At 67.9% G+C, this 114,168-nt stretch carries 106 protein-coding genes, 2 tRNA genes and 3 riboswitches (1 of these 111 only partly in view); of the genes, 49 read left to right on the forward strand and 59 right to left on the reverse strand.

Annotated elements, in window-relative coordinates:
- Positions 1-225 precede the first annotated feature (225 nt).
- Complete coding sequence (locus tag HWW87_RS29540) at positions 226-1,491, reverse strand: SGNH/GDSL hydrolase family protein (RefSeq protein WP_175823276.1); 1,266 nt, start codon at positions 1,489-1,491, stop codon at positions 226-228.
- Positions 1,492-1,692: 201 nt separating this feature from the next.
- On the opposite strand from HWW87_RS29540, the gene paaA reads away from it, so the two are divergent.
- The 8 genes from paaA to HWW87_RS29580 all read left to right on the forward strand — a co-directional run bounded on the left by paaA (position 1,693) and on the right by HWW87_RS29580 (position 7,950).
- Positions 1,693-2,691: a 1,2-phenylacetyl-CoA epoxidase subunit PaaA gene (gene paaA, locus HWW87_RS29545; protein ID WP_175823277.1), complete on the forward strand. Its 999-nt coding sequence runs from the start codon at positions 1,693-1,695 to the stop codon at positions 2,689-2,691.
- A 36-nt stretch (positions 2,692-2,727) separates the two neighbouring features.
- Positions 2,728-3,012: a 1,2-phenylacetyl-CoA epoxidase subunit PaaB gene (paaB, locus tag HWW87_RS29550; RefSeq protein ID WP_006482881.1), complete on the forward strand. Its 285-nt coding sequence runs from the start codon at positions 2,728-2,730 to the stop codon at positions 3,010-3,012.
- A 10-nt stretch (positions 3,013-3,022) separates the two neighbouring features.
- Entirely contained in the window at positions 3,023-3,826 is an 804-nt protein-coding gene (paaC, locus tag HWW87_RS29555) for a 1,2-phenylacetyl-CoA epoxidase subunit PaaC (protein WP_175823278.1), read from the forward strand.
- Positions 3,827-3,851: 25 nt separating this feature from the next.
- Positions 3,852-4,415, forward strand: a complete 564-nt coding sequence (gene paaD, locus HWW87_RS29560) for a 1,2-phenylacetyl-CoA epoxidase subunit PaaD (RefSeq protein WP_175823279.1) — start codon at positions 3,852-3,854, stop codon at positions 4,413-4,415.
- A 2-nt stretch (positions 4,416-4,417) separates the two neighbouring features.
- Positions 4,418-5,506 carry a 1,2-phenylacetyl-CoA epoxidase subunit PaaE gene (paaE, locus tag HWW87_RS29565; RefSeq protein ID WP_175823280.1) on the forward strand — a complete coding sequence of 363 codons (1,089 nt, stop codon included), beginning with the start codon at positions 4,418-4,420 and terminating at the stop codon, positions 5,504-5,506.
- Between the two features lie 128 nt (positions 5,507-5,634).
- Positions 5,635-6,447: a DUF1835 domain-containing protein gene (locus tag HWW87_RS29570; protein ID WP_175823281.1), complete on the forward strand. Its 813-nt coding sequence runs from the start codon at positions 5,635-5,637 to the stop codon at positions 6,445-6,447.
- 16 nt (positions 6,448-6,463) lie between these two features.
- Positions 6,464-7,069, forward strand: coding sequence for a TetR/AcrR family transcriptional regulator (locus tag HWW87_RS29575; RefSeq protein WP_006757885.1), 606 nt, complete (start codon positions 6,464-6,466; stop codon positions 7,067-7,069).
- A 233-nt stretch (positions 7,070-7,302) separates the two neighbouring features.
- Positions 7,303-7,950 (forward strand): GNAT family protein, encoded by a 648-nt coding sequence (locus HWW87_RS29580; protein WP_175823282.1) that lies wholly within the window; start codon positions 7,303-7,305, stop codon positions 7,948-7,950.
- A gap of 66 nt (positions 7,951-8,016) precedes the next feature.
- Here HWW87_RS29580 and HWW87_RS29585 read toward each other — a convergent pair whose 3' ends face one another.
- The gene (locus tag HWW87_RS29585; RefSeq protein WP_040143005.1) at positions 8,017-8,541 is read right to left on the reverse strand and encodes an Lrp/AsnC family transcriptional regulator; all 525 of its coding nucleotides are present in this window, start codon (positions 8,539-8,541) and stop codon (positions 8,017-8,019) included.
- Between the two features lie 214 nt (positions 8,542-8,755).
- Between HWW87_RS29585 and hppD the strand changes: the two genes are divergently transcribed.
- Positions 8,756-9,853, forward strand: a complete 1,098-nt coding sequence (gene hppD / locus HWW87_RS29590) for a 4-hydroxyphenylpyruvate dioxygenase (RefSeq protein ID WP_132023223.1) — start codon at positions 8,756-8,758, stop codon at positions 9,851-9,853.
- Positions 9,854-9,984: 131 nt separating this feature from the next.
- Here hppD and HWW87_RS29595 read toward each other — a convergent pair whose 3' ends face one another.
- The gene (locus tag HWW87_RS29595; RefSeq protein WP_174389386.1) at positions 9,985-10,179 is read right to left on the reverse strand and encodes a hypothetical protein; all 195 of its coding nucleotides are present in this window, start codon (positions 10,177-10,179) and stop codon (positions 9,985-9,987) included.
- Between the two features lie 330 nt (positions 10,180-10,509).
- Between HWW87_RS29595 and HWW87_RS29600 the strand changes: the two genes are divergently transcribed.
- Positions 10,510-14,100, forward strand: coding sequence for an indolepyruvate ferredoxin oxidoreductase family protein (locus tag HWW87_RS29600; RefSeq protein ID WP_175823283.1), 3,591 nt, complete (start codon positions 10,510-10,512; stop codon positions 14,098-14,100).
- Between the two features lie 147 nt (positions 14,101-14,247).
- Here HWW87_RS29600 and HWW87_RS29605 read toward each other — a convergent pair whose 3' ends face one another.
- Positions 14,248-16,518 (reverse strand): NADP-dependent malic enzyme, encoded by a 2,271-nt coding sequence (locus HWW87_RS29605; protein ID WP_175823284.1) that lies wholly within the window; start codon positions 16,516-16,518, stop codon positions 14,248-14,250.
- 460 nt (positions 16,519-16,978) lie between these two features.
- Between HWW87_RS29605 and HWW87_RS29610 the strand changes: the two genes are divergently transcribed.
- The 7 genes from HWW87_RS29610 (at position 16,979) to HWW87_RS29640 (ending at position 24,517) form a co-directional block, all read left to right on the forward strand.
- Positions 16,979-17,665 (forward strand): orotate phosphoribosyltransferase, encoded by a 687-nt coding sequence (locus HWW87_RS29610; protein WP_011546659.1) that lies wholly within the window; start codon positions 16,979-16,981, stop codon positions 17,663-17,665.
- 240 nt (positions 17,666-17,905) lie between these two features.
- Positions 17,906-18,502, forward strand: coding sequence for a YbhB/YbcL family Raf kinase inhibitor-like protein (locus HWW87_RS29615; RefSeq protein ID WP_175823285.1), 597 nt, complete (start codon positions 17,906-17,908; stop codon positions 18,500-18,502).
- Positions 18,503-18,717: 215 nt separating this feature from the next.
- Entirely contained in the window at positions 18,718-19,290 is a 573-nt protein-coding gene (locus HWW87_RS29620) for a flavodoxin family protein (protein WP_175823286.1), read from the forward strand.
- Positions 19,291-19,473: 183 nt separating this feature from the next.
- Positions 19,474-20,424, forward strand: a complete 951-nt coding sequence (gene argC / locus HWW87_RS29625) for an N-acetyl-gamma-glutamyl-phosphate reductase (protein WP_174389391.1) — start codon at positions 19,474-19,476, stop codon at positions 20,422-20,424.
- Positions 20,425-20,857: 433 nt separating this feature from the next.
- Entirely contained in the window at positions 20,858-22,279 is a 1,422-nt protein-coding gene (locus HWW87_RS29630; RefSeq protein WP_175823287.1) for a DUF2957 domain-containing protein, read from the forward strand.
- A gap of 144 nt (positions 22,280-22,423) precedes the next feature.
- The gene (locus tag HWW87_RS29635; RefSeq protein WP_175823288.1) at positions 22,424-23,665 is read left to right on the forward strand and encodes a DUF2957 domain-containing protein; all 1,242 of its coding nucleotides are present in this window, start codon (positions 22,424-22,426) and stop codon (positions 23,663-23,665) included.
- An 18-nt stretch (positions 23,666-23,683) separates the two neighbouring features.
- On the forward strand, positions 23,684-24,517 hold the full coding sequence (locus tag HWW87_RS29640) for an OmpW family protein (protein ID WP_174432440.1): 834 nt from the start codon (positions 23,684-23,686) through the stop codon (positions 24,515-24,517).
- Positions 24,518-24,701: 184 nt separating this feature from the next.
- On the opposite strand, the gene HWW87_RS29645 is transcribed toward HWW87_RS29640, so the two are convergent.
- A complete protein-coding gene (locus tag HWW87_RS29645) occupies positions 24,702-25,631 on the reverse strand; it encodes a LysR family transcriptional regulator (RefSeq protein WP_175823289.1) in 930 nt (309 codons plus the stop codon).
- Positions 25,632-25,727: 96 nt separating this feature from the next.
- Here HWW87_RS29645 and HWW87_RS29650 point away from each other — a divergent pair, with 96 nt between their 5' ends.
- Positions 25,728-27,011 (forward strand): MFS transporter, encoded by a 1,284-nt coding sequence (locus HWW87_RS29650; protein ID WP_175823290.1) that lies wholly within the window; start codon positions 25,728-25,730, stop codon positions 27,009-27,011.
- Positions 27,012-27,100: 89 nt separating this feature from the next.
- Here the strand turns inward: HWW87_RS29650 and HWW87_RS29655 are convergent, their stop codons facing one another.
- Entirely contained in the window at positions 27,101-27,736 is a 636-nt protein-coding gene (locus HWW87_RS29655; RefSeq protein ID WP_175823291.1) for a LysE family translocator, read from the reverse strand.
- Between the two features lie 76 nt (positions 27,737-27,812).
- Positions 27,813-28,889: an NAD(P)-dependent oxidoreductase gene (locus HWW87_RS29660; RefSeq protein ID WP_279608056.1), complete on the reverse strand. Its 1,077-nt coding sequence runs from the start codon at positions 28,887-28,889 to the stop codon at positions 27,813-27,815.
- On the opposite strand from HWW87_RS29660, the gene HWW87_RS29665 reads away from it, so the two are divergent.
- Positions 28,779-29,558: a Mut7-C RNAse domain-containing protein gene (locus HWW87_RS29665; protein ID WP_175823292.1), complete on the forward strand. Its 780-nt coding sequence runs from the start codon at positions 28,779-28,781 to the stop codon at positions 29,556-29,558. The genes HWW87_RS29660 and HWW87_RS29665 overlap by 111 nt on opposite strands.
- Positions 29,559-29,638: 80 nt before the next feature.
- Here the strand turns inward: HWW87_RS29665 and HWW87_RS29670 are convergent, their stop codons facing one another.
- Entirely contained in the window at positions 29,639-29,875 is a 237-nt protein-coding gene (locus HWW87_RS29670) for a hypothetical protein (RefSeq protein WP_174389400.1), read from the reverse strand.
- 358 nt (positions 29,876-30,233) lie between these two features.
- On the opposite strand from HWW87_RS29670, the gene HWW87_RS29675 reads away from it, so the two are divergent.
- From HWW87_RS29675 to HWW87_RS29690, 4 genes are read left to right on the forward strand one after another with little or no spacing between them, the layout of a single operon-like run.
- A complete protein-coding gene (locus HWW87_RS29675) occupies positions 30,234-31,439 on the forward strand; it encodes an efflux RND transporter periplasmic adaptor subunit (protein ID WP_175823293.1) in 1,206 nt (401 codons plus the stop codon).
- 5 nt (positions 31,440-31,444) lie between these two features.
- Positions 31,445-32,143, forward strand: a complete 699-nt coding sequence (locus tag HWW87_RS29680) for an ABC transporter ATP-binding protein (protein ID WP_175823294.1) — start codon at positions 31,445-31,447, stop codon at positions 32,141-32,143.
- Between the two features lie 18 nt (positions 32,144-32,161).
- Entirely contained in the window at positions 32,162-33,316 is a 1,155-nt protein-coding gene (locus HWW87_RS29685) for an ABC transporter permease (protein WP_175823295.1), read from the forward strand.
- Positions 33,317-33,324: 8 nt separating this feature from the next.
- On the forward strand, positions 33,325-34,491 hold the full coding sequence (locus HWW87_RS29690; protein WP_175823296.1) for an ABC transporter permease: 1,167 nt from the start codon (positions 33,325-33,327) through the stop codon (positions 34,489-34,491).
- Positions 34,492-34,510: 19 nt separating this feature from the next.
- On the opposite strand, the gene HWW87_RS29695 is transcribed toward HWW87_RS29690, so the two are convergent.
- The 3 genes from HWW87_RS29695 to HWW87_RS29705 form a co-directional block, all read right to left on the reverse strand.
- Complete coding sequence (locus HWW87_RS29695) at positions 34,511-35,842, reverse strand: carotenoid oxygenase family protein (RefSeq protein WP_175823297.1); 1,332 nt, start codon at positions 35,840-35,842, stop codon at positions 34,511-34,513.
- A gap of 15 nt (positions 35,843-35,857) precedes the next feature.
- The gene (locus tag HWW87_RS29700) at positions 35,858-36,490 is read right to left on the reverse strand and encodes a DUF2239 family protein (protein ID WP_175823298.1); all 633 of its coding nucleotides are present in this window, start codon (positions 36,488-36,490) and stop codon (positions 35,858-35,860) included.
- 133 nt (positions 36,491-36,623) lie between these two features.
- Complete coding sequence (locus HWW87_RS29705; protein WP_175823299.1) at positions 36,624-37,355, reverse strand: glutathione S-transferase; 732 nt, start codon at positions 37,353-37,355, stop codon at positions 36,624-36,626.
- Between the two features lie 39 nt (positions 37,356-37,394).
- Between HWW87_RS29705 and HWW87_RS29710 the strand changes: the two genes are divergently transcribed.
- The 4 genes from HWW87_RS29710 to HWW87_RS29725 all read left to right on the forward strand — a co-directional run bounded on the left by HWW87_RS29710 (position 37,395) and on the right by HWW87_RS29725 (position 41,826).
- Positions 37,395-38,369, forward strand: a complete 975-nt coding sequence (locus tag HWW87_RS29710; protein ID WP_175823300.1) for a LysR family transcriptional regulator — start codon at positions 37,395-37,397, stop codon at positions 38,367-38,369.
- Between the two features lie 215 nt (positions 38,370-38,584).
- Positions 38,585-39,925, forward strand: coding sequence for an MFS transporter (locus HWW87_RS29715; protein ID WP_174432426.1), 1,341 nt, complete (start codon positions 38,585-38,587; stop codon positions 39,923-39,925).
- Between the two features lie 62 nt (positions 39,926-39,987).
- Positions 39,988-41,379 carry an enolase C-terminal domain-like protein gene (locus HWW87_RS29720; protein WP_175823301.1) on the forward strand — a complete coding sequence of 464 codons (1,392 nt, stop codon included), beginning with the start codon at positions 39,988-39,990 and terminating at the stop codon, positions 41,377-41,379.
- A 135-nt stretch (positions 41,380-41,514) separates the two neighbouring features.
- Positions 41,515-41,826 carry a hypothetical protein gene (locus tag HWW87_RS29725; RefSeq protein ID WP_175823302.1) on the forward strand — a complete coding sequence of 104 codons (312 nt, stop codon included), beginning with the start codon at positions 41,515-41,517 and terminating at the stop codon, positions 41,824-41,826.
- 69 nt (positions 41,827-41,895) lie between these two features.
- Here the strand turns inward: HWW87_RS29725 and HWW87_RS29730 are convergent.
- The 5 genes from HWW87_RS29730 to HWW87_RS29750 form a co-directional block, all read right to left on the reverse strand.
- Positions 41,896-41,971, reverse strand: a tRNA-Ala gene (locus HWW87_RS29730).
- A gap of 65 nt (positions 41,972-42,036) precedes the next feature.
- On the reverse strand, positions 42,037-42,399 hold the full coding sequence (locus HWW87_RS29735) for a c-type cytochrome (protein WP_175823303.1): 363 nt from the start codon (positions 42,397-42,399) through the stop codon (positions 42,037-42,039).
- Positions 42,396-43,196 carry a BON domain-containing protein gene (locus tag HWW87_RS29740; RefSeq protein ID WP_175823304.1) on the reverse strand — a complete coding sequence of 267 codons (801 nt, stop codon included), beginning with the start codon at positions 43,194-43,196 and terminating at the stop codon, positions 42,396-42,398. The genes HWW87_RS29735 and HWW87_RS29740 overlap by 4 nt, the downstream gene beginning before the upstream one ends.
- 17 nt (positions 43,197-43,213) lie before the next feature.
- Positions 43,214-43,798 carry an SIS domain-containing protein gene (locus HWW87_RS29745; protein WP_175823305.1) on the reverse strand — a complete coding sequence of 195 codons (585 nt, stop codon included), beginning with the start codon at positions 43,796-43,798 and terminating at the stop codon, positions 43,214-43,216.
- A 126-nt stretch (positions 43,799-43,924) separates the two neighbouring features.
- Positions 43,925-44,353, reverse strand: coding sequence for a YraN family protein (locus tag HWW87_RS29750; RefSeq protein ID WP_175823444.1), 429 nt, complete (start codon positions 44,351-44,353; stop codon positions 43,925-43,927).
- Positions 44,354-44,399: 46 nt separating this feature from the next.
- Here HWW87_RS29750 and rsmI point away from each other — a divergent pair, with 46 nt between their 5' ends.
- A complete protein-coding gene (gene rsmI / locus HWW87_RS29755) occupies positions 44,400-45,287 on the forward strand; it encodes a 16S rRNA (cytidine(1402)-2'-O)-methyltransferase (RefSeq protein ID WP_175823306.1) in 888 nt (295 codons plus the stop codon).
- 78 nt (positions 45,288-45,365) lie between these two features.
- On the opposite strand, the gene HWW87_RS29760 is transcribed toward rsmI, so the two are convergent.
- Positions 45,366-45,977 carry a septal ring lytic transglycosylase RlpA family protein gene (locus tag HWW87_RS29760; RefSeq protein WP_175823307.1) on the reverse strand — a complete coding sequence of 204 codons (612 nt, stop codon included), beginning with the start codon at positions 45,975-45,977 and terminating at the stop codon, positions 45,366-45,368.
- A 655-nt stretch (positions 45,978-46,632) separates the two neighbouring features.
- Between HWW87_RS29760 and HWW87_RS29765 the strand changes: the two genes are divergently transcribed.
- From HWW87_RS29765 to HWW87_RS29775, 3 genes are all read left to right on the forward strand, one after another.
- On the forward strand, positions 46,633-47,277 hold the full coding sequence (locus tag HWW87_RS29765; protein ID WP_012327719.1) for an MBL fold metallo-hydrolase: 645 nt from the start codon (positions 46,633-46,635) through the stop codon (positions 47,275-47,277).
- The gene (locus HWW87_RS29770) at positions 47,274-47,933 is read left to right on the forward strand and encodes an exonuclease (RefSeq protein ID WP_175823308.1); all 660 of its coding nucleotides are present in this window, start codon (positions 47,274-47,276) and stop codon (positions 47,931-47,933) included. The genes HWW87_RS29765 and HWW87_RS29770 overlap by 4 nt, the downstream gene beginning before the upstream one ends.
- A 79-nt stretch (positions 47,934-48,012) precedes the next feature.
- Positions 48,013-48,483 (forward strand): Lrp/AsnC family transcriptional regulator, encoded by a 471-nt coding sequence (locus HWW87_RS29775; RefSeq protein WP_006477376.1) that lies wholly within the window; start codon positions 48,013-48,015, stop codon positions 48,481-48,483.
- Between the two features lie 39 nt (positions 48,484-48,522).
- Here HWW87_RS29775 and HWW87_RS29780 read toward each other — a convergent pair whose 3' ends face one another.
- The 3 genes from HWW87_RS29780 to HWW87_RS29790 all read right to left on the reverse strand — a co-directional run bounded on the left by HWW87_RS29780 (position 48,523) and on the right by HWW87_RS29790 (position 51,238).
- Positions 48,523-49,680 (reverse strand): cation diffusion facilitator family transporter, encoded by a 1,158-nt coding sequence (locus HWW87_RS29780; protein WP_174432416.1) that lies wholly within the window; start codon positions 49,678-49,680, stop codon positions 48,523-48,525.
- 243 nt (positions 49,681-49,923) lie between these two features.
- Positions 49,924-50,217, reverse strand: a complete 294-nt coding sequence (locus HWW87_RS29785; RefSeq protein WP_006491875.1) for an H-NS histone family protein — start codon at positions 50,215-50,217, stop codon at positions 49,924-49,926.
- Positions 50,218-50,578: 361 nt separating this feature from the next.
- Positions 50,579-51,238, reverse strand: coding sequence for a pyridoxamine 5'-phosphate oxidase family protein (locus HWW87_RS29790; RefSeq protein ID WP_175823309.1), 660 nt, complete (start codon positions 51,236-51,238; stop codon positions 50,579-50,581).
- Positions 51,239-51,482: 244 nt separating this feature from the next.
- On the opposite strand from HWW87_RS29790, the gene HWW87_RS29795 reads away from it, so the two are divergent.
- Positions 51,483-52,700: an MFS transporter gene (locus HWW87_RS29795; protein ID WP_175823310.1), complete on the forward strand. Its 1,218-nt coding sequence runs from the start codon at positions 51,483-51,485 to the stop codon at positions 52,698-52,700.
- A gap of 88 nt (positions 52,701-52,788) precedes the next feature.
- Here HWW87_RS29795 and HWW87_RS29800 read toward each other — a convergent pair whose 3' ends face one another.
- Positions 52,789-53,931: a branched-chain amino acid ABC transporter substrate-binding protein gene (locus HWW87_RS29800; protein WP_175823311.1), complete on the reverse strand. Its 1,143-nt coding sequence runs from the start codon at positions 53,929-53,931 to the stop codon at positions 52,789-52,791.
- A gap of 438 nt (positions 53,932-54,369) precedes the next feature.
- Complete coding sequence (locus tag HWW87_RS29805) at positions 54,370-55,449, reverse strand: nitronate monooxygenase (protein WP_175823312.1); 1,080 nt, start codon at positions 55,447-55,449, stop codon at positions 54,370-54,372.
- A gap of 224 nt (positions 55,450-55,673) precedes the next feature.
- On the opposite strand from HWW87_RS29805, the gene HWW87_RS29810 reads away from it, so the two are divergent.
- Both HWW87_RS29810 and HWW87_RS29815 read left to right on the forward strand, forming a co-directional pair.
- Positions 55,674-56,366 (forward strand): dienelactone hydrolase family protein, encoded by a 693-nt coding sequence (locus tag HWW87_RS29810; protein ID WP_175823313.1) that lies wholly within the window; start codon positions 55,674-55,676, stop codon positions 56,364-56,366.
- Between the two features lie 80 nt (positions 56,367-56,446).
- Entirely contained in the window at positions 56,447-57,925 is a 1,479-nt protein-coding gene (locus tag HWW87_RS29815) for an amidase family protein (protein WP_175823445.1), read from the forward strand.
- A gap of 113 nt (positions 57,926-58,038) precedes the next feature.
- Here HWW87_RS29815 and metF read toward each other — a convergent pair whose 3' ends face one another.
- From metF to flhD, 26 genes are all read right to left on the reverse strand, one after another.
- Entirely contained in the window at positions 58,039-58,869 is an 831-nt protein-coding gene (gene metF / locus HWW87_RS29820; RefSeq protein ID WP_175823314.1) for a methylenetetrahydrofolate reductase [NAD(P)H], read from the reverse strand.
- 24 nt (positions 58,870-58,893) lie between these two features.
- The gene (locus tag HWW87_RS29825) at positions 58,894-59,247 is read right to left on the reverse strand and encodes a phage holin family protein (RefSeq protein ID WP_027783248.1); all 354 of its coding nucleotides are present in this window, start codon (positions 59,245-59,247) and stop codon (positions 58,894-58,896) included.
- Between the two features lie 169 nt (positions 59,248-59,416).
- Complete coding sequence (gene ahcY / locus HWW87_RS29830; RefSeq protein ID WP_175823315.1) at positions 59,417-60,835, reverse strand: adenosylhomocysteinase; 1,419 nt, start codon at positions 60,833-60,835, stop codon at positions 59,417-59,419.
- 32 nt (positions 60,836-60,867) lie between these two features.
- Positions 60,868-60,985, reverse strand: a riboswitch (S-adenosyl-L-homocysteine riboswitch).
- Positions 60,986-61,068: 83 nt separating this feature from the next.
- Positions 61,069-61,803 (reverse strand): RNA polymerase sigma factor FliA, encoded by a 735-nt coding sequence (locus HWW87_RS29835; RefSeq protein WP_174432409.1) that lies wholly within the window; start codon positions 61,801-61,803, stop codon positions 61,069-61,071.
- Between the two features lie 22 nt (positions 61,804-61,825).
- The gene (locus HWW87_RS29840) at positions 61,826-62,644 is read right to left on the reverse strand and encodes a MinD/ParA family protein (protein WP_175823316.1); all 819 of its coding nucleotides are present in this window, start codon (positions 62,642-62,644) and stop codon (positions 61,826-61,828) included.
- Positions 62,637-64,448 carry a flagellar biosynthesis protein FlhF gene (gene flhF / locus HWW87_RS29845; RefSeq protein WP_175823317.1) on the reverse strand — a complete coding sequence of 604 codons (1,812 nt, stop codon included), beginning with the start codon at positions 64,446-64,448 and terminating at the stop codon, positions 62,637-62,639. The genes HWW87_RS29840 and flhF overlap by 8 nt, the downstream gene beginning before the upstream one ends.
- A complete protein-coding gene (gene flhA / locus HWW87_RS29850; protein ID WP_175823318.1) occupies positions 64,445-66,547 on the reverse strand; it encodes a flagellar biosynthesis protein FlhA in 2,103 nt (700 codons plus the stop codon). Before flhA ends, flhF begins: the two co-directional genes overlap by 4 nt.
- Positions 66,544-67,743 (reverse strand): flagellar biosynthesis protein FlhB, encoded by a 1,200-nt coding sequence (flhB, locus tag HWW87_RS29855; RefSeq protein WP_175823319.1) that lies wholly within the window; start codon positions 67,741-67,743, stop codon positions 66,544-66,546. The genes flhA and flhB overlap by 4 nt, the downstream gene beginning before the upstream one ends.
- 379 nt (positions 67,744-68,122) lie before the next feature.
- Positions 68,123-68,503, reverse strand: coding sequence for a DUF805 domain-containing protein (locus HWW87_RS29860; protein WP_175823320.1), 381 nt, complete (start codon positions 68,501-68,503; stop codon positions 68,123-68,125).
- A 17-nt stretch (positions 68,504-68,520) separates the two neighbouring features.
- Complete coding sequence (locus HWW87_RS29865) at positions 68,521-68,691, reverse strand: hypothetical protein (protein ID WP_174432404.1); 171 nt, start codon at positions 68,689-68,691, stop codon at positions 68,521-68,523.
- A gap of 252 nt (positions 68,692-68,943) precedes the next feature.
- Positions 68,944-69,441, reverse strand: a complete 498-nt coding sequence (locus tag HWW87_RS29870) for a VOC family protein (RefSeq protein ID WP_175823321.1) — start codon at positions 69,439-69,441, stop codon at positions 68,944-68,946.
- A gap of 166 nt (positions 69,442-69,607) precedes the next feature.
- Positions 69,608-70,849 (reverse strand): DUF3443 family protein, encoded by a 1,242-nt coding sequence (locus HWW87_RS29875; RefSeq protein WP_175823322.1) that lies wholly within the window; start codon positions 70,847-70,849, stop codon positions 69,608-69,610.
- A gap of 16 nt (positions 70,850-70,865) precedes the next feature.
- Entirely contained in the window at positions 70,866-71,369 is a 504-nt protein-coding gene (locus tag HWW87_RS29880; protein WP_174432401.1) for a DUF2844 domain-containing protein, read from the reverse strand.
- A gap of 273 nt (positions 71,370-71,642) precedes the next feature.
- Positions 71,643-72,374 (reverse strand): protein phosphatase CheZ, encoded by a 732-nt coding sequence (cheZ, locus tag HWW87_RS29885; protein WP_175823323.1) that lies wholly within the window; start codon positions 72,372-72,374, stop codon positions 71,643-71,645.
- Position 72,375: 1 nt separating this feature from the next.
- Positions 72,376-72,771 carry a chemotaxis response regulator CheY gene (gene cheY, locus HWW87_RS29890; RefSeq protein ID WP_174389852.1) on the reverse strand — a complete coding sequence of 132 codons (396 nt, stop codon included), beginning with the start codon at positions 72,769-72,771 and terminating at the stop codon, positions 72,376-72,378.
- Positions 72,772-72,838: 67 nt separating this feature from the next.
- Complete coding sequence (locus tag HWW87_RS29895; RefSeq protein ID WP_175823324.1) at positions 72,839-73,930, reverse strand: chemotaxis response regulator protein-glutamate methylesterase; 1,092 nt, start codon at positions 73,928-73,930, stop codon at positions 72,839-72,841.
- On the reverse strand, positions 73,927-74,676 hold the full coding sequence (gene cheD / locus HWW87_RS29900; protein WP_175823325.1) for a chemoreceptor glutamine deamidase CheD: 750 nt from the start codon (positions 74,674-74,676) through the stop codon (positions 73,927-73,929). The genes HWW87_RS29895 and cheD overlap by 4 nt, the downstream gene beginning before the upstream one ends.
- On the reverse strand, positions 74,673-75,677 hold the full coding sequence (locus HWW87_RS29905) for a CheR family methyltransferase (protein ID WP_175823326.1): 1,005 nt from the start codon (positions 75,675-75,677) through the stop codon (positions 74,673-74,675). Before HWW87_RS29905 ends, cheD begins: the two co-directional genes overlap by 4 nt.
- A 3-nt stretch (positions 75,678-75,680) precedes the next feature.
- A complete protein-coding gene (locus HWW87_RS29910) occupies positions 75,681-77,648 on the reverse strand; it encodes a methyl-accepting chemotaxis protein (protein WP_175823327.1) in 1,968 nt (655 codons plus the stop codon).
- 37 nt (positions 77,649-77,685) lie between these two features.
- Complete coding sequence (cheW, locus tag HWW87_RS29915) at positions 77,686-78,204, reverse strand: chemotaxis protein CheW (protein ID WP_050016005.1); 519 nt, start codon at positions 78,202-78,204, stop codon at positions 77,686-77,688.
- A gap of 48 nt (positions 78,205-78,252) precedes the next feature.
- Positions 78,253-80,529, reverse strand: coding sequence for a chemotaxis protein CheA (gene cheA / locus HWW87_RS29920; RefSeq protein WP_175823328.1), 2,277 nt, complete (start codon positions 80,527-80,529; stop codon positions 78,253-78,255).
- Positions 80,530-80,562: 33 nt separating this feature from the next.
- Positions 80,563-80,940: a response regulator gene (locus HWW87_RS29925; RefSeq protein ID WP_006477352.1), complete on the reverse strand. Its 378-nt coding sequence runs from the start codon at positions 80,938-80,940 to the stop codon at positions 80,563-80,565.
- Between the two features lie 16 nt (positions 80,941-80,956).
- The gene (gene motB / locus HWW87_RS29930; RefSeq protein ID WP_175823329.1) at positions 80,957-81,976 is read right to left on the reverse strand and encodes a flagellar motor protein MotB; all 1,020 of its coding nucleotides are present in this window, start codon (positions 81,974-81,976) and stop codon (positions 80,957-80,959) included.
- Positions 81,977-81,989: 13 nt separating this feature from the next.
- Positions 81,990-82,850, reverse strand: a complete 861-nt coding sequence (gene motA, locus HWW87_RS29935; RefSeq protein WP_034209583.1) for a flagellar motor stator protein MotA — start codon at positions 82,848-82,850, stop codon at positions 81,990-81,992.
- 180 nt (positions 82,851-83,030) lie between these two features.
- The gene (gene flhC / locus HWW87_RS29940; RefSeq protein ID WP_057930165.1) at positions 83,031-83,585 is read right to left on the reverse strand and encodes a flagellar transcriptional regulator FlhC; all 555 of its coding nucleotides are present in this window, start codon (positions 83,583-83,585) and stop codon (positions 83,031-83,033) included.
- Positions 83,586-83,677: 92 nt separating this feature from the next.
- A complete protein-coding gene (flhD, locus tag HWW87_RS29945; RefSeq protein ID WP_011350590.1) occupies positions 83,678-83,998 on the reverse strand; it encodes a flagellar transcriptional regulator FlhD in 321 nt (106 codons plus the stop codon).
- Positions 83,999-84,664: 666 nt separating this feature from the next.
- Here flhD and HWW87_RS29950 point away from each other — a divergent pair.
- Positions 84,665-85,729 (forward strand): glycosyltransferase family 4 protein, encoded by a 1,065-nt coding sequence (locus HWW87_RS29950; RefSeq protein WP_174429810.1) that lies wholly within the window; start codon positions 84,665-84,667, stop codon positions 85,727-85,729.
- 113 nt (positions 85,730-85,842) lie between these two features.
- Here HWW87_RS29950 and HWW87_RS29955 read toward each other — a convergent pair whose 3' ends face one another.
- Positions 85,843-86,139 carry an H-NS histone family protein gene (locus HWW87_RS29955; protein WP_006489320.1) on the reverse strand — a complete coding sequence of 99 codons (297 nt, stop codon included), beginning with the start codon at positions 86,137-86,139 and terminating at the stop codon, positions 85,843-85,845.
- Between the two features lie 303 nt (positions 86,140-86,442).
- On the opposite strand from HWW87_RS29955, the gene aqpZ reads away from it, so the two are divergent.
- A complete protein-coding gene (gene aqpZ / locus HWW87_RS29960; protein WP_174389168.1) occupies positions 86,443-87,186 on the forward strand; it encodes an aquaporin Z in 744 nt (247 codons plus the stop codon).
- A 132-nt stretch (positions 87,187-87,318) separates the two neighbouring features.
- Here aqpZ and HWW87_RS29965 read toward each other — a convergent pair whose 3' ends face one another.
- Both HWW87_RS29965 and HWW87_RS29970 read right to left on the reverse strand, forming a co-directional pair.
- On the reverse strand, positions 87,319-88,143 hold the full coding sequence (locus tag HWW87_RS29965) for a Cof-type HAD-IIB family hydrolase (RefSeq protein WP_175823330.1): 825 nt from the start codon (positions 88,141-88,143) through the stop codon (positions 87,319-87,321).
- A gap of 139 nt (positions 88,144-88,282) precedes the next feature.
- Complete coding sequence (locus tag HWW87_RS29970) at positions 88,283-89,164, reverse strand: BadF/BadG/BcrA/BcrD ATPase family protein (protein WP_175823331.1); 882 nt, start codon at positions 89,162-89,164, stop codon at positions 88,283-88,285.
- Positions 89,165-89,306: 142 nt separating this feature from the next.
- Between HWW87_RS29970 and HWW87_RS29975 the strand changes: the two genes are divergently transcribed.
- Entirely contained in the window at positions 89,307-89,909 is a 603-nt protein-coding gene (locus HWW87_RS29975) for a DNA-3-methyladenine glycosylase I (RefSeq protein ID WP_175823332.1), read from the forward strand.
- Positions 89,910-90,001: 92 nt separating this feature from the next.
- Here HWW87_RS29975 and HWW87_RS29980 read toward each other — a convergent pair whose 3' ends face one another.
- Positions 90,002-91,237, reverse strand: coding sequence for a PepSY-associated TM helix domain-containing protein (locus tag HWW87_RS29980; RefSeq protein ID WP_175823333.1), 1,236 nt, complete (start codon positions 91,235-91,237; stop codon positions 90,002-90,004).
- Between the two features lie 478 nt (positions 91,238-91,715).
- Complete coding sequence (gene rpsU, locus HWW87_RS29985) at positions 91,716-91,928, reverse strand: 30S ribosomal protein S21 (protein ID WP_006401410.1); 213 nt, start codon at positions 91,926-91,928, stop codon at positions 91,716-91,718.
- Positions 91,929-92,459: 531 nt separating this feature from the next.
- Here rpsU and HWW87_RS29995 point away from each other — a divergent pair.
- The 5 genes from HWW87_RS29995 (at position 92,460) to vioA (ending at position 99,355) form a co-directional block, all read left to right on the forward strand.
- Entirely contained in the window at positions 92,460-93,614 is a 1,155-nt protein-coding gene (locus HWW87_RS29995; protein ID WP_175823335.1) for a flagellin, read from the forward strand.
- 132 nt (positions 93,615-93,746) lie between these two features.
- Positions 93,747-95,255, forward strand: a complete 1,509-nt coding sequence (gene fliD, locus HWW87_RS30000; RefSeq protein WP_175823336.1) for a flagellar filament capping protein FliD — start codon at positions 93,747-93,749, stop codon at positions 95,253-95,255.
- A gap of 25 nt (positions 95,256-95,280) precedes the next feature.
- The gene (locus tag HWW87_RS30005) at positions 95,281-95,580 is read left to right on the forward strand and encodes a flagellar protein FliT (protein ID WP_175823337.1); all 300 of its coding nucleotides are present in this window, start codon (positions 95,281-95,283) and stop codon (positions 95,578-95,580) included.
- A 259-nt stretch (positions 95,581-95,839) separates the two neighbouring features.
- Positions 95,840-98,182: a tetratricopeptide repeat protein gene (locus HWW87_RS30010; protein WP_175823338.1), complete on the forward strand. Its 2,343-nt coding sequence runs from the start codon at positions 95,840-95,842 to the stop codon at positions 98,180-98,182.
- A 30-nt stretch (positions 98,183-98,212) separates the two neighbouring features.
- Positions 98,213-99,355 (forward strand): dTDP-4-amino-4,6-dideoxy-D-glucose aminotransferase VioA, encoded by a 1,143-nt coding sequence (vioA, locus tag HWW87_RS30015; RefSeq protein ID WP_175823339.1) that lies wholly within the window; start codon positions 98,213-98,215, stop codon positions 99,353-99,355.
- 10 nt (positions 99,356-99,365) lie between these two features.
- Here vioA and HWW87_RS30020 read toward each other — a convergent pair whose 3' ends face one another.
- From HWW87_RS30020 to HWW87_RS30040, 5 genes are all read right to left on the reverse strand, one after another.
- The gene (locus HWW87_RS30020) at positions 99,366-100,028 is read right to left on the reverse strand and encodes an acetyltransferase (RefSeq protein WP_175823340.1); all 663 of its coding nucleotides are present in this window, start codon (positions 100,026-100,028) and stop codon (positions 99,366-99,368) included.
- Positions 100,029-100,121: 93 nt separating this feature from the next.
- Complete coding sequence (locus tag HWW87_RS30025; protein WP_175823341.1) at positions 100,122-102,062, reverse strand: tetratricopeptide repeat protein; 1,941 nt, start codon at positions 102,060-102,062, stop codon at positions 100,122-100,124.
- A gap of 39 nt (positions 102,063-102,101) precedes the next feature.
- The gene (locus tag HWW87_RS30030; RefSeq protein WP_175823342.1) at positions 102,102-102,845 is read right to left on the reverse strand and encodes an acetyltransferase; all 744 of its coding nucleotides are present in this window, start codon (positions 102,843-102,845) and stop codon (positions 102,102-102,104) included.
- A gap of 259 nt (positions 102,846-103,104) precedes the next feature.
- Positions 103,105-104,709, reverse strand: a complete 1,605-nt coding sequence (locus HWW87_RS30035; protein WP_175823343.1) for a TIGR04222 domain-containing membrane protein — start codon at positions 104,707-104,709, stop codon at positions 103,105-103,107.
- A 209-nt stretch (positions 104,710-104,918) separates the two neighbouring features.
- Positions 104,919-104,994: transfer RNA gene (locus HWW87_RS30040), tRNA-Arg, on the reverse strand.
- Between the two features lie 251 nt (positions 104,995-105,245).
- Here HWW87_RS30040 and HWW87_RS30045 point away from each other — a divergent pair.
- Positions 105,246-106,133 (forward strand): c-type cytochrome, encoded by an 888-nt coding sequence (locus tag HWW87_RS30045; RefSeq protein WP_175823344.1) that lies wholly within the window; start codon positions 105,246-105,248, stop codon positions 106,131-106,133.
- A 112-nt stretch (positions 106,134-106,245) separates the two neighbouring features.
- Here the strand turns inward: HWW87_RS30045 and HWW87_RS30050 are convergent, their stop codons facing one another.
- Positions 106,246-108,333, reverse strand: a complete 2,088-nt coding sequence (locus tag HWW87_RS30050; RefSeq protein ID WP_175823345.1) for a UvrD-helicase domain-containing protein — start codon at positions 108,331-108,333, stop codon at positions 106,246-106,248.
- A gap of 308 nt (positions 108,334-108,641) precedes the next feature.
- Here HWW87_RS30050 and HWW87_RS30055 point away from each other — a divergent pair, with 308 nt between their 5' ends.
- From HWW87_RS30055 to gcvP, 6 genes are all read left to right on the forward strand, one after another.
- Positions 108,642-109,349, forward strand: a complete 708-nt coding sequence (locus HWW87_RS30055; protein ID WP_175823346.1) for an SGNH/GDSL hydrolase family protein — start codon at positions 108,642-108,644, stop codon at positions 109,347-109,349.
- Positions 109,350-109,673: 324 nt separating this feature from the next.
- A complete protein-coding gene (locus HWW87_RS30060; protein WP_175823347.1) occupies positions 109,674-110,726 on the forward strand; it encodes an oxidoreductase in 1,053 nt (350 codons plus the stop codon).
- A 211-nt stretch (positions 110,727-110,937) separates the two neighbouring features.
- Positions 110,938-111,300: a hypothetical protein gene (locus HWW87_RS30065; protein ID WP_006485676.1), complete on the forward strand. Its 363-nt coding sequence runs from the start codon at positions 110,938-110,940 to the stop codon at positions 111,298-111,300.
- A 113-nt stretch (positions 111,301-111,413) separates the two neighbouring features.
- A riboswitch (glycine riboswitch) is annotated at positions 111,414-111,515 on the forward strand.
- 33 nt (positions 111,516-111,548) lie between these two features.
- Positions 111,549-111,682, forward strand: a riboswitch (glycine riboswitch).
- A gap of 83 nt (positions 111,683-111,765) precedes the next feature.
- Positions 111,766-112,884: a glycine cleavage system aminomethyltransferase GcvT gene (gene gcvT, locus HWW87_RS30070; protein WP_175823348.1), complete on the forward strand. Its 1,119-nt coding sequence runs from the start codon at positions 111,766-111,768 to the stop codon at positions 112,882-112,884.
- 124 nt (positions 112,885-113,008) lie between these two features.
- Positions 113,009-113,389, forward strand: a complete 381-nt coding sequence (gcvH, locus tag HWW87_RS30075; protein WP_174390452.1) for a glycine cleavage system protein GcvH — start codon at positions 113,009-113,011, stop codon at positions 113,387-113,389.
- 59 nt (positions 113,390-113,448) lie between these two features.
- Positions 113,449-114,168, forward strand: the beginning of a protein-coding gene (gene gcvP / locus HWW87_RS30080) for an aminomethyl-transferring glycine dehydrogenase (protein WP_175823349.1). It continues 2,208 nt past the right edge of the window; 720 of the gene's 2,928 nt are visible here — the first part of the coding sequence; its start codon is at positions 113,449-113,451; its stop codon lies beyond the right edge, outside the window.

The following is a 114,168-nucleotide window of genomic DNA, read 5'->3' on the forward strand; positions in this document are numbered from 1 at the left end:
CCGAACCCCAACAGCACCGCTTCCCTTCCTCCCGCGCCGTGTTTCCGTTAGCGCGAAAGAGGCGTGATTCTAAGCATCCGCCCCCGTCCGCGCAAGCCCTTTGTGAAGAAAGTTTGAAAAAGCCTCCGTGCGCTGCCGCGCACGGAGGCTTTGGGCTCGACGAGCGATGTCGCGCTGTCGGCCCACAGGCCGTCGGCAACCTTTCCCTCTATATATAGAAGCGCGTCACTTGCCGCCCACCGCGGCCTGCAGTTGCTCAACCGGCACCGCGTCGGCCATCGCCGTGTAGCCCGCATCGCTCGGATGGATGCCGTCGCCGCTATCGTATCGGCGCTGCAGCACGCTCGGGCGCACCGGATCGCGCAGCACCGCATCGAAGTCCACCACGCCGTCGAACCCGCCGCCGCTGCGGATCCACCGGTTCACCTCGAGCCGGATCGCTTCGCGTCCCGCCGGCAACGCTGCCGGCGTGAGCGTCGCGCCGAAGACCTTCACGCCCTGCCGGTGCGCCGCCTCGATCAGCCGGCGATAGCCGTCGATCAGCGACGCGGCCGTCACCTGCGTATGCGGGTGATCGCAATCGAGCCCCGAGCGCGGCGGCATCGCCGCGAAGTTGATGTCGTTGATCCCGATCAGCACGATCGCCGCCTTCACACCCGAGCGCGACAGCGCATCGCGCTCGAACCGCGATGCCAGCGACGTGCCGTAGCACGCGGAATCGCTGAGCAGCCGGTTCCCGCTGATGCCGAGATTCACGACGCCGATCGAATCGGCGCCCGACGCCGTCAGCCGGCGTGCGAGCGCGTCGGGCCAGCGACGGTTCCGGTTCACGCTGGAGCGCAGCCCGTCGGTGATCGAATCGCCGATCGCGGCGACGCTGGCGCGTGCGGAACCCGTCTCGACGGCCAGCTCGGTCACCCACGCGTATTGCGTAAACCGGGTGCGGAACGCGCCGGCGCCCGGATCGCCCACGTGATCGCCCGGCGCGGACACATAGTTGAACTGGTTCGACACGCGATGCCAGACCGTCATCCGCTGGTTAGGTCCCATCTGGAGACTGACCGCATACGGCTGCGCGGCCGTCATGTCGATCGCCACCGGATCGCTTTCGAGCGCCTGGCCCGGCGCGAGCGTCACCGACGCCTTGCCGCCGAACCGGACCGGCACCGCCGCGCCGCCGGCGAGTGCCGCCCCTTCCCCGGCGCGCGCGAGGCTCGCTGCCTCGACGACCAGCGGCGCGCGACCGTATGCATTGCTCACGCGAATCCGCGCGGCCCGCCCCGACACGGTCGGGTAGACGATCTGGCGCACGGTCCGCCCGGCCACGTCGGGTGCGCGGTAGAGCGGCGGCGGTGCGGCGAGATCGGGAATCGGCTGCAGCGCGGTCGCCCACGCGGCGACCCAACCGGCCGGCGCGGCCGACGCCGCAAGCGGCGACACGAAAACGGCCGCCCCCAGCACGGCCGCGGCGAAACTGCTTCGAAATGACATCGGCAAAATCCTCATCGGAAAGCGGACATTGTGCCGCAGAAGACGCGAGCCCCCACGTGCGGAGCCGCAGTTGCGCGACCTGATCGCGCCCCGACGTCCCTCGTTTACCCGAGTCCCGCTGCAAATCTGCAAGAAATTTATTAACCGACCGGTCGGTTGGTTTATACTGCGCACACATTCAACCGGACGAGAGCCTTCGCCATGTACACGCAATCCCTCGACATCCCCGGCAACGTCGCGCCCCTCGACGCCGCAGCCGAGTCGCCCGAGCAGGCGCGGTTCGATGCGGTGATGGCCGCGGACGGCAAGATCGAACCGCAGGACTGGATGCCCGACGCGTATCGCAAGACGCTGGTACGTCAGATCTCGCAGCACGCGCATTCGGAAGTCGTCGGCATGCTGCCGGAAGGCAACTGGATCTCGCGCGCGCCGAGCCTGAAGCGCAAGGCGATCCTGCTCGCGAAGGTGCAGGACGAAGCCGGCCACGGCCTCTATCTTTATAGCGCGGCCGAAACGCTCGGCGTCTCGCGCGATGCGCTGATCGACGCGCTGCACGCCGGCAAGGCGAAATACTCGAGCATCTTCAACTACCCGACGCCGACCTGGGCCGACGTCGGCGTGATCGGCTGGCTCGTCGATGGCGCCGCGATCATGAACCAGATCCCGCTGTGCCGCTGCACGTACGGCCCGTACGCGCGCGCGATGATCCGCGTGTGCAAGGAAGAGTCGTTCCACCAGCGCCAGGGTTTCGACGCGCTGCTGTCGATGATGAAGGGCAGCGACGCGCAGCGCGCGATGGTCCAACAGGCCGTCGACCGCTGGTGGTGGCCGGTGCTGATGATGTTCGGCCCGAGCGACGCCGATTCGGTCCACAGCAGCCAGTCCGCCAAATGGGGCATCAAGCGGATCTCGAACGACGATCTGCGCCAGAAATTCGTCGACGCGACGGTCGACCAGGCGAAAGTGCTCGGCGTGACGTTGCCCGACCCCGACCTGAAATGGAACGAGGCGCGCGGCCACCACGACTACGGCACGATCGACTGGGACGAATTCTGGCGCGTCGTCAACGGCGACGGCCCGTGCAACAAGGAACGCCTCGCGACTCGCGTGAAAGCACACGAGAACGGCGCCTGGGTGCGCGAAGCCGCGCTCGCGCACGAAGCGAAGCGCCGCGCCCGCGCCGAACAACACGCCGCCTGAGCGGCAACCCTCGAATTCAGGAATCAGGAGAAAGCGATGAACAAGGAATGGCCGATCTGGGAAGTGTTCGTGCGCAGCAAGCAGGGCCTCGATCACAAACATTGCGGCAGCCTGCACGCCGCCGACGCGACGATGGCGCTGCGCATGGCGCGCGACGTCTACACGCGCCGCCAGGAAGGCGTGAGCATCTGGGTGGTGCCGTCGTCGGCGATCACCGCGTCGGATCCGAGCGAAAAGGCCGAACTGTTCGAGCCGGCGGGCGACAAGATCTACCGTCACCCGACGTTCTATACGCTGCCCGACGAAGTCAACCACATGTAACGCCCGCGCCATGACGATCACGCCCGAACACCTCTCCTACGTGCTGCGCCTCGCGGACAACGCGCTGATCCTCGGTCAGCGCAACGCCGAATGGTGCGGCCACGGCCCGATCCTCGAGGAAGACATTGCGCTCACCAACATGAGCCTCGACCTCATCGGCCAGGCGCGCATGCTGTACACGCACGCGGCCGAGCTCGAGCGCCAGCTCACCGGCGCGACGAAGACCGAGGACGACTACGCGTACTTCCGCACCGAGCGCGAATTCGCAAACTTCACGCTCGCCGAGCTGCCGCACTACGGCCCGCTCGCCGGCACCGCACACGCCGACAAGGACTACGCGGTGACGATCGTGCGCAACTTCCTGTACGCGGCGCTGATGCTGCACGTATGGAGCGCGCTGGAAACGTCGACCGACACGCAACTGGCCGCGATCGCCGCGAAATCGGTGAAGGAAACCCGCTATCACGTCCAGCATGCGCGCGAATGGCTCGTGCGCCTCGGCGACGGCACCGACGAATCGCACCGCCGCGCGCAGGCCGCGCTCGACTACCTGATGCCGTATACGCGCGAATTCTTCGCCGCCGATGCTGTCGACGACGCGATCGTCGCACCGGGCATCGGCCCGGCGCCGGCCGCGATCGAGGCCGCGTGGCGCGCGGACGTAGACGACGCGCTCGCCGAGGCCACGCTCGCACTGCCGGCGCCGGTGAAGCATGTGACGACCGGCAAGCAGGGCGAGCACTCCGAACACATGGGCTACCTGCTCGCGGAAATGCAGAGCCTCGCGCGCCAGCACCCCGGCGCGAGCTGGTAACCGGCGCACGCCACGGAGCCCGACGATGTCCGCCCAGACCGCCGCCCCTGCCCACGCCGCCCCCGCCGCGCACCGCGACGATCCGCTGCTCGCCCGCGCGTGGGACGTGCTGGAAACCGTGCCCGATCCGGAGATCCCGGTCGTGTCGATCCGCGAACTCGGCATCCTGCGCGACGTCCGCCGCGCGGACGACGGCCGGCTCGAAGTCGTGATCACGCCGACCTACTCGGGCTGCCCGGCGATGTCGCAGATCGCCGAGGACATCGCCGCCGCGCTGCAGGCCGCCGATCTGCCGCCGCACCGGATCGAGACCGTGCTCGCCCCCGCGTGGACGACCGACTGGATCACGCAGGAAGCGCGCGACAAGCTGCGCGCGTACGGCATCGCGCCGCCGGTCGGCCAGTGCGGCAGCGCCGCGCCGCGGGAAAACGTCGTGCGCTTCGTGCCGCGGCCGGTCGCGGCGCCCGCCTGCCCGCGCTGCGGCTCCGCGCGCACCGAACGTCTCGCGCAATTCGCGTCCACGGCCTGCAAGGCGCTGTATCGCTGCGTCGACTGCCGCGAACCCTTCGACTACTTCAAACCCTACTGAATATGGCGACCCCGCAATTTCACCCGCTGCGTATCCGCGACGTGCGGCCCGAGACCGCCGACGCCGTGACCGTCTCGTTCGACGTGCCGCCCGAGCTGCGCGACGCATACCGCTTCACGCAGGGCCAGTTCGTCACGCTGAAGACTCACATCGACGGCGAGGAGACGCGCCGCTCGTATTCGATCTGCGTCGGCACGACGGACTACGACCGTGATGGCGAACTGCGCATCGGCATCAAGCGCGTGCGCGGCGGCCGCTTCTCGAACTTCGCGTTCGACACGCTGAAGCCCGGCCACACGATCGACGTAATGACGCCGGACGGCCGCTTCTTCACGCACCTGAACGCCGACCACGGCAAGCAGTACGTCGCGTTTTCCGGCGGCTCGGGGATCACGCCGGTGCTCGCGATCGTGAAGACGACGCTCGAACTCGAGCCGCGCAGCACGTTCACGCTGATCTACGGCAACCGCAGCGTCGACGCGATCATGTTCGCGGAGGAGCTCGAGGACCTGAAGAACCGCTACATGAACCGCTTCGTCCTCTATCACGTGCTGTCGGACGATCTTCAGGACGTCGAGCTGTTCAACGGCGTGCTCGACCAGGCGAAATGCGCGGAATTCCTCGACACGCTGACGCCGGCCGACGCGATCGACGAGGCGTTCATCTGCGGCCCGGCGCCGATGATGGACGCCGCCGAAGCCGCGCTGAAGGCGGCCGGCGTGCCGCCGGCGAAGGTGCACGTCGAGCGCTTCGGCACGCCGCTGCCCCAGGCCGGCGCACCGGTCGTCGAGATCACCGACCAGACGCCGGCCGCCGACCTCGAAATCGTGCTCGACGGCAAGAAACGCAAGCTGCGCTTGCCGTACGAAGGCGTGAGCCTGCTCGACGTGGGCCTGCGCGCGGGCCTCGCGCTGCCGTACGCGTGCAAGGGCGGCGTGTGCTGCACGTGCCGCGCGAAGGTGGTCGAAGGCGAGGTGCGGATGGAGAAGAACTACACGCTCGAGGATCACGAAGTGAAGGACGGTTTCGTGCTGACGTGCCAGTGCCATCCGGTCAGCGACAAGGTCGTCGTGAGCTTCGACGAACGTTGAACGGCGTCGCACCGGCGCGGCGCGCCGGTTTCTCGTCGTCACACATCTCGCTTACACTAGGGGCCGCCGGCCGGCTGGACGTCGCAACGCCCAGCCGCCGGCGGTTTTCTTTTGTTGACGACAGGCCGATGAGTACCATTCATGTGATTCAGGGCGGCACCGCCGCCGCGTCGCTGCGCGAGGCCCTTGCGCAAGCCGGACGCGACGAGCGCGTCGTCGGTTTGCTCGACGATCTTGCGGTCGGGCCGCTGAAGGGCGTCGACGAGACGCCCGACACGCGCGCCGCCTTCTGGCAGCACGTGCTCGGCGACCAGATTCCCGACTGGAACGCGGAAATCGAAGGCGAAATCGCACGCCTCGACCAGCTCGCGACGGAGACCGGCCAGGTCGTCGTGTGGCACGCGCCGAGCGTCGGCGACAAGCTGCTGCTGCGCCGCGTCGCCTATCACCTGCGCAACGCGCCGCAGCGCCTGAACGAGGTGCGGCTGTCGGCCGCCGACCTCGACGCCGCGCAGCGCGCAGCGCTGTCGCGCACCGACCAGGCCTGCGCGACCGGGATGTTCTCGCCCGCGGAACTGGCGCGCAAGCGGCCGGTGGCCGCGCCGGTCTCGGTCCTGCGCATCGGCCGCCTCGCGCTCGAATGGCAGGAAGCGAAGCACCTGAACGCCGAACTGCGTTATTGGGTCAGCAACACGATCAAGAGCGGCCACTACGCCGATCTCGACGCACTGATCGTCGCGCGCGCGGAAACCGACTGGCAGCCCGCGCGGCACCTCGTCGGCAGCATCATGGCCGCCGCCGACCGCGGCGGGCTGTTCGTCAGCGACTCGATCGCCTGGTGGCGCTGCCGCGAGCTCGCGGCAGCCGGCCGGCTCGACCTGCAGGACGACGCGCCCGACGCCCTCTCTTCCACGCAGGTGCGCGCGGCCGCGCACCGCTAATCTTCCGCATTCGACCATGGCCCGAACCCGAGCGCCCGACCACGAATCCCAGCGCGAGCAGATCCTCGACCTGGCCGCAGAGAAATTCGCGCAGACGAGCTACCCGAGCACGTCGATGTCCGATCTCGCGACCGCGAGCGGCACGTCGAAGGCGCGGCTCTATCACTATTACGAGAGCAAGGAAGCGATCCTGTTCGACCTGCTCGACCGCTACACGAAACGGCTGATGCTGATCATCGCCGAGGTCGAGGGCGCGAGCCAGCGGCGCGGCCTCAGCGAGCGCGACGCGTTCGCCGAACTCGTGCGCGCATTCCTCGCCGAGTACGAGACGTCGCACAGCCGCCACGTCGCGCTGCTCAACGACGTGAAGTACCTGGAGGACGCGCAGCGCGAAATCGTGCTCGACCGCCAGCGCGACATCGTCGCGGCATTCGCGCGCCAGCTCGCGCGCGCCTATCCGGACCGGATCTCCAAGGAAAACCAGACGTCGGTCACGATGATGGTGTTCGGGATGATCAACTGGACGTTCACGTGGCTCAAGCCGGGCGGCCGCCTCGGCTACCGCGACTTCGCCGAACAGGTGATCGACCTGATGGAACGCGGGCTGTCGCCCGGCGCATGATTGCCGCGCAGCAGCATGCGTTGCGCGGAGGGCACACTGCGACAGCCCGCCGCGCATTTCATATGATGAATTTTAAATCTGTTTAAAATCAAATAGATACAGAATGAACTAAGCAGGTTTAGAATTTCCCCTCAGGACAAACAACGTCAAATGCGGGTTTTCCCCAACCCCGCTCGGGTAAAATGCTGTTGCATTGCACAACGCGTTTGTGCACCCACACTGAGGAACCCACGATGAACACGCCATTCAACGGCCGTGCCGATGCTGTCGGCAAGGTCGGTACTGCGCCGGTTCTCGTCAGGGAACTGGCTTCCAAAGACCGTGAGCAGATGCTCACCCACTTTCTCTCGCTCGACGAAGAGGACCGCCTGCTGCGCTTCGGCCAGATGGTGCCCGACCACGTGATCGAGAACTATGTCCGCACGATCGATTTCGGTCGCGATACCGTATTCGGTGTGTTCGACCACGACCTCGAACTGATCGGCGTCGGCCATCTGGCCTATCTGCCGGCCGAGGGCGACGCGCGCACGGCGGAATTCGGCGTGTCGGTGCTCGAGAGCGCGCGCGGCCGCGGCGTCGGCTCGAAGCTGTTCGAGCGCGCGGCGATCCGCAGCCGCAACACGCACGTGACGATGCTGTACATGCACTGCCTGTCGCGTAACGCGACGATGATGCACATCGCGAAGAAGTCCGGAATGCGGATCGAGTACACGTACGGCGAAGCCGATGCGTACCTGTCGCTGCCGCCGGCCGACCACTCGACGATCATCGCCGAGATGCTGCAGGAACAGGCCGCGGTGTTCGACTACGCGATGAAGCGCCAGGCGCACCGCACGACGAAGTTCATCGAATCGCTGATGCCCGCCGCACTGACGGCCTGACGTCGATGACGTCGGCCAGCCGGGCCGCGCCTGCGGCACGCCCGGCGCCCTTCCTTCCCCGCCGCGCTAGCGCACCGAACGAATCGGCAACGCCGTCGTTTCCTTGAAGCAGTCGAGCGAAAAGCTCGTTTTCACGTCGATCACCGACGGATGATGCAGCAGATGCTCCTGCACGAAGCGGGAGAAATGCGCCATGTCCTCGACCTGCACGCGCAGCAGGTAATCCATGTCGCCGGTCATCGCGTGGCACGCGACCACTTCCGGCCACGTCTGCACGGCCGCGCGAAACAGCTCCGCGTGGGTCGCGCCCGCACGCGCCGACGTCTCGTCGGCCCGGACCGGCGCGAGGCCGCCGCGCTTCTCCAGCCGCACGCTCACGTAGGCAAGCAGGTCGAGCCCGAGCTTCTGCGGATTCAGCAGCGCGACATAGCCGGTGATCACGCCGATTTCCTCGAGCCGCCGGATCCGCCGCAGGCACGGGCTCGGCGACAGGTTCACGCGCTCGGCGATCTCCTGGTTCGACAGGCGCCCGTTCTCCTGAAGAATCGCGAGAATTCGCCGATCGATGGCATCCAATTCGGCTTGCGCCATCTTCTGCCCTCCACTGATTATTTTGAGACTGGAAATTGCGCCATCGTAGGCGCGGGCGATTAAGTTCGCAAGTTTCCGCTCGCGGCCGCCCGCTACACTCTGTCGCATGTCTCGACTCGCCGCGCACGTGCCTTGCGGGCGCGGCCGTCGACCTCGAACCACGCCGGGCACGCGCACGCCGCCCCGGCCGATCGCCCCGTACAGGAGACACGACATGCAGATCCCCACCTGGGACAACCCCGTCGGCACCGACGGCTTCGAATTCATCGAATACACGGCACCGGACCCGAAAGCACTCGGACAACTGTTCGAACGGATGGGTTTCACCGCGATCGCGCGCCACCGCCACAAGGACGTGACGGTCTACCGCCAGGGCGACATCAACTTCATCATCAACGCCGAACCCGATTCGTTCGCGCAACGCTTCGCGCGGCTGCACGGCCCGTCGATCTGCGCGATCGCGTTCCGCGTGCAGGACGCCGCCAAGGCGTACCAGCACGCGCTGGAACTCGGCGCATGGGGCTTCGACAACAAGACGGGCCCGATGGAGCTGAACATCCCGGCGATCAAGGGCATCGGCGATTCGCTGATCTACTTCGTCGACCGCTGGCGCGGCAAGAACGGCGCGCAGCCGGGCGCGATCGGCGACATCAGCATCTACGACGTCGACTTCGAGCCGATTCCCGGCGCGAACCCGAACCCGGTCGGCCACGGCCTCACCTACATCGACCACCTGACGCACAACGTGCATCGCGGCCGCATGCAGGAATGGGCCGAGTTCTACGAGCGCCTGTTCAACTTCCGCGAAGTGCGCTATTTCGACATCGAAGGCAAGGTGACGGGCGTGAAGTCGAAGGCGATGACGTCGCCGTGCGGCAAGATCCGCATCCCGATCAACGAGGAAGGCTCGGATACGGCCGGCCAGATCCAGGAATACCTCGACGCGTATCACGGCGAAGGCATCCAGCACATCGCGCTCGGCGCGAGCGACATCTACCAGGCGGTCGACGGGCTGCGCAGCAAGGAAGTGAAGCTGCTCGACACGATCGACACGTATTACGAGCTGGTCGACCGCCGCGTGCCGAACCACGGCGAATCGCTGGACGAGCTGAAGAAGCGCAAGATCCTGATCGACGGCGCGCGCGACGACCTGCTGCTGCAGATCTTCACCGAAAACCAGATCGGGCCGATCTTCTTCGAAATCATCCAGCGCAAGGGCAACCAGGGCTTCGGCGAAGGCAACTTCAAGGCGCTGTTCGAATCGATCGAGCTCGACCAGATCCGCCGCGGCGTCGTGCAGGACAAGGCCTGACGCTTCCGCCGCGCGGCGGTGCCGGGCGACCGGGCAGCTGAGCGATCCGGCGGCACAAAGAAAAAGGGCGGGAATCCGAGGATTCCCGCCCTTTTTGCATTCCGGCGCAGCCCGCGGGCCGCGCGATCGCGTCAACGCACGTTCGCCTTCGACTCGGCGGCACGCTCGGCCGACGGCTGTGCTGCGGCGTCCTGGGCCGGCACGATCTGACGCATCTGCGCGCCGGCTGCCGCCAGTGCGCTCGCGCCTCGCGCGTGCACCGGGCCGGTCATCGCGAAAAACGCCGCGGACACGATCAGGAAACTCTGGATATGACGTGTGTTCATTGCACCTCCTGTAAAACTGCCGGCGCCTCCCCGACTGCGTCGGAACGAACCCACGCGGCCGGGCACCTCCGGCAGGCCGACAAGATTAACGGCATTTGCCCGCAGATAGGGCCGGCTTTACATGCCTTTACATGATGTAACGCATCATCACGCCCTGTTTTGTGGTGCGCCGCCCGCCATTCCCCCGCGTCGCGGCCGATGGGCGGCGGGTTTGCCCCAGTGCTACCATCCCTTAAAACCGGCGAACATGCCGGCCACTGCAGACGCATCCAAAAGATGCCGACGCAACCGAAGTTTTGGTGATCCCAGACCGGGTGGAGGAGACAGTTAATGAATGCCCCGCTAGACGCAGACCAACGCGCGTCGCTAGAAGCCGCGCTGAAGTCCGTCACGCTTGACGACAAATACACACTGGAACGCGGCCGCGCGTACATGAGCGGCATCCAGGCCCTCGTGCGCCTGCCGATGCTCCAGCAGGAACGCGACCGCGCCGCCGGTCTCAATACGGCCGGCTTCATCTCCGGCTACCGCGGCTCGCCGCTCGGCGGCCTCGATCTGTCGCTCTGGAAAGCCAAGCAGTACCTGGCCGCCCACCAGATCGTCTTCCAGCCCGGCCTCAACGAAGATCTCGCCGCCACCGCCGTGTGGGGCTCCCAGCAGGTGAACCTGTACCCCGGCGCGAAGCACGACGGCGTGTTCGGCATGTGGTACGGCAAGGGCCCGGGCGTCGATCGCACCGGCGACGTCTTCAAGCACGCGAACTCGGCCGGCTCGTCGCGGCACGGCGGCGTGCTGGTGCTCGCCGGCGACGACCACGCGGCGAAATCGTCGACGCTCGCGCACCAGTCCGAGCACATCTTCAAGGCCTGCGGGCTGCCGGTGCTGTTCCCGTCCAACGTGCAGGAATATCTCGATTTCGGCCTGCACGGCTGGGCGATGAGCCGCTACTCGGGCCTGTGGGTCGCGCTCAAGTGCGTGACGGACGTCGTCGAATCGTCGGCGTCGGTCGACATCGACCCGCATCGCACCGAGATCGTGCTGCCGACCGATTTCATCCTGCCGGAAGGCGGGCTGAACATCCGCTGGCCCGATCCGCCGCTCGTGCAGGAAGCGCGGCTGCTCGACTACAAGTGGTACGCGGCGCTCGCCTATGTGCGTGCGAACAAGCTCGACCGGATCGAGATCGATTCGCCGCATGCGCGCTTCGGGATCATGACCGGCGGCAAGGCGTACCTCGACGTGCGCCAGGCGCTGATCGACCTCGGCCTCGACGACGAAACCTGCGCGCGGATCGGCATCCGGCTCTACAAGGTCGGCTGCGTGTGGCCGCTCGAAGCGCAGGGCGCGCAGGCGTTCGCGCGCGGCCTCGACGAAATCCTGGTGGTCGAGGAAAAGCGCCAGATCCTCGAATACGCGATCAAGGAAGAGCTGTACAACTGGCCCGACGCGCAGCGCCCACGCGTGTTCGGCAAGTTCGACGAGAAGGACGGCGCCGGCGGCGAATGGTCGGTGCCGATGGGCAACTGGCTGCTGCCCGCGCACTATGAGCTGTCGCCCGCGATCATCGCGAAGGCGATCGCGACGCGGCTCGACAAGTTCGAGCTGCCCTCCGACGTGCGCGCGCGCATCGCCGCACGGCTCGCGGTGATCAACGCGAAGGAAATGGCGCTCGCGAAGCCGCACGTGCAGACCGAGCGCAAGCCGTGGTTCTGCTCGGGCTGCCCGCACAACACGTCGACCAACGTGCCGGAAGGCTCGCGCGCGATCGCCGGCATCGGCTGCCACTACATGACCGTATGGATGGACCGCAGCACGAGCACCTTCAGCCAGATGGGCGGCGAAGGCGTGCCGTGGATCGGCCAGGCGCCGTTCACGGACGAGAAGCACGTGTTCGCGAACCTCGGCGACGGCACCTATTTCCATTCGGGCCTGCTGGCGGTGCGCGCGGCGATCTCGTCGAAGGCGAACATCACCTACAAGATCCTCTACAACGACGCGGTGGCGATGACGGGCGGCCAGCCGGTCGACGGCGTGCTGACGGTGCCGCAGATCACGCACCAGCTCGCGTCCGAAGGCGCGAAGAAGATCGTGATCGTCACCGACGAACCGGAGAAGTACGACAGCCAGAAGGCGCTGCTCGCACCGGGCGTGACGATTCATCACCGCGACCAGCTCGACGACGTGCAGCGCGAGCTGCGCGAGATCGAAGGCACGACGATCCTGATCTACGACCAGACCTGTGCGACCGAGAAGCGCCGTCGCCGCAAACGCGGCACGTATCCGGACCCGGCCAAGCGCGTCGTGATCAACGACGCGGTGTGCGAAGGCTGCGGCGACTGCTCGGTGCAGTCGAACTGCCTGTCGGTCGAGCCGCTCGAAACCGAATTCGGCACAAAACGCCAGATCAACCAGTCGAGCTGCAACAAGGACTTTTCGTGCGTGAAGGGCTTCTGCCCGAGCTTCGTCACGGTCGAGGGCGGCCAGCTGAAGAAGCCGAAGGCCGTGTCGGTCGACGGCAGCGCATTGCCGCCGATTCCGGAACCGACGCTGCCGGCGATCGACCGTGCATACGGCGTGCTCGTCACCGGCGTGGGCGGCACGGGCGTCGTCACGATCGGCGCGCTGCTCGGGATGGCCGCGCACCTGGAGAACAAGGGCGTGACCGTGCTCGACGTCACCGGCCTCGCGCAGAAAGGCGGCGCCGTGATGAGCCACGTGCAGATCTCGCACGCGCCGACCGACATCCATGCGACGCGGATCGCGATGGGCGAAGCCGATCTCGTGATCGGCTGCGATGCGATCGTCACGGCCGGCGACGAGTGCACGTCGCGGATGCGGCACGACACGACGCGGGTGGTCGTCAACAGCGCGCAGACGCCGACCGCCGAATTCATCAAGAACCCGAACTGGGCGTTCCCCGGCGTGTCCGCCGAGAACGACATCCGCGCGGCGGCCGGTGAAGCGGTCGACTTCATCGACGCGAACCGCTTCGCGGTCGCGCTGCTCGGCGACGCGATCTACACGAACCCGTTCGTGCTCGGCTACGCGTGGCAGAAAGGCTGGCTGCCGCTGACGCTCGCGTCGCTCGAACGCGCGATCGAGCTGAACGCGGTGTCGGTCGAGAAGAACCGCGCGGCCTTCGACTGGGGCCGCCGCGCCGCGTACGACCTGGCCAGCGTGAAGCAGGCCGCGGCCGGCGACGCCCGCCCCGCGCAAGGCGCCACGGTAATCTCGCTGCACACGAAGAAGGCGGTCGACGCGCTGATCGCGAAGCGCGTGGAATTCCTCACCGCGTACCAGAACGCCGCGTACGCGTCGCGTTATGCGGCATTCGTCGACAAGGTGCGCGCCACCGAGCGTGCGCTGGCGGACGGCGACACCGTGCAGGAACCGCTGACCGAAGCGGTCGCGCGCAACCTGTTCAAGCTGATGGCGTACAAGGACGAATACGAGGTCGCGCGGCTGCAGTCCGATCCCGCGTTCCTCGCGCGCCTGACCGCGCAGTTCGAAGGCGACTGGAAGCTGAAATTCCACCTCGCGCCGCCGCTGTTCGCGAAGACGGATGCGCACGGCCATCTCGTGAAGAAGGCGTACGGCCCGTGGATGATGTCGGCGTTCCGGCTGCTCGCGAAGGCGAAGTTCCTGCGCGGCACGGGGCTCGATCCGTTCGGCCGCACCGCGGAGCGCCGCACCGAGCGCGCGCTGATCGGCGAGTACGAAGCGCTGATCGGCGAGGTGCTGACCAGGCTGAACGCGGCCAACCGTCCGCTCGCGCTCGAGCTCGCGGCGCTGCCGGACGGCATTCGCGGCTACGGCCACGTGAAGGAGAACAACCTGCGCGCGGTGCGCCAGAAGTGGGACACGCTGCTCGCGAAGTGGCGTTCGCCGGCAGGCGGCCAGTCGCACCAGCAGGTCGCGTAACGATACGCGGCGGGCGAGGCGTTCGCGGCCAGAACGCCCCGCCCGCGCCGCCCCTTACGGTTCACGCGAAAAAAAACGCCACGGAACGCAGGTTCCGTGGCGTTTTGCATTGGCCGCGCGTGACGCGCGGCACACGCGGGCGTGGACTTACTTCGTGTTCACGTTCGCGGCGGCAACGGCCGTCATGTTGATGATCCGGCGCACGGTCGCGGCCGGCGTCAGGATGTGGACCGGCTTGGCCGCGCCGAGCAGGAACGGGCCGACCGTCACGCCTTCGCCGCCGACCATCTTCAGCAGGTTGTACGCGATGTTCGCGGCTTCGACGTTCGGCATGATCAGCAGGTTCGCTTCGCCCGACAGCGTCGTGCCCGGGAACGCCTGCTTGCGGATCATTTCCGACAGCGCCGCGTCGCCGTGCATTTCGCCGTCGACTTCGAGGTTCGGCGCACGTTCGACGATCAGCTTGCGGGCCTCGGCCATCCGGCGCGACGACGCGGACGGCGCGCTGCCGAAGTTCGAGTTCGACAGCAGCGCGGCCTTCGGCACGATGCCGAAGCGCTCGATCTCGGCGGCCGCCTGGATCGTCATGTCGGCGAGCTGCTCCGCGCTCGGCACTTCGTTCACGTACGTGTCGCACAGGAACAGGTTGCGGCCCGGCAGCATCAGCAGGTTCATCGCCGCGAGGTGCTCGGCGCCGTTCGCACGGCCCAGCACCTGCTCGACGAACTTCAGGTGGCTGTGGAACGTGTCGATCATCCCGCAGATCATCCCGTCCGCATCGCCCAGGTGCACGAGCATCGCGCCGATCAGCGTGTTGAACTTGCGCATCGCGGCCTTCGCGACTTCCGGCGTGACACCGTCGCGCGCGCCGATCTCCTGATACGCCTGCCAGTAACGGTGGTAGCGCGCATCGTCTTCCGGATCGACGATTTCGAAATCGGTACCGGCCTTCAGCTTCGAACCGATCTTCGCGAGGCGCATGTCGACGACCGACGGACGGCCAATGATGATCGGCTTCGCGATCTTTTCCAGCAACACGAACTGCGCGGCACGCAGCACGCGCTCGTCCTCGCCTTCGGCGAACACGATGCGAGCCTCCTTCTGCTTCGCGGTCGCGAACACCGGGCGCATCACCATGCCGGTGCGGTAGACGGTCGCGCCGAGCTGCTCGCGATACGCGTCCATGTCCTGGATCGGGCGCGTGGCGACGCCCGAATCCATCGCGGCCTGCGCGACGGCCGGCGCGATCTTGATGATCAGGCGCGGGTCGAACGGCTTCGGAATCAGGTAGTCCGGCCCGAATTCGAGCGAATGGCCTTCATACGCCTTCGCGACTTCCTCGCTCTGGTCGGTTTCCTGGGCCAGCTCGGCGATCGCACGCACGCACGCGAGCTTCATTTCTTCCGTGATCGTCGTCGCGCCGACGTCGAGCGCGCCGCGGAAGATGAACGGGAAGCACAGCACGTTGTTGACCTGGTTCGGGTAGTCCGAGCGGCCGGTCGCGACGATCGCGTCCGGGCGCACGGCCTTCGCGTCTTCCGGGCGGATTTCCGGTTCCGGGTTCGCGAGCGCCAGGATCAGCGGGCGGTCGCCCATCGTCTTGACCATGTCCTGCTTCAGCACGCCCGCGCTCGAGCAGCCGAGGAACACGTCAGCGCCGACGATCGCGTCGGCGAGCGTGCGCGCGTCGGTGTTCGCCGCATAGCGCTGCTTCGACGGATCGAGGTTGCCGCGCCCTTCGTAGATCACGCCCTTCGAATCGGCGACGAGGATGTTCGACTTCGTGAGGCCGAGGTTCACCAGCAGGTCCAGACACGCGATCGCTGCCGCGCCCGCGCCCGAACACACGAGCTTCACGTCCGACAGCTTCTTGCCGACGACCTTCAGGCCGTTCAGGATCGCGGCCGACGCGATGATCGCGGTGCCGTGCTGGTCGTCGTGGAAGACGGGGATCTTCATGCGCTCGCGCAGCTTCTGCTCGATGTAGAAGCATTCCGGCGCCTTGATGTCCTCGAGGTTGATGCCGCCGAGCGTCGGCTCGAGCATCGCGATCGCCTCGACGAGCTTGTCGGGGTCGGACTCCGACAGTTCGATGTCGAACACGTCGATGCCCGCGAATTTCTTGAAGAGGCAGCCCTTGCCTTCCATCACCGGCTTCGCGGCCAGCGGGCCGATATTGCCGAGACCGAGCACGGCCGTGCCGTTCGTGATGACGCCGACGAGGTTGCCGCGCGACGTGTACTTCTGCGCGTCGAGCGGATCGGCGTGGATCGCCTCGCACGCGGCGGCGACGCCGGGCGAATACGCGAGCGACAGATCGAGCTGGTTCGACAGCGGCTTGGTCGGGGTGACCGAAATCTTGCCGGGTTTCGGGTTCAGGTGATAAGCGAGAGCGGCCTGCTTCAGTTGTTCGTCCATGATTGACCTGCGAGAGACATGCGAAATATTGACGACTCAGTACACAGCACCTTCGGCCGCGTCTGCCTGAATCGAGGGGATAGTCGACTGCGGGACGGCCCGCGACGCGCCGGATCGGCACGCCAGCGAACCTTGGCGGGTGGCAAGAGGAAAGTACAAAGTACTGAACGATTTCCAAGGGTCGCCTAGTGTACACCCCCTAAATGACCTCTGTTGGTGCACCGCCGCATCCCCGGCATCAGCATCGGACTGGTCGCGCCCCGTTTGTTTCGCCGGTGGTGAGCAGCCCGGCGAACCCGCGCGAATTCCGCCGAAAACCGGCCTGAATCGGGTAAAATATCGGGCTACGCGCGCAGCGATGCGATCGGCGCTCCGATCGCGCCCCGGCCCCCAGGGCAGGTTCCCCTTGCTGCGCCACCGGGCCCGCGCCCGCTCCTCGCTCATCACCCAAGGAATGCCCATGACAGGCTACGATCGTCAGTCGATCTCGGATACGACCGCCAAAATCCTGCTCGAAGTGCAGGCGGTGCACTTCAATGCCGAAAAACCGTTCATCTTCACGTCCGGCTGGGCAAGCCCCGTCTATATCGACTGCCGCAAGCTGATCTCGTATCCGCGCGTGCGCCGTGCGCTGATGGAAATGGCGGAAACGACCATCACGCGCGACATCGGCTTCGAGCAGATCGACGCGGTGGCGGGCGGCGAGACGGCCGGCATCCCGTTCGCGGCATGGATCGCGGACCGGATGATGGTGCCGATGCAGTACGTGCGCAAAAAGCCGAAGGGTTTCGGCCGCAATGCGCAGATCGAAGGCCATCTCGAGGAAGGCTCGCGCGTGCTGCTGGTGGAAGACCTGACGACCGACAGCCGCAGCAAGATCAACTTCGTCAACGCGCTGCGCACCGCGGGCGCGACGGTGAACCACTGCTTCGTGCTGTTCCACTACGACATCTTCAAGGAAAGCGTGTCGGTCCTGAAGGACATCGACGTCGACCTGCACGCGCTCGCCACGTGGTGGGACGTGCTGCGCGTCGCGAAGGCGTCGGGCTACTTCGAGACGAAGACGCTCGACGAAGTCGAGAAATTCCTGCACGCACCGGCCGAGTGGTCGGCTGCGCACGGCGGCGCGACGGCCCCGAAGGAATGACGCCACGCCGGCACGCATGCCGGCGCACTGGCCGAGAAAGCCGCCTGCTTCATCGCAGGCGGCTTTTTTTCGTCCGTCGACCGGCGCCCTGACCGATCGCAATCGCGGGCGCCGGTGTGCGTCGCTCATCGAACCCTAATGCTAGACTTGATTCATCGCCGCCATCAGCGGCGCGGGCAACACACAACGCCAACAACGCCGGGCGCCTCGGTCCGGCCCACGTGACGGGAGATGCGCCATATGCGTGTGGATCGCCGGATCACTCCGCCTGCGCCATCGGGTCGCCCGTCCCTGTTCCTCCTCCCCGCCCTCCTGTGCGCCGCCGTTTTCGCGGCGCTGCCCGCGCATGCGGAAGGCCCGTTCACCGTGACGAGCGACGACCTGACGCCCGGCGCCCGCGTGCGGCCCGCGAACGTGTTCGACCGCGGCGACTGCAAGGGCGCGAACCGCTCGCCGCAACTCGCGTGGCGCAACCCGCCGGCCGGCACGCGCAGCTACGCGGTCACGATCTTCGATCCCGACGCGCCCGGGCACGGCTGGTGGCACTGGGCCGTCGCCGGCATCCCGGCGACCGTCACGAGCCTGCCGGCCGACGCGAGCGCATCCGGCTTCCTGCGCCGCATCGGCGCGAGCGAGGCGCGCAACGATTTCGGGATCGACGGCTACGGCGGCCCGTGCCCGCCGCCCGGCAAGCCGCATCGCTACGTGGTCACCGTCTACGCGCTGAAAGGCACCGACCTGCGCATCTCGCAGGGCCGCCCCGCGCCGATGTTCGAGCACGAGATCGGCACGCTCTCGATCGGCACCGCGCAACTCACGGTCACTTACGGACAGTAAGCACTCGCGCGCCGCCGCCCGTTGCAGGTCGCGATTGCCCGCACCCGCGAATTTCTGTGCGCGGCCCGCGCGCATTTTTCCCGTCATTTCGGCTTGCTAGACTCGGCTGCACCGGTCGCGGCATCCCGCCGCGCATCCGTCGCGCCGCCCGAGTGCGGCGCGTGACGCGGCGAGCCTGCGGTCCGCCGTTCCCATCCCTTTCCGGAGAACGCTTCATGTCGAACATCGTCATCGTCTATCACAGCGGCTACGGTCACACGCAGAAACTGGCCGAGGCCGTGCACGCGGGTGCGCAGGATGCCGGCGCCACCGCACGCCTGATCGCCGTCGGCGAGCTCGACGACGCGGGCTGGGCCGCGCTCGACGCGGCGGACGCGATCGTCTTCGGCGCGCCGACCTACATGGGCGGCCCGTCCGCGCAGTTCAAGCAGTTCGCCGATGCCACGTCGAAACCGTGGTTTACGCAGAAATGGAAGGACAAGATCGCCGCGGGCTTCACGAACTCCGCGACGATGAACGGCGACAAGTTCTCGACGATTCAGTATTTCGTCACGCTGGCGATGCAACATGGGATGGTGTGGGTCGGCACGGGCATGATGCCGGCCAACTCGAAGGCGGCCACGCGCAACGACATCAACTACGTCGGCGGCTTCACCGGCCTGCTCGCGCAGTCGCCGGCGGACGCGACGCCCGACGAGGGCCCGCTGCCCGGCGACCTCGACACCGCAAAGGCGTTCGGCCAACGCATCGCCGAAGCGACCGCGCGCTGGGTGGCCGGCGGACGCTGAACGCACCCGGCCGGCCGCGCGCGCCGCCGTTCGCGCGGCCACGCAGCGCCGGCCGCGTGAAAGGGACACAAGACGGCCCGCCGGCCGTCTTTTTTCGCCCCGCGCGGTGCAGTGCCGCCGGATGACGCCTTAAAATGGCGGTTTCAGGGCGCCGCGGCTCCCGTTTCATTCAGCGAGAACGAAATGAGCACCAAAGTTTTTGTCGACGGCCAGGAAGGCACGACCGGCCTCAAGATCTTCGAATACCTGTCGGCACGCAGCGACATCGAGATCCTGCGCATCGATGAAGCGAAGCGCAAGGACGTCGACGAGCGCCGCCGCCTGATCAACGCGTCGGACGTCACGTTCCTGTGCCTGCCGGATGTCGCGTCGCGCGAATCCGCCTCGCTCGTCGAGAACCCGAACACCACGCTGATCGACGCGAGCACCGCGTTCCGCACCAGCGCCGACTGGGCCTACGGCCTGCCCGAGCTGACCCGCGCGCAGCGCGAGAAGATTCGTACGTCGAAGCGCATCGCGGTGCCCGGCTGCCACGCATCGGCGTTCGTGCTCGCGATGCGGCCGCTCGTCGATGCGGGCATCGTCGCGCCGACGTTCGCCGCGCACAGCTACTCGATCACCGGCTACAGCGGCGGCGGCAAGTCGATGATCGCCGAGTACGAAAGCGCCGCGCCGGGCGGCAAGCTCGCGAGCCCGCGCCCGTACGCGCTCGGTCTCGCGCACAAGCACCTGCCGGAAATGGCCGCGCACACGGGCCTCGCGCACGCGCCGATCTTCACGCCGATCGTCGGCCCGTTCCTGAAGGGCCTCGCGGTGACGACCTACTTCACGCCCGAGCAGCTCGCGAAGCGCGCGACGCCGCAGGACGTGCAGCGCGTGTTCGCCGAGTACTACGCGGACGAAGCGTTCGTGCGCGTCGCACCGTTCGATGCGGATGCGAACCTCGACGGCGGCTTCTTCGACGTGCAGGCGAACAACGACACGAACCGCGTCGACCTGTTCGTGTTCGGCAACGCGGAGCGCTTCGTCACGGTCGCGCGCCTCGACAACCTCGGCAAGGGCGCGTCGGGCGCCGCGATCCAGTGCATGAACCTCAACATCGGCGCGGCCGAGGACGCGGGCCTCAAACGCTGATTCAGCATCGCACGCCATGCAAAGCCGGCCACTGGCCGGCTTTTTATTTGCCCGTATCAGGCAATATATAAAAACACCGGATCGCGCATTTACAAATATTTACAAGCTTTCCATTGCGCGATTACCAGCGAATTAATCCAGCCCTTCCTTATCCAGTCAATCCCGAATAGGGATAAACCGGATACCGTCGATTCAAACACTGCCGTTATGCGCAGGAAGGCGCTGCGAGAGCGTGCCGAGCGTCGCGCATCCCCCACTCCGGCAGCTTTCGGCAGCCTGTCTCGCGTTTAAATTCTTACCAATTTCCTTATCGGGCAAGGATTCAAATTGCCGATCCCGTTTCAATCGCCTTTTTTAGACGGGTTCATCAATTGACAGCAAAAACCCAGGCAGCGACATTAGCTCGCACAATTAAACGATTGGAGACAGCGGCATGTCGCACGCCTTATCGAAGGGGGTGGCAACGGCCTTTGCCATTGCCCCTTTCCTGGTTGCATGTGGTGGGGGGGACTCCGGTGGCGCGCTCGCGCCTATCGATGCGCCCCAATGTTCCGGCTCGAGCTGCGGCACCCAAGGGCCGCCGCCTTCGCAGCCCATCAACGGCGCACTGTGCCCGGCCAACGCGGATATCGTGAAGAGCACGTATCTCGGCGGCGCGGGTAGCGGCGAGATCGTCAGCGTCAACATCGACGCGGTCGCGATGACGTACACGCTCAAGTGGCTCGAATCGCCGATTCCGCTGAAGACGGGCACCGTCACGCCGAGCCGCGTCGGCACGACCATCACCGGCAAGGTCATCCACCCGCCGACCGGCACGCTGCCGACCGCCGAGCAAACGCGCTGCGCGTTCGTCCTCACGCCGGGCACCGGCCCCGCGCCGGACGGCTCGACCTATTCGACGGCCGCCGACTTCAACCAGGCGAACCCGCCGATGCTGCTGGTCGGCATGGGCGTGGCGGGCGGCGGCATTCCCGGCGCGACGATCCAGTACGACGGGCTGACGATCGTCCCCGTCATCGCCGAAAACGTCGGCAAGGTGCCTAACCGGCACTTCGACTTCTATCCGTTCCTCGGCTTCGCGAACACGACGACCGACCTCTCGAAGCTGCCGGGCACGTACAACGCGCTGCTCTATCACCTCGTGCCGTCGGGCAACTACGCGACGAAGGGCTCGAACTCGAGCGAGACGTTCGACGCGAACGGCGCGTGCACGTCGAGCGGTTCGGGCGGCTGCCAGACGACCGGCGATCCGTGGAAAACGAGTGCGAAGGGCGGCTACTTCGACAGCACCAAGGCACCGCAGACGCTGCCGCAGACGCAACTGCCGATCGTCGGCGCAACCGGCAAGTCGGCCACCGCGCACATGGTGATCGGCCAGCTCAACGGCGCGACGGTGCCGGTGATCGTGCGCACGGGCAACGTGAACCTCGGCACGCCGCCGCTGCACCTCGACGCGCAGGTCGACGACGAATCGGGCATCGCGGTGCTCGGTGCGGCGACGGCGGTCACGTCGGGCACGATCGACGGCGGCTACGCGGGTGCGGACTCGAACTTCAAGTACACGGCCGCGCTGATCCGCGGCAGCAACGCGTCGTTCATCAACCCGTCCACGCAGGCCGAGGAAGACGGCTTCACGCTCGACTACGGCCAGGCGACGCCGGGCCTGCTGAACGCGAAGACCGCCCCGCCGAGCGGCGCGAGCTACCCGTCCGCATCGGGCGTGGTGATCGCGACGGGCGGACTGTACGCAGCGCTGATCCAGGGCACGGTGAACGGCGGCGTCACGTCGACGTCGGCGATCACCGGCACGTCGTCGACCCCGTACTTCGGCGTGGGCGCGCAGATCAGCAAGTAGCGATCGAGGACGCGGCGGCCGGCCCGCCGCCGCGTGACGCAGGGAGGCACGAAGGCGCTCGGCTCGGCGCAAGCAGGACGAGCACACAACAGAAGCGGCCGACAGGGAGCTGGCCGCCGCACAAGACAAATCTGGAGGAGCAACATGAAGCGCAACCTCATTCTGGCGGCGGCCCTTGCCGCCCCCCTTCTTTCCGCATGCGGCGGCGGCAGCGACAATCCGCCCCCGCTCGTCGAAGACCGGCTCTGCCCTCCGTCGCTCGACTACAACACCGTGTTCACGGGCGGCGCGGGCAGCGGCGAACTCGCGAAGGTCCAGCTCGACACGACCAAGATGACCTGGCAGGTCACCTATGTCGAATCGCCGGTGCCGCAAAAGACCGGCACCGTCGTGCCGACTCGCGCGGGCACCGTCGACAGCGGCACGCTCACGCAGGAAACGCTGCTGCCGACCAACAAGCTGAACCAGTGCGCATTCCGCCTGAACGGCGCGAGCCTCGATGCGTCGCGTCCGGCGCGCATCTTCGTCGGCTTCGGCGTCGCGGGCGGCACGATTCCCGGCAAGGAGATCCAGTTCGACGGCGTGCTCGGCCAGGCCGCGGTGCCCGACACGAAATTCCCGTACTACCCGTTCATCGGCTTCTCGTCGATCGAAACCGACATCACGAAGGTCGCGGGCACGTACAGCCACATCGGCTTCGGCGAAGTGCCGTCGCAGAAATTCGGGCCGGCGTCGATCGACGCGAAGGTGACGATCAACGCGGACGGCACGTGGACCAAGTGCGACACGACCGGTCAGTTCGCCGGCGGCGCGTGCACGCAGCAGGGCACGAACTTCGTGCAGTCGGCCGACGGCAGCGGCGCGTTCCAGACGAACAACTACCGGAGCCAGCTGAAGCCGACGCTGTCGGCCACGCCGCAGGGCAAGGGCTTCATGATCGTCGGCAAGCTGCGCAACCAGCTCGTGCCGATCCTCGTGCGCACGGGGGTCGCGAACCCGAACCCGACGCCGGACAGCAACGGCGTGCCGGGCCTGACCGCCGACGACGAATCGAGCATCTCGATCCTCTCGCCGCAGACGGCCGTGGCGGCCGGTTCGCAGAACGGCGAGTACATCGGCGTCGACAGCCAGTTCGACTACCGGACCACCGCGCTGATCGACAAGCAGGCCACGCTGCTCGATCCGTTCCAGCCGTCGCAGGCGTCGCTCGCGACCGCGCTCGATCTCGACTACACGCAGAAGGTGCCGGGCACGGTCACGACGATCCACACGGGTTCGGGCAGCACGTCGCCGACCGGCAAGTTCATCTTCACGGGTGGCGTGTTCGGTTTCCTCGACAACGCGGGATCGACGCCGTATTTCACGATCGGCGCATTCGTCCAGTAAGCGGAGGGAGAAGCCGTGATGAAGAAAACCCTTCTCTGCGCGGCGGCCGGCGCCGCCGCGGTGGCGCCGCTCGCGGCGCACGCGCAGAGCGCCGGCAGCAACGTCGTCACGCTGGGCTGGTTCCACATCATGCCGCAGCAGAGCAGCACGCCGATGACGACCAACGTCGCGCCGACGCCGATCAACACGCCGCTGCGGCTGCCGCCGTCGTTCACGTCGCCGGGCACCGGGCTGCGCACGAACGGCGCCGACACCGTCGGCCTGACGGTCAGCCACTTCCTGACCGACCACATCGCGGTCACGTCGGTGGCCGGCGTGCCGCCGGTGTTCAAGGTGTCGGGCCAGGGCACGATCAAGCCGCCCGGACCGGCCGGCGCGCTCGGCACGCAGAACATCGGGCTGGGGTCGGTCAACCCGATCGTGAAGAGCGTGCGGCAGTGGAGCCCGGCGGTGATCCTGCAGTACTACTTCGGGCAGGCCACCGCGAAGTTCCGGCCGTTCCTCGGCCTCGGCGTGTCGTACAACTGGTTCAGCGACCTGCAGCTCAACACGAACTTCATCAAGCAGACGCAGGACAACCTCGGCGCGATCCTCGCGGCGGGCGCGGGCAAGCCGGGCACGACCTCGGTGGAAGCGAAGGCGTCGTCGTCCTGGCAGCCGGTGTTCAACGCGGGCCTGCAGTACAACCTGACGGAACACTTCGGGCTGGTCGCGTCGGTGACCTACATTCCGCTGAAGACGACGTCGACGGTGACGATCAAGGCGGCCGACGGCTCGGTGCTCGCCGAGTCGAAATCGGACCTGAAGGCCGACCCGATCATCAGCTACGTCGGGATGACGTACAAGTTCTGAGCGCGGCGACCGCCGGCGAATGGAGTGCCGCGACACAATCGCAGGCAAAAAAAAGCCCGCCTAAGTGGCGGGCTGAATCCATATCAGAGGAGACATGGAGGAGACAGGTGCCACTATAGCGAAACAGTTTCCGCAATGCAACATTTCCGTAGAGAAAATAAGGATTTTCCCTCGAATGCGGCCTCTAGCTCATCGTTACGGCACCTGACCCCTTTCCATTCTCCCGTTCGAGCACCTCGCCCAGCGCGTCGCGCAGCAGCGCGACCGGCCGCACCAGCCGGCCCGGCAACGTGCCGTGCACGATCCACACGTTGATCCGCGTTTCCAGCCCCGCCGTTTCCACCACCCTCAGCGCATCGCGATGCGCGCTGCGCGCCAGCGCGTTCGGCGCGGCGATGCCGATGCCGGCGCCGCGCGCGACGAGCGACAACTGCAGTTCCGAGCCGAAGGCCTCGACCGCGACGTCGAACGGCAACCCGGCCGCGCCGAGCGCGCGACTCAGCGCCGAACGCATCCCGCAGCCGTCCTGACTCAGCACCCACGGAAAACCCGACAGCGTGTCAAGCGACAGCGGGCCGTCCGGCAGCGGGAAATCGCGCGCGGCGACGAGCACCGTCGGCTGCGTGGCGAGCAGCGTCGCCGTCAACGCGTCCGGCAACGCCGCGCTCGCCGGCACCATCACGGTGGCGACGTCGAGCGTGCCGCGCTCGATGCCCTGCACCAGCGCGGGCGACCAGCCAGCCGTCACGCGCAGCGTGAGACGCGGGAACGCGTCGCGCAGCCGGTCGATCGGCCGCTCCAGCGCGAGCTCGGACAGGAACGGCGGCACGCCGATGCGCAGCTCGCCGGACGGCTCGCTGTCCGGCGAGCCCGCCGCCATCAGGTCGTCGACCGCGCCGAGCACGTTGCGCGCGAGCGCGTAGACGTCGCGTCCGGCCGCGGTCGGCTTCAGCGGTTTGCTCTGCCGCTCGAGCAGCGGCACGCCGAGCAGTGTTTCGAGGTTCTGCACGCGCCGCGTCAGGCCCGGCTGCGTCAGGTGGAGCTTCGCGGCCGCGGCGACCATCGACCCGCTGTCGACGACCGCGACGAACGCCTGGAGATCACGCGTATTCAAAACAAACTCGCATAATCATGTTATACATATTTCAATTGTCGCATAAACATCGAACACCTACGATGGGCGTTCCTTCGATCTTCACCCAGGCTTCCGATGAACTGCCCTGCCAATCGTTGCTCCGCCCCCGTTTCGCCGTCCGTCGCCGCCCCGCCCGCGCTGAGCACCGGCATGACGCTGTTCTTCGCCGCGACGGTCGGCGTGATCGTGATGGATCTGTTCGCCGCGCAGCCCCTCACCGGCCCGATCAGCGCGGACCTGCACCTGCCGCCCGGCCTCGCCGGCCTCGTCGCGATGCTGCCGCAGCTCGGCTACGCGGCCGGGCTCGTATTGCTCGTGCCGCTGGTCGACCTGCTCGAGAACCGCCGCCTGATCGTCACGACGCTCGCCGTCTGCGCGGCGGCGCTCGCGCTGCCCGCCTTCACGCGGTCAGGCATCGTGTTCCTGCTCGCGACGCTCGCGGCCGGCGCCGCGTCGAGCGTGATCCAGATGCTGGTGCCGATGGCCGCGTCGATGGCGCCCGAAGCACAGCGCGGCCGCGCGGTCGGCAACGTGATGAGCGGGCTGATGCTCGGGATCCTGCTGTCGCGGCCGCTCGCGAGCCTGATCGCGGGCTCGGCCGGCTGGCGCGCGTTCTATCTGCTGGCCGCGCTCGCGAACGCGGCGATCGCCGTCGTGCTCGCGCTGCGCCTGCCGGCGCGCACGCCGTCGATCACGGCCGGCTACCGCGCGTTGCTCGCGTCGATGGGACGCCTGCTCGCCGACGAGCCGGTGCTGCGCCGGCATGCGCTGTCGGCCGCGCTCGCGATGGCCGCGTTCAGCGCGTTCTGGACCGCCGTCGGGCTGCGGCTCGCGCAGCCGCCGTTCGCGCTCGACCTGCACGGCATTGCGCTGTTCGCGTTCGCCGGCGCCAGCGGCGCGATCGTCACGCCGCTCGCCGGCCGCGCGGGCGATCGCGGCCACGGCCCGGCCGCACAGCGGCTCGCGCACGGCACGATGCTCGCGGCGCTCGTCGTGCTCGGGATCGCCGGCGCCGGCTGGTTCGGCTTCGATGCGCACGCGCATCGCGGCGTCGCGCTCGCGCTGCTGGCCGGTGGTGCGGCGCTGCTCGATGCGGGCGTCATCGTCGACCAGACGATCGGCCGCCGCGAGATCAACCTGCTGAACCCGGCCGCGCGAGGACGCCTGAACGGGCTGTTCGTCGGGCTGTTCTTCGTCGGCGGCGCGCTGGGTGCGGCGCTCGCGGGCAGCGCATGGGCATCGGGCGGCTGGAGCGCGGTGTGTGGTGTCGGGTTCGCGTTCGCCGGCGCGGCGACCGTGTTCGGGCTGGCGGCCGGACGCGGAGCCGGCGCGGCGGCGCTGGATCGGCCGCGTGCGTGAGCGGGCAGCGGTGACGCAGCCCTAAAAAGCCGAACGCCCCGCCCTCTTGCGAGGAACGGGGCGTTCGGTACGCCGGTGTCGGCCGGGAATCAGTGACGAACCAGCGCCATCATCGCGCCGAAGCCGACGAACAGCCCGCCCGTCAGCCGGTTGAACACCTTCGCGACGCTCTGGCTCTTCAGCGTGGCGCCGATGCGCGTGCCGAACGCCGCGTAGACGAGATACCAGCTCACCTCGATCACCGCGAACGTGACGACGAGGATCCCGAACTGCGGCAGCGTCGGCTCGGCCGCGTTGATGAACTGCGGCAGCAGCGCGGCCGCGAACAGGATCGCCTTCGGGTTGCTGCCCGCGACCAGGAAGCCATTGCGGAACAGCACCCCGCGCGATGCCGACGCCCCTTGCGACACGGCATCGACGTCGGCCGCCGACGTGTCGTCCACGCGTGCGCGCCACGCCTTCACGCCGAGATAGATCAGGTAGGCCGCGCCCGCGAAGCGCAGCACATTGAACATCGCCGGCCATGCCTCGAGCACCGCGCCGAGCCCCGCCGCGGATACCGCGAGCATCAGCACCAGCGCGCTCAGGCAGCCCGCCATCGTCGCGGACGAGCGCCGCAGCCCGTGCCGCGCGCCGTGCGTCATCACGAGCAGCATGTTCGGGCCCGGAATCGCCGACACGACGAACACCGTCGCCACGAAAAGCCACCACGTATGCAAGTTCATGACTGCCTCTGCCTGAAATAAATGTAGGGAAACCGAACTGCCGATTATGCCGTGCGCACCGCGCTTCTGTCGCGTGTCAGCGGCCTGCGCGGCGCAGCGCGGCCTCCCCGAGCACCGCGAAATCCTGGTCGCCGCCGCCGTGCGCGAGCGCGTCGAGCAGGCTGTCGCGCACGACGCTCGCAACCGGCAGCGGCACCGACGTCGCGTCGCCGGCCTCCAGCGCGAGCCGGACGTCCTTCAGCCCGAGCCGCGCCTTGAAGCGCGCAGGCTCGTAGCGCCGCTCGGCGATCATCGCGCCGTAGCCTTCGTAGACGGGCCCCGGAAACACGCTGCTGGTGATCACGTCGAGGAAATCGCGCATCGCGACGCCGTGCGCGCCGAGCAGCGCGGACGCCTCGCCAAGCGTCTCGATCGCCGACGCGAGCGTGAAATTCGCGGCGATCTTCGCGACGTTCGCGTGCTGCGGCAGCGAGCCGAAGCGCCAGGTCTTCTGGCCGATTGCGTCGAACAGCGGCTGCACGCGGTCGATCGCCTCGGCCGGGCCGCCCGCCATGATCGTCAGGCGCGCGGCCGCCGCGACGTCGGGCCGCCCCATCACCGGCGCGGCGACATAGTCGAGGCCGCGCGACGCGTGCGCGTGCGCGAGCGATTCGGCGAGCGCGACCGACACCGTCGCCATGTTCACGTGGATCAGCCCGCGCGGCGCCTGGGCCAGCAGCGCGTCGTCGAACACCGCGCGCGCGGCGGCATCGTCGCCGAGCATCGAGAACACGGCGTCGCCGCGAAACGCGTCGGCCGGCGTATCGACGATCTGCGCGCCGAACGCTGCCAGCGGCTCGGCCCGCTCGCGCGACCGGTTCCAGACCCGCACCGTGTGGCCCGCCTTCAGCAGGTTCGTCGCGATCGCCTGCCCCATTTCGCCCAGCCCGATAAACCCGAGATCCATGTCCCGCTCCTTCGTTCCGTGAAGCCGCGAGTTAAACACAGATGCCGGCGCTCTGCAGCGCCTGCCGCCGGCCGGGCGCGGTGCGATACTGCCCGGATGGCGACCGCGACCTTCCGCTTTCACGGCGAACTGAACGCCTTTCTCGCGCGCCCGCAGCGCGACCGGGCGTTCGCGCACGCGTGCGCCCGCGACGCGACGGTGAAGCATGCGATCGAGGCGCTCGGCGTCCCGCATACCGAAATCGGCCGGCTGTGCGTGAACGACGCGCCGGCCGCGCTCGAGCGGCCGCTCGACGATGGCGACCGCGTCGAAGTCTTTCCCGAATGCGCACGGCCGGCGGCCGACGGTGCGCCCGGGCTGCAACCGGCATCATGGCGCTTCGTCGCCGACGCGCATCTCGGCGGCCTCGCGCAACTGCTGCGCCTCGCCGGCTTCGACACCTGCTACGACAACCACTACCGCGACGACGAACTCGCGGCGCTGGCCGAGCGGGAGAACCGGATCGTGCTGACGCGCGACCGCGAGCTGCTCAAGCGACGCGCGGTCGTGCGCGGCTGCTACCTGCATGCGCTGCAGCCGGCCGACCAGTTGCGCGAACTGTTCGAGCGGCTCGATCTCGCGCCGCACATGCGGCCGTTCCGGCTGTGCCTGCGCTGCAACGCGCCGCTGCATCCGCTCGACGCGGCCGCCGCCGCGCCGCGCGTGCCGGCCGGCGTCCGGCTGAGGCACCGGCGCTTCGCCGCGTGCGACGTATGCCGGCGCGTGTTCTGGGAAGGCTCGCACTGGCGGCGCATGCGCGCGGTGGTCGACGCGATGCGCATGCCGCCGCCCGTCCGGCCCGACCATCCCGGCGAACGGGGCGAAACCGGCGCCTGAAAAAACAAAACCCCGCATGCCGGAGCATGCGGGGTTGGCCGACCGATGACCGGCAACGCCGGCCGTGGCGGCAGGACCGCTTAGTTCTGCGTGCCTGCGTCGTTCGTGCCGGCGGCCGATGCGGCAGCGGCCTTTGCCTTGCCCTTCGCCGAACCGTGGGTCTTCAGCTGGTGCTTCGGCTTGCTGTGATCCTTCTTCATCGGCGCGGAAGCGGGCGCCATCGCGCCTGCCGGCGCCGACGCCGCCTCCTGTGCGAATGCCGAAACCGATGCGAGCGCGAATGCCGCGGCGATGATCGAAGCGAGCGTCTTCTTCATTGTTCTTCCTTTAGCGGAGAAAAAATCAAACGTACCGGTAATCAAAGATGCGAGGCATTCGCACCGGAGCCCCAGGCCGCAAGGCCGGCTTGCGCCGTTCCGTCGCGACAAAACCTGACGCACTCGTTCCATAACGCACCGCGTTCGCGGCAAGTTGACACGTTGCTTGCATCCTCGGGTTTCCCCGAGGGCGGGCGCGTCAGCCGGCGCCGACGGGCCGGACACGACGCCGCCGGACGGCGCCGCAAACCGGCTCGCGCGGCGCCGGGGCGACGCTTATACTGGCGTCCATCCGTCCCTTTCCCCGGAAACCGGATCGCGCCGGTCGCACGACCGCCGCCGTCTCGAGGCGCTCAAATTGCCCGATCACAATCTGGACAAACTGAAAATCGACCGGCGTCCGATCGCCCCGGTGCCACGCCGGCGCCGGTGGGCACGCTATGCGGTCGCCGGCGCGCTCGTCGTCATCGCGATCGTCGCCGGCCTCGCGCTCACCGGCCGGCCGACCGTCGACACCACGTCCGTCACGTCCGCGTACCCGTACCAGAACGACACGCAGCTCAATGCGACCGGCTACGTCGTGCCGCAGCGCAAGGCCGCGGTCGCGTCGAAGGGCCAGGGGCGCGTCGAATGGCTCGGCGTGCTCGAAGGCACGCGCGTGAAGCAGGACCAGATCATCGCGCGGCTGGAAAGCAACGACGTGCAGGCGTCGCTTGCCCAGGCGCGCGCGCAGGTGCAGGTCTCCCGCGCGAACCTCGGCGTCGCGCAGGCGGAACTGAAGGATGCGGAGATCGCATTGCGCCGCACTGCCGCGCTCGCGCCGCGCGGCGCCGTGCCGGCCGCGCAGCTCGACATCGATACGGCCCGCGTGAGCAAGGCACGCGCGACGCTCAATAGCGACCAGGCCGCGATCGTGTCGGCCGAGGCGAACGCGCAAGCCGCGCAGGTGGCGGTCGACCAGACGGTGATCCGCGCGCCGTTCGACGGCATCGTGCTCGCGAAGCACGCGAACGTCGGCGACAACATCACGCCGTTCTCGTCCGCGTCGGACAGCAAGGGCGCGGTCGTGACGATCGCCGACATGCAGACGCTCGAGGTCGAGGCCGACGTCGCCGAATCGAACATCGCGAAGATCCGCGCCGAGCAGCCATGCGAGATCCAGCTCGACGCGCTGCCCGACATGCGCTTCGCGGGCCGCGTGTCGCGCATCGTGCCGACCGTCGACCGCTCGAAGGCCACCGTGCTCGTGAAGGTGCGCTTCGTCGACCGCGACGAGCGCGTGCTGCCCGACATGAGCGCGAAGATCGCGTTCCTGTCGAAGCCGGCGACAGCACAGGACCGGCAGCCGGTGACGGCCGTGCAGGCGAGCGCCGTGGTCGAGCGCGACGGCCGGCCGGTCGTGTTCGTCGTAAAGGACGACGCCGTGCACGCGGTGGCCGTGACGAAGGGCATGCGGATCGGCGAGCTCGTCGCGATCCGCGGCGTGAAACCCGGCGACACGGTCGTGCTCGCGCCGGGCGCGAAGCTGAAGGACGGCGCGAAAGTGACCGTCGCGAAGAAGTAGCGCGCGTGAACGACGCCCCGCCGCCCCTCGTGGAGCTCAGCCACGTCGCGAAGTCGTACCGGCGCGGCAACCAGATCGTGCCCGTGCTGACCGACATCACGCTCGACATCGGCGAAGGCGACTTCGTCGCGCTGATGGGGCCGTCGGGCTCCGGCAAGAGCACGCTGCTGAACCTCGTGGCCGGCATCGACCGGCCCGACAGCGGCGAACTGCGCGTCGGCGGCCTCGACATCTCGCAACTCGCCGAAGCGCAACTGGCCGAATGGCGCGCCGCGAACGTCGGCTTCATCTTCCAGTTCTACAACCTGATGCCCGTGCTCACCGCGTTCGAGAACGTCGAGCTGCCGCTGATGCTCACGCACCTGTCGCGCCGCGAGCGGCGCGAGCGCGTCGAGCTCGTGCTCGACATGGTGAATCTCGGCGATCGCACGAGCCATTACCCGTCCGAGCTGTCGGGCGGCCAGCAGCAGCGCGTCGCGATCGCGCGCGCGCTGATCACCGATCCGGTGCTGATCGTCGCCGACGAGCCGACCGGCGACCTCGACCGCGCATCGGCCACCGACGTGCTGGCGATGCTGCAGCGGATGAACGCCGAACTCGGCAAGACGATCATCATGGTGACGCACGACGCGCACGCGGCCGGCGCCGCGCGCGCGCTCGTCCATCTGGAAAAAGGGGAGCTGATCGATGGGCACGCCGTCTGACCGACGGGAGCGCGCGACATGTACGTGCTGAAGCTGATCGCGCGCAACGCGCTGCGGCACCGGCTGCGCACGCTGCTGACCGTGCTCGGGCTCACGATCGCCGTGCTCGCGTTCGGGCTGCTGCACACCGTCGTCGATGCGTGGTACGCGGGCGCGGCGGCCGCGTCCAGCGGGCGACTCGTCACGCGCAACGCGATCTCGCTCGTGTTTCCGCTGCCGGTGAGCTACGAGAACCGCATCCGCGGCGTCGACGGCGTGACGGCCGTGGTCCGCTCGAACTGGTTCGGCGGCATCTATCGCGACCCGAAAAATTTCTTCGCGAGCTTCGCGGTGTCGGACAACTATCTCGACCTGTATCCGGAATTCATCCTGCCGGCGCAGCAGCGCGCCGACTACGACCGCGACCGCCGCGGCTGCCTCGTCGGCCGCCAGCTCGCGACGCAGTTCGGCTTCAAGGTCGGCGACGTGATCCCGCTGAAGGGCACGATCTATCCGGGCACGTGGGATTTCATCGTGCGCGGGATCCTCGACGGCCGCGACGATTCGACGATCACGCGCCAACTGGTGTTCCACTGGGATTACCTGAACGAGACGGTGCGCAAGCGCACGCCGAAGCAGGCCGACCAGGTCGGCGTGTTCGTGCTCGGCGTCGCGAACCCCGACGACGGCGCGTCGATCGCGCGCAACGTCGACGCGGTGTTCAAGAACTCGCTCGCCGAAACGCTGACCGAGACCGAACAGGCGTTCCAGCTCGGCTTCGTCGCGATGTCGAACCAGATCATCGCGGCGATCCGCCTCGTGTCGTACGTGGTGATCCTGATCATCATGGCCGTGATGGCCAACGCGATGGCGATGAGCGCGCGCGAGCGCACGGCCGAATACGCGACGCTGAAGGCGCTCGGCTTCGGCCCCGGGTTCCTCGCGCTGATCGTGTTCGGCGAATCGGTCGTGATCGCGGTGGCCGGCGGCGGGCTCGGCATCCTCGCGACGCCGCCCGCCGCGAGCCTGTTCAAGCAGGCGGCCGGCGGCCTCTTCCCGGTGTTCAAGGTGTCGACCGAAACCGTCGCGCTGCAGGCCGCGTGCTCGGTCGCGGTCGGCCTCGCGGCCGCGCTCGTGCCAGCGTGGCAGGCGGCACGCGTGCGCGTCGTCGAAGGCCTGCGGGCGATCGGATAGAGGCTCGCATGGCGATCCCGCTCACCTACATCGCGCGCAACCTGTGGACCCGGCGGCTCACCACCGCGCTCACCGCGGGCGGGATGGCGCTCGTGATCTTCGTGTTCGCGACGGTGCAGATGCTCGACGCGGGGCTCACGAAAACGCTCGTGTCGACCGGCGAACCGGACAACGCGGTGGTGATCCGCAAGGGCGCCGAGACCGAGATCCAGAGTTCGATCGACCATCAGCAGGCCAACGCGCTCGAGATGCACCCGGCCGTCGCGCTCGGCCCCGACGGCCGGCCGCTCGTGTCGAAGGAAGCCGTCGTGCTGATCTCGCTCGTGAAGACGTCGACCGGCAAGCCGTCGAACGTCGTGATCCGCGGCGTGTCGCCGGCCGGCCTCGCGCTGCGGCCGCACGTGACGCTCGTGGCCGGCCGCCCGTTCGCGCCCGGTTCGTCGGAGATCGTCGTCGGCAGCGCGATCGCGAAAGGCTTCAGCGGCACGCAGCTCGGCGACCGCCTGCATTTCGCGCAGCGCGACTGGACCATCGTCGGCATCTTCGACGCAGGCGGCAGCGGCTTCGATTCGGAGATCTGGGGCGACGTCGACCAGCTGATGCAGTCGTTCCGGCGCACCAGCTATTCGTCGATGGTGCTGCGCATCCCGAGCGCCGACGGCTTCGCGCGCTTCAAGGCCGACATCGACGTCGACCCGCGGCTGACCGACGAGGCGAAGCGCGAGCAGACCTTCTACGGCGACCAGTCGAAGGCGTTGTCGACGTTCATCAACATCCTCGGCATCACGCTGTCGACGATCTTCTCGATCGCCGCGATGATCGGCGCGATGATCACGATGTATGCATCGGTCGCGAACCGCGTGGCCGAGATCGGCACGCTGCGCGCGCTCGGCTTCAAGCGCACCAGCGTGCTCGCCGCGTTCCTGCTGGAGGCGCTGCTGCTCGGCTTCGTTGGCGGTGTGATGGGGCTCGCGTGTGCGTCGCTGATGCAGTTCGCGTCGTTCTCGACGACCAACTTCCAGACCTTCTCGGACCTGTCGTTCCGCTTCGTGCTGACGCCCGCGATCGTCGTGAAGACGCTCGCGTTCTCGCTCGTGATGGGGCTCGTCGGCGGGTTCCTGCCGGCGATGCGCGCCGCGCGGCTGAAGATCGTCGACGCGCTGCGCGCGCAGTGATGCGCGCCGCCGCTCGCGTTCAACGTTCGCGCGGCACCCACGCGCCGTGGAACCCGGCCGGCACGCGGCGCGGCAGATGCACGGTCGCGACCGGCCCCGCGTCGATCGCGCGCGCATCGAGGATCACAACGTCGCTCGTATCCGTCGCCGCGCGGTAGACCACCACCAGCAGCCAGCCGTCGTCCTCGTCGGTGCCGCCCGGGCGCGGCACGAACACCGGTTCGCCGTTCTGGTCGCCGGCCGGTACCGCGTAGCGCGTCGTCGTGCCGCGCGCGTGGTCGAAGCGCATCACGCCGCGCATTTCCACGTTGTTCGGCTGCTCGACCGCATACAGATAGCGGTAGGAGCGCCCAGTCCGGCTTTCGTTGATGCGCGGCAGCTCGATGCCGCCGTCGGCGAGCGGCCCTTCGTCGATCAGCCCGTTCGCCGTATCGATCACGTAGCGCCACAGCTCGCCGACCGGGTTGTCGGCGAAGCGGCCCGTGCGCGCGTCGAGCCGCAGGAACGACGGATAGCGTACCGCGTCGAGCACGATGCACGACGCGTCGCAGTCGTACGCGTTCACGACGTGCTGGATGAAGCACGGCTCGACGTCGAACCAGCGTACGTCGCCGCCGTGGCGCGGCAGCACGCCGATGCGCGCGGGCCGGTCGTCGTGCCAGCGCAGCGGCATCCGGTGGCCCTGCTTCAGCAGCGAGAAATCGTAGCCGACGTTCAGGTCGAGCAGCAGGCTGCGGGTTTCGGTGATCGCGAGGTCGTGCATCATCGACGGCGCGTTCAGCTCGATCTCGAGATCGACGCGCGGCACGCCCTGCGCATCCACGACGCCGTAGCGCAGCCACGGTGCGCGCCAGTCCGCGCGGAACATGATCAGCTCGCCGGTCACCGGGTCGACCTTCGGATGCGCGGTCATCCCGCCGTCGAAGCCCGCGTGCCGCGCCGGCATGCCGAGCGAATCGAGCGCGGCGGTAATCGCGAGCGGCGCGCCGCCCTCAGCCAGCGCGAGCAGTTCGCCCGCATGCTGCAACACGTTCACGTTCGGATTGGTGTCGGGCAGATGCGGCGCCTGCCCGGGCGCGTGGACGGCGGCCCAACGCTGCGTGCGCGCCCAGCGGTTCCGGTAGCCGGCCGCGCGGCCGTCGTCGAACGCGATCGCATGCAGCATCGCGGCCTCCGGCCACCACGACAGCACGTCGTTGCCTTCGAAGCGGCCGCCCGGCGGGTTCGGGCCGTTGCGCAGCAACGTGCCGTCGAGTTCGCGCGGAATGGCGCCCGTCACGCGCAGCTCGACGATGTCGACTTCGTCGGCGACCGGCGCGATCGCGCCGCGGTTCAAGTCGAATACGGTCATCGCGTCGGCGCTCCGTCAGCAGTCGTCGGCGGACGGCGGCAGATCGCCGCGCGCCAATGCGAGCGCATGGTCGCGCACGTCGTCCGGCCAGCCGGCAACCAGCTCGGCCAGCCGCGCAGGATCGTTTGCATACAGCGCCCGCGCGGCTTCCTCGAAACCGGGCAGGTCGCCCGCCATCGCCGACATGAAGTGGTAGGCACGCGCCTGCGCGTCGCGCTGCCGGTCGGCCGCCGCATGCGTGCGCCGCGCGTCCTCGACGAGCTTGCGCAGCGCGACCGACGCGCCGCCCGGCTGCGCGCCGAGCCATTCCCAGTGACGCGGCAGCAGCGTGACCTCGCGCGACACCACGCCGAGCTTCGGCCGGCCACGGCCGCGCTGTTCGCCTGCGCCTGCGCCTGCCGGCTCGCCGGCGCCGCCGGATGCGTCGCCCGACGGCACCGCATAGCGCGCGCGGATGTCGTCCGCCGTGCCGCGCAGGTCGAGGTCGATCGAGCGGCCCGTCGCGTCGTCGAAGATCAGGGTCGAACCGGGCATCGCGTCGCCGGCCGCCTGCCGAACCGCGAGCGCGACCGTCGCGAGCGGGCCTGAGGCGAGCCGCTGGTGGCCGTCGAAGGCCGTGTATGAAGGGAGGAACGTGGAAGAGGTCATCGTGGTCGCCCGCAGGCAAGAATCAGAATGACGTTATTTTTATCCGGGTATTAATTGGATGTCAATATTATCCGGGTAAAAAAACCATCGTCATCATCGAATTCCATCCTGCGGGGGCGACCGCGGTGGCCGATCAGATCGCCCGCGCCGGCGCCACGATGCCGCGCGCGCTGGCCAGCGCGTCGTCGAGCGATACATGCCCTTCGAACGCCGACGACGCCGGCGGCGGCAGGTTCTCCTCGATCGCATGCGCGAACTGCACGCCGGCATCGTCGGCGAGCCGCTCGCGCAGTGCGGCGACGAGCGGGAACGCGTCGCGCTCGAACACCGCGTGATAGTCGGCCCAGCGCGCGATCCCGGCGAAGTACGCGTCGGCCAGCGTGCGCCGCGCGCCGAGCAGCCACGGGCCTTCGCCGCGCTCGAGCAGCGCTTCGAGTTGCCGGTGCGCCTTCAGCACCTTGCCGCGGCCGTACGCCTGCAGCGCCGCTTTCTCGGCGCCTTCGGTGTCGTGTTCGTACACGTACCAGAGCGCGCCGAACGCGCTGAAGAACGTCGTGTTCAGCCACGCCAGCATCCGGTTCATCCGGTCGAAATCCGCGCTGCCCTGGCGAAACGCGAGGCCGCTGTCGAGCGCCTGCGCGCCGATATGGCCGAGGATCGCGATGCTTTCGGTCAGCACGTCGCCGTTCGCGGTGACGAACGCCGGCGTCTCGGCGACGGGGTTCAGCGCAAGGAACGCATCGCTCGTCACGAGGCCCGGCATCGTGATGCGCGACAGCCGGTACGGGCGGCTGGTCCATTCGAGCGCGACGATCGAGCCGAACGAGCAGCCGGCGGGAATACCGTAGAGAAGGATCGGGGACATCGGGAATTCCGCAGAAGTTGAACGAGCAGTCATGCTCCCATGGCGAACGATGGCGCAGTAGCCACTAAAATTGAAACCCGTCGTTTCTCCGTGTGGACGCTGGAAATGAATCTGAACGACCTCTACCTGTTCGTGCAGGCCGTCGATGCAGGCAGCATGTCGGCGGCCGCGCGCCGGCTCGACCTGCCGAAATCGACGGTCAGCAAGCGCGTGGCCGAGCTCGAGCGCACGCTCGGCGCGCGGCTCGTGCATCGCACGTCGCGCAGCTTCCGGCTCACGCCGGTCGGCGCCGAATTCTTCGAGCATGCGCGCGCCGCCGTGATCGAGGCCGACAGCGCGCGCGACGCGGTGCTGCGGCAGGCCGCCGAGCCGGCCGGCGTCGTGCGCATCACGAGCTCGGTGCCGGTCGCGCAGCACATCCTCGCGCCGTGCCTGCCGGCGCTGGCGATCGCGCACCCGAAGCTGCTGCTGCAGATTCATGCGAGCGACCGCCTCGTCGACATCGCGCAGGAAGGCTTCGACATCGCGGTGCGCAGCCATTTCGCGCCGCTGCCCGATTCCGCGCTCGTGCAACGGCCGCTCGCGGCGTCGCCGATCGTCGTCGTCGCGGCGCCAGCCTATCTCGCGCGAGCCGGCATGCCCGACACGCCGGCCGATCTCGCGCAGCACGACGGGCTCCACCCGGGCCCGCAGCCGTGGCGGCTGCAGCGCGGCGGCGACGCCGTCGACGTGACGCCGCGCCTGCGGCTGCAGGCCGACGAATCGACGCTGCTGCTGCAGGCAGCGACGGCCGGCCTCGGCCTCGCGTGCCTGCCCGACTGGATCGCCGGCACCGCGCTCGCGTCCGGCGCACTCGTGCGGGTGCTGCCCGGCTGGTGCGCCGGCACCGTCACGACGACGCTGCTGATGCCGCACCGGCGCGGCCAGTTGCCCGGCGTGCGCGCCGCCGTCGAGTTTCTCGCGCAGCATGTGGCGCGCCATCACGGCAGCGGCGCGGACGACGCGCACGCATGACCGCGCACCTCATTCGATCGATTCAAATGCTGAATCGATCAAGTCAGCAATTGGCATGAAAGCGCAAATTTCGACATGACAGAATGGCCCGGACGCTCCGCCTGCATCGGCGTCCGGTGCCCGGCCTTCCGCTGGCGGCACGCATCCACGAAAACGCGCGCACCCGACGCGCCTGCCGCACGACGGCACCTTCCGCCCTTCGGAGGAGACAAGTCATGAATCCGCTTCACGCGCTGCCGGTGTCCGCATCGGCAACGGCCCGGCGTACCCGCGTGCGCTGGCTGGTGCTGGCCGTCCTGTTCGCGGTCACGACGATCAACTACGCGGATCGCGCGGCGATCGCGATCGCGGGCCCGGCGCTGGCCCGCTCGATGCACCTGAGCCATGTGCAGATGGGCTTCATCTTCTCGGCATTCGGCTGGTCGTACGTGATCGCGCAACTGCCGGGCGGCTGGCTGCTCGACCGCTACGGATCGCGCATCGTCTATGCGTTCAGTATCTTCTTCTGGTCGCTGTTCACGCTGCTGCAGGGCGGCATCGGCTTCTTCGGCGGCGCGGCCGCGTTCGCGCTGCTGTTCGGGCTGCGCTTCCTGGTCGGCGCGGCCGAGGCGCCGTCGTTCCCGGCCAACAGCCGGATCGTGTCCGCGTGGTTCCCGGCGCCTGAGCGCGGCACCGCGTCGGCGATCTTCAACGCCGCGCAGTACGCGGCGACCGTCGTGTTCGCGCCGCTGATGGGCTGGCTCGTGCACGCGTTCGGCTGGCAGTCGGTGTTCGCGGTGATGGGCGTGCTCGGCTTCGCGTTCGTGCTGGTGTGGAACCGCACGATGTACGACCCGAACGCGCACCCGAACATCAACCGCGCGGAGCTCGACTACCTCGCCGAAGGCGGTGCGCTCGTCAACATCGACCAGGCGACGGGCGCGCGCGACGGCGGCCCGTCGATGCGCCACGTGAAAGCGCTGCTCAGGAACCGGATGCTGGTCGGCGTGTACGTCGCGCAGTACTGCATCAACGCGCTCACCTACTTCTTCATCACGTGGTTCCCCGTCTATCTCGTACAGGCGCGCGGGATGTCGATCCTCAACGCGGGGCTCGTCGCGTCGATCCCCGCCGTGTGCGGCTTCCTCGGCGGGATTCTCGGCGGCGTCGTGTCCGATGCGCTGCTCAAGCAGGGCCGGTCGCTGTCGGTCGCGCGCAAGGTGCCGATCGTGATCGGCATGCTGCTGTCGATGTCGATGATCGTTTGCAACTACACCGATTCGCACGTGCTCGTCGTGGTGTTCATGGCGCTGTCGTTCTTCGGCAAGGGGCTCGGCGCGCTCGGCTGGGCCGTCAACGCGGACACCGCGCCGCGCCAGATCGCCGGCCTGAGCGGCGCGCTGCTCAACACGTGCGGCAATCTTTCCAGCATCACGACGCCGATCGCGATCGGCTATATCGTCGACCGCAGCGGCTCGTTCAACGGCGCGCTCGTCTATGTCGTCGCGCATGCGCTCGTCGCCGTGATCTGCTACCTGTTCGTCGTCGGCGAGATCCGCCGCGTCGAGCTTCAATGAACGGCGCGGGCCGCGCCGGCGCGTCCGGCGGCCCGCACGCCACCGGAACCAGGAGCGAACCGATGTCCGAACCCAGCCGTGCCGGCACCCCGCGCGTCACACGCATGCAGGTGATTCCCGTCGCCGGCCGCGACAGCATGCTGCTCAACCTGTGCGGCGCGCACGCGCCGTACTTCACGCGCAACCTGGTGATCCTCGACGACAGCAGCGGGCATACGGGCGTCGGCGAAGTGCCGGGCGGCGAAGGCATCCGCCACGCGCTCGAGCGCATGACGGATCTCGTGGTCGGCCAGTCGATCGGACGCTACCAGGCAACGCTCAACGCGGTGCGCGAGGCGCTGTCCGGCGCCGGCGGCGGGCGCACGATCCGCCACGAAGTGACGTCGGCCGGCGAGGCGGCGGTGCTGCGCCAGCCGCACGAGATCAACCTGCGGCTCGACAACGTGATCACCGCGATCGAAGCCGCGCTGCTCGATCTGCTCGGCCAGCACCTCGACGTGCCGGTCGCGGCGCTGCTCGGCGAAGGCCAGCAGCGCGACGCGGTGCCGATGCTCGCGTATTTGTTCTACATCGGCGACCGGCGCCGCACCGATCTGCCGTATCGCGACGAAGCGCATGCGTCGGACGCATGGTTCCGGCTGCGCAACGAAGCGGCGCTCACGCCGGCCGCGATCGCGCGGCAGGCCGAAGCCGCGGTCGAGCGCTACGGTTTCGCCGATTTCAAGCTGAAGGGCGGCGTGATGACCGGCGCGGACGAGATGGAAGCGATCGCGGCGATCAACGCGCGCTTTCCCGACGCGCGCACGACGCTCGACCCGAACGGCGCGTGGTCGCTCGACGAGGCCGTCGCGCTGTGCCGCGGGCAAGGCCACCTACTCGCCTATGCGGAAGATCCGTGCGGGCCGGAAGGCGGCTATTCGGGCCGCGAGGTGATGGCCGAATTCCGCCGCGCGACGGGGATTCCGACCGCGACCAACATGATCGCGACCGACTGGCGGCAGATGGATCATGCGGTGCGGCTGCAGGCGGTCGACATCCCGCTCGCCGACCCGCATTTCTGGACGATGCAGGGCTCGGTGCGGCTCGCGCAGCTGTGCCGCGACTGGGGACTCACGTGGGGTTCGCACTCGAACAACCACTTCGACGTGTCGCTCGCGATGTTCACGCATGCGGCCGCGGCCGCGCCCGGCACGATCACCGCGATCGACACGCACTGGATCTGGCAGGAAGGCGACGCGCGGCTTACGCGCGAACCGCTTGCGATCGTCGGCGGCAAGGTCGCCGTGCCGGAACGGCCGGGGCTCGGCATCGAGCTGGACATGGAGCAGGTCGAGGCCGCGAATGCGCTGTACAACGAGGTGGGCGGCACCGCGCGCGACGACGCGGTGGCGATGCGATATCTGGTGCCGGGGTGGACGTATGATCCGAAGCGGCCGAGTTTAGGGCGGGTTTAGGGCGGGGGTGACGGGACGGCGGGCGGGTGGCGGTTGCCAAACGCGGAAAACGGTCGCATCCTGCCGGCTGCCTGAATCGGCCCGCACGGCGGGCGGTCGGGCGTCCTCATCCATCCGCAAAAGAACGCTCTCGCCATGACGTCATCCGATCCGACACCGCGGCAGATCATCGTCTTCGTGCTGTATTCGGTGCTGTGTCTGCCCGCGAGCATGACCGTCGCTGGTTTTGTCGCAACCCGGATCACGCAGAACGTATCGAATTTCGAAGGTGGTGCGGGCTATGCGGCGCTGTGGTGGATCTTCATTCTGACCTGCGCGTTCTATGGGCTGTCGATCGCCCTCTGCGCGCTGCTGCGGAAGAGGACCGCGGTGCTCGCGGTCATTACGGTGGGGTTCGCGGTGCTGTCGGTGCCGACGTTCAGATTGATCCACGAGTTGGCAACCTAGCTCGTCGGCCACTGGATCCGCAGAAAAACAAAAAGGCCCGATCTTGCGATCGGGCCTTTCGAATTCCGTTGGTGGAGCGGAGGAGGATCGAACTCCCGACCTTCGCATTGCGAACGCGACGCTCTCCCAGCTGAGCTACCGCCCCAACAGTCAATCATCATACACACGCATTTCCGCGCTTGGCAATAGGGGTTACGTCACCCCGATGCGTTACTTTGACGGCGCGCCGGCCAGCACCCATTCGACCACCGAACGCACGTCGGCGTCGCTCATGCGCGGATGCGCCGGCATCGGAATCGCGCCCCAGACACCCGAGCCGCCGTCCTTCACCTTCTTCGACAGCTTCGCGACGGCCTGCGGATCGGCCTTGTAGCGCGCGGCGATATCCTTGAACGACGGGCCGACGAGCTTGCGGTCGACCGCGTGGCAACCCATGCACGCGTTGCTGCGCGCCACCTTCAGGCCGTCGCCGACGTCCGCATGCGCGGCGCCCAGCGTGCCGGCCACGAGCGCCGCAGCCGCGGCGCCCTGCACCATCCATCGTTTCATCTGCTTTATCTGCCTGCCCGTCATTGCGCCTTCGCCTTCGGATTGCCCGGATGCACGTTCGACGAATTCGAGATCGGCGCGGGCGGCTGCAGCGGCGCGGACTGCACCGATGCGTCAGGCACCGCGCCGACCGTCGCGCTGTCCGCCGGTGCGGCAGCCGCCTGCGCGCCGGATGCGCCGCTCGCGGGCGACGCATCCTGCAGCGCCTGCGCGTCCTGCGGCTTCACGTACTGGAACACCTTCACGACCTTCTCGACGCCCGGCACCTGGCTCGCGGCTTCCGCACCGCGATTGCCTTCGTCCACCGTCACGAGGCCCATCAGGTAAAGATTGCCGCGTTCGCTGACGACCTTGTAGTAGTTCGCCGAGATGCCCTTCGTCGCGATCAGCTCCGACTTCACGCGCCCTTCGAGGTACGAGTCGTTCGCGCGCGACGACAGCGACGACGCCGGCTCGACCGACAACTCGTTGACGATGCCGTTCACGTTGTTGATGCCGCGCACGATTTCCTCGGCGCGCTGCTTCGACGCATCGTTCGGCACTTCGCCCGTCAGCAGCACGCGACGGTTGAACACCGTCACGTTCACGTGCGACTGGTCCGGCAACCCGTTGTTGATCTGCGTGAGCGACTTGACCTGGATCTCGCGATCCTCCGTCTGCGCGCCGAGCGTACGGCGATCGGTCGCGATCAGCGCGCCGCCGCCGGCCGCTGCGCCCACGACCCCGAGCACACAACCCTGCAGCGACACGGCGAGGCCCGCCGTCAGCGCGGCGAGCAGCGTGGTTCTGACAAGCGTCTGTTTGACGCGACTTTGATTCATCGACGGCTCTCCTTCGTTCAATCCTCACCCAGCAGCATCGCGTCGATGCCGTCGCACAGGCAGTGGATGGTCAGCAGATGGACTTCGTGGATGCGCGCCGCGCGAACGGCGGGCACGCTGATCGGAATATCGGTGTCGGACAGCGCGGCCGCGACCGTGTGGTCGTTGCCGCCCGTCAAGGCGACGACGGTCATCTCGCGGTCGTGCGCCTCGTCGATCGCCGCGAGCACGCGCGGCGATGCGCCGCCCGCGTCGAGCACCAGCAGGATGTCGCCCGTCTGGCCCAGCACGCGCACCTGCTGCGCGAACAGTTGCTCGACGGCGGCCGCGCCCGCGAGGCCGGCCTGCGACGCGTCGGTGGCCAGCGCGATCGCGGGCAGGCCCGGACGTTCGCGCTCGAAACCGCCGACGAGCGACGCGGCGAGGTACTGCGCGGCGGCGGCCGACGGGCCGTCACCGCACGCGACGATCTTGTTGCCGTTCGCCAGTGCGGCGAACATCGCATCGACCGCGGCTGCGATCGGCAGCGACAGCGCGTCGGCCGCTTCGGCATGAAGCGCGGCGCTGTCGCGGAATTGTTGCTGAATACGTTCGACTGACATCGATTCCTGGTGAACTGGGCGCGCGGCACAACTCGCGCGACATCGTGGGTGCGGCGAGTTTACCGTACTCCGGCGCCCTCTCCGGGGGGCCGGCAAGAACTCTTTACATCTCGTCACAGCTCGCGGCTACGCATCGTCGGTACGAAATGCGTCGCGCAGCCACGCAAGCCGTCCGGCCTCGAACGCGACGACGTCGAAACGGCACGCGGCGCCGGCGCCGTGCCGCGACCAGAACTGCAACGCAGCCGCGACCAGACGCCGCCGTTTGCGCCAGCCGACGCTCGCGGCCGCGCCGCCATGCCGGGTACTGCGCCGCGCGCGCACTTCGACGAACACGAGCATGCCGTCGGGCTCGCGCATCACGAGATCGAGCTCGCCGCCGCGCATCGTCACGTTCGCGGCGACGAACCCGAGACCATGACGCTCGAGAAACTGTCGCGCGCGCTGCTCGAACGCCGCGCCGACCGGTTTGGATCGCGCCGCGCCGGAAACGTTGTCGCCCGAATGCGGCCGACCGCGCGCGTCATCCGGCCCGGCCGGCGCCGCGTGGCACAATGCCGTCCTTGTTCCGCTCGTGCCGCGATTGCGTGCATTGCCTGCCATGACTGCCCTCCTCGAACTCGCGCATACGCAGCACTACCCGGACGCCGCGCTCTACGTGGTCGCCACGCCGATCGGCAATACGGCCGACATCACGCTGCGCGCGCTGCACGTGCTCGGCCTCGTCGACCGCATCGCGGCCGAAGACACCCGCAACACGGGCCAGCTGCTCGCCCGCTACGGGATCTCGAAACCGCTCGTCGCCGTGCACGAGCACAACGAACGCGAAGCCGCGCAGCGCATGATCGAACTGCTGCGTGGCGGCGAACGCGTGGCCTACGTGTCGGACGCCGGCACGCCCGGCATCTCGGACCCCGGCGCGCGGCTCGTCGACGCCGTGCGTGCCGCCGGCTTCACGGTGGTTCCGCTGCCGGGCCCGAGCGCGGCCGTGACCGCACTGAGCGTGGCCGGCGACTGGGCCGGCGCGTTCACGTTCGCGGGCTTCCTGCCGCCGAAGGCAAAACAACGCGCGACCGCGCTGCAGGCGCTGGCGTCGCACCCGTACGCGCTGGTGTTCTATGAAGCGCCGCACCGGATCGCCGAAACCGTCGCCGCGCTCGCCGACGCGTTCGGCCCCGCGCGCCGGCTGCTGATCGCGCGCGAGCTCACCAAGCTACACGAGCAGTTGTTCCAGGGCACCCTGGCCGAAGGACAGAGCTGGCTCGCCGGCGATGCGAACCGGCAGCGCGGCGAGTTCGTGCTGGTCGTCGAAGGCGCGCCGGCAGCCAGCGGCGACGCCGACGACACCGCGCACGACGCGCTGCTCAGGCTGCTGCTGGAAGAGGTGCCGGTGAAGAGCGCGGCCAAGCTCGCGGCCGCGCTGACGGGCGCATCGCGCAACACGCTGTATGCGCGTGCGCTCGTGCTGAAGGAAGGCAAGGAAGGCTGACGCGCGACGCCGGCGCGCAGAAACGACAAAGGGCTGCCGGGAGGCAGCCCTTTGTGCATGAGCGGACGATCCGCCGCGTTACCTCGTCGAGATCGACGCGAGCATTTCGTCGCGTGCCTCGCGCGCTTCCTGCGGCGACAGCCCTTCGATCTTCACGCGGCCCGTGCCGGCGTGCACGAGGCCGATCACCTTGGCAGCCGCGTACGACAGGTCGAGCACGCGGCCGCGCTTGAACGGCCCGCGATCGTTGACCTTCACGACGACCCACTTGCCGGTCGACGCGTTCGTCACCTTGATGTACGACGACAGCGGCAGCGTCCGGTGCGCGGCGGTGAGCGCGTTCATGTTGAAACGCTCGCCGTTCGCGGTGCGGCGGCCGTGGAAATCCCGCCCGTACCACGATGCGCGGCCGGACTGGCGGAAGTCGGACACGTCCTTGCCGTCGATCGGCTCAGCCTCCGCCAGCGACGACTTCTTCGCGTCCTTGGTGTCGGCAGCCGGCATCGATGCCAGCGCGGAATCGAAATTCAGTTGCTGCTTGTCGTTGTCCGCCTTCGCGGCAGCGGCCGTCTTGTCGACCGCGTTCTTCTGGTTCGCGCTGCCGGTGGTCTGGCTGGGTGGCACCGCGCAGCCCGTCAACGCAAAAAATAATGCAATGGTCCCGAATCGGCTCGGAAAACGTAAATTCATCGACGTGTCGCCTTGTGGTTCGGGCTGCATCGATACAACGCTGCTTCACAACGCAGAGATGCGGCCCGGACGGCAAATGCGTGCACGCCCCGCTCGAATGCGAGCAGGCGGCTAGCATGGGCGCGGCGTTCGTCTAGGCCGCAACCGTCCTGATTAGCTTTCACGTCTGGCGCAACCTGTCCCCAACAGCCTGACCAGACCCCACATGCCGCCATCGAACATGGCTTCACGTTCGCGCGCGTCGATACGACCAACGCACAGGAACGGCGGCACAGGCCTCATCCGGCGGCGCGGCAGCAGGGCCGCAGGCGGGCGCGCAGCGCCCGGCCGGACAAGACGTGAGCACCGAATGTTCGGTGCTGGATACACCGCCGGACTCCCCGGCGGGCGATGCTTGACGGTGAATCGGACGCCTCGTTTAACGGGGCCGAAACACCAGCGAATTGCGTGAAATTCACGCGCAATGGTCCGCATTATACATAAATCAAAACCTTGTCTCGAAAAGCGCCCCCGGCGGACCATTGATTCTCGCTATGGCTGTAACAATCGGCATGCTCCGGGAATGCCCTCGTCCGCGCGCCGCGGCATGCATCGCACGCACGGCAGGCGGCGCGCGCGACCGGTACAATCGGTCCTTTTAGCCGCCGGTGCCTCCATGAAAGTCACGCTCATTCCGGTCACGCCGTTCCAGCAGAACTGCTCGCTGCTCGTCTGCGAGAAGACGGGCCGCGCCGCCGTCGTCGACCCGGGCGGCGATCTCGACCGGATCGAACAGGAAGTCGCGCGACAGAACGTGCAGGTCGAGAAGGTGCTGCTCACGCACGGGCACATCGACCACTGCGCGGGCGCGAAGACGCTCGCGACGCGCTACGGCGTGCCGATCGAGGGGCCGCAGGAAGAAGAACGCTTCTGGATCGAGAAGCTGCCGATGCAGAGCGAACGCTTCGGCTTTCCGGCCGCCGACGTCTTCGAGCCCGACCAGTGGCTGAACGACGGCGACACCGTGCAGTTCGGCGACGAGACGCTCGAGGTCTATCACTGCCCGGGCCATACGCCCGGCCACGTCGTGTTCTTCAGCCGCGCGCATCGCGTCGCGATCGTCGGCGACGTGCTGTTCGCCGGCTCGATCGGCCGGACCGATTTCCCGCGCGGCAATCACGAGGATCTCGTGCGTTCGATCAAGGAAAAGCTGTGGCCGCTCGGCGACGACGTCACGTTCGTGCCCGGCCACGGCCCGGTGTCGACGTTCGGCGACGAGCGCCGCACGAACCCGTTCGTGTCCGACAAGGTATTCGGATGAACCAGACCGCCATCCCGGAAATTTACGTCAGCACCGACGTCGAAGCCGACGGCCCGATTCCCGGCCCGCACTCGATGCTGAGCTTCGCGTCGGCCGCCTATACCGAGGACAAGCAGCTGATCGCGACGTTCTCGGCGAACCTCGAGACCCTGCCCGGCGCGCACGCGCACCCGGTGCAGGAAGCCTGGTGGAAGACCGAACCCGACGCCTGGGCCGCCTGCCGGCGCGACCTGCAGGCGCCCGAGGCGGCGCTGGTCGCCTACGTCGAATGGGTCGAGGCGCTGCCCGGCAAGCCGGTGTTCGTCGCGATGCCGGCCGGCTTCGATTTCACATTCATGTTCTGGTACATGATGCGTTTCGCGGGGCGCTGCCCGTTCTCGTGGTCGGCGCTCGACATCAAGACGCTCGCGTTCGCGATGACGGGCCTGCCGTACCGCAAGGCGATCAAGCCGCGCTTTCCGAAGCACTGGTTCGACGACCATCCGCACACGCACGTCGCGCTCGACGACGCGATCGAGCAAGGCGCGCTGTTCTGCAACATGCTCGCCGACCTGCGCCGTCAGCAGGCCGCGCTCGCGGGCCTCGCCGTGTCGGATACCGATCGGTCGGAAAGTGCGGGGGCGGGACAAAATCCCACGGATCCGCGAGCAAATTAGCGAATCTCGCTCAACAGCGCGTCGCCAGATTGCCTTTCCTTCCCCGGCCCTCTAACATTCAGCGTGTTGTAGCTGCCGCATGGAGGCGCAGGTGACGCTCGATTCCTTTTCGCAAAAAATCCTTCGCCTGTTGCAGCTCGACGCGCGCCGTTCCGTTCAGGAAATCTCCGACCAGGTCGGGCTGTCGAGCACGCCGTGCTGGCGCCGCATCAAGGACATGGAACAGTCGGGCGTGATCCAGCGCTACACGGCGCTGCTCGATCGCGAGAAGCTCGGCCTGCACGTCTGCGCGCTCGCGCACGTGCACCTGACGCGCCACAACGAAGGCGGCGTCGAGCAGTTCGAGCGCGAGATCGCGACCTGCCCGGAAGTCACCGAGTGCTACAGCACGACCGGCGAAGCCGATTACATCCTCAAGATCGTCGCGCCGGACATCAAGGCCTACGACGTGTTCCTGCACGAACGCATCTTCAAGATCCCGGCCGTGTCGCAGGTGCGCACGAGCGTCGTGCTGCGCGAAATCAAGTTCGACACGCAACTGCCGCTGTAACGCGCAGGCCGGCCCGTGCGGCCGCCGGTTGCCTGCCGGTCACTTCTGCACGGGCAACGTGCGCGTGAAGCCGATCCGGCGCGCGCCGAACTCGCGCTTCAGCGTCTCGACATCGAGCCGGCCGGCCAGCGCCGCATCGGTGTCGCGCGGGTCGCTATCGAGCGTCACGTCGACCTCGAGTCCCGTACTCAGGTAATGCAGGTTGATCGCCGCCGCGCGCAGCCCGCGCTGCGCGAGCGCGGCCTCGAGCCGGGCCGCGAGCTCGCCGCGCGGCGGCAGCGCGAGCGCCGGACGGCGCGCCGCGTCGTTCTCCGGGTCGACATGGATCAGCGCATCGAGCACGCGCGGGTCGGACAGCACGCGCGCGCGCGCGGTCTCGGCGATGTAATGCCCTTCGGAGACGGAAATCTTCGGATCGACGAGGATGTGCGCATCGACGAGCGCGGCATCGCCCATCTTGCGCGTGCGCAGGTCGTGCACGTCGCGCACGCCGGGCGTCGCGGCGAGCAGCGCGCGGATCTCGGCCGTATCGGCCGTATCGAGCGCGCGGTCGGAGAGGTCCTGCAACGCGTCATAGCCGAACGTCCAGCCCATACGCGCGACCATGAAGCCGACGATCGCCGCCGCGATCGGGTCGAGCAGCCGCACACCGGCCAGGCTGCCGACGATGCCGATCGCGACGACGAGCGACGACGCGGCATCCGAACGCGCATGCCACGCGTTGGCGACGAGCATCGCCGAGCGCACGCGCCGCGCTTCGCGCAGCATGTAGCGAAACAGCGCTTCCTTCGATACGAGCACCGTCAGCGCAACAATCAGCGCGGAAAAATGCACGGCCGGAATGTTTTCGAGATTAACGAGGCGGTCGCCGGCACGCCAGAGCATGCCGATACCGACCGCAATCAGGATCGCACCGAGAAACAGCGACGCGACCGTCTCGTAGCGGCTATGGCCGTAATTGTGGTCGGCATCCGGCGATGCACCGCTATGCCGATTCGCAACCAGCACGACAAAATCCGAGATCAAGTCGGAAATCGAATGCACACCGTCAGCAATCAATGCCTGCGAATGCGCAATCACGCCGACGACGATCTGAAATGTCGCAAGCACGACATTCAGGACAATACTGACGAGCGTGCTCCTGCGCGCAACTGCGTGCTTATCTGCGCTCTGCGCGTCGCCGGAAAACGTGGACATGAAATATGAGATATCTGTGTGCGGTACGCAATTCTATCAAAGGCGCCCCGCAAGCTCTTCCAATACCCACAAATTTCTCATTTAAATCAATCGCTTATACGAACGTGTCGCATTTTCATTCACACAGCATGCTTACACTTTTGTGACAGCGCCGAGGGGCCCGCCGGCGTCCGGAAAACAAAAAAGCCGCGCTCCTCGACGGACACGCGGCTCTTTTGAAGAGCGGGCAACCTGAACGAACGTTTAAATCGCAAACTGTTCGCGGTTCTTGCCGGCGATCCAGCGCGGCGGCTTGCCACGACCCGACCACGTCGCGCCCGTTTCCGGATCGCGGTATTTTGCCGCCACGCCCGCGCGCGGACGACCGACCTTGCCGGCCTTCGCGCGGCTGAGACCGAGTTCGGCGAGCGAAAAGCCGTAGTCGGCAATTTTCTGCTTCACGTCATTCAGCACTTCAGCGTATTCACGCGACTTCGCTTCTTCGATTTGCTTCTCCAGCTTCTCCCGCTGGGCCAGCAGGTCCTTGTAAGAAGACATAGTTTCCCTTTCTATCTATCTGACCAATGGCGCCGATCTGTAGCCAGCTCACCATTCATGAAATATATGTGCCTCGGATTTTCGAAGGCAGAGATTAGCACAAAAAAGATTTGATAGAAGCGAGATTCATGAAAATCCCGAGATCAATTGTAATTCGCACATGTCATTTTGACCGGCCGCGGCCTTTTCTCAAATTTTTACGCTCCTCCATAGAGATTAGGACATTAGCGATTGGCTATTAGGTCTATCAACATACGCAATTACCCTGCATTCAAAAAAATCAAAGCTTTCATCGGACGACAGTTTTGCGAAAAACCACATGACGCGGTTTGCTAAACGGACAAATCACTGACCCGCGACGTCACGTCACATCCTGTGCGCAGGCGATCAGCCGCTCGCGCAGCGCGCCGGTATCGGCCGACGGCGCCTCGAACGGCGTGCGCACGCGGCGCCCGTCGCATCGCCAGTCGGCGCCATGGCGATCGACGCCGAGCAGGTCGAGCCCGTCGCGGCGTGCGGCGCCCGCCTCGTAGGCACGCCACAGCGCCTGTTCGTCGTCGAACCCGAGCGGCGGCAGCGCATCGAGATGCGTGCCGTCGACCCAGCCCATCCGCCCGAACCCGCCGATATAGCGCAGCCGCTCGATCTCGAGCGCCCAGAACGCGAAATCGCCGAGCGCGAGATAGCGCGCGGCGTCCGGTTCGTAGCGCAGGTAACGCGCGGTGACGTGCGGATCATCGCCGAGCGGCACGAACCGGCCCAGCAGCGTCGCGCGCTCGGCGTTCAGGACATCGCCGCCGCTTGCATCGACGACGAGGAAACCCGCACGCGAATCGGCGGCGAGATTGCGCGTGTGCTCGGCCAGGCCGCTCACCAGGATCACGGGCTGATGGCTTGCATCGGGTGCAAACGGCACGACCGTCGGATACGGGAAGCCCTGCGGTTCGCGCGCATGGGTGGCGAGCGTGCCGAGCGCGCAGCGGTGCAGCAGATGCAGGGCGAAGGCGGGATCGATGTTCAAGGCAGACTCCTGCGGTCGAAAGGCGGCGCGTCGGGCATGGCTTCGATGTTACCCGCGCTCGCCGCACGCTGCGCCTCGGCCGAACGGCCGATGCAGCACCGGGCCGCCGCCTCCGCGGGATGGCCCGATCGCCCGCGCATCGACCGAACGGCCAGCGCCCGGCAGGAACGTAAGCGGTTCGATAGAATCGGACAAATCCGACGGGCGCCGTGTGCGCCCGTGCATTTTCCTGACGAGCCTGCCCGTGTCCGAATCCTCCTCCCCCGAATCGTCGTCCCCGTTCGCCGCGGCGCCCGACGCGCATCGCGTGCTGCCGCTGCCGGCCCGCCAGCGTGCGCGCACGGCGTCGATGGCGCTGTTCTTCGTCGCCGGCATGATGTACGCGTCGTGGGGCGTGCACGTGCCGACCGTGCGCGACAAGTTCGCGCTGAGCCCCGGGCTGCTGTCGATCGCGCTGTTCGCGGTCGCCGGCGGGTCGATCGCCGCGATGCTGACCATCGCGCGCTGGATCACGCGCGTCGGCTCGCGCACCGCGTGCCTCGCCGGCGGGCTCGTGATGTCCGCGTGCGCGGCGCTGATCCTCGTCGTGCCCGACTACTGGATGTTGCTCGCGGTGCTCGCGCTGTTCGGCTTCTCGATGGCGACGCTCGACGTCGCGATGAATGCCGAGGCCAGCGCGGTCGAAATCGCGCTCGGCAAGCCGATCATGTCGTCGCTGCACGGGATGTTCAGCATCGGCGGGATGGCCGGCGCGGCGGCCGGCGGCGCGCTGCTGTCGGCCGGCATGGCGCCCGTCGCGCATCTCGCGCTCGCGGCGGCGGTGAGCGCCGCGGTGCTCGTGGCCGCGAGCCCGGCCGTGCTGCCGCACGTGCCGCATCACGAACACGCGCACGGCGGCGGCAACCGCTGGCGCTCGCCCGCGTTGTGGATGCTCGGCGGCATCGCGCTGATCGCGCTGATCGCCGAAGGCGCGATGTACGACTGGGCGACGGTCTACATGCGCGACGTCGTCGCGGCGAGCCCGGCGCTCGCGAGTGCCGCGTACGCGGCGTTCTCGGGCGGGATGGCCCTCGCGCGCTTCGCGGGCGACGCCGTGCGCGCCCGCTTCGGCGCGCCGCAGCTCGTGTTCGCGAGCGCGTCGCTCGCGTGCGCGGGGATGATCGGCGCGCTGCTGCTGCCGAATCCGGTCGCGGTGCTGACCGGCTTCACGCTGATGGGCCTCGGGCTGGCCAACATGATGCCCGTGCTGTTCGCAGCCGCCGCGCGCGTGAAAGGCATCCACGCGGCCGAAGGGCTCGCGCACGTGGCCGGGCTCGCGTATTTCGGACTGCTGTTCGGTCCGGTCGTGATCGGCGCAGTCACGCAGGCCGCGAACCTGACGATCGGCCTGTCGGTCGTCGCGCTGTGTGCGGCGCTCGTCGCGCTCGTCGCGCCGAAGGTGCTCGCGCACCTGAAGCTCTGACGGCGCGGCGGCGCACGCCGGCCCAAAAAGAAAACGCGCATGCGTTGCCGCATGCGCGCTTTCACCCCTTCTGTCGGCCGCTTGCGCGTTACATCTTCACTTCGTCGAGCAGCGACTTCTTGCCGCTCTTGTAGTTGTACAGCGAGATCACGCCGTGCTGCAGGTCGCCCTTCGAGTCGAAGGTCGTCGTGCCGATCACGCCGGTGTACTTCGTCGCCGGCATCGCTGCGAGGATCTTCGCCGGGTCCGTCGAGTTCGCGCGCTTCATCGCGTCGGCGATGATGTACACGGCGTCATACGTGAACGGCGCGTAGATCTGGATCGGCTGGCCGAAGCGCTTCTCGTACTTCGCCTTGAACGCGCCGCCGCCCGGCATCTTCTCGAGCGAAGCACCGGCTTCCGAGCACACGATGTTGTCGGTCGCGTCGCCGGCCAGGTCGGCCAGCTTTTCCGTGCACACGCCGTCGCCCGCGAAGATCTTCGCGCGCAGGCCGAGCTGCTTCGCCTGTTTCGCGAACGGGCCGCCGGTGGCGTCCATGCCGCCGTACATGATCGCGTCCGGGTTCTCGCCCTTGATCTTCGTCAGAATCGCGCGGAAGTCGACTGCCTTGTCGTTCGTCGCGTCATGCGACACCACCTTCAGGCCGAGCGCCTTCGCCTTCTTCTCGAACTCGTTCGCGAGACCCTGGCCGTATGCGGTCGAATCGTCGACCACCGCCACGCTCTTGATGCCCTTCGAGTGCGCGTAGTTCGCCAGTGCCGGGCCCTGCTGCGCATCGGTCGCCACCACGCGGTACGTGGTCTTGAAGCCTTGCTGCGTGTACGCCGGGTTGGTCGCCGACGGTGAGATCTGCACGATGCCCGCATCGCTGTAGATCTTCGAGGCCGGGATCGACGTGCCCGAGTTCAGGTGGCCGACCACCGCGACGACCTTGTCGTCGACGAGCTTCTGCGCAACCTGCGTCGCCTGCCGCGGGTCGGCGGCGTCATCCTGCGGGTCGAGTTGCAGCGTGATCTTCTGGCCGCCGATCGTGAGACCCTTCGCGTTGATCTCCTCGACTGCGAGACGCGCGCCGTTTTCGTTGTCCTTGCCCAGGTGTGCAATGCCGCCCGTCAACGGCGCGACGTGGCCGATCTTGACGACTTGATCGGCGGACGCGTTGCTTGCAGCTGCAGCGCACAGCATCGCCGCTGCGGTGATCGGCAACAGCTTTTGCATCTTGATATTCATGTAAGTCTCCAGTTCGGTCCCAAAAAACGCCATCGCCCGGTGCCCCGCTGCCATCCCCGTGTTTGCAATCACTGGACGATTCGCCGGTTGCATCGTTCATGCACTTGGCCTCAAGCACGTGAAAACCGCCGCTTTTAGCAGCCGCCCGCCCGTACTAGCGCGCAAGTGTAGGTGATCAAATTAATTTGTGGGACTTTTTTAGGATAGTGGTAACACTACCGATATGCACGCTTTGGAAGGATGACTCGAATAGCGCTGCAAGCCCCGACGAATAAGGGTTTCCGCTAATTCCCGGCACACTTTCGAAAGGTCGTTTCAAAGCAATCCCGAAGGCATTTCGATTCGGTATTTTGTGCCCGGGATCATTGAATGAAACGCGCGTGACACCACGCGCGTTTCGCCGTCCGATATCAACGGTTCTGGCGGATGAAGCAGCGTTCAGGCGGCCGATGCACGCCATTCCGCATCGAGCGCGGCGACCAGCTGCGACGTCGTCAGCGCATCGCCGCGCCGCCGCGCGAGCGGCGCGCCCTGGCCGGCCCACAGCGACAGGTAGTCGCCGTCGTTCGCGCGAGCCGCGGCCTGGCGCAGCGGCTGGGTCAGCGCGTTCTGCACCGGATACGGTGCGGCGTCGGCCACGTGCTCGCCGAGCCGCGCCATCAGCGTGTTGCGCAGCCCGCGTGCATGACGGCCGGTGATCGCGCGCGTGACCTGCGTCGACGTATCGGCGCTCGCGAGCAGGCGCGCCTTCCAGTCCGGCGCGATCGCGCTTTCCGCGCACGTGAGGAACGCGGTGCCGAGTTGCGCGCCCTGCGCGCCGAGCGCGAGCGCGGCCGCGATGCCGCGGCCGTCCATGATGCCGCCCGCGGCGAGCACGGGCAGGCCCGTCGCATCGACGAGCTGCGGGACCAGCGCGAACGTGCCGATCAGCGCATCGTCGGCGGAACCGATGAAGGTGCCGCGATGGCCGCCCGCCTCGGCGCCCTGCGCGGACAGCGCGTCGGCGCCGGCCGCCTGCCATGCGAGCCCTTCGGCCACGTGCGTCGCGGTGCCGATCACATAAGTGCCGGCGGCTTTCAGGCGGGCGACATCGGCCGCGTCGAGCACGCCGAACGTGAAGCTCGCGACCGGCACGCGCAGCGCGACGAGCGCATCGAGCTGCGCACGGAAATCGGGCGCGTAGCGCGCAGGCGCCGTGCCCGGCGGCAAGCCGAGCGTTGCGTTCAGCGGGTCGATCGCCGCGAGGGCGCGCGCGACGGTCGCCGCATCGGGCGCGACGTCGGGCAGCACGAACAGATTGATCGCGAACGGGCGATCGGTCGCCGCGCGGATCGCGGCGACTTCGGCCTCGATACGCTCCGGCGCGAGTGCACCGGCGCCGAAGCTGCCGAGCGCACCGGCATTCGAGGCGGCCGCGACCATCGCGGTCGTGGTCGCGCCGACCATCGGCGCCTGCACGAGCGGCAGGCGCAGGCCGAAGCGTTCGGAAAAGGGTGTGGAAAACGAGCGGGCAGACATGGCGAATCCTTCGATGACGATGCGCGAAAGCGCTTTGTAAAGGCCGACACATCGACTCTATCGAAGCCGCGCGGCGCCGAAAAATGAATAATCGAGATCGAAACGATCGCTGCGCGAGAAGCGCGCGCGTGCACTGCAGCACCGGACGATTGGTGGCACACTAGGCCGCCCTCTTTTCACCCTCCGGGGCGCCTCGCGCACCCCGTACGCCAGGAGTTCAGAACGTGACTGCCCAATGGATCGACATCCCGACCGGTAACGACAGCTTCGGCGGCTATCTCGCACTGCCCAAGCGCGGCAAGGGCCCTGCCGTCATCATCATCCAGGAGATCTTCGGCGTGAACGCGCACATCCGTGCGGTCGCCGACCAGTACGCGGCCGACGGCTTCGTCGCGCTCGCGCCCGACGTGTTCTGGCGCACGCAGCCGCGCGTCGAGCTGACCTATGAGGGCGCGGATCGCGACAAGGGCATCGAGCTGCTGAAGAAGACCGACGTGGGTCTCGCGGTCGCGGACGTCGGCGCGGCGGCCGACGCGTTGCGTGCGCGCCCCGAAGTGGCCGGCAAGCTCGCCGCGATCGGCTACTGCTTCGGCGGCCAGCTTGCGTACCGCGCGGCCGCGAGCGGCAAGGTCGATGCGGCGGTCGCGTATTACGGCGGCGGCATCCAGAACGCGCTCGACCTCGCCGGCCAGGTCACGCAGCCGATCCTGTTCCACTACGCGGAGAACGACCACGCCATCCCGCTCGATGCCGTCGAGCAGGTGAAGGCCGCGTTCGCGGGCCGCCACAACGCATCGTTCCACGTGTACCCGGGCGCCGAGCACGGCTTCAACTGCACGGACCGCGCGTCGTACAACCAGCGCGCCGCGGCGCTCGCGCACGGCCGCACGCTGACCTTCCTCGCCGAGCACCTCTAAAAACGCCGGCCGCGGGCCCGGCGCGCCGGGCCCGCGTTATGCTCGCACCATCGCCACGAGTCACAACGGGGGTGACTGCGATGCACTCGGACTATCTCGCGCATGATGCAATCGGCCTCGCCGCGCTCGTGCGCGACCGCCAAGCCAGCCCGCGCGAACTGCTCGACGCCGCGATCGGCCAGGCCGAAGCGGTCAACGGCGCGATCAACGCGATCGTGCTGCAGGACTACGAAGCCGCGCGCCAGCGTGCGGCGGCCGCGCCCGAGCCCGGCGCCGATACGCCGTTCGCCGGCGTGCCGTATCTCGTCAAGGATCTCGGCGCGGCGGTCGCCGGGCTGCCGCTGTCGATGGGCAGCCGGCACTACCGTTACTTCGTGCCGGCCGACGATTCGCCGGTGATCGCGCGCAGCCGCGCGGCGGGCCTCAACGTATTCGGCAAGACCAACACGTCCGAGATCGGCCAGATGCCGTACACCGAACCGGAACTGTTCGGCGCGTGCCGCAATCCGTGGAACCTCGATCACACGCCCGGCGGTTCGAGCGGCGGCGCGGGGGCGGCCGTCGCGGCCGGCATCGTGCCGCTCGCGCATGCGTCCGACGGCGGCGGCTCGATCCGCATTCCGGCGTCGTGCTGCGGGCTGTTCGGCCTGAAGCCGAGCCGCAACCCGGTGCTGGTCGACCTGCCGTCGAACGGCGAACTCGTCGTCCAGCACGCGGTGTCGCGCAGCGTGCGCGACAGTGCGCTGCTGCTCGACGTGACGACCGGCCAGACGCTGCCGCCCGGCGCGCCCGGCACCTTCCTCGGCGCGCTCGATACGCCGCCCGGCCCGCTGCGGATCGGCCTCGTCGTCGATCCGATGCTCGCGCCGGCGCTCGCCGACGACACGCGCGCGGCGCTCGACGACGCGGCCGCGCTGCTCGAATCGCTCGGCCATCACGTCGAGCCGGCGACGCTGCCCATCGACTACGCACGCGCGGCCGAAACCTTCCTGACGCTATGGGCAACGATCGCCGAGGAAATGGTGCTCGGCGCGCGCGCACTGACCGGCCGCACGCCGCGGCGCGGCGAATTCGAGGCCGCGACCTGGGCGATGGCCGTGGTCGGCCGCCGCCTCGCGCGCACGCGCCTGCCCGACGTGCTCGAATGGCAGCGCCAGCTCACCGTGCAGGTCGCCGGTCTCGTGTCGCGCTACGACGTGATCCTGTGCGCGTCGCTCGCGGGGCCGCCGGTGAAGATCGGCGAATTGCAGCCGACGCCGTTCGAATCCGCGCAGATGAAGCTGGTCGCCGCGCTGCCGGTGAAGCCGCTGCTGAAGGAAATGCTCGCGAAATCGTCGGAGAAGGCGTTCGCGTGGGCCGGCTGCACCGAGCTGTTCAACCTGACCGGCCAGCCGGCGATGTCGGTGCCGCTGTACTGGAATGCGCGCGGGCTGCCGATTGGCGTGCAGTTCGCCGCGCGCCACGCCGACGAAGCGTTGCTGCTCAGGCTCGCGCGGCAGCTCGAACAGGCGCGGCCGTGGTTCGACCGCCGCCCGCCGCTGATGCAGGCGCAGCGCTGACGCGCGCGCACGTTTGCGCCACGCATCGCGCGTCACGCTTCAGGCTTCACGATAAAAAAGCCCCGCCGGCGCAAACCGGCGGGGCTATTACGCATGCAACCGCGTGACCGCGCTTACATCGCGAGCCGTTCGCAGATCGTCCGCGTCGCGGTCGCTGCGTTCAGCGTGTAGAAGTGCAGCCCCGGCACGCCCGCGTCGATCAGGCGCTGGCACAGGCCCGTGACGACGTCCGCGCCGAACGCGCGGATCGACTCGCGATCGTCGCCGAAGCTCTCGAGCCGGCGCGCGACCCAGCGCGGCACTTCGGCGCCGCACATTTCCGAGAAGCGCATCAGCTGCGAGAAGTTCGTGATCGGCATGATGCCCGGCACGATCGGCACGTCCACGCCCAGCTTGCGCGCATCGTCGACGAAGCGGAAATACGCATCCGCGTTGAAGAAATACTGCGTGATCGCGGAATTCGCGCCGGCTTTCACCTTGCGCGCGAAATTCTCGAGATCGGCCTTCGGCGAGCGCGATTGCGGGTGGTACTCCGGGTAGCCCGCGACCTCGATGTGGAACCAGTCGCCATGCTCGGCGCGGATGAAGCTGACGAGCTCGGACGCATAGCGCAGCTCGCCGACCTCGCCCATCCCCGACGGCAGGTCGCCGCGCAGCGCGACGATGTGCCGGATGCCGTGCGAGCGGTACTGGTCGAGGATCGCGCGCAGGCTGTCGCGCGACGAGCCGATGCACGACAGGTGCGGCGCGGCCTCGAGGCCGTCCTTCTGCATGTCGAGCACGGTATCGAGCGTGCCCTGCTGCGTCGAGCCGCCGGCGCCGAACGTCACGGAGACGAATTTCGGCTTCAGCGGCAGCAGCTGCGCGCGCGTGGCGCGCAGCTTTTCGACGCCGTCCGCCGTCTTCGGCGGGAAGAATTCAAACGAGAGTTCGATCGGTTTCATGATTCTGAAGAGAGGGCGCGGCCGTCAGCCGATGTCGCGCTGCCCGAAGATCAGCGCGGACAGCAGCCACGACACGATGCTGTACAGGATCGAACCGAAGAACGCGGACCAGAAACCCGACACCTCGAAGCCCTTCAGCAGCGACGACGCGAACCAGAAGCACAGCGCGTTCACGACGAGGATGAACACCCCGAGCGTGACGATCGTGACCGGCAGCGTCAGCAGGATCAGCACCGGGCGGATCACCGTATTGATCAGGCCGAGCACGACCGCAATGATCAGTGCGGTGCCGAAGCTCTTGATGTGGATCGACGGCACGAGGTAGGTGATGATCAGCAGCGCGAGGGCGTTGATGACCCAGGTGAGGATGAGGCTCATGGAGGGCTCCGGTTCGGTTGTCGATCTGCGCGGTCAGCGGTCGCCGCCGCCACGCGTGCCCGCGTGAACGCGGACATGGCGCGACGGCCGGCGATCCGGCACCGTGCCGCCGCGCCGCCGCGCCGCGCGCGCCCGCAGCGGGGCGCGGCGGCACGGCGGCGGCGACGCATCAGTAGCGGTAGTGGTTCGGCTTGAACGGGCCGTCCTTCTGCACGCCGATGTACGAAGCCTGCTCGTCCGACAGCACCGACAGGTTCGCGCCGATGCGCGCGAGGTGCAGGCGCGCGACCTTTTCGTCGAGATGCTTCGGCAGCACGTACACCTTGTTCTCGTACTCGCCGCCGCGCACGAACAGCTCGATCTGCGCGAGCGTCTGGTTCGCGAACGAGTTCGACATCACGAACGACGGGTGGCCGGTCGCGCAGCCGAGGTTCACGAGGCGGCCTTCGGCCAGCAGGATCACGCGCTTGCCGTCCGGGAAGATGATGTGGTCGACCTGCGGCTTGATGTTTTCCCACTGGTACTGGCGGGTCGACGCGACGTCGATTTCCGAGTCGAAGTGGCCGATGTTGCAGACGATCGCGTTGTGGCGCATCGCCTTCATGTGATCGTGGTTGATCACGTGGTAGTTGCCGGTGGCCGTCACGAAGATGTCGGCCTTGTCGGCCGCGTATTCCATCGTCACGACGCGGTAGCCTTCCATCGCCGCCTGCAGCGCGCAGATCGGATCGATTTCGGTGATCCACACGGTCGCGCCCAGGCCGCGCAGCGACTGCGCGCAACCCTTGCCCACGTCGCCGTAGCCCGCGACGACCGCGACCTTGCCCGCGATCATCACGTCGGTCGCGCGCTTGATGCCGTCGACGAGCGACTCGCGGCAGCCGTACAGGTTGTCGAACTTCGACTTCGTGACCGAATCGTTCACGTTGAACGCCGGGAACGGCAGGCGGCCGTCCTTTTCCATCTGGTACAGGCGGTGCACGCCGGTCGTGGTTTCTTCGGTGACGCCCTTGATGTGCGCGAGGCGCTTCGAGTACCAGTTCGCGTCGACGTCGAGGTGTGCCGCGATCGACTTGTACAGCGCGACTTCTTCCTCGTTGGTCGGCTTCGCGATCACCGAACGGTCCTTCTCGGCCTTCGAGCCGAGGATCAGCAGCAGCGTTGCGTCGCCGCCGTCGTCCAGGATCATGTTCGCGAATTCGCCGTTCGGCCATTCGAAGATGCGGTGCGAGAACTCCCAGTATTCGTCGAGCGATTCGCCCTTGAACGCGAACACCGGCGTGCCGGCTTCGACGATCGCGGCCGCCGCGTGATCCTGAGTCGAGAAGATGTTGCACGACGCCCAGCGGACGTCCGCGCCGAGCGCCTTCAGCGTCTCGATCAGCACGCCCGTCTGGATCGTCATGTGCAAGGAACCTGCAATGCGCGCGCCCTTCAGCGGCTGCTGCGCCTTGTATTCGTCGCGGATCTGTACGAGGCCCGGCATTTCGGTCTCGGCGATGTTCAGTTCCTTGCGGCCCCAGCCGGCCAGCGCCATGTCGGCGACGACGTAATCGTGGGAAGCCTTGGAATCGATAATGGCGTTCATCACGCCCTCCTTTCTAAAAAGTTTCTAGATTGGTGACGTGAGCGCCGTTCAGGAAGCGGGGCCGGCGCGAAAAAATCGCCGCACGGCTGCTTGGTGAAGCTTTCCGAGCCTGGCGGACGCAGATGGTCCGTCGCAACGCTCCTCGGAAAACGGAGGGGATTGTAGCAAATCGGCGCGCGAAATGCGCAAGCACCGAACAACCGCGGCACGGGCGCGCGGCCGTCGGCAAAGGGTCAGGACTCGGCGCCCACCCACGCCTGTTCGCGCAGCCGCGCGCGCAAGCGCGCGACGGCCTGGCTGTGCAGCTGGCACACGCGCGATTCGCTCACCTCGAGCACCGCGCCGATCTCGCGCAGATTCAGACCCCGTTCGTAGTACAGCGACATCAGCAGCTTCTCGCGCTCCGGCAGCCGCTCGATCGCCTCGACGAGCGCCTCGCGCAGATGGTCGTCGAGCAGCGCCGACAACGGATCGGCGTGATCGACGCGATAGCGGTCGAGGAACGGCTCGTCGTCGGCGGCGCGGTCGAAATCCTCGTAGTAGATGAGCTGGCTGCCGTGCAGGTCCTGCAGCATCCCCTGGTATTCGTCGAGCGGCATCTTCAGGTGCTCGGCGATCTCGGTCTCGCTCGCCGAACGGCCGAGGTGCTGCTCGACCTGGTGCACCGCATGCTCGACCTCGCGCGACGTCTTGCGCAGGCTGCGCGGCAGCCAGTCGTTGCTGCGCAGCTCGTCGAGCATCGCGCCGCGGATGCGCTGCGTCGCGTAGGTCTCGAACTGCGCGCCCTGGTCTTCCTTGTAGCGGCCGGCGGCGTCCATCAGGCCGATCATGCCGGCCTGGATCAGGTCGTCGAGATCGACGCTCGCCGGCATCTTCGCGACGAGCTGCAGCCCGAGGCGGCGCACGAGCGGCGCGTATTGCGCGAGCACGTCGGCCTGGGACATCTTTCCTTGAGCGTTGTACATCATGGCTCCCTCCTTCGGGTGGCGCTCACGCGGCGTGTGCCGCGCCCGCCTCATACGACGGCTTGCCGCCGGCGTGGACCGCGCGGCCCGCACCCGGACGCGGGCGCATCGGCCAGTACAACAGGTCGGCGGCAATCTGCCGGTAGTCGCGCGCGGCGGCCGACGACGGGAACGCGTCGACCACCGCATGCATCAGTTCGCGGGCGTGCTCGACGAGCGGATCGGCGCTCACGCAGCCCGCGTCGGCGATCGACACGGTCAGGTAGCGGCTCGCGACGCCCGCGAGGTTGTCGAAGGCCGTCTTCGCATCCGCGTGGCTGCCGACCTGATTGGTCAGCACGCGGAACTGCGCGAACGCGTGCGCGAAATGCAGCCGCTTCATGCACGCATACGCCTCGGTGATCGCCTGCGCGGCGACCCGCGTAACGACCAGCACGTCGTGGGCTTCGCGCGCGAGCGCCGAGAACGAGCCGTCGGCGCCGAGCTGCGCGTCGACGAGCACGATATCGGCCGGGCCGTCGATGAAGTCGCTCAGTTGCGCGTCGCTGTAGCCGGCGCGCGCGAGCCGCGCGGCGCCGCACAGGCCGAAGCCGGCCGCCACCCGCGTGCGTTCGCCGTCGCGCAGCCACGCGCCGGCGAGCGTCGCGCTTGCCGAATGCACGTCGGCGCGTTCGTCGACGACGAGCACGTCCTTGCCGAGCGACGCGAGCGCCGCCGCGAGGTTCACCACGGTCGCCGTGCAGCCGACGCCCGCCGGCCCGCCCGTCACCGCGACGATGCGCGACGCGCGCCCGGCCAGCAGGCGCCGCAGCCCTTCGGCCTGATCGATGATCCGTTTATCCAAATCGCACCTCGTGCAGCTCGGCGGTGGAACGTGCGGTCAGTGCGGAAAGCAGCGTCGGCATGTCCTCGTCTTGCGGCACGAAGGGCGAGCCGTCGCGCGGCACACAGAACGCGCTCTTCAGCAGGAATTTGGTCGACGCGACGTACAGGTTCTCCGGCACCTTCTGGCCGGTCGACACGTAATGGACCGGCAGCTTGTAGCGGATCACCGTGTCGAGCACGCCGCCGAGGTGGGTCGCCTCGTCGAGCTTCGTGAGGATGCAGCCGGCCAGGTCAGGCCCGGCCAGGTCAGGATGTTCGCCCGCGCTGCGGTACGCCTGCACGACTTCGTTCAGCGTGTCGCCGTGGCTCGTCGCATTGAGCAGCAGCAGGCGCTGCACCGGCGCGTTCGCGCCGTGCAGCATCGCGATCTGGTCGGACACCGCGCGGTCGCGCTGGCTCATGCCGATCGTGTCGATCAGCACGATGTGCTTGTTGCGCAGCTCGGACAGCGCGAGCGCGAGGTCGCCCGCATCCTTCACCGCGTGAACCGGCACGCCGAGGATCTTGCCGAAGATGCGCAGTTGCTCGTGGCCGCCGATCCGGTAGCTGTCGGTGGTCAGCAGCGCGACCTTGCTCGCACCGAAGCGCATCACGCAGCGCGCGGCCAGCTTCGCGGTGGTGGTCGTCTTGCCGACGCCCGTCGGCCCCATCAGCGCGAACACGCCGCCGCGCTCCATCAGCGCGTCCTCGCTGTCGAGCACCGGCAGGTTCGACGCGAGCACCGACTGCGCCCATTCGGCGGCCTGCTCGAAGGTCTGCGCGCCGTCGCCGGACGGCAGGTTGTCGACCAGCATCCGCACGAGCTGCGCGGAGAAGCCGGCTGCGAACAGGTGCTTCGTCAGCGCGCCGTGGACGGCGCTGCGACGCTGGCGGTCGTGCCACATCAGGCTGTCGAACTGCTCTTCCATCATCCCGCGCAGCTCGCCGAGTTCCTGCATCACGGTGTCGTTGACGATCCGCTCGATGCGCGACTTCACCGCATCGGCCACCACGGCGGCCGCGTCGGTGGACAGGCGCGTGCGCTCCGTCGCCTTGGCGGCGTACGCGGCGCCCATGTCGGGGGCGCGCTTCGCGGCGGCCGGCGATCCGGTGGCCAGCGATCCGGCGGCCGGCGACCCGGAGGCCGGCATCCGGCGTTCGGCGTCGCGCACGATGTCGCGCGCCCAGTCGGGCGACGTCGCACTGGCCGCGGCTTGCGGCGCACTCGCCTGCGGCTCGGCAGGCGCCTGCGCACGGGCCATCAGCGCGTCGCGCTGCTGCGTCAGGCGCTTCGCGTGCTCGACCAGCCACGGCGCGGGTTCGGAAGTGGGGGCAGGCCATCCTGCGGCCGGCGCTCCGGCGGCCGGCGCGGCGATCGACGGCGCTGTCGCAGCCGGCTCGTCTGCATCATCGATCGACGAAGCATGCACGTCAGCCTCTTGCGCGTCGGCACTCGCGCCGAACACGGACGAGAACACGTCCGGCAGCCCACTCGCACCCGCCGCATACGGATTGGCGGCCGGGCGTGGCGCAATGCCCGGGCGCGACACGATGCCCGGCATGGCAGCGGCCGGCACGGATTCCGGCAGGCGCGACGTCGCGAGGCGCGGACGCGCGGCCGGCGGCGCCACCGCGGCGAGATCCGAATCGGCGAGTGCAACGATTTCGACACTGCCGTCATCGAGCGTGCGGTTCGACAGCACGACCGCGTCGGCGCCGAGCGCCTCGCGCACGAGACGAAGTGCGTCGCGGCTCGTTGCGCCGGTGAATTTGCGAATGTTCAAGCGGAACCCCCGATGACGTTAACGACTTTGATCGTGCGTGTGTCCGGCACTTCGGCATACGACAGCACTTTCAATTGCGGCAGGCTGCGGCGCAGGAAACGCGCGAGCATCGCGCGCAGCGCGTGCTGCACGAGCAGCACGGGCGGCAGCCCGAGATTCTGTTGACGCAGCATCGCTTGTTGCGTGCCGGTCAGAAGGTTGTGCGCGAGGCCGGGCTCGAGGCCCGGGTTCGCGCCGGTGGCGAGCGCCTGCGACAGCACGCGCTCCAGATTCGCGTCGAGGCCCATCACCTGCATCTCGCCGGCGCCCGGATACCACTGCTGCGTGATCGCGCGGCCGAGCGAGAGCCGCACCGCGGCCGTGATCTCGAACGCGTCGCCGCGGCCCGCATGCTCGGACACGGCCTCGAGGATCGTGCGCATGTCGCGGATCGGCACGCCTTCCTCGAGCAGGTTCTGCAGCACCTTCTGCAGCGTGGTGAGCGAGATCGTCTTCGGCACGAGGTCCTCGACGAGCGACGGCGCGTCCTTGCCGGTGCGCTCGACGAGCGCCTGCACTTCCTGGCGGCCGAGCAGCTCGGCCGCGTGCTGGACGACGAGATGGTTCAGGTGCGTCGCGACGACCGTGCTCGCGTCGACCACCGTGTAGCCGTACACCTGCGCCTGCTCGCGCAGCGCGACGTCGATCCACACAGCCGGCAGCCCGAACGCCGGATCCTGCGTGACGGCGCCCGGCAGCGCGGCCGTCACCTGGCCCGGGTTGATCGCGAGCCACTGGCCCGGGAACACTTCGCCGACGCCGATCTCGACGCCCTTCAGCGCGATCCGGTACGCGTTCGGCCGCAGTTCGAGGTTGTCGCGGATATGGATCACCGGCGGCAGGAAGCCGATTTCCTGCGCGAATTTCTTGCGGATGCTCTTGATGCGCTTGAGCAGCTCGCCGTCGCTGTTCTTGTCGACGAGCGGGATCAGCCGGTAGCCGACTTCGAGGCCGAGCGGGTCGATCAGCTGCACGTCGTCCCAGGTTGCTTCGTGGCTGTCGGCCGGCAGCACGGCGGGCGGGGCGATGTCGGTCACGTCGCCGGCCGCCTTGCGGGCCGCCGCGCGCTTGGTCTGGGTGCGCGCCAGCCAGATCGCGCCGCCGCCGAGCGCGAGGAACGCGAAGTGCGGCATGCCCGGGATCAGCCCCATCAGCACGATGATCGCGCCGGTGATGTTCAGCACGCGCGGGTTCGTGAACAGCTGGCCGGTGATCTGCGTGCCGATGTCCTCGTCGGTCGCGACGCGCGACACGATCACGCCGGCCGCGGTCGAGATCACGAGCGACGGGATCTGCGCGACGAGGCCGTCGCCGATCGTCAGCAGCGTGTAGTTGGTGCCGGCCGCCGCGAAGCTCATGTCGTGCTGGACCATCCCGACGATCAGCCCGCCGATCACGTTGATCGCCATGATGATCAGGCCGGCGATCGCGTCGCCGCGCACGAACTTCGACGCGCCGTCCATCGACCCGTAGAACTCGGCTTCCTGCGAGACGGCGAGGCGGCGCTTGCGCGCCTGCTCCTCGTTGATGAGGCCGGCGTTCAGGTCGGCGTCGATCGCCATCTGCTTGCCGGGCATCGCGTCGAGCGTGAAGCGCGCGGACACTTCGGCGATCCGCCCCGCGCCCTTCGTGATCACCATGAAGTTGATGATCATCAGGATCACGAACACGACGATGCCGACCGCGAAGTTGCCGCCGACGAGGAAGTGGCCGAACGCCTCGATCACCTGGCCGGCCGCGTCCGGCCCGGTATGGCCTTCGAGCAGCACGACGCGGGTCGACGCGACGTTCAGCGACAGGCGCAACAGCGTCGAGAACAGCAGCACACTCGGGAACGCCGCGAAGTCGAGCGGCTTCATCGTGTACATGCTGACGAGCAGCACCATCACGGACAGCGCGATGTTGAACGTGAACAGCAGATCCAGCAGCATCGGCGGCAGCGGCAGGATCATCATCCCCAGGATCATGCAGATGAGGATCGGGCCCGCGAGCGCGCGCAGGTTCGTGCCTGCGAACGGGTTCCCGCGCTTCGCGAACAGGCCGGTGGTCGGGGTGCTCATGCTGCGTTCCCTTGCTTGCCGAGCGTGTCTTCGGCTTCTTCACGTTCGTCGTCGGCGGACACCGACGCGCCCTTGTCGAGTTCGACCGGCACCTCGAGATCGACCGGCACCGCCGGGAACGCGCCGCCTTCCGAACGGAAGCGCTTGAGCTGGTAGACCCACGCGAGCACTTCGGCGACCGCCGAGTACAGCGAACCGGGAATCTCGCGCTCGATTTCGACGTTGTGATACAGCGCCCGCGCGAGCGGCGGCGCTTCGAGCAGCGGCACGTTGTGTTCGGCCGCGAGGTCGCGGATGCGCGCGGCGACGAGGTTCACGCCCTTCGCGACGACCTTCGGCGCGCGCATCTCGCCGTCCGTGTATTGCAGCGCGACCGCGAAGTGCGTCGGGTTCGTGACGACCACGTCGGCCTTCGGCACGGCCGCCATCATCCGGCGGCGCGCGATCGCGCGCTGCTGCTGACGAATCCGCCCCTTCACGTGCGGATCGCCTTCGTTCTCGCGATGCTCGCGCTTCACTTCTTCCTTCGTCATGCGCAACTTCTTGTTGTACTGCCAGATTTGGTAAGGCACATCGAGCCCGGCGACCACCAGCATCCCGGCGACCGTCGTGCCGCAGCACACGGCGACCAGATGCAGCGCATCGGGCAGCGCGGCGCCGAGCGGCTGCGTCGCGAGGCCGAGCAGTTCGTCCTTGCTGCGCCAGATCGCGATGCCGCCGATCCCGCCGACCACCAGCGTCTTCGCGACCGACATCCCGAGCTGGATCGGCCCCTGGATCGAGAAGATCCGGCCGAGGCCCGAAATCGGGTTCAGGCGGTCGAACTTCAGCTCGAACGTCTTTTGCGAAATCAGCCAGCCGCCGAGCGCCATCGGCGCGAGCAGCGCGGCGACGCCGGTGAGCGCGAGAAGCGGCAGCAGCGCGGCGAAGCCTTCGAGGCTCGCGCTGCCGGCCGCCGACAGCATCCGGTTGGTGTCGAACGCGGTCGCGCGATCGAACGCGAACGCGCCGCGCAGCATCGCCTGCAGATGCGCGCCCGACGGGCCCGCGAGCAGCCATGCGCCGTAGAACCCCGCCGCGAGCAGTGCGAACGAAGCCAGTTCGCGCGAACGCGCGACCTGCCCCTCCTCGCGCGCCTTCTCGCGGCGCCTGGGAGTGGCGGCTTCGGTCTTGTCGAGATCGCTCTCGTCTGCCACGGGGCCTCCAGTCGGGTACGGCGGAATGCCGCTTTCCAGTGACACCGATTATTCATGGAGGCGTCAAACGCCGATCGGTCGAGCAAAGCCGGGAAAGGGGGGTATTTCGGGGAATCGGGCGAGCCGCCGCGAACACGGCTGGATCGGGGGCGGAATGACGCGCGGCGCGGCGGAAAAAACGGGGCGACAGGCGCATGGGGGAAGCGGCGGCTGCAAGCGGGACGGCAGCGGTGTAATGCGGGGGAACGGTGAAACGACGGGCGGAAAAAACGCGGGGGAAAGACGGGGGAACGATGAAGCGACGGCGGGAAAGACGAGGGGGAAAGGCGGGGAAATCGGGCCCCGACGCCACGGCGTCGTGCGTCGGGGCAGGCGTCGGTCAGACCGCCGGGATCGGGTCCGCGCCGAAACGGTTCGGGCCTTCAGTGCCGCGCGAGCACATCCACACGAGCAGCAGGATGCTGCCGACGATCGGAATCAGCGCGAGCAGCAGGAACCAGCCCGAGCGGCCCGTATCGTGCAGGCGGCGCACGCTGACCGCGATGCCCGGAATGATCAGCGCGAGCGACACCAGGAAGATCACGCCGAGCAGCAGCAGCGTGATCAGGCCCGCATCGCGGCCCGCCGCGCCGATGATCTGGCCGACGACCGACAGCACGCAGCTCAGCAGCGCGAAATACCAGTATTCGGCACGACGCGCACGGCCTTCGAATGTCGCGTATTTATTCAGTGCGGTACGAACGGCTTCGGAAAAATTCATTTTATTACCCTCCTGTTTTATATTGGCACCCCGGAAACAACGCCGGCATTATAGGTTTGAATGTCGGCGGATTCCATCTCTTTTCGCAGGTCGGGCAATACGTGCATACGACCGCATCGCACGCCAATATCACGCAGGAACGGCTGCAACAGCGCGTTTCGGCCTACCGGGCTTGCATGCGGCGTCATTTTAATAATCCTGCTCCCCCGACAGAAACGGCAATCCCGGATAATCCAGCATTCGATTACAACCGAATGAAACTGCATGCACTCGATAATCGATGCGAGTATCCGGCATTCGATTAACCGGCCGGCCGGCAATACGCGGTCGCGCCAGTCGCGTTCCGCTTCGCGTTTTGCCCGTCCGGCCCGAAACGCCCCATACGACGGCGGTACGAGACAGCCGGCCCCGGCCTGAACGGCCTGACCGACCGAAGCGACCTAGCCGGCCGCCGCCCGCTGCAGCGCGCCGAGATCGAGCTTCTTCATCGTCATCACCTGCGCCATCACGCGCTCGGCGCGGGCCGGGTCGCCCGCCATCAGTTCGGCCATCTGCACGGGCACGACCTGCCACGACACGCCGAAGCGGTCGCGCAGCCAGCCGCATTGCTGCGCGCGCGCGTCGCCGCCTTCGGACAGGCGCGCCCAGTAATGGTCGATCTCGTCCTGGTCGTGGCAGTTGACGACGAACGACACGGCCGGCGTCATCTGGAACACGGGGCCGCCGTTCAGTGCGACGAACGCCTGCCCGTCGAGCTCGAACGCCACGGTCATCACCGCGCCCTCGGCGTTGCCGGACGCGTGCGCGCCGGCCTTGCCGTAGCGCGCGACGTGCACGATGCGCGCGTTGTCGAACACCGATACGTAGAAACCGGCCGCCGCCTCGGCGTCGCGGTCGAACCACAGGAACGGCGTGATGCGCTGGATACGCGAATTCATGGCGCTGTCTCCTCGATGTCGTGCCGGCACCGGTGCCGGTCTTACATCGTAGGCGCTATGCCGGCGCCTGGCGGCGTGCCGGTCCGTAGCCCCAGCACGGCGCGCCGGAATAAAAAAAAGGGGGCGATCGCTCGCCCCCTTCGTTCCTGCGTCCGGCCGTGCCGCGTCAGAACGCGACGAACGGCTGCGCGCCGCCGCTCGCGGTCTTGTCCATCCCGAAGTAGATCGTCTTGCCGTAGAAGTGCGGCATGCCGATATCGAGCCAGTTGGACGAGCCGAACGGGCCCCCGATGTCGTTGAACGCGAACGTCGACGGGTTCGAGAACAGCGAATCCGCGTTCGCGACCGGCATCGACACGGTGCCCGACGCGCCGTTCTGGCCGCTCAGCGTGGCCGAGTAGGTAGTCGTGGTCGCCGGGCAGTAGAACTCCGTATTCCGCGAGCACGGCGTCGAAGTCGACGTCGAATCGTTGAAGAAATACGCGTTCGAGCCCGTATCGAAGAACGCGGTCACGTTGCGCCCCTGGAACGTCGCGCTGACGTCGCCCGTCGTGGTCGATGTCATCACCGTCTTGCCGCTCAGGTTCGGCAGGCCGAACGTCAGCGTGCCGGTCGCACTCGCCTGCCCATTGGGCGAGATGTCAGGCATCTGCACGCTGACGCCGTCGTTGTTCGCGAACCGATGCACCGGGTTGGCCACCTGCTGCGCGAGCGGCACGAGCGCGACCGTGCAGCTCGCGTTGTCGCCGTTCGGGCACGCGTAGTAGTTGTTGTTCGTCGACGTCGACGTCGCGCAGGTCGTGCCGCAGTCGTACGGCGCCGGCCCGATGCCGAGGATCCCGTTCGCGCCGAGCGCGCCGGTCGAGTTGGCCGACGCGCCGCCGTTCGTGCACGAGCTCGGCACGTTCGTCGTGCCGAGGTCGCCGATGATCTGCACGGGCAGCGAGCTCGCCTGCTCGGCGCCGATCGACAGGTCGACGGTGCGCACCGACCCCCACGTATAGCTCGACACGAACTTGCCGCATTCGGCGACCGGCGCGCCGCCGCTCGTCACCTGCGGCAGGCTGTCGCGCACGCCGGCCACCGCGCTGCCGACGAGCCGCAGCCCGTAGGACGCGGTATCGACGAGCACGTTGTTGACGATCTGACAGTTCGACGTGCCCGGCACGCAGACCTTCACGCTGATGGTCGGGATGTTGATCACGTTCGCGGCGCCCGCGCCGACCGTGATGACGGCCGTGTTGCCGCTGTTGCCGTCGGACCCGCCCGAGCCGTTGCCGCCCGTGTTGCCGTTGTTGCCCGAACTGCCGCCGCCATCGCCGCCGCCGCATGCCGTCACGAGCACGGCCGTTGCGGCCAGGAGGCCCAGCACGCCGAGCCAGCGCTTGAATGTACGAGGAATGCTCAAGATCGCTCTCCCGCTGTCACTGGATATCGGTGCCGGCCACGCCGGCAGGCAGCGCCGACGGCAGCCATGCCTGGCCGGAGAAGGCGCCCATGTGGCCGCCCGTCCGGATCACGAGACCGCTCGTCTCGACGGCCACCGGCGCACGCCAGCCGCGCGCCTGGTGCGCCGCCTGGACGCCGGCGGTGTACTGCGGGAAATAGCTGCCGAGCAGCGACGCGAGATCCGGCATGGTCGGCCCGCGCCAGGCGAGGCCGAACACGCTGCCGGCGGCCGACGTGTATTCGTGGATGACGGTGCCCGATCCGAGCGTGATCTCGCGGACGGTATAGGCGGCCGTGCTCGTCTGCACGCCGTCCGCCGAGCGCATTGCGCGCTGCAGCGCGCGCACGGTGGCGGCCTGATCGTCCGCCGGCGGCGACATCGGCGCGCCGCCCAGTTCCGCGTGTGCGTGGACGGCCCACAGCACACCCATTGCAGCCGTCGCATGCGCGACGGTCCAGCCCAAGCGTTTCAGCTTCACGTTCCCCCCCACGGGACTGGCTTCGTTGTCGACGGCGCCGCCATCGGCCCGCGCCGCCTGCCCACTTATGAATCTTACGAATGACGCTACGTTGCAGCTGATGCGTAGTATGCCTGCGGAGTGTGGCGAAGTGTCAATTCGACGCAGGATCACGCCGCGCCGCAGAGGGGCGGCGCGCACGGGAAAACGGCGTGGGGAAGGGAATGCGCGCACCGGGCAGCCCCGCGGAACGGGGCGCACGGCAACGGGGCGCGCGGATGCGCTGCGACAGGATCAGAAGCCGAGGCTCGCGAGCAGGTCGTCGACCTGCCCCTGGTCCTGAACGACGTCGGATTTGCCTTCCGGCGCGATCTGCGGGCCGTTCAGCAGCGATTCGGGGCTGCCGGTCGCGCTCATCTGCTCGGCCGCGAGCGCGGCCGCGGTGGCCGCGAACTGCTCGCGCCGCTCCGGCGCGATGTTCTCGACGAGCACGGTGAGAAGCTGCTGCTCGATCAGGTAGACCATGTCCATGATCTTCTTGATCACCTGCCCGGTCAGATCCTGGAAATCCTGCGCGAGCATGATCTCGAGCAGTTGCGCGCGGGTCGCCGACGTCGACTCGGGCAGCGTGCGCAGGAACGCGCGCGTATCGTCCATCAACTCGCGCACCTCCGCGTGCTCGATCGGCGCGGCATACCACTGCGCCCAGCGCGCGTCGAGCGCCTCGGCCTCGTTCTGGATGCGCTCCTGCATCGGCTTCGCGACCTCGATCGCATTCAGCACGCGCTCCGCGGCCTGCTCGGTCATCGTCGCGACGTAGCGCAGCCGGTCGCGCGCATCGGGCACGGCTTCCGCCGCGCGCTCGACATGCTTGTCGAGCCCGAGCTCGCGCATCGAATCGCGCAGCGTGCGCGTGACGTGGCCGATGCGCGCGAGAATGCGGTCGCTCGGGAAGTCGGCGCCTTCTGGATGGCTGTCGGCGCTGAACCCCGCGCCGGCGAGCGCCGCATGGATCGGCTCGTTCACGTCAGCTCCCGGTCTTCGCCATCTTGTCGATGATCTTGTTCAGCTTCTCGTCGAGCGTCGCGGCCGTGAACGGTTTCACGACGTAGCCGCTCGCCCCGGCCTGCGCGGCCGCGATGATGTTCTCCTTCTTCGACTCGGCCGTGACCATCAGCACCGGCAGGTGCGTGAGCGTCGCGTCCGCGCGGATTTCCTTCAGCATCGCGAGGCCGTCGAGGTTCGGCATGTTCCAGTCCGAGATCACGAAGTCGAAGCCGCCGCCGCGCAGCCGCGCGAGGCCGGCCAGGCCGTCCTCGGCCTCGTCGACGTTCGAATAGCCCAGTTCCTTGAGCAGGTTGCGGACGATCCGGCGCATCGTCGGGAAATCGTCCACCACCAGGATTTTCATGCTCTTGTCCATCGTCGTTCCTTTCCAGATTCGTTTCCGTCGGGACGCGTATCGTGGCACGCGCCCCGTGACATTCCATTCACACGCGCTGCACGCGGTCGCCCATCGTCGCCAGGCGCGCCATCACGCGGCGGCTCATCTCGGCGAGCGGCGCGATCTCGTCCGCGCCGCCGAGCGCGATCGCCTCGCGCGGCATCCCGAACACGATGCAGCTCGCTTCGTCCTGCGCGAACGTGTGGGCGCCCGCGCGTTTCATTTCCAGCAGGCCGGCCGCGCCGTCGCGCCCCATCCCGGTGAGGATCACGCCGATCGCGTTCTTGCCCGCGTGCGTCGCCGCCGAGCGGAACAGCACGTCGACCGACGGGCGGTGCCGGTTCACCGGCGGCTCGTCCGACAGTTGCGCAATATAGTTCGCGCCGCTTCTCGCGAGCAACAGGTGCGCGTGGCCCGGCGCGATGTACGCATGGCCCGGCAGCACGCGTTCGCCGTGCTCGGCTTCCTTCACCGCGATCCGGCACAGGCCGTTCAGCCGCTGCGCGAACGACTTCGTGAAGCCGGGCGGCATGTGCTGCGCGATCAGCACGGCCGGCGCATCCGGCGGCAGCGGCGTCAGCACTTCGCGGATCGCCTCGGTGCCGCCCGTCGACGCGCCGATGATGATCAGCTTCTCGGTACTGACGAGCGGGTTGTTGATCATCGGCGCGGCCGCGGCGCTGTCCGCCGTGCGGGCGGCGGCCTGCGGCTGCGGCGCCTGGCGCACGCGCGCGCGCGACGCCGCGCGGATCTTGTCGGCGAGCTTTTCCGCGTAGTCGAGCATCCCGTCGCGAATCCCGACGCGCGGCTTCGTGACGAAATCCACCGCGCCAAGTTCGAGCGCGCGCAGCGTGATTTCCGAGCCGCGCTCGGTCAGCGACGACACCATCACGACCGGCATCGGCCGCAGGCGCATCAGCTTCTCGAGGAAGTCGAGCCCGTCCATGCGCGGCATTTCGACGTCGAGCGTGAGCACGTCGGGGTTGTGCTGCTTGATGAGATCGCGCGCGACGAGCGGATCGGGCGCGGTCGCGCACACCGTCATGTCGGGCTGGCTGTTGATGATCTCGGTCATCAGGCTGCGGATCAGCGCCGAATCGTCGACGCACAACACTTTGATCTTCTGCACTGCGGTCATGCCTCCTGCTTTCTTGATAGGGTCGCCGTCCGCACGCCGCCGGCACCGGCCGCGCCGCTGCTGCCGGCTGGCGCGGCGCCGCGCGCGCCGAACAGCTCGATGCGCGGACGCGCCGGTTGCGGCGCGGCAGGCCGCTTCGCGGCGAACAGCTCGACGTGCGCGCGCGTGCGCGCGGCGCGGGCGCGATCGGCCTCGCGCGCGAGCGCGGCTTCGCGCTCGGTCACGCCCGGCACCTGCAGCCGCAGCTTCTTCACCATCGCGCGCCCGCTGTGCGGCATGAACGCGACCTTGCGCGGATGCACGCCCTGCAGGTCTTCCGCGGTGATGCGGATGCGCTCGAGCGCGAGATAGCGGCGCACGAAATCCGCGTTGCGATCGCCGATGTTGATCGTCGTCATCCCGGCCAGCACGGCCGCGCCGCCGAACACCTTCGCCTCGAAGCGCTCGCGGCGCCCGCCGGCCTTGATCAGCTCGTTGATCAGCACTTCCATCGCATACGCGCCGTAGCGCATCGATTCCGACGCGGCCGCGCCCGGATCGGCGCCGTCGTCCGGCAGCATGAAGTGGTTCATCCCGCCGATGCCCGCGTACGGGTCGTGCAGGCACGCGGCGACGCACGAGCCGAGCACGGTCATCAGCACCATGTCCTCGGACGTCGTGTAGAACTCGTTCGGCAACAGCTTCACGCCGGGGCGCTCGAAGTGGTTGTCGAAGTAGCGATTGGTCGCGATCGGCAGTGCGCTCATCCGCGCTCTCCATAGGCGGGCGCGCCGCCCGCGGCCCGCGCACGCACGGGCGACGGCATCGCGGCCGCCGCACTCGCCGCCGCACTCGCCGGCGCGCCGCGCGGCCGCGCGCCCTGCGCGGCGTCGCGCGTCAGTTCGTACACCGTCTGCCCGCGCAGCCGGAACGCCTGCGACACATACGTGAAGTTCTCCGAATGGCCGGCGAACAGCAGCCCGCCCGGCTTCACGAGCGGCTCGAAACGCGACAGCACCTGCCCTTGCGTCGGCTTGTCGAAATAGATCATCACGTTGCGGCAGAAGATCGCGTCGAACGGCTTCGCGATCCCGTAGTCCGCATCGGTCAGGTTCAGTTGCTCGAAACGGATCATCGCGCGCAGCTCGGGGCGCACCTTCACGCGGCCGGCCTGCGCGCCCGTGCCCTTCAGGAAGAAGCGCTTCAGCCGCTCCGGCGACAGGTGCTTGACCTGGTCGTACGTGTAGATGCCGGCTTCCGCCTTCGCGAGCACCTGCGTGTCGAGATCGGTCGCGAGGATCGACGCGCTGCGCGCAGCCGTTTCGCCGAGCGCCTCGATCAGCGTGATCGCGATCGAGTACGGCTCCTCGCCGGTCGACGCCGCCGAGCACCAGACCGATACCGGCGCCGGCCGCGATTTCACGAACTCCGACAGGATCGGGAAATGGTGCGACTCGCGGAAAAACGCGGTCAGGTTGGTCGTCAGCGCGTTGATGAACGCTTCCCACTCGAGCGGATCGTCTTCCTGCTCGAGCAGGTCGAGATAGTCGCGGAACGTGTCGAGGCCGCGCGCCCGCAGCCGTCGCGCGAGACGGCTGTAGGCCATGTCGCGCTTGTGCTCGGACAGCGAGATGCCCGCGCGTTGGTGGATCAGCGCGCGGATGCGCGCGAAATCCGCGCCGGTGAACGCGAAGTCGCGCCCCGGCTCGCCCGCGCGAGGCGAGGCATCCGGTGCATCGGGTCGAAACGGCGCGCGCGCGTGCGACATGGTTTAGAAGGTCTCCCAGTCGTCGTCGGACGCGCCGGCGGCCGCCAGCGCCGGCTTCTCGCCGTTCAGCGCCGGACGCACGAGCGCGGGCTTCGCGGCCGGCTTGTCCGCCGGTGCGGCCGTTTTCGCGAGACGCGGGCCGTAGCCGCCTGCAGCGGTGCCGCCACGGGAAGCCGGTGCCTCCTTCTGCGTACGCGCGGCGGCATCGGCCGCACGCTTCGGTTCGGGGGCCGCAACTGAGGAACCCGCGGCAGCCGCGCGCGATGCCGGCGCGGCGCGCCGTGCCGCCGGTTGCGCCGCAGCCTGCGGCGCCGGCAGCGCGGCGACCGGCGCATCGTGGCGCGACGCCGACGGCAGCGCCGCCGGTTCATGCGCGACCGGCCGCGCGACGCTGCGCGCCGGCGCGAGCGCGATGCCGCCCGCGACGCGCCAGCCCGACACGATCGCCTTCATCTGGCGCGTCTGCTCCTCGAGCGACGCGGCCGCGGCGGCCGCCTGCTCGACGAGCGCCGCGTTCTGCTGCGTGACCGCGTCCATCTGGCCGACCGCGCGGTTGACCTGCTCGATGCCGGTCGACTGCTCGTCGGACGCCGCGCTGATCTCGCCCATGATGTCGGTCACGCGGCGCACGGCCTGCACGATCTCGTCCATCGTCGAGCCGGCGCGCGCGACGAGCGCCGAGCCGCTGTCGACCTTTTCGGCCGAATCGCCGATCAACTGCTTGATTTCCTTCGCGGCGCTCGCGCTGCGCTGCGCGAGCGAGCGCACCTCGCCCGCGACCACCGCGAAGCCGCGGCCCTGCTCGCCGGCGCGCGCCGCTTCGACGGCCGCGTTCAGCGCGAGGATGTTGGTCTGGAACGCGATGCCTTCGATCGTGCCGATGATGTCGACGACCTTGCCCGAGCTCGCCGCGATGTCCTGCATCGTCGACACGACCTGGCCGACCACGTCGCCGCCCTGCGTCGCGATGTCCGACGCGTTCACCGCGAGCTGGCTCGCCTGCCGCGCGTTCTCCGCGTTCTGCCGCACGGTGCCCGTCAGCTGCTCCATGCTCGACGCGGTTTCCTGCAGCGACGCGGCCTGCTCCTCGGTGCGCTGCGACAGGTCGATGTTGCCGGTCGCGATCTCGCGCGCGCCGACGTCGATCGACTCGGTGCCGCGATGCACGGCCTGCACCATCGTCGTGACGGCGTCCTGCATCCGCTTGATGCCGCCGAACAGGCGGCCGATCTCGTTGGTGCTGAACACGCTCACCGGCTGCGTGAGATCGCCGCCGGCGATGCGCTCGAAGTGCGTGATCGCGTCCTCGATCGGCTTGACGATCAGCCCGCGCAGCACGAAGCGGATCGCGATCACGACGACGAACGCGATCGCGATGCCGGCCGCGATCAGCGCGACCATCATCGAGATCTGCGACTGCGTCGCGGCCTGACGTTCTTCCGCGCGCTTCTGCAGCGCGGCGATCACGGCCGACGCCGTCTGGTCGAACGCGACGAACATCGGGCTGATCTTCGTGTCGGCAATCGCGTGGTACCCGGCCATGTCGCCCGCGCGCGCCGCGGCAAATTCCGGCTCGACGCCTTCCTTCACGATCGTCGTGTACCGTGCGGTGAGCTCGTCGAGCAGCGCCTGCTCGACGCCGAGCTTCGGCGTCGACTGGAACGCCTGCCAGTTCTGGTTCGACTTCGCATACAGCTCCTGCGCGCGGTCGAGCACCTTCGCCGCGTCGGCCGCATTGCCGGCTTCGGTCAGCGTACGGAAGCGATCGAGCGCCACGCGCGAGCGCAGCAGCTGCGCGGCCGTGTCGTCGAGCGTGTGGATCGCCGGCAGGTCGACGTGCGCGATCTCGTCGAGCGAACGGCTCGCCTGATTCAGCGCATAGAGGCCGAGCCCGCCGACCGCGGCGGTCAGGCACACGAGGATGAGTCCGACCGCCGTGAGCGTCGTGCGGATCGACCAGTTATGCAACATTGCAGATTCTCCCGAAATTACTGCGCGCGCGGCGCGCTTACCCGCCGAGCGTCTCGATCAGCGCCATTTCACGACTCGACATCAGCTTCTCGATGTCCATCAGGATCAGCATCCGGCCGTCGACCGTGCCGAGGCCGGTCAGGTACTCGGTCGTCAGCGTCGCGCCGAATTCCGGCGCCGGCATGATCTGGTCGGTCTGCAGCGTCAGCACGTCCGACACGCCGTCGACCACCATCCCGACCACGCGGTTCGACACGTTCAGGATGATCACGACGGTCTGGTGGTCGTACTCGACGCGGCCGAGGTGGAACTTGATCCGCATGTCGACGATCGGCACGATGATCCCGCGCAGGTTGATCACACCCTTGATGAACTCGGGCGCGTTCGCGATGCGCGTGACGCTGTCGTAGCCGCGGATTTCCTGCACCTTCAGGATGTCGATCCCGTATTCCTCGTCGCCGAGCGTGAACACGAGGAATTCCTGGCCCGTCGCATCGCCGTGTTCGGCGTCGCGGCGGCTGGTCGCCGCCGCGTTCGCCGCGGCCGTATTGATCATTTGGACTTCAGCAGACACGTTTGCCCCCAATCGGTTGAATGGCGAGAGTCAGAAGACGGCGAGCTCGGCGCCGGCTCGGGCGCCGTGCATCGCACGGGTTTCGCGGTTCAGCGCCGCGACGTCGACGATCAGTGCGACGCTGCCGTCGCCGAGGATGGTCGCCGCCGAGATGCCGTGCACCTTGCGGTAGTTGGTTTCGAGGTTCTTCACGACCACCTGCTGCTGGCCGACCAGCTCGTCGATCAGCATCGCGAAGCGGCGCCCCTCGGTTTCCATGATCGTGACGATCCCCTGCGTCGGGTCGGTGCGCGCGTCCTCGACCGAGAACACCTCGTGCAGCGCGACCAGCGGCAGGTATTCGCCACGCACGCGCACCACGCGCTCGCCGTTGCCGACCGTGTAGATGTCGTCGTTCGACGGCTGCAGCGACTCCATCACGAAGTTCAGCGGCAGGATGAAGATCTCGCTGCCGACCTTGACCGACATCCCGTCGAGGATCGCGAGCGTGAGCGGCAGCACGATCCGCGTGGTCGTGCCGCGGCCGGCCAGCGACGTGATCTCGACGTGGCCGCCCATCGACTGGATGTTGCGCTTCACGACGTCCATCCCGACGCCGCGGCCCGACACGTCGGTCACCGTCTCGGCGGTCGAGAAGCCCGGCGCGAAGATCAGCTGCCACACTTCGTCGTCGCTGATGTTCTCGGAGATCTGCATGCCCTGTTTCGCGGCCTTCGCGAGGATCCGCTCGCGGTTCAGGCCCGCGCCGTCGTCGCTCACCTCGATCACGATGTTGCCGCCGTGATGCGCGGCCGACAGCACGAGCTGGCCGACCGCGTCCTTGCCGGCGGCGACGCGCCGGTCGACGGTTTCGATCCCGTGGTCGAGGCTGTTGCGCACCAGGTGCGTGAGCGGATCGATGATCCGTTCGATCAGGCTCTTGTCGAGTTCGGTCGCCTGGCCGAACGTGACCAGTTCGACCTGCTTGCCAAGCTTGCCGGCGAGGTCGCGCACGAGCCGCGGGAAGCGGCTGAACACGTAGTCCATCGGCATCATGCGGATCGACATCACCGCTTCCTGCAGGTCGCGCGCGTTGCGCTCGAGCTGCGCCATCCCGTTGAACAGGCGGTCGTGCAGCGCCGGATCGAACGCGGTCGCCGTTTCGGCCAGCATTGCCTGCGTGATCACCAGTTCGCCGACGAGGTTGATCAGCTGGTCGACCTTCTCGACGCCGACGCGGATCGAGCTGCCTTCGGCACCGGCCGCGGCCGCGGCGGCCGGGCGGGCGCGCTTGTCGTCGTGGTGCGCGGCGGCCGGCGCCGCGGGTTCGGCGGGTTGCGGTTGAGCGTGTTGTTGCGGCTGCGGCTGCGCTGCGGCCGCAGGCGGCTCGGCCGGGGCCGGGGCCGGTGCCGGAGCAGCCGGCTGCGGTGCGGCTGCCTGCGGCGTGAACACCTCGACGCGCGCGGGCTGCGCGGCGGCGGCCGGTTCAGCCGGTTCGGCAACCACGGCGACGTCCTGCGCGACGGCCGGTGCCGCCTGCGCGGCCGGCGCCGTGCCGTGCGCGACGCGGATCTGGCTTTCGTCGATCACGAAACAGCACACCGCGACGATATCGTCGGACGGCACGTCCGATTCGACCCACAGCGACAGGTCGGCGCCCGCTGCCTCGCGACCGACGATCCGGCCGAGGTTGCCGAGTTCTTCGGTGAGCAGCGCCTGGTCCTTCGCGTCGACGCCGACCAGCGTGATCTTCAGGTGCGGGCCGCCGGCGTCGGCGTCAGCCGCCGGATGCGCGGCCGCGACGGCCTGCTCGACCACATGGTCGGGCGCACGGTCGTCGCCGACGGCGGGCTCGGCGGCCGGCGCCACAGCGGCGGCAACCAGCGCGGCCGGCGTAGGCGCGGCCGGCGCAGGCTCGGCTGCGGCAGCAGGCGCACCGCTTTCCGCCTTCAGCCGTTCGAGCTTCGCGCAGATCGTTGCGGCGGCGGCCGCGTCCGGTTCGGCGCTCGCACGATAGTCGACGAGCTGGTCGGACAACACGTCCTTGGTTTCCAGGAACGCGTCGACCATGTCCTTGGTCAGCGTCAGCTCATGGTTGCGGGCGCGGTCGAGCAGCGATTCGAGGATGTGCGTCGTATCGGTCAGCGCGGAAAAGCCGAACGTCGCCGCGCCGCCCTTGATCGAATGCGCGGCGCGGAAGATCGCCGCCAGATCCTCGGGATCGGGCGAATCGACGTCGAGATTCAGCAGCAGCTGCTCCATCTGCGCGAGCAGCTCGTCCGCTTCGTCGAAAAAGGTCTGGTAGAACTGAGTGATGTCGAGAGTCATGCCCGGTCACCGGTTGAATTCATCGCGTTCATGTCAGGAGGCAGCCGGCTCGGACAGCGTCGCGACCAGCTCGACCAGCACGCCCGGGTCGATCGGTTTTTCGATCCAGCCGGTCGCGCCCGCGTCGCGTGCGGCGTCCTTGAACGCATCGCTGCCTTCGGTCGTCAGGACGAGGATCGGCGTGTCCGCGTACGCGGTCAGCTTGCGCAGCGCGGCGATCACCTCGAGCCCGCTCTTGCGCGGCATGTTCTGGTCGGTCAGGACCAGGTCGTACGGCGCCGTCGCCGCCATGTCGAAGCCGGCTTCGCCGTCCGGCGCCACCGTCACGTCGTAGCCGGCCTGTGCAAGCGTGGCCTGCAGCAGCGCACGCATGGTCGCGGAGTCGTCGATGGCGAGAATGGTTCGGATCATGTCTGTCTCGGAAACGTCAGGGTTTCGGCGCCACGGCGACGGCGCTCGCCACGACCGGACGCACCGCCGGGGTCGGGCCGCCGAGCTGCTGCGCGAGCAGCTTCGAACCGGCCGCGTCGGCGGACAGCGTCGTCGTCGTCGCGTCGTCGCGCATCAGCGCTTCTTCGGATTTGCGATTCAGCACGATCACGCTGATCCGGCGGTTTTCCGGATCGAGCGGATCGGCCTTGTTCAGGTTCTGCGTCGACGCGAGGCCCAGCACGCGCAGCACTTTCGCCTCGTCCATGCCACCGGAGATCAGCTCGCGGCGCGACGCGTTCGCGCGATCGGCCGACAGCTCCCAGTTGCTGTAGCCGCCCTCGCCGCCCGCGTACGGCACGGCGTCGGTGTGGCCCTGGACGATGATCCGGTTCGGCACGTCGTTCAGCGTCTTGCCGATCTCGCGCAGGATGTCGCGCATGTACGGCTCGACGTGGTCGCTCGACATCGCGAACATCGGCCGCTTCTGCGTATCGACGATCTCGATGCGCAGCCCCATCAGCGTCGAATCGATGCGGATCTGCTGCTTGAACTGGCGCAGCGTCGGATTCGCCTCGATCGCGGCCATCAGCTTGATCTGCAGGTCGTGCAGGCGCGTCTGCTCGAGCCGGTCCTGCGCGCCCTGCGCCTGCGACCGGGAATTCTGGTCGCCCGCCTTCGCGACGCGCTCGGCGAGCGACGTCGTGCCGTCGGTGCGGCGCAGCGTGCCCGCGTCGACGCTCGACAGGTCGCGGCCGCCGCCGTTGATGATGCTCGCGTCCTGCGAGCTGCGGTCGCCGCTGCCGAGAATCGCGGCCTTCAGCGGCATGTTGAAGTACTCGGCGATCCCCTTCAGCTGCACCGGCGTGACCGAACTCAGCAGCCACATCAGCAGGAAGAACGCCATCATCGCGGTCATGAAGTCCGCGTACGCGAGCTTCCATGCGCCGCCGTGGTGGCCCTTCTTCGCCGGGGCCACCCGCTTGACGACGATTGCGCGATCCTTGCTCTTGCTCATCGGTTGCTCCGCGTCACTTCGCCTTCACGCGGCGGACATGTTCTTCGAGCTCGGAGAACGACGGCCGCTCGGTCGAGAACAGCACCTTGCGGCCGAACTCGACCGCGATCGCCGGCGCATAGCCGTTCAGCGTCGCGAGGATCGTCACCTTGATGCACTGGAACATCTTGGTCGATTCGGCCACGCGCTGCTCCGCGAGGCTCGCGAGCGGCCCGATCAGCCCGTACGACAGCAGGATCCCGAGGAACGTGCCGACCAGCGCCTGCGCGATCATCGCGCCGAGCACCGCGGGCGGCTTGTCCGCCGACGCCATCGTGTGCACGACGCCCATCACGGCCGCGACGATGCCGAACGCCGGCATCGCGTCGCCGACGCGCATCAGCGCGTGCGCCGGGCCTTCGCCTTCCGCGTGGTGCGTCTCGATCTCCTCGTCCATCAGGCTTTCGATCTCGAACGCGTTCATGTTGCCGCCCACCATCAGGCGCAGGTAGTCGGTCAGGAATTCGACGATGTGGTGATCGGCGAGAATCTTCGGGTATTGCGTGAAGATCGGGCTCTTTTGCGGATCGTCGATGTCGGCCTCGAGCGTCAGCGTGCCTTCCTTGCGTGCCTTCGCGAGCAGCACGTAAAGAAGCGCCATCAGCTCCATATAGACGTCCTTCGTGTATTTCGAGCCCTTGAAGAGCGTCGGCAGCACGCGCAGCGTGGCCTTGATGGTCTTGCCGCCGTTGCCGAGGATGAACGCACCGACGCCGGCGCCCACGATCATCAGGATCTCGACCGGCTGGATCAAGGCGCCCAGATGCCCGCCTGCCAGCGCATAACCGCCGAAGACGGACAACAGCGTCACGAGTGTTCCCACGATAATCAGCACTGCCTGTCCCTCACGAAAGACCGGCGGGGAGACCGCCGTTAAACAGGTTTACGGCAGTCGGCAGGAAAACTTTCGCGGCCGCCCGGCGGCGGCCCGACGGTGTTTACCAGCAGTGCGCGGACGATTCGCGCGGCCCGCGGGCGTCGCTCGCGCCCCGTCCGGCCCTGCACGGTCCGGCGCTCAGGCCGCGGCGGCAGCCAGTTCGGCGCGCGCGGCGGCGGCCTTGCGGGTCTTGCCGGCGCGCGACGGCGGCTGGCAGAGGCCGCACACGAAACCTTGATGCGGATCATGCGCATGCGCGACGAAGTGGCCGCCGCAGCGCGTGCACGGGGTCGTCTGCAGCATCCCCGAATCGAAGAAACGCACCAGCGTCCATGCCCGCGTGAGGCTCAGCGCGGCCTCGTCGCCGGACAGGTTCACGTGCTCCAGATAAAGCCGGTACGCCTTCACGATCGACTGGATCGGCTCGCAGCGGCCGTGGTCCTGCATGAACCGGTAGATGTTGTAGAACAGCGACGAGTGGATGTTCGGCTGCCACGTCATGAACCAGTCGGTCGAGAACGGCAGCATCCCCTTCGGCGGCGACACGCCCTTCAATTCCTTGTACAGCTTGATCAGACGGTCCCGCGACAGGCTCGTCTCCGCCTCCAGCAGCTGCAGCCGGGCGCCCAGTTCGATCAGTTCGATAGCGAGGGTGATTTCCTTCACCTCGATCACGACGCTTTTGCTTGCCATGGTGATAACCGTCCGCTTGACGTTGTTCGAATGAATGGCCAATACGCTGCCGGCCGGCGCGGCACGCCGGGACAGACGCAAGGCGGGATGGATCAGCGGACGCCTTCGACCTGCTGCCCGGCCATCAGGATGGCCGAGTGGGCGTGCGCGACGACATCGCTGCGGCCCTTGTCGGCGAGCGACGACAGCAGCGCGTGATCATCGAAGCGGAAGCGGCACAGCATCTGGTTCGACGCGGCCAGCTTCACGGTCTGGGCGAGCGTGAGGTTGGCGAGCACGTCGGCGAGTTCCTGGGAAATGCCCATGCGGAACATGCCCATCGCCTTGTCTTCCCGCAGCAGTCGCTGCGCGAGGAGGAGGTACGACAGGTTGACCTCTTTGATCTCACTGAGCATTTCGCTGGTAGCGCTCATGATTCCCCCGTTAAAAAGCTTTGCTTTGGCCATTCATGTTATGAAAACGTTTGCTCGATCAGCGCGCACCGGGCGCTCAGTCGGCTCGTTTATAGTCTTACAGGGCGAATTTTGGCCAAACGGGATTTATGTCGGTATCAGCGAAGTGGCGTATGCCGTGCAGGATTTGTCTGTAAACCGTGTAGGAATTTTTCCGACAAGGCGAATTGAAAGGGACGGTCGGAAAAACGGGTTGCAACGCGAATTCGGTTGCGAGGAGCCCGATGGCCGCTGCGCGCGTGGCGGAACGGCTTGCCGGCAAGGCTGCCGACAATCGGATCGGTAAAAATTATAGTGCTTTTTCACGATAGCGCAACAATAGTTGTGGCTATCTCGATTCACGATTCCGCGCCCTTTTTCTCGGGGTTTTCGCGTATTTCATCGTGTAACAAGCCTTAAGTGTTTGAAAAAACACTCGAACCCCGCAGGGCGATATCGATAATGGACTCCAATGGGCGGCGGCGCGAGCCGTGCCGGCCCGCCCCGCAGCTTGCCGTCCGGCGCCCCGCGCACCCCGCCCAGGGCCCGGCCACGTACCGCGAACCGCGTGCGTCGGCAAGTTCCGCAACCTTGTACGGGGTCCGCATCGACGCCGTCGCGCCGTCGGATCGACACAGGAGAACACCCATGCGAATTGCCCAGATCGCGCCGCTTTACGAAGCCGTCCCGCCGAAACTCTACGGCGGTACCGAGCGTGTCGTGTCCTACCTCACCGAGGCGCTCGTCGAACTCGGCCACGACGTGACGCTGTTCGCCAGTGGCGACTCCGTCACGTCGGCCCGTCTCGAGGCGGCGTGGCCGCGCGCGCTGCGACTCGATCCGTCGGTCCGCGATTCGATGGCGCCCCATATGCGGCTCCTCGAGCAGGTCGCCCGGGTCGCGCACGAATTCGACGTGCTGCATTTCCACCTCGACTACCTGCCGTTCCCGCTGATGTCGCGCCTCGACACGCCGTACGTGACGACGCTGCACGGCCGCCTCGACCTGCCGGAGCTGCAGCCGGTGTTCGACGCGTTCCCGGATTCGCCGGTCGTGTCGATCTCGAACAACCAGCGCAAGCCGCTGCCGCAGGCCGCGTGGGCCGGCACCGTGTACCACGGGCTGCCCGACACGCTGCTCACGCCGCAGCCGGACGTGAAGCCCGAATATCTCGCGTTCCTCGGTCGGATCTGTCCCGAAAAGCGTGTCGACACCGCGATCCGGATCGCCGCGCAAAGCGGACTGCCGCTGAAGATCGCCGCGAAGGTCGACAAGGCCGACGCCGACTACTTCAAGGAAGTGATCGAGCCGTTGCTCGACCAGGCGCATGTCGAATTCATCGGCGAGATCAACGAAGCGCAAAAGCCCGCGTTCCTGTCCGGCGCGAAGGCGCTGCTGTTCCCGATCGACTGGCCGGAGCCGTTCGGCCTGGTGATGATCGAGGCGATGGCCTGCGGCACGCCGGTCGTCGCGTTCAACCGCGGCTCGGTGCCGGAAGTGATCGAGGACGGCGTGACCGGCTTCATCGTCGAAGACGTGCAGGGCGCGGTCGGCGCGCTGCACCGGATCGACAGCCTGTCGCGCACCGCGATCCGCGAACGTTTCGACACGCGTTTCAGCTCGAAGGCAATGGCGCGGCGTTACGTCGAAACTTACGAATCGCTTTGCGCGGCAACCAAGCAACCGGCATTGCGCCGGGTCGCGGGCGCCTGACACGGAAATCCGCACGGAAAATATTCCGGAAAATCCGCGCCGAAATCGGCGCGCAAAACATGCAAAACAAAAGAGCCGCATCGTCGATGCGGCTCTTTCTATTTGGCTTTCGGTCACTCGATCAGGAAACGATCGCGGTTTTTGCCGACGATCCAATTCGGCGGCTTGCCGCGCCCGCTCCAGGTTGCACCCGACTTCGGATCGCGGTATTTCGGCGGCAGCGGCGCCTTCTTCGGCGGACGCCCGCGCCGTGCCCGCTCCGCGAAGCCCAGGTCCTGGGCCGTCAGGCCATATTCGGCAATCATTCGCTGGACATCGGCGATCACCGCTGCCACTTCCTGGCGGCGCACGTCGTCCGCCTGGGCCTGCAGATCGGCGATCTGCGCCTTGAGTTTCGCGTATTGAGACATTTTTTCGACTCCCCTTTTCGATGATGCGGCCCCGGCGAATCCGGCCGGGACACCAACATCCGTTTACGTCATCCGCACTGCCGCCCTGCCCTTCGAAATAAGTGCTGCCATCTTTAACCGAATCGCCTATATCGAGAATGCGGACTTATTCTAATAAAAGGCATTCGTCAGCCATTCAAATTTAACAATCGTTTACCCTCCCGGGCCCGATTCATTTCCTATAATCCAGACCAATTCCCGGTGGCGCAATAAATTCGCTGCGTCGTCCGGGGTCTCCAATCGACTTGAACGAGGTCTCCTTAGATGAATCTTTCTCAGCGTCTCGCTGCAGAGGTATTCGGCACGTTCTGGCTGGTGCTCGGCGGGTGCGGAAGCGCCGTGCTGGCCGCCGCCTTTCCGGGCCTCGGCATCGGCTTTGCCGGCGTCGCACTCGCCTTCGGCCTGACCGTGCTGACGATGGCATTCGCAATCGGCCACATCTCGGGTTGCCACCTGAATCCGGCGGTGAGCGTCGGCCTGACGGTCGCCGGCCGCTTCCCGGCACGCGATCTCGCACCGTACGTCGTCGCGCAGGTCGTCGGCGCCACGCTCGGCGCATTCGTGCTGTACCTGATCGCCACCGGCAAGCCGGGTTTCGACCTCGTCGGCAGCGGCTTTGCGACGAACGGCTTCGGCGACCGCTCGCCCGGCCACTACTCGCTCGCCGCATCGTTCATCTGCGAAGTCGTGATGACGGGCTTCTTCCTGTTCGTGATCCTTGGCGCGACCGACAAGCGCGGTGTGCCGGCCGGCTTCGCGCCGATCGCGATCGGCCTGTGCCTGACGCTGATTCACCTGATCTCGATTCCGGTCACCAACACGTCGGTGAACCCGGCGCGCTCGACCGGCCCGGCGCTGTTCGTCGGCGGCGACGCGATCGGCCAGCTCTGGCTGTTCTGGGTCGCGCCGCTGATCGGCGCGGTGCTCGCAGGGATCATTTACCCGCTGGTCGCCGGGCGTGACGACGCCGTCGACCTGCTGCCCGCATCCGCTCGCACAAGCGAATAAAACACTACGGGGTCAAGCGAGCAGAGCAGCGAGCCTCACGCTGTCGAAGAACATCGAGGCAGGTAATTTCGACGGGCGCCCCTGGCGCCCGTTTTTCATTTCCGCATGGGAACCGCGCCCCGGGACGGGCGCTCAGGACGCGACGACGTCGCCTTCGAGCGAGAACAGCGTGCGCAGGTGACGGGCGACGCCCGCGTCGAAGTTGTTGCCGATCCGCGGGATGTGCGGCAGCCGCGCCACCAGGTCAGGGTTCGCGTTGTTCATCATGAATGCATGACCGGCGGTTTCGAGCAGGTCGATGTCGTTCATGTTGTCGCCGAACGCGATGCAGTGGCCGGTGTCGATGCCGAGCCGCGCGAGCACCGTGCGCAGCGCGCGCCCCTTCGACACGTTCGCGGTCATCACTTCGAGGCAGTCGGGCAGCGAGTACGTGACGTACAGCGTATCGCCGAACTGCACGCGCATCTGCTCCGCGACGACCGCCAGATCGGCCGGCTCGCCGATATACAGCACCTTCGCGATAGCCGCGCCGTCGTGCGCGGTCATGTCGATCACGTCGTAGCGGAAGCCCGAATCCTGGTGGAATTCGAGCAGGTGCGGCGCTTCGCGGTCGATCAGCCAGCCGTCGTTGGTGAACAGGTTGACGATCACGCGACCGTGCGCGCCGACGACTTCCGGCTGCACGAGGCTGCGAACGACCGCTGCGTCGATGTCCTGCGCGTGGATCGTCGTGTCGTCCGGCGCATGCACGCGCGCGCCGTTCGACGTGATCAGGTACGGCCGGATGCCGAGGACATCGCGAATGCCGGCGACGTCCGCATAGTGGCGCCCCGTGGCGATCACGAACTGCACGCCGTCGCGGTCGAGCCGGCGAACGGTGTCGATCGTGTACGGGTCGAGCTGGTGGTCGCTGTTCAGCAGCGTACCGTCGAGATCGGTGGCGATGACTTTGTACATGAGACGGGAGAGGGGCGCTCGGGGCACGAAGGAAGCGTCATTTTAACGTCGTGCCCAGTAGCGCGCCGCGCGGTTGCCGGCCGGGCGCCGCCGGAGGTGCTGCTGCGGCGCGGCATCCACCGCGCGCGCCCCGCTCAGCCTAGCCGCCCTTCGCCGCCCGCAGCGCCTGCAGCGCGAGCCGCAGCGCGCCATGCGCCGAATCGTCGAGCGGCGCGCGCAGCCGTGCGACATGCCGTGCCGGCACGGCCGGCGCGAGCGCGTCCGCCAGCCCGCCGCACAGCGCAACCGGCAGCGCCTGCTGCGGATCGAGCGCGTCGATCATCTTGCCGATCTCGTCGCCGGCCTGCGCGATCAGCGCGCTCGCAACCGGATGCGCGCGGTGCGCGAACACGATCGGCGCGAGACGCGCGTAGATCGTCTGGTTCGCGTCGCACGACCACTGGACGAGCGCGTCGCGATCCTGCGCGCCCGTTTCCGCGAGCAGTGCCGTGGCGAACGCGTCGCGCGGCACGCGGCCGTCGAGCGCCTGCTGCGCATAGGCGAGCGCGCGCACGCCGAGCCACGCGCCGCTCGCCTCGTCGCCGGACGGAAAGCCGAAGCCGCCCGCGATCCGGCACGCGCCGGCCGCGTCGAGCGCCGCCGCGATGCTGCCGGTGCCGAGCGCGACGATGAGCCCCGGCGCGCCGCCGTGCGCGCCGACGACGGTCGTGTACGCGTCGCTCTCGATCGCGAGCGCGCCGAGCGGCGCCTGCGCGCGGAATGCGGCGAGCCACGCCGCGTTGTTGACGCCGGCGAGCCCGCAGCCGAGCGCGCACTGCGACCAGTCGAACGCGAGACCGGCCTGCGTGAATGCGTCCGCGCAGGCCGCGCCGATCGACGCCCATGCGCGCTCGATACCGAGACCGAGCCCCGACGGGCCGCCGCGCCCCTGCGCCAGCTCGCGCCCGTGCCGGTCGGCCAGCACCGCGCGCGTGCCCGTGCCGCCGCCGTCGATGCCGATCGCAAAAAGTAGTGCCGCCATGCCTTCATCCCGCTGATTCGAACAGGCGCCAAGCTTAACCGGATCGGCGCCGCGCGCCCATCTGCCGTTCGGCCGGCTATCCCGCGAAAAGGGCTTCCGCTATGCTGGCGCGATCGAATCGACACTGAAAACGAGGCAGACGATGTCGCAGCGGTGCAACTGGGTGAAAACGGAAGCGGACGCTCACTATCACGATACCGAGTGGGGCGTGCCGTCGCACGACGATCGCCACCTGTTCGAAATGCTGATCCTGGAAGGCGCACAGGCCGGGCTGTCGTGGTCGACGATCCTGAACAAGCGCGCGGGCTATCGCGAAGCGTTCGCCGATTTCGACGTCGATGCCGTCGCGCGCTTCACGCCCAAGCGCATCGAGAAATTGCTGGAGAACCCGGGCATCGTGCGCAACCGCGCGAAGGTCGAATCGGCGGTGACCAACGCGCGCGCGGTGCAGCGCATCCGCGAAGAGCATGGGTCGCTCGCAGCGTTCCTGTGGTCGTTCGTCGGTGACACCCCGGTCCAGAATGCGTGGCAGTCGTACCGCAACGCGCCCGCGTCGACCGAGCAGTCCGACGCGCTCAGCAAGGCGCTGAAGGCGTACGGCTGCAAGTTCGTCGGCTCGACGATCTGCTATGCGCTGATGCAGGCGACCGGCATGGTCAACGATCACGAAGCCGGCTGCCCTTGCCACGCGCAATGCGCGGCGCTCGGCGGCAAACAGCCGGCACGCCGGCGCAAGGCAGGCTGATGGCGCCGGCGCCAGGCGTGGCGGCGGTGCCGCGCCGCTGACCCGCGGCGGTTGCACCGTCCGCTTGCCGCTTGTTACTTGCCGCTTGGCCCTTACCGCGCGGCGCGCGACGACGCCGGCACGACCGGCCGCGCGCTCCGCGCAGCCCGCATGCGTGCGCTGCGCTTCTTCACCCAGATGCAGACGCCCGTCACGCTGAGCATCGCGATCACGATGCCGAGCACGCTCACGGCGACGCGTCCGGCGACACCGGCGATCCGCCCCGAGTGCAGCGGAAACTGCGCCTGCATGAACAGGTCGCCGGCCGAACCGCGGCCCGGCACCTGCGCCGCGACGGGCTTGCCGGTCACCGCATTCCAGTACAGCCACGCATTGCCGAGCCCGACGTCGCCATGGTCGTTGCCCGGCGTGAAGAACCCGACCGCATAGGCGTTCATCGCCGGCGCGAACAGCAGCGCACCCGGCGGCGCGGCGATCCCCGCGTCGCGGCCGGCCGAGCGCGCGATCTCGACGATCCGCTCGCGCGGCAGCACCTGGCTGCCCGACGGGGCCGGCGGGAAATGTTCGGGATTCGTGTACGGCGTTTCGGCGAGCGGCGACACCAGCGAGACCAGCGGGCGCACGACGGGAACGGCAAGGTTCATCGAGATCGACGTGATCGCAACGACGAGCAGCAGCCCCCACACCCACACGCCACCCGAGCGGTGCAGGTCGAACACGAGCGGATAGCCGCCGCGCCGCACGCGGAACGCGAACGACTTGCGCCAGCTTTTCAGGTTCGGAAACGCGAGCACGAGCGCGATCAGGCTGTCGATCGCCCACACGATGCCGACGACGCCCATCACCCAGAACCCGAAGTTGATCCCGCCGTACACGGGCAGGAACAGCGAGTAGTGCAGCCGGTAGATGAACGGCATCAGGTCGAGCCGCGCGAGCGACGGCGCGCCCCATTCGCGACGGCCCTGCACCGCGCCGGTCGCGGGATCGACGGCGATCTGGCTGAAACCGAGTGCGTACGGCTGGCCGGTTGCCGGATCGGTACGCGGCATCACGCCCGCCTGCAGCGTGTGCCCCGGTTCGACCGCGAGCGGCAGATAGGTCACCTGCACGCGCGGATCGGCGGCCTCGATGCGCGCCGCGAGTTCGAGCGGCGCAAGCGGCGCCGCGCCGCTGCGCGCGGTATAGAAATCCGGGTTCAGCGCCGCGTCGAGCTCGTGGTCCCACGCAATCAGCGCGCCGGTGAGCCCCGCGACGAACAGGAACAGCGCGATGGCGAGCCCGAACCAGCGGTGCAGGCGCACGAGAAACGGTCGCAGGAACGCGTTCATCGCGTGCGCAGCGAACGGAAGGCGGGCCGGCACGAGCGGCGGCCCCGATTCGACGGAATGCGGTTCATTTGATGTCGGGCGCCGCGCAACGGTCGTCCGGCCAGGTCAGGCGAGGCCGGATGCGCTAGTGCGCGGCATGGAATGGTTGCGCGGTCGGCGGGTTTTGACACGATGCGCGACATTTTAAATCAATGCGAATGATTCTTACTTGCATTTTTGCTCATTCGCCATGACCGCCGGCCTCGCCCGTCCTTCTGTCCGTCCACGCCACGTGACCGCCGCCCTCGCCTACTTGCCGCCCCGCTCGCGCATGCGGACGATTCGCCCGCGCACCGCACACTGCCCGCCGCCGGCCTCGGCAGTCGGCGGAACAAACCCGCCCAACACCCCAGGATTTTCCCGGCCCGCAAAAGCAAAACGGCGGAGCGGCCTCTTTCGAGGCACACTCCGCCGTTTCGCGGCGAACCGTCAGATGCTCTTAGTGGAGCTTCTTCGGCAGCATCTGGCTGCGCAGACGCTTGTGCAGGCGCTTGACGGCTGCTGCCTTCTTGCGCTTGCGGACTGCGGTCGGCTTTTCGTAAGACTGGCGCTCACGCAGTTCAGCGATCAGGCCATTTTTTTCGATAGCGCGACGAAAGCGGCGAATCGCCACTTCGAACGGCTCGTTTTCTTTCAGAAGAATCGTCGTCATGTCGTTCCTAAATTGCTTAAACGGTCAAAAACGTAGCGGCCAAGCGCCACGCACCGGCCATCCGAGCGTCCCCCACAACAGGCGAAACGAGCGGAAATACGGCCTCGGAGGCCGGAAAAGAGAGGCGGAAAGCACCGCGAGTACGCTTCACAACCGCGTGCAGCGCCGCGTTTGACTGCCAGCAGACATGCCGAAACCGGCAAAGGCGTGACAGAAAATCTCAATTCAGCCCGCCATCATAGCAGGGAATCACAGACAAAACCACCCTTTTGTCGGTCGTGTGTGCACAGCGTCGCGACTGCGTCTCTCGGCCGGTTCGGCCCGGTTTCTGTCCCCGTTTAATCCGCCATCGCGCCGGACCGGGCCGAAATGACAAAGAAGGATAAAAAATCGGGCCGAATCTGCACGCGCCCCTCAAGTTTTGTTTTGGTGCGCCGAAATCCTGCTCTGAGGCGGCCAGCAATGAACGAGTGCTTCCGCCGACGCCAAAAACGGCTTTCCAGGGCTTTCGGCTTAAACAGGAGATTTTCCATGCTCGGAATTAACAGCAACATCAACTCGCTGGTTGCACAGCAGAACCTCAACGGCTCGCAAAACGCCCTGTCCCAGGCCATCACGCGCCTGTCGTCGGGCAAGCGCATCAACAGCGCAGCGGACGATGCAGCAGGCCTCGCGATCTCGACCCGGATGCAGACCCAGATCAACGGTCTGAACCAGGGCGTGTCGAACGCCAACGACGGCGTGTCGATGATTCAAACGGCTTCGAGCGCACTGTCGTCGCTGACGAACAGCCTGCAGCGTATCCGCCAGCTGGCCGTCCAGGCGTCGACGGGCACGATGTCCACGACCGACCAGGCTGCACTGCAACAGGAAGTTTCGCAGCAGATCCAGGAAGTGAACCGTATCGCGTCGCAAACGACGTACAACGGCACGAACATTCTCGACGGCTCGGCAGGCATCGTGTCGTTCCAGGTCGGCGCAAACGTCGGCCAGACGATTTCGCTGGACCTGAGCCAAAGCATGTCGGCTGCGAAGATCGGCGGCGGTCTGGTGCAGAAGGGCCAGACGGTGGGTACGGTGACGAGCCTGAGCCTCGACAGCGCCGGCGTGTACACGTCGTCGGGCGCGGCGATTACCGCGATCAACGTGCTGTCCGACGGTAAGGGCGGCTACACGTTCACCGACCAGAACGGCGGCGCCATCGCGCAAACCGTTGCCGCATCCGTGTTCGGCGCAAGCGCAACGGCCGGCACGGGCACGGCAGTCGGCGCACTGTCGATTCAAACGAGCGCAACCAGCTCGAGCATGTCGGCAGCGGCGCTCACCTCGATCACGAACGCAATCGCGCAAATCAACGCCGTCAACAAGCCGGCTACGGTGTCGAACCTCGACATCAGTACGGTCAGCGGGGCGAACGTCGCGATGGTGTCGATCGACAACGCGCTGCAGACGGTGAACAACGTTCAGGCACAACTGGGCGCGGCGCAAAACCGCTTCACGGCAATCGCCACGTCGCAGCAGGCAGAATCGACCGACCTGTCGTCGGCACAGTCGCAGATCACCGACGCGAACTTCGCGCAGGAAACCGCGAACATGTCGAAGAACCAGGTGCTGCAGCAAGCAGGCATCTCGGTGCTCGCACAGGCGAACTCGCTGCCGCAGCAGGTCCTGAAGCTCCTGCAGTAATCGCGTAGCAACCCACGGCCGGGCCCCGCGTAATGCGCGGCCCGGCCGCAGTCACTTGGCGCGCGGGGCCTCGCTCCGCCGCCAGGTCTTCATCCAGCATTTCCCGGATCACCCGCCGCACGGAGCAACACGATGTCGACGATCAATTCCGCCGTCACTGCCGCCAACAATTCGGCCAACAGCCAGCTGCAACAGGCTGCCCAATCGATCATCAGCGGTTCGACCGGCAACTCGTCGATGGACGTCAACTCGCTCGTGACGGCACTCGTCAATGCGAAGACCGCCGGCCAGGCCGCCGCGCTCAACGCGCAGCAAAGCAGCGACAACACCCAGATTTCCGCGTACGGCGCACTGTCGGCCGCGCTGAGCGCACTCCAAGCCAGCCTCACGACGCTGTCGAACGGCTCGCTGCAGAACACCTTCACCGCGACCGCGAGCGGCACCGGCCTCACCGCGACCGCGGGCGCCGGCGCAGTGGCCGGCAGCTATTCGGTCGGCGTCACGCAGATCGCGACGTCGCAATCGCTGTCGTCGGCCGCGTTCGGCGCGTCGACCGCGCTCGGCACCGGCACGATGACGCTGTCGCTCGGCAGCCAGTCGTTCACGGTTGACGTGAACAGCGCCAACAACACGCTGTCCGGCATCGCCGCCGCGATCAACACCGCGACCGGCAACCCGGGCATCGTCGCGTCGGTCGTCAACGGCAGCGACGGCGCGCACCTCGTGCTCAGCTCGACGCCGACCGGCGCGGCGAGCACGATCGGCGTCGCGCTCAGCAACGTCGCCGGCGACAACGGCCTGTCCAGCCTCGGCGTCACGTCGACGGCCAGCACGACGGGCGGCCAGTCGACGATCACGTCCGCGAACGGCAGCGCCGCGTGGAAGCAGAGCACGGCCGCGCAGGACGCCGCGTTCACGATCAACGGCATCGCCGGCACGAGCGCGAGCAACACCGTGACGAGCGCGATCACCGGCGTCACGCTGAACCTGACCAGCGCCGCCGTCAGCGCCACGCAGCCGCAAACCCTGACGGTCGCCACCGACACGAAATCCCAGGCCGCCGCGGTCAACAACTTCGCGACGCTCTACAACACGCTCGTCACGACGATGGGCTCGCTGTCGAGCTTCACGTCCGGCTCGTCGTCGCAAGGCCCGCTGCTCGGCGACTCGACGCTGAACACGATCAAGAACGCACTCGCGTCGATCGTCGCGAGCGGCGTGAACGGCAACGGCTCGACGGTCAACCTCGCGTCGATCGGCGTCACGCTGCAGGCCGACGGCACGCTGAAGGTCGACAGCACGGCGCTCAACGGCGCGCTGCAGAACAATCCGACCGGTGTCGCGTCGCTGTTCAACTCGACGAACGGAATCGGCGAGCAGTTGACGACGAACATCACGAACTACACGAAGACGAACGGACTGATCGCCGCGCGCACGACCGCGCTCAGCAACGATCTGAAGAACGTCGCCCAGCAGCAGACGACCCTGTCGAACTACGCAGCACAGCTGACCACCCAGTACCAGGCGCAGTTCACCGCGCTCAATACGCTGATGGCGACGATGAACAGCAACTCGCAATACCTGACCCAGCTGTTCGGCGGCGCGAACAGCGGCGGCGCGCTGTCGAACAACAAGAGCTGACCGCTAGCCGGACAGGAGAGCCCAGATGGAACAGACCGAACTGATTGCGCAGATCGACGCGCTCACCGACGCGATCGAACACGCGGCCGCGATGGCCGACTGGATCGAGGCCGTGCGCCTCGTCGATGCGCGCGGGTCGCTCATCGCGCTGCTCTCGACCGACCAGCCGCCCGTCGGCATCGCCGCGATCCGCCGCATCCAGGCCAGCAACGATCGCATCTTCGCCGACGCGCAACGCGCGCAGCAGGAACTGACCGACGAATACCAGGCGGCGATGAGCCGCGTGCAGGCCGTCGGCCAGTACCAGAGCATCGCGAACCGTTAAAACGCGCCGCGCGGCGTGCTCGACACGCGCGCGCCGCCAACCCGACAACAAGAACTACGCGCTGATGTGAGGGCGTGCTCGTTCGCCTCCGCGCCCGCCTCGTGCGGGCGTTTTTTTTGGGGTGCCGCGACCGCGCCGCCCCGGCCTCGGCCGACCGGTCAATCGGCCAAACTGACCGGGCTTTTCCCGTCACCTCGCGGCATCGGCGCGACGGCACGCTACCCATAATGGTATCGACCGACTTTCCGCAGATTTCATCATGTTCTCGACCGAACTGCCCGCCTCCGCCGCGCTCACGCCTGAACAGCAGCTTGCGCAGGACATTGCGCTCGTCATGGACAACGCGCTCGAGCGCCAGCGCAGCGGCGCGTTCGACGACGCCCGGGCGCTGTACGAGGCCATCCTCGACGCGGTGCCCACGCATGGCGATGCGCATTACAACCTCGCGGTGCTGATGGTCGATACGGGCCAACCGGCTGACGCGGTGCCGCATTTTGAAGCGGCCATCGGTACGAGCCCGGACAACGGCTACTACTGGGTCAGCTACATTCATGCGCTGCATCGCAGCGGGCAAACGGCCGCCGCGTGGATCGCGGTCGAAATCGCGCAGCAGCGCGGCGTGCACGGCCCGGCGCTCAACGGGCTGATCGCGCAATTGGCGTCGCCCGACGTCGTGCTCGCCACCGCCTCGGTTGCGCCGAGCGGCATCGACGCGGCGATCGTCCTGGAAACCGCGGCCGGCCCGGCCGGGAAGAGCGGCTCGGGCAAGCCGGTCCGTCGTCCGAATCAGACGCTGCTGCAAAAACACGCGGCGCTGTTCGACAAGAACAAGCACGCGGAAGCCACCGCGCTTGCACGGCAACTGGTCACCGACTACCCGGAAGACGGTGCATGCTGGCGCGCACTGTCCGCATCGCTTCACCGGGAAGGCCGCTTCGACGAAATGCTCGAGGCCGGCTTTCGCACGGTCGAATTGCTGCCGGATGAAGTACTCGTGCGCATCCTGCTCGCCGATACGCTGCGGGTGAAGAACCGTCTCGCGGAAGCCGACGAGCAGTGCAAGCGCCTGCTCCAGCTTCAGCCCGATCACGCGGAAGCCATGCGGATTCGCGGTCTCGTGCTGTTCGCGCTGCGCCGCACGGATGAAGCGGTCGCGGCCTGCCGGCGTGCGGTCGAGCTCGCGCCCGGCGCTGCCGCGCCATGCGGCACGCTCGGCTTCGTGCTGCTCGAGCTGGGCGCAACGCAGGAAGCGATCGGCTGGCTGAAGCGCTCGATCGAAATCAACCCGACCGACAGCGTCACCCACAGCAGCATGCTGTTCTGTATCGCGCACAGCAGCGAATTCGATCCGCAGGCGCTCGTTGCGGAACACCGCAAGTTCGGCGAGCGCTACGACAATCACAAGCGCAAGCGCGCGGCCGTATTCTCGAACTCGCGCGACCCGGCGCGCAAGCTGCAGGTCGGCTTCGTGTCGGGCGACCTGTTCAGCCACGCGGTCGCCTCCTACGCGGTGCCCGTGATCGAGCATCTCGCCGCCGATCCCGGCATTGCGATGCACTTCTATCACAATCACTTCGAGGAAGATCACACGTCCGAGCGCTTCAAGGCCCACGCGACGACCTGGCGCAACGTCGCCGGCATGAGCGATACGGCCTTCCTCGAACGCGTGCGCAACGACGGCATCGACATCGTGATCGACCTGTCGGGCCATACCGGCCGCAACCGGCTCGTTGCGCTGGCGCAGCGCGCGGCGCCGGTTCAGGCGTCGTGGATCGGCTATCCGGCCACGACCGGGCTCGCCGCAATGGACTACTACCTGACGGACCGGTTCGTCGCGCCGCACGGCGCATTCGACGACCAGTTCGTCGAGCAGATCGTGCGGCTGCCCGCGATCGCGCCGTTCATGCCAGCGCCGAACTGCCCGCCCGTCAACGGGCTGCCGGCGCTGCACAACGGCTATACGACGTACGCCAGTTTCAACCGCCTGAACAAGCTGAGCCCGCACGTGATCGAGGTCTGGGCGCGCGTGCTGCACGCGGACCCGACCGCACGCATGGCGCTCGGCGCGATCGGCAGCGAAGGCGACCGGCAGACGCTGACCGAATGGTTCGCCGCCGCCGGCATCGAGGCTAGCCGCCTGACGTTCCACCGGCGCTCGAACATCCCCGTTTACATGCAGCAGCACCACGGCGTCGATCTCTGTCTCGACGCGTTCCCGTACACCGGCTCGACGACGACGCTCAATGCGCTGTGGATGGGCGTGCCGACCGTGACGCTCCCCGGCGCGACGATGGCCGGGCGCGGTAGCGCGGGCTGGCTGCAGCACGTCGGGCTCGACGCGTACATCGCGACCGACGAGGACGACTTCGTCGCGAGGGCGTTGGCGCTCGGCCGCGACACCACCGCGCTGCAGGCGCTTCGCGCCGGCCTGCGAGCGCGCTGCGGGGAATCCGCCGCGTTCCGGCCGGCCGTTGTCGCGGCCGGGCTGTCGTCGGCGCTGCGCACGATGTGGACCCGCTGGTGCGCAGGAGAGCCCGTCACCGCATTCGACACGCCGCTGTTCGACGACGTGGCGACCGCACCGGCCGCGGCCGGCGCCTGAACGCCGCGCGTTATCGAGAGAGAGACCATCATGACCGCCAGCCTGCCCGCGTCGTCCGTCGCGCAACTGCCGCACGAACGCATCTACGTCACGCAGCCGCACCTGCCGCCGCTCGAGGAATTCCTGCCGTATCTCGAGAAGATCTGGGAGAGCCGCACGCTGACGAATGGCGGCCCGTTCCACCAGCAGTTCGAGCGCGCGCTGTGCGACTATCTCGGCGTGCCGTACCTGTCGCTGTTCGCGAACGGCACACTCGCGCTCGTCACCGCGCTGCAGGCGCTGCGCATTACCGGCGAGGTGATCACGACACCGTACTCGTTCGTCGCGACCGCCCATTCGCTGCTGTGGAACGGCATCAAACCGGTATTCGTCGACGTCGCGCCCGGCACGCTCAATCTCGACCCCGCACGCATCGAGGCGGCGATCACGCCGCAGACCACCGCGATCATGCCCGTGCATTGCTACGGCAATCCGTGCGACGTCGACGCGATCCAGAAGATCGCCGACAACTACAACCTGCGCGTGATCTACGACGCGGCGCACGCGTTCGGCGTGCAGAACGCCGACGGCAGCGTGCTCGCGCACGGCGACCTGTCGGTGCTGAGCTTTCATGCGACGAAGGTGTTCAACACGTTCGAGGGCGGCGCGATCATCTGCCCCGACGCGAAGACCAAGCAGCGGATCGACCACCTGAAGAACTTCGGCTTCGTCGACGAGGTCACCGTCGTCGCGCCCGGCATCAACGGCAAGATGAGCGAAATCAACGCCGCGTTCGGGATGCTGCAGTTGCAGCATATCGACGGCGCACTCGCGCGCCGCCGCGAGATCGACACGTTGTACCGCACGCTGCTCGCCGACGTGCGCGGTATCCGCTGTGTGCCGCTCGGCGGCCAGACCGTCGCGAACCATGCGTATTTCGCGATCCTCGTCGACGAAGACTATCCGCTCGACCGCGATGCGCTGTACCAGAAGCTGCGCGACTACGACGTGTACGCGCGCCGCTACTTCCATCCGCTGATTTCGGAATTTCCGATGTACCGCGGGCTGCCGTCCGCAAGCCGCGACAACCTGCCGGTCGCAACGGAGGCCGCGCGCAAGGTGTTGTGCCTGCCGATCTACCCCGCGCTCAGCGACGACATGGTTCGCCGCATCGTCGAGCTGATCGCCTTCTGACTCGCGGCGCCTACAGGTAACGCTCGTCGACCGCGCGCACACGGATCCGGCGCGCCGGGTTGCCGTACGCAACCGTGTACGGCTCGACGTCGTGCAGTACGACCGCACCCGCGCCGACGACGCTATGCTCGCCAACTGCAATCCGGTGCCGCAGCATCGCGCCGAGGCCGATCGCCGCGCCGCGACCGATCCGGCAGTTGCCGCCCGTGACGACGCCTGGCGCGAGGCTCGAGAAATCCTCCATCACGCCGTCGTGGTCGAGCGACGCATTCGTGTTGACGATGCATCCTGCGCCGATCGAGCAGCTCGGGTTGATCACCGCGCCGGCCATCACGACCGTGCCCGCGCCAATCGTCGACGCCTTGCCGACGCGCGCGGCCGGATGCACCGCCGACACGCACGGCAAGCCCGGCACGAGCGCCGCGAGACCGGCCGTCACGTTCTCGCGTGCATGATTGTCGCCAATGGCGACCAACAGCCCGGCGATCCCGTGCTGGTCGATCAGCTGCGGCACATCGCGCTCTGCGCCCAGCACCGCGTAGCCGAGCGTCTCCTCGCCGGCGGCGCGGAACGAATCGATCAGCCCGGCGATCCGGTACCTGCCGGCCTGTTCGACGATGTCGATCACGACCTTGGCGTGACCGGAAGAGCCGACGATGACGATGTTTTCCACGAAGGCCTCGATTGATCTGAAAGGGACGGGCACCATGGCCGCGTTCCCGGCAGTATGCCGTGTCACTGCGACCACGCGTCGCCCGCCGTCGCGTCAGACGGTATGCGCCGTTTCGTCCGCCGTCACGCGTCCGTCGGCATAATGCGCGGCAAACGCCGCCCGCAACCGCTCGGCCATCTGGATCCAGCTTTCGCCGCGCCCGCGCCGAAACAACCGCACCGTGCCCGGATACCAAGGCGAATCGTCACGGTCATGCATCCACCGCCAGTCCACGTCCTGATTCGGCAGCAGCACCCAGCACGGCTTGCCGAGCGATGCGGCCAGATGCGCGATCGACGTGTCGACGCATACCACGAGATCGAGTTGCGCGACGATCGCGGCCGTATCGGTGAAATCGTCGATCTCCGAGCCCAGGTGCAGCAACGGCAGCCCGCCCGGCGGCTGGCGCGCTTCGTCCTCGCCCTGCCCCTTCTGCAGGCTCACGAAATTCACGCCCGGCACGCTCCACAGCGGCGTCAGTAGCGCCAGCGACGGCAGCGAACGGTGTGCGTCGTTGTGATGCTTCGGGTTGCCTTTCCACACGAGGCCGACGCGCGGGCCGGCCGGCAGCGCATCGAGGCGCGCGCCCCAGTGCGCGACGCGCGCCGGATTAAGTACGAACCGCACTGGCGGCGGGATCGTGTCGAGCGTCGTGCCGGCGTGCATCGGCGCGCTCAACAGGCTCGTCCAGTAATCGAATTGCGCGGCCTGCGCCGTGGCCGTCTCGTGATCGAGCACCGCGTCGACGCCGGCGACCGTCTCCATCAGCCGATGCAGCGCCGGCTGGCACGCAAAGACCACCCGTCCTGCCTGCCGCGCGCGAAACTCCGCGAAATAGCGACTGAATTGCAGCATGTCGCCGAGGCCGTCCTCCTGCCACACGAGCAGCGTCTTGCCGGCCAGCGGCTCGCCTTGCCACTGCGCGCACCGCAGCACCTCGCGGGTCCGGCGGTGCACGAAAGTCGACTGCTCGTAGCGCGATTCGTAGCGGCGCCAGCCTTCCTCGAACCGGCCCGCGCCGAGCAGCAGCGTCGCCAGCCCGAAGCGCGCATCGTCGTAGTCGGCACGCAGGTCGAGCGCGCGGCGGTATGCGCGCTCGGCATCGTCGAGGCGGCCCGCATGCACGAACGTCGTGCCGAGGTTGTAGTGCGCTTCGGCCATCTGCGGCGCGAGCGCCAGCGCATCGGCGAACGCGATGGCCGCTTCGTCGTGGCGGCCCTGCGCACGCAGGACGCAGCCGAGATTGTTGTGGGCCTGCGGCAGGCCGGGCCGGCAGCGGATTGCGTCGCGATAGGCCGCTTCCGCTTCGGGCAGGCGATCGAGGTTCTGCAGCGCGATGCCGAGGTTGTAATGCGCTTCCGGATGATCCCGACACAGTGCAATCGTCTGCCGGCTGGCCGCCTCCGCTTCCGGCAGTCGCTGCATGTCGACGAGAATCGCACCGAGATTCGCATGCGCGAGCACGTGGTCGGGGCGAACGGCGATCGCGAGCCGGTACGCGAGCTCGGCCTCCGCCGGGCGGACGAGGACGCGAAGCAGGTTGCCGAGATCGGTCAGCACGTCGGGCGACTGCGGCTCGATCAGCAGTGCCTGCCCGAACGCCTGTTCGGCCTCGTCGAGCCGCCCGAGCGCTTCGAGCACCTTGCCGAACCGGTGATGGTGCGACGCGCGTAGCGGCGTGACGGAGGCGAGCTGCCGGCGCAGGAGCGCTTCGGCTTCGGGCAAGCGGCCCTGCGACACCAGCAGCGCGCCGAGGCCATCGTAGGGTGGTTCGAACGCCGGCATCGCGTCGATCGCGCGCCGCCACCAGGCTTCCGCATCCACCGGGCGGTTCAGGCCCAGCGCGCTGACGGCCGCGACGTGCAGCGCTGCGACGGTTGGCGACGGCCGGTCGAGCAGCGGCGCGACGTGCGACAGCGCGTCGGCAAACTGTCCGTTCTGGCACAGGGCCGCGGCGTGTTGAACCGGTGCGGATTCGTCGAGAGCGGGTGTCATGTCATGCGGCGCTGCGCGGCGCGCATCGTCGACAGTCGGTCAGGCGGGCGCCGGTACGACGGCCGGCTGACCAGACTCACGCACCGCACGGTCCTTGGCTTCCTGGAGCGCCGCGAGCGTGTCGAGCGCACGCCCTTCGTCGGCGGTCAGGTCGACCAGAAATGCGTCGTTGTTCTGCTTGACCCACTCGAGCGGCATATCCCACCACGCAAGCTGCAGCAGTCGTTCGCGCACTTTCTCCGTGAAGCGGAAGCGCACCAGACGGGCCGGCGAACCGGCATAGATTCCGTACGCCTCGGTGCGGAAATTGGGGGGAATGACGGCCCGCGCGCCGATCACGCAGCCGCTTTCGATCTGGCTGCCACCGAGGAATAGCGCCTCGTCGCCGATCCAGACGTCGTTGTGAATCACGGTATCCGCGTATTGCGGCATCGGCGCCTGGGTGAGGCCGTTACCGTAGATGCTGAACATGCTCGTGGAAATCGTGCGCATCTCGTGCTGACCGTTCAACAGGAATCGCAGGCGCAGTCCACCGGCCACGTACTTGCCGATCACGAGTTTCTGATGGTCCAGGTCGTACTTTGCGATCGAGCCCACGCCGATCTGCGAGCACCGGCCGATATGAAACGTACCGACCTGCGGCTCTTCATCGGCCCAGTTGCGGAAAAAATTGTTCGGAATCGCCGAGAAGGCACCGTCCCGGTAGCCCAGCACGATGAAATGCTTCGCCCACGAATGGTCGGACAGCACGCCAATACAATCGTCGGAGGTCGTAACGTTCATACACGGTCGCGGGTTGGCCGGCGCGGCAGCACAATGTCGCAGCCGCCCGGTGCGGAATGGGAAACCGACGCGACACGTCGGTCGCAGTCGTGGACGACGCAGTATAGAAAGTGCGCGGCGACAACCGATCATCAAAAAGAACGGCGTTCTGGCTTCTGTTCCGTCGATGGCACGAATGCCCGGGAATCCGCGACCGGGATGGCGCGGGCGTCGAACCGGGCTTGCGCCCGGCGTGGTCGACGCGCTCCCCCGCTCTCGCTCAGCTCGACGAACACCCGCCGCAACTGCTCGAACTGCACGAACTCGACGAACTGCAGCTCGACGACGAGCCACCGCCGTCGGACGAATCGAACGAAGTACCACCGCCCGCTTTCGCCGCGGCGACCGACGGCACCCGCGACGCGGCCAGCACCGGGCCTGCATACGCCGACCATACGGTACCGGCCAGCGCGCCTGCGCCGAACAGCGCTGCGGTCCACAGCAACGGGTCCGGATCGTCACGTTCGGCGTCGCGTATCCCGGACGCTCCCTGCGCGCCGCGTACGTGCCGCGCGTCGCGCGCAGCCCGCGGATCGTGCGCGATCCGGCGCTCAAGCAGCGCGGCGCGCCCGGCCGCCGTTGCGCCGCCGCGCCCGAAGCCGGTCAGCCTTCCAGCGACGATCCGGTACGCGATCGCGAACACCGCCATGCAGATGCACAGCAGCAGCACGGGCCGTCCGCGGCTCAAACCGACCGCAAGCTTCGCGGCGCCCGTGCCGAACACGAGCAGCGCGATCGCGCGCGCGGCCATCCGGGACGCGCGCAATTCGCCGGGCGCCCAGAACCAGCCCTGCGCACGCATCCCGTCGACGACCTCCTGCGCGTACCTCGCAAGCCGCTCCCGAAACACGCCGTAGCGCACGGTGCCGGACGGTTGCTCGTTGAGCCACGCGCAGTAGTCGTCGTACCGGCCGGCGCGCTCCAGATCCGCGATCTTCACGTAGCTGCCTTGCCGGTGAACGCTCCACAAGTCGACCGCGCCCGCATGCGCGAGCGACATCGTCACGACCTGCGCGACCCGCGCTTCGCCGCCGGTGAGATAGGCGACTTCGTCGGCGCTCAGTCCGGACGAAGCCTTACGCGTGCGCCGGCCCCACCGACGGATGCGAAACTCGGTGGCGTGTAACGCGACGATCAGCAGCAACGCGAGGAGGCAGGCCGGCACGTAGAACGCGAGAAACTGCGGTCCCGTGTAGTCCAGCACGTTGAGATCCTGCGCCGATGCGCAGGTCGCGGCCACGCTCGCGGCGGCCGCCGGCCACGCGAGTTTCGGCAGACGGTTGCGCCATGCGCGGCGTGGCGCCACGGCGGCCATGGCCTCAGCCTGCTGCGTTCCCGCCTCAGCCTCAGCCTCGGCCTGTCGATCGACGGGACGCGGCCAGATCGATGCCGGCGGCTCGCAGCCGAACAGCCGGCGATAGCTGTCGAGCGTGTCGCGATAGCGCCGCGCGTACACGGCGGCCTCGTCCGGCGCGCCGGTACCGGGCAGGTGGTGCAGCGGCGCGCGCAGCACGCCGGCGCAGAAGACGTCCCAGTATTCAAGCGTGTATTGCAGATGGAAATGCCACGCGGCATCGACCGCGACCGACGGCGTGACCGGATGCCCGGCCGCCTGCGCGAGAAACGCGAAGCGCTTGTATTCGTCGATTACGGCCAGCGCATGGTCGTGCGACCAGCCTTCGGCTTCGGCGAGACGCCGGCTGTACGGCAGCGGTGCGTGAGGATCGTCGGGGGAATACGCGTGCAGACGCGCGAGCAGCGCATGCTGCGCATCGGTCAGCGCGCAGGCATCGACTGCGTTCGAGGTAGGCGGAATGGCAGCCATCGGGAGTCGGCGCGATGCGCGGACGGCCGCCGCGATCGACGCTTGAGTTGTCGTTGCGGGGGATTCTCGCACAATGGAATGGCGGAGAAATAGCGTGGGAACGGTGCGGGAAATGACGATGCGATGCCGATACGTCCGTGCAGTGACGCGACGCTTGGATTACTTCAGGAAAACAGATCGGGAAATTCGACGCCTGGAATCAGGCCGTTTGGCGCGCCCGGCTGGGATCGAACCAGCAACCCCTGCCTTCGGAGGGCAGTACTCTATCCATTGAGCTACGGGCGCGTGAGACAGTGAAGCGACCCCATATACAGGCCGCCCACGATTGGCAAGACGGCAAGGATACCCGGTTTCCCATGACGCGTCCACCTTGCCCGCCGAATCGCCGCCGGACGGCCCTGCGTGCGGGTAAACACGCGCCATCGCGCCGCTCGCCGTGATGTAAACGTTCCGTCTATAATCGTCCGTGCTTCATTGGACTGCCATTTTGCCGTTGCACCGCGCTCACAATTCCTATTCACGGAGACGAGGCAAGCATGAGCGAAGCACCCCACGAATCTCCCGTCAAAACCCCCGGGCAGCTGATTGCCGTCATCATCGCGTCGTTCGCGATTCCGATCGTCCTGATCGTCCTGTTCGCCACTTACGCGAACCATGCGTTCCGTTCCGGCGCCGGCACGGACGCGCTATCCGACGAGCAGGTCGCCGCACGTATCGCCCCGCTCGCGAAGGTCGACGTGAAGGACGCCAACGCGCCCCGCACGTACAAGACCGGCGAGGAAGTCTACAAGGCCGTCTGCGTAACCTGCCACGGCACCGGCGCCGCCGGCGCGCCGAAGTTCGGCAACAAGGACGACTGGGCGCCCCGCATCTCGCAAGGCTTCGACACGCTGCTGAAGACGGCCCTCGCGGGCAAGGGCGCGATGCCGGCGCGCGGCGGCACGAGCCCCGACGACGTCAGCGACTATGAAATCGCCCGCGCGATCATCTACATGGCGAACAACGACGGCGCGAACTTCCCCGAACCGGCCGCGCCGGCCGCCAACGCGGCGCAACCCGCCAGCGGCGCGCCCGCCTCCGGCGCCGACGCGTCGAACGCGCAGGCCGCCGCTGCCATGGCTGCGATCGCCGCGATTCCGAAGGCTGGCGAAAAGCCCGCGGCCGCCCCGGCCGGCGCCGATGCGGCAACGGCCGGCAAGGCGCTGTACGCGTCGACCTGCCAGGCCTGCCACGCAGCCGGCGTGCTCGGCGCGCCGAAGTTCGGCAGCAAGGAAGACTGGGCGCCGCGCCTGAAGGAATCGATGGATACGGTCTACAACTACGCGCTGCACGGCAAGGGCGCGATGCCGCCGAAGGGCGGGTCGAACGCGTCGGATGCCGACGTGAAGGCGGCCGTCGACTACATGGTCAACTCGGCGAAGTAACGCACCCACTCGGCCATCCGTAAAAAACCCCCGCGGCGCCTGCGCATCGCGGGGGTTTCTTTTTTGTGTTGCCGGTTCGCCGCGCCATCGTGCTCGCGGCGGCGCCGCCGCGTCACTTCTGCAGCAATGCCTTCAGGCTCGCGAGCCGGTCCTTCGGGGACATCGGCGCCTCTTCCGGCGTCGGCGGCGGCGCCTCGTCGAGCCCCATCTCCGGAATGAAGCGCGACGGTTCGCACACGACCGTCTCGCGCGCCCGCTTGCGCTTCTTGCACCAGTTCAGGTGCAGGCTGCGCTGCGCGCGGGTGATCGCGACGTACATCAGCCGGCGCTCCTCCTCGATCCGCTCGTTGTCGATCGGGCCGTCGTCCTCGCTGCCGCCGCGGTGCGGCATGATGCCTTCCTCGACGCCGACCAGGAACACGTGCGGATACTCGAGCCCCTTCGACGCATGGACGGTCGACAGCCGCACGGCGTCCGGATCCTCGTCCTTGCCCTCGAGCATCGACATCAGCGCGACGGTCTGGATCAGGCCGAGCAGGTTCTTGCCCGTATCGGCGAGCCCGTCCGCGTTGTGGAAACCTTCGGCCTCGCCATCGACGGCCGCCGTCTCGGGCTTCGTGCCCTTGCGCTTCAGCCATTCGAGGAATTCGAGCACGTTCTGCCACTTCGACTGCGCCTGCCGCTCGTCGAACGCGTCGTACAGGTACGCCTCGTAGTGGATCGCCTCCATCATGTCGTCGAGCACGACGGTCGCGGGCTCCTTGTCCGCGCGCTCGGTCAGGCGCTGGATGAAGTCGCAGAACATCCGCAGCGGCTCGACCTGGCGCGCCGACAGCCGCGCCTCGATCCCGCCCATGTACACGGCCTCGAACAGCGACACCTTCGCCTGCCCCGCGAACGAGCCGAGCGCCTCGAGCGTCGTGTTGCCGATCCCGCGGCGCGGCGTCGTGACCGCGCGGATGAACGCGGGATCGTCGTCGGCGTTCGCGATCAGCCGCAGGTACGCGCACAGGTCCTTGATCTCGGCCTTGTCGAAGAACGACTGGCCGCCGGACAGCACGTACGGGATCCGCTCGCGCCGCAGCACCTGTTCGAAGATCCGCGCCTGGAAGTTGCCGCGGTACAGGATCGCGTAGTCGCGGAACTGCGCGCGCCGCTCGAACTTGTGCGCGGACAGCCGGAATACGACCGATTCGGCCTCGTGCTCCTCGTCGTTGCACGGCGTGACGGTGATCGAATCGCCCATCCCGTGCTCGGACCACAGCTTCTTCTCGAACAACTTCGGGTTGTTCGCGATCACGTTGTTCGCGGCGGTCAGGATCCGCACCGTCGACCGGTAGTTCTGCTCGAGCTTGATCACGTGCAGCTTCGGGAAATCCTTGCCGAGCTGCGCGAGGTTCTCGAGCGTCGCGCCGCGCCAGCCGTAGATCGCCTGGTCGTCGTCGCCGACCGCCGTGAACGCGGCGCGCGGGCCCGCGAGCTGCTTCAGCAGCTCGTACTGGCACGCATTGGTGTCCTGGTACTCGTCGATCAGCAGGTAGCGCAGCTTGTTCTGCCAGCGGTCGCGCACCTGCTCGTTCTTCGCGAACAGCTCGGCAGGCAGGCGGATCAAATCGTCGAAGTCGACCGCCTGATACGCGTGCAGCGTCGCCACGTAGTTGCGGTAGACCAGCGCGGCCTGGTGCTCGTCCTCGTTGGCCGCGATCGCCATCGCCTCGTCGGGCATGATCAGGCCGTTCTTCCACAGCGAGATGATGCTCTGGATCTTGCGGATCAGCCCCTTGTCGGTCGTGCCGAGCTGCTCCTGGATCATTCCGAAGCAGTCGTCCGAATCCATGATCGAGAACTGCGGCTTCAGGCCGACGTGCTCGGCCTCCTGGCGCAGGATCTGCACGCCGAGCGAGTGGAACGTGCAGACGGTGAGCTGGTTGACGGGCACCTTGCGGCCTTCCTTGCCGGGCGTGGTGAGCGTCTTGCCCTCGAGCAGCTTCGACACGCGCTCGCGCATTTCGGCGGCCGCCTTGTTCGTGAACGTGACGGCGGCGATATGGCGCGGCTCGAAGCCTTTCGCTTCGATCAGGTGCGCGATCTTCTGCGTGATCACGCGGGTCTTGCCGCTGCCCGCGCCGGCGAGCACGAGGCAGGGACCGTCGAGGTAGCGCACCGCTTCATTCTGAGCGGGATTGAGGCCTGCGGACATGATGGCGGATGGTGTTGCGGTTGACGGCGAACGCCGGGAGGATGCCGTGCGCGGCAGGCTGGCGAAGCAGGCGGACACGCGGGCAGGACGCGCATGTTAACACGTCGGCGGCGGGTATTTCGGGCGCACCGCCGGACGGGGGCCAGCAGGCTTGCCGAGCAGGCGCCCCCTGTCCGTTCGGCGCGGTCGTGCCTGTCCGCTCGGCCAATCTGGCCCCGTCCGCGCTGCGATCGGACACAATACGCACTCCCCGGCGCCACCCGTGCCGGCCCGCTTCAACTCACCTGAACCGTCACCGGATCGACCTCATGGGATACTCGTTCGCCACCGCTGCCCTCGGCCCGCTGCTGTTCGTGCAGGGGCGCTACGTGCGCCGCGTCACGCCGCGGCTGCCCGAGGCGGCCGGCCCGCGCGACGGCGTGGCCGGCGACGGCCCGCCGCTGCGCGTGCTGGTGGTCGGCGATTCGGCCGCCGCGGGCGTCGGGGTCGCGACGCAGCACGATGCACTCGCCGGGCAACTGGCGAACGCGCTGGCGGCCACGCACCGCGTGAGCTGGAAACTGCTCGCACGCACCGGCCTGACCACGCGGGAGCTCATTGACTGGCTCGCCGCCGAGCCGGCCGAGCCGTTCGACGTGGCGGTCACGTCGCTCGGCGTCAACGACGTGACGGGCGGCGTGCCGCCCGCACGCTGGCTCGCGCAGCAGACCGAGCTGGTGCGGCTGCTCGCCACGCGTTTCCAGGTCGGGCATACGGTCCTGTCGGCGGTACCGCCGATGGAGCGCTTCCCGGCGCTGCCGCAGCCGCTCGCGTGGTATCTCGGGCGGCGCGCGAAACGGCTCAACGCGGCGCTCGCCGGCTGGGCCGGCGCGCAGCCGCACTGCACGTTCCTGCGGGTCGATCTGCCGCTCGAACGCCACCTGATGGCCGCCGACGGCTTCCATCCCGGCGCATCCGCGTGCGCGGTGTGGGCCGCGCAGGTCGCGGCCGCCGTGCGGCAGCGGGCGGGCGGATGACGCGGCCCGCTCCGGGGCAGGCTGGCCGGCCACGGCCCACCGCGCGGCGCACGCCGAGCCGCGGGCCGCGGACCGCGAGCCGCGAGCCGCGAGCCGAGAGCCGAGAGCCGAGAGCCGCGGGCCGAGAGCCGCGGGCCAGCCAGTCGTACCGCCCGGCACCCGCTTCCACGCAAAATGCCGGCATGCCTTGCGCAAGCGCCGCATCGCGTCGCGCGTTTCGCCCGACGCGTCTGTGCAAGCGGCGGCGCCATGCCAAAATAGCCGGTCGTCTTCGCGCCGCTTCGGCGCGCCATCCTTTAGTTTCCTTCGCAGCCAGGAATTGCCATGTCGTCATTGCTCAGGATTGGTTTGATGGGTTTCGGTTTCGCCGGCGCGACGTTCCACGCGCCCGTGATCGCCACGAGCGGCCGTACTGAAGTCGCCGCAATCGCGACGAGTCAGTCCGATCGCGCGCACGCCGCGTATCCGGGCGCGCGCATCGTCGCCGACCTCGACACGCTGCTCGGCCTCGACGATATCGAATGCGTGGTGATCGCCACGCCGAACGACACGCACTTCACGCTCGCGCGCCAGGTGCTCGAAGCCGGCCGCCACGTGGTCGTCGACAAGCCGGTCACGCTCACCGCCGACGAGGCGCTCGCGCTCGCGCGGCTCGCGAACGCGCGCAGCCGGCTGTTCGCGCCGTTCCACAACCGCCGCTGGGACGGCGATTTCCTCACCGTGCGCCGGATCGTCGAATCGGGCGAGCTCGGCCGCCTCACCTACTTCGCGTCGCACTTCGACCGCTTCCGGCCGACGCCGCGCACGCGCTGGCGCGAGGAGCCGGCCCGCGGCGGCGGCCTGCTGCTCGACCTCGGCCCGCACCTGATCGACCAGGCGCTCGCGCTGTTCGGCACGCCGGAAACCGTGAGCGCCACCGTCAAGACGCGCCGCGACAACGGCACGGCGCCCGATTTCGTGCACCTGCTGCTCGGCTATCCGGACAAGGACGTCGCGCTGCATGCGAGCGCGCTGTCTGCGATCGAGCCCGCGCGCTTCACGCTGCACGGCACGCGCGGCAGCTACCAGAAGTTCGGGCTCGACACGCAGGAAGACCAGCTCAAGGCCGGCCTCACCGCGGACGACGTCGAATTCGGCGGCGGCAATCCGCCCGGCCTGCTGCGCGTGCTCGACGGCGAGGTCGAGGTCGAACGTCCGGTGCCGACGCTCGACGGCCAGTACGCGGAGTTCTACCGCGCGCTCGCCGCGTCGATCCGCGACGGCGCGCCGTTCCCCGTCACCGCGCAGGACGCGGTCGACGTGATGACGATCATCGAGCTCGCCGCGCAGAGCGAACACGACGGCCGCCGGGTGCCGTTCGTGCGCCGCACGGTCTGACGGCTGCCGGCCGGGTCAGTGCCGACCCGGCCGCCATCCCGCGCCACGCGCCGGCAGCGGCGCCGCCGCGTCTGCTGCCCACCGCCCGCCACCCCGCCGGCACGGCCCCCAACATTCCGTTACAAATGGTGCGGGAACGAAAGTCAGCGGTCGTCCGGTCTGACGCGTTTCTCAAAAAGTCGATCCGACACCCATCCGTCAGGAGAATTTGATGCAACGGTTGATTCGCGCAGCGGCATGCTGCGTCCTGGTTTCCTCGCTCGCGGCCTGTATCGTGCAGCCGCAGCGGCCGGCCCGGCAGGCGCCCCCGCCGCGACCGAATCCGCAGGTCGTCGCGAACGACCGCATGCAGGAGGTCCAGGGCCGGATCGACAACCTGCACCGCCGGATCGACGCGCGCGTGAACGGCGGCTACTACCCGCCGCCCTATGGCGCGCAGCTGCACCACCGCCTCGACGTGATCCGCCAGGAAGCGAACGACATGTCGGCCCAACACAACGGCGGCCTGTCCGGCGATGAGCAGCGCGTGCTGAACCAGGAACTCGACACGGCCGCACGCGCGATCGGCGAGTAACGCGCCGGCGCCTGCCGGAGCGGAGAAAAGCGGCGGCGCGGCCGCCGCCGCTTGTCGCGAAGCGACATTCTTTTGCTCAAATTGACAATGCCCACCCGCTCGCGTACAGTCGCCCGCACGCGTCGGGAGAGCGTGTGACCGGTGTTCCGACACCGGTTGCGCCGCCGAAGGGGCACACCCGCAAACTCTCAGGCAAAAGGACCGACCGCGTCGGGGAATCGCATCCGCGCACTGCGCGGGCAATACTCTCCCCGCACTCTGGAGAGCGGCAGTAGCCCGCAGCGCATTGGCTGCGCGGGCAAGCTGCCCACCGAAGGGGCGCGCGTTCGCCGGGCTTGGCCCGCAGCGCAATCTCTCAGGTATCGAGGACAGAGGGGCATGTACCGGATCGCTCGAGGCCATCGGCCGCGGCGGTCGGCACATGGCCGTTCTGATCCGCGCGCAAGCGCCTTGCCTGAGGCCTCGATGACTGCACTGAATCACACCCCGCTCAACGCCGCGCACCGCGCGCTCAATGCCCGCATGGTCGACTTCGGCGGCTGGGACATGCCCGTCAACTACGGCTCGCAGATCGAAGAACACGCCGCTGTGCGCACCGACGCCGGCATGTTCGACGTGTCGCACATGTGCGTCGTCGATTTCACCGGCAGCCGCGTGCGCGCGTTCTTCGAGCACGCGATCGCGAATCACGTCGGCAAGCTCAAGACGCCCGGCAAGGCGCTCTACTCATGCCTGCTCAACCCGCAGGGCGGCGTCATCGACGATCTGATCGTCTACTACTTCACCGAAGAATTCTTCCGCGTGGTCGTCAACGCCGGCACCGCCGAGAAAGACATCGCGTGGTTCAACCAGCTCAACGAACAAGGCGGCTACGGCCTGACGATCGCACCGCGCCGCGATTTCGCGATCGTCGCGGTCCAGGGTCCGAACGCCCGTGAAAAGGTCTGGGCGACGGTGCCGTCCGCACGCGCCGCCACCAGCGAGCTCAAGCCGTTCAACGCCGCGCAGGTCGCCGGCACGCCGTTCGGCGATCTCACCGTCGCACGCACCGGCTACACCGGCGAAGACGGTTTCGAAGTGATCGTCCCGGCCGTGCACGTCGTAGCGCTGTGGAATGCGCTGCAGCAAAACGGCGTGCGTCCGTGCGGGCTCGGCGCGCGTGACACGCTGCGCCTCGAGGCCGGCATGAACCTGTACGGCCAGGACATGGACGACACGGTCTCCCCGCTCGACGCGGGCCTCGCCTGGACGGTCGACCTCACCGCGCCGCGCGACTTCGTCGGCCGCGCCGCACTGGAAGCCAACGGCACGCGCGCCGCGTTCGTCGGCCTGATCCTGCAGAAGGAAAACGGCAAGGCGGGCGGCGTGCTGCGCGCGCACCAGAAGGTCGTCACGCCGCACGGCGAAGGCGAGATCACGAGCGGCACGTTCTCGCCGTCGATGCAGGAATCGATCGCGTTCGCGCGCGTGCCGGCGGCCGTCCAGATCGGCGACACCGTCCAGGTGCAAATTCGAGACAAGAATCTTCCCGCGCGCGTGGTAAAACTGCCGTTCGTGCGCAACGGCAAGGTCCTCGCTGCGTAACGACCGAGAAGCGGCGGGGGCCGCCTCCCGGCAAGCCGGGAGATGGCGCCCGGCGCAACCCCATCCGGCGCACCATGGCGGCGCGCCAGCAAAACGAACACACCCTTTTATCCAGGAGCATCCGATGAGCAACGTCCCGGCCGATCTGAAGTACACCGACGAACACGAGTGGATCCGCACCGAAGCCGACGGCACGCTGACGGTCGGCATCACCGATCACGCGCAGAGCACGCTCGGCGACATCGTCTTCCTCGAACTGCCGCAAGTCGGCAAGTCGGTGAACGCGGGCGACGCCGTCGGCGTCGTCGAATCGGTGAAGGCGGCATCCGACATCTATTCGCCGGTGTCCGGCGAGATCCTCGCCGTCAATGAAGAGGCCGCCGACTCGCCGGAAGAAGTGAACAGCGACGCATACGGCGTGTGGCTCTTCAAGATCAAGCTCGCGGCCGGCACCTCGACCGACAAGCTGATCGACGCCGACGCCTACAGCAAGCTGATCGACTAACTTTCCTTACCCGAACCGCGCGGCGCCGGCCTCGGCCCGTGCGGGACCAGAGTCACGCCATGAAGCTCGAACACCCGGACCGCCTGATGAACCGCACGCCCCTCTCGCTCGCCGCGCTCGAAACGCACGACGCGTTCGCCGAACGCCACATCGGCCCCGACGCCGCCAGCCAGCAGGCCATGCTCGACACGCTCGGCTTCGCGTCGCGCGCCGCGCTGATGGACGCCGTGATCCCGGCCTCGATCCGCCGCGCCGAAACGCTGCCGCTCGGCCCGTTCGCGCAGCCGAAGAGCGAGGCCGAAGCCCTCGCCGCGCTGCGTGCGCTCGCGGACAAGAACCAGGTGTTCCGCTCGTATATCGGCCAGGGCTACCACGACACGCACACGCCGGCCGTGATCCTGCGCAACGTGCTCGAAAACCCGGCGTGGTACACGGCCTACACGCCGTACCAGCCCGAAATTTCCCAGGGTCGCCTCGAGGCGCTCCTGAACTTCCAGCAGATGGTCGCCGACCTCACGGGCCTCGCGATCTCGAACGCGTCGCTGCTCGACGAAGCCACCGCCGCGGCCGAAGCGATGACGCTGCTGCAACGTACCGGCAAGCCGGCATCGAACGTGTTCTACGTCGCCGACGACGTGCTGCCGCAAACCCTTGAAGTGATCCGCACGCGCGCGCTGCCGATCGGCATCGAGGTCAAGACGGGCCCGGCCGCCGACGCCGCGCAGGCGAACGCGTTCGGCGTCCTGCTGCAGTACCCGGGCGTGAACGGCGACGTGCGC

It is taken from the genome of Burkholderia sp. BCC0419, assembly GCF_902830285.1.
Lineage (GTDB): Bacteria > Pseudomonadota > Gammaproteobacteria > Burkholderiales > Burkholderiaceae > Burkholderia.

Coding starts and splice junctions, on each gene's coding strand:
- HWW87_RS30055 (WP_175823346.1), top strand. CDS start 108,642: ATGGGATACTCGTTCGCCACCGCTGCCCTCGGCCCGCTGCTGTTCGTG.
- ahcY (WP_175823315.1), bottom strand. CDS start 60,835: ATGAACGCCATTATCGATTCCAAGGCTTCCCACGATTACGTCGTCGCC.
- HWW87_RS29760 (WP_175823307.1), bottom strand. CDS start 45,977: ATGAATTTACGTTTTCCGAGCCGATTCGGGACCATTGCATTATTTTTT.
- metF (WP_175823314.1), bottom strand. CDS start 58,869: ATGAAACCGATCGAACTCTCGTTTGAATTCTTCCCGCCGAAGACGGCG.
- rsmI (WP_175823306.1), top strand. CDS start 44,400: ATGACTGCCCTCCTCGAACTCGCGCATACGCAGCACTACCCGGACGCC.
- HWW87_RS29865 (WP_174432404.1), bottom strand. CDS start 68,691: ATGACGCCGCATGCAAGCCCGGTAGGCCGAAACGCGCTGTTGCAGCCG.
- HWW87_RS29815 (WP_175823445.1), top strand. CDS start 56,447: ATGCACTCGGACTATCTCGCGCATGATGCAATCGGCCTCGCCGCGCTC.
- HWW87_RS29635 (WP_175823288.1), top strand. CDS start 22,424: ATGAAGCGCAACCTCATTCTGGCGGCGGCCCTTGCCGCCCCCCTTCTT.
- HWW87_RS29785 (WP_006491875.1), bottom strand. CDS start 50,217: ATGTCTTCTTACAAGGACCTGCTGGCCCAGCGGGAGAAGCTGGAGAAG.
- HWW87_RS29610 (WP_011546659.1), top strand. CDS start 16,979: ATGACAGGCTACGATCGTCAGTCGATCTCGGATACGACCGCCAAAATC.
- HWW87_RS29695 (WP_175823297.1), bottom strand. CDS start 35,842: ATGACCGTATTCGACTTGAACCGCGGCGCGATCGCGCCGGTCGCCGAC.
- hppD (WP_132023223.1), top strand. CDS start 8,756: ATGCAGATCCCCACCTGGGACAACCCCGTCGGCACCGACGGCTTCGAA.
- HWW87_RS29585 (WP_040143005.1), bottom strand. CDS start 8,541: ATGGCGCAAGCCGAATTGGATGCCATCGATCGGCGAATTCTCGCGATT.
- HWW87_RS29575 (WP_006757885.1), top strand. CDS start 6,464: ATGGCCCGAACCCGAGCGCCCGACCACGAATCCCAGCGCGAGCAGATC.
- HWW87_RS29690 (WP_175823296.1), top strand. CDS start 33,325: ATGGCGATCCCGCTCACCTACATCGCGCGCAACCTGTGGACCCGGCGG.
- HWW87_RS30010 (WP_175823338.1), top strand. CDS start 95,840: ATGTTCTCGACCGAACTGCCCGCCTCCGCCGCGCTCACGCCTGAACAG.
- HWW87_RS30065 (WP_006485676.1), top strand. CDS start 110,938: ATGCAACGGTTGATTCGCGCAGCGGCATGCTGCGTCCTGGTTTCCTCG.
- HWW87_RS29825 (WP_027783248.1), bottom strand. CDS start 59,247: ATGAGCCTCATCCTCACCTGGGTCATCAACGCCCTCGCGCTGCTGATC.
- cheY (WP_174389852.1), bottom strand. CDS start 72,771: ATGGACAAGAGCATGAAAATCCTGGTGGTGGACGATTTCCCGACGATG.
- flhD (WP_011350590.1), bottom strand. CDS start 83,998: ATGAGCGCTACCAGCGAAATGCTCAGTGAGATCAAAGAGGTCAACCTG.
- HWW87_RS30005 (WP_175823337.1), top strand. CDS start 95,281: ATGGAACAGACCGAACTGATTGCGCAGATCGACGCGCTCACCGACGCG.
- fliD (WP_175823336.1), top strand. CDS start 93,747: ATGTCGACGATCAATTCCGCCGTCACTGCCGCCAACAATTCGGCCAAC.
- flhC (WP_057930165.1), bottom strand. CDS start 83,585: ATGGCAAGCAAAAGCGTCGTGATCGAGGTGAAGGAAATCACCCTCGCT.
- HWW87_RS30060 (WP_175823347.1), top strand. CDS start 109,674: ATGTCGTCATTGCTCAGGATTGGTTTGATGGGTTTCGGTTTCGCCGGC.
- rpsU (WP_006401410.1), bottom strand. CDS start 91,928: ATGACGACGATTCTTCTGAAAGAAAACGAGCCGTTCGAAGTGGCGATT.
- HWW87_RS29770 (WP_175823308.1), top strand. CDS start 47,274: ATGAACCAGACCGCCATCCCGGAAATTTACGTCAGCACCGACGTCGAA.
- HWW87_RS29710 (WP_175823300.1), top strand. CDS start 37,395: ATGGCGAACGATGGCGCAGTAGCCACTAAAATTGAAACCCGTCGTTTC.
- aqpZ (WP_174389168.1), top strand. CDS start 86,443: ATGAATCTTTCTCAGCGTCTCGCTGCAGAGGTATTCGGCACGTTCTGG.
- HWW87_RS29860 (WP_175823320.1), bottom strand. CDS start 68,503: ATGAATTTTTCCGAAGCCGTTCGTACCGCACTGAATAAATACGCGACA.
- HWW87_RS29705 (WP_175823299.1), bottom strand. CDS start 37,355: ATGTCCCCGATCCTTCTCTACGGTATTCCCGCCGGCTGCTCGTTCGGC.
- cheD (WP_175823325.1), bottom strand. CDS start 74,676: ATGAGCGCACTGCCGATCGCGACCAATCGCTACTTCGACAACCACTTC.
- HWW87_RS29640 (WP_174432440.1), top strand. CDS start 23,684: ATGAAGAAAACCCTTCTCTGCGCGGCGGCCGGCGCCGCCGCGGTGGCG.
- HWW87_RS29595 (WP_174389386.1), bottom strand. CDS start 10,179: ATGAACACACGTCATATCCAGAGTTTCCTGATCGTGTCCGCGGCGTTT.
- HWW87_RS29735 (WP_175823303.1), bottom strand. CDS start 42,399: ATGACGGGCAGGCAGATAAAGCAGATGAAACGATGGATGGTGCAGGGC.
- HWW87_RS29700 (WP_175823298.1), bottom strand. CDS start 36,490: ATGACCTCTTCCACGTTCCTCCCTTCATACACGGCCTTCGACGGCCAC.
- HWW87_RS29540 (WP_175823276.1), bottom strand. CDS start 1,491: ATGTCATTTCGAAGCAGTTTCGCCGCGGCCGTGCTGGGGGCGGCCGTT.
- HWW87_RS29655 (WP_175823291.1), bottom strand. CDS start 27,736: ATGAACTTGCATACGTGGTGGCTTTTCGTGGCGACGGTGTTCGTCGTG.
- HWW87_RS29775 (WP_006477376.1), top strand. CDS start 48,013: ATGGAGGCGCAGGTGACGCTCGATTCCTTTTCGCAAAAAATCCTTCGC.
- gcvT (WP_175823348.1), top strand. CDS start 111,766: ATGACTGCACTGAATCACACCCCGCTCAACGCCGCGCACCGCGCGCTC.
- HWW87_RS30035 (WP_175823343.1), bottom strand. CDS start 104,709: ATGGCTGCCATTCCGCCTACCTCGAACGCAGTCGATGCCTGCGCGCTG.
- motB (WP_175823329.1), bottom strand. CDS start 81,976: ATGAGCAAGAGCAAGGATCGCGCAATCGTCGTCAAGCGGGTGGCCCCG.
- argC (WP_174389391.1), top strand. CDS start 19,474: ATGAGCACCAAAGTTTTTGTCGACGGCCAGGAAGGCACGACCGGCCTC.
- HWW87_RS29570 (WP_175823281.1), top strand. CDS start 5,635: ATGAGTACCATTCATGTGATTCAGGGCGGCACCGCCGCCGCGTCGCTG.
- paaA (WP_175823277.1), top strand. CDS start 1,693: ATGTACACGCAATCCCTCGACATCCCCGGCAACGTCGCGCCCCTCGAC.
- HWW87_RS29715 (WP_174432426.1), top strand. CDS start 38,585: ATGAATCCGCTTCACGCGCTGCCGGTGTCCGCATCGGCAACGGCCCGG.
- HWW87_RS29835 (WP_174432409.1), bottom strand. CDS start 61,803: ATGATGTACAACGCTCAAGGAAAGATGTCCCAGGCCGACGTGCTCGCG.
- cheW (WP_050016005.1), bottom strand. CDS start 78,204: ATGATCAATACGGCCGCGGCGAACGCGGCGGCGACCAGCCGCCGCGAC.
- HWW87_RS29745 (WP_175823305.1), bottom strand. CDS start 43,798: ATGTCAGTCGAACGTATTCAGCAACAATTCCGCGACAGCGCCGCGCTT.
- HWW87_RS29905 (WP_175823326.1), bottom strand. CDS start 75,677: ATGTCGCACGCGCGCGCGCCGTTTCGACCCGATGCACCGGATGCCTCG.
- HWW87_RS29975 (WP_175823332.1), top strand. CDS start 89,307: ATGTCGCAGCGGTGCAACTGGGTGAAAACGGAAGCGGACGCTCACTAT.
- paaB (WP_006482881.1), top strand. CDS start 2,728: ATGAACAAGGAATGGCCGATCTGGGAAGTGTTCGTGCGCAGCAAGCAG.
- paaC (WP_175823278.1), top strand. CDS start 3,023: ATGACGATCACGCCCGAACACCTCTCCTACGTGCTGCGCCTCGCGGAC.
- gcvH (WP_174390452.1), top strand. CDS start 113,009: ATGAGCAACGTCCCGGCCGATCTGAAGTACACCGACGAACACGAGTGG.
- HWW87_RS29925 (WP_006477352.1), bottom strand. CDS start 80,940: ATGATCCGAACCATTCTCGCCATCGACGACTCCGCGACCATGCGTGCG.
- cheA (WP_175823328.1), bottom strand. CDS start 80,529: ATGACTCTCGACATCACTCAGTTCTACCAGACCTTTTTCGACGAAGCG.
- HWW87_RS29620 (WP_175823286.1), top strand. CDS start 18,718: ATGTCGAACATCGTCATCGTCTATCACAGCGGCTACGGTCACACGCAG.
- HWW87_RS30045 (WP_175823344.1), top strand. CDS start 105,246: ATGAGCGAAGCACCCCACGAATCTCCCGTCAAAACCCCCGGGCAGCTG.
- flhA (WP_175823318.1), bottom strand. CDS start 66,547: ATGAGCACCCCGACCACCGGCCTGTTCGCGAAGCGCGGGAACCCGTTC.
- HWW87_RS29685 (WP_175823295.1), top strand. CDS start 32,162: ATGTACGTGCTGAAGCTGATCGCGCGCAACGCGCTGCGGCACCGGCTG.
- HWW87_RS29580 (WP_175823282.1), top strand. CDS start 7,303: ATGAACACGCCATTCAACGGCCGTGCCGATGCTGTCGGCAAGGTCGGT.
- paaD (WP_175823279.1), top strand. CDS start 3,852: ATGTCCGCCCAGACCGCCGCCCCTGCCCACGCCGCCCCCGCCGCGCAC.
- HWW87_RS29980 (WP_175823333.1), bottom strand. CDS start 91,237: ATGAACGCGTTCCTGCGACCGTTTCTCGTGCGCCTGCACCGCTGGTTC.
- HWW87_RS30025 (WP_175823341.1), bottom strand. CDS start 102,062: ATGACACCCGCTCTCGACGAATCCGCACCGGTTCAACACGCCGCGGCC.
- HWW87_RS29895 (WP_175823324.1), bottom strand. CDS start 73,930: ATGACCGCAGTGCAGAAGATCAAAGTGTTGTGCGTCGACGATTCGGCG.
- HWW87_RS29800 (WP_175823311.1), bottom strand. CDS start 53,931: ATGAATATCAAGATGCAAAAGCTGTTGCCGATCACCGCAGCGGCGATG.
- HWW87_RS30030 (WP_175823342.1), bottom strand. CDS start 102,845: ATGAACGTTACGACCTCCGACGATTGTATTGGCGTGCTGTCCGACCAT.
- HWW87_RS29870 (WP_175823321.1), bottom strand. CDS start 69,441: ATGAATTCGCGTATCCAGCGCATCACGCCGTTCCTGTGGTTCGACCGC.
- HWW87_RS29670 (WP_174389400.1), bottom strand. CDS start 29,875: ATGAAGAAGACGCTCGCTTCGATCATCGCCGCGGCATTCGCGCTCGCA.
- HWW87_RS29805 (WP_175823312.1), bottom strand. CDS start 55,449: ATGTCTGCCCGCTCGTTTTCCACACCCTTTTCCGAACGCTTCGGCCTG.
- HWW87_RS29600 (WP_175823283.1), top strand. CDS start 10,510: ATGAATGCCCCGCTAGACGCAGACCAACGCGCGTCGCTAGAAGCCGCG.
- HWW87_RS29965 (WP_175823330.1), bottom strand. CDS start 88,143: ATGTACAAAGTCATCGCCACCGATCTCGACGGTACGCTGCTGAACAGC.
- vioA (WP_175823339.1), top strand. CDS start 98,213: ATGACCGCCAGCCTGCCCGCGTCGTCCGTCGCGCAACTGCCGCACGAA.
- HWW87_RS29740 (WP_175823304.1), bottom strand. CDS start 43,196: ATGAATCAAAGTCGCGTCAAACAGACGCTTGTCAGAACCACGCTGCTC.
- HWW87_RS29995 (WP_175823335.1), top strand. CDS start 92,460: ATGCTCGGAATTAACAGCAACATCAACTCGCTGGTTGCACAGCAGAAC.
- HWW87_RS29605 (WP_175823284.1), bottom strand. CDS start 16,518: ATGGACGAACAACTGAAGCAGGCCGCTCTCGCTTATCACCTGAACCCG.
- HWW87_RS29630 (WP_175823287.1), top strand. CDS start 20,858: ATGTCGCACGCCTTATCGAAGGGGGTGGCAACGGCCTTTGCCATTGCC.
- HWW87_RS29725 (WP_175823302.1), top strand. CDS start 41,515: ATGACGTCATCCGATCCGACACCGCGGCAGATCATCGTCTTCGTGCTG.
- HWW87_RS29765 (WP_012327719.1), top strand. CDS start 46,633: ATGAAAGTCACGCTCATTCCGGTCACGCCGTTCCAGCAGAACTGCTCG.
- HWW87_RS29650 (WP_175823290.1), top strand. CDS start 25,728: ATGAACTGCCCTGCCAATCGTTGCTCCGCCCCCGTTTCGCCGTCCGTC.
- HWW87_RS29660 (WP_279608056.1), bottom strand. CDS start 28,889: ATGCTTCACCGTCGCGTCGCGGGCGCACGCGTGCGCGAACGCCCGGTC.
- HWW87_RS29780 (WP_174432416.1), bottom strand. CDS start 49,680: ATGTCCACGTTTTCCGGCGACGCGCAGAGCGCAGATAAGCACGCAGTT.
- paaE (WP_175823280.1), top strand. CDS start 4,418: ATGGCGACCCCGCAATTTCACCCGCTGCGTATCCGCGACGTGCGGCCC.
- HWW87_RS29970 (WP_175823331.1), bottom strand. CDS start 89,164: ATGGCGGCACTACTTTTTGCGATCGGCATCGACGGCGGCGGCACGGGC.
- HWW87_RS29950 (WP_174429810.1), top strand. CDS start 84,665: ATGCGAATTGCCCAGATCGCGCCGCTTTACGAAGCCGTCCCGCCGAAA.
- HWW87_RS29615 (WP_175823285.1), top strand. CDS start 17,906: ATGCGTGTGGATCGCCGGATCACTCCGCCTGCGCCATCGGGTCGCCCG.
- HWW87_RS29910 (WP_175823327.1), bottom strand. CDS start 77,648: ATGTTGCATAACTGGTCGATCCGCACGACGCTCACGGCGGTCGGACTC.
- HWW87_RS29665 (WP_175823292.1), top strand. CDS start 28,779: ATGGCGACCGCGACCTTCCGCTTTCACGGCGAACTGAACGCCTTTCTC.
- HWW87_RS29720 (WP_175823301.1), top strand. CDS start 39,988: ATGTCCGAACCCAGCCGTGCCGGCACCCCGCGCGTCACACGCATGCAG.
- HWW87_RS30050 (WP_175823345.1), bottom strand. CDS start 108,333: ATGTCCGCAGGCCTCAATCCCGCTCAGAATGAAGCGGTGCGCTACCTC.
- HWW87_RS29955 (WP_006489320.1), bottom strand. CDS start 86,139: ATGTCTCAATACGCGAAACTCAAGGCGCAGATCGCCGATCTGCAGGCC.